The 114794-nt window shown below is 63.8% G+C and carries 99 protein-coding genes, 3 tRNA genes and 1 pseudogene (1 of these 103 running past the window's edge); 53 read left to right on the forward strand and 50 right to left on the reverse strand.

Going from position 1 to position 114794, the window contains the following annotated elements:
• The 6 genes from sdhD to BLR13_RS17140 form a co-directional block, all read left to right on the forward strand.
• Positions 1–69: the 3' portion of a succinate dehydrogenase, hydrophobic membrane anchor protein gene (gene sdhD / locus BLR13_RS17115; RefSeq protein WP_079587878.1), read on the forward strand. 306 nt of this gene lie to the left of the window's left edge; only the last 69 of its 375 coding nucleotides appear in the window; its start codon lies off the left edge, out of view; the stop codon is at positions 67–69.
• Between the two features lie 3 nt (positions 70–72).
• Entirely contained in the window at positions 73–1914 is a 1842-nt protein-coding gene (sdhA, locus tag BLR13_RS17120) for a succinate dehydrogenase flavoprotein subunit (RefSeq protein ID WP_074821470.1), read from the forward strand.
• A gap of 174 nt (positions 1915–2088) precedes the next feature.
• A complete protein-coding gene (locus BLR13_RS17125; protein WP_074821468.1) occupies positions 2089–2874 on the forward strand; it encodes a succinate dehydrogenase iron-sulfur subunit in 786 nt (261 codons plus the stop codon).
• A 195-nt stretch (positions 2875–3069) separates the two neighbouring features.
• Positions 3070–3993: a glutathione S-transferase family protein gene (locus BLR13_RS17130; RefSeq protein WP_074821465.1), complete on the forward strand. Its 924-nt coding sequence runs from the start codon at positions 3070–3072 to the stop codon at positions 3991–3993.
• Between the two features lie 91 nt (positions 3994–4084).
• Complete coding sequence (locus BLR13_RS17135) at positions 4085–6247, forward strand: hybrid sensor histidine kinase/response regulator (protein WP_074821461.1); 2163 nt, start codon at positions 4085–4087, stop codon at positions 6245–6247.
• A 147-nt stretch (positions 6248–6394) separates the two neighbouring features.
• Positions 6395–8398 (forward strand): ABC transporter ATP-binding protein/permease, encoded by a 2004-nt coding sequence (locus BLR13_RS17140; protein ID WP_074821458.1) that lies wholly within the window; start codon positions 6395–6397, stop codon positions 8396–8398.
• A gap of 577 nt (positions 8399–8975) precedes the next feature.
• Here BLR13_RS17140 and BLR13_RS17150 read toward each other — a convergent pair.
• Complete coding sequence (locus BLR13_RS17150) at positions 8976–10175, reverse strand: adenylate/guanylate cyclase domain-containing protein (RefSeq protein ID WP_074821451.1); 1200 nt, start codon at positions 10173–10175, stop codon at positions 8976–8978.
• A gap of 232 nt (positions 10176–10407) precedes the next feature.
• Between BLR13_RS17150 and BLR13_RS17155 the strand changes: the two genes are divergently transcribed.
• Together BLR13_RS17155 and BLR13_RS17160 are read left to right on the forward strand one after the other, a co-directional pair.
• Complete coding sequence (locus tag BLR13_RS17155) at positions 10408–11286, forward strand: tyrosine-type recombinase/integrase (protein WP_074821448.1); 879 nt, start codon at positions 10408–10410, stop codon at positions 11284–11286.
• Between the two features lie 10 nt (positions 11287–11296).
• Positions 11297–12514, forward strand: a complete 1218-nt coding sequence (locus tag BLR13_RS17160; RefSeq protein ID WP_074814607.1) for an IS91 family transposase — start codon at positions 11297–11299, stop codon at positions 12512–12514.
• Positions 12515–14071: 1557 nt separating this feature from the next.
• Here BLR13_RS17160 and BLR13_RS17170 read toward each other — a convergent pair.
• A complete protein-coding gene (locus BLR13_RS17170) occupies positions 14072–14368 on the reverse strand; it encodes a hypothetical protein (RefSeq protein WP_244525197.1) in 297 nt (98 codons plus the stop codon).
• A gap of 1046 nt (positions 14369–15414) precedes the next feature.
• Between BLR13_RS17170 and BLR13_RS41745 the strand changes: the two are divergent.
• Positions 15415–16377: pseudogene (locus BLR13_RS41745) on the forward strand (ABC transporter substrate-binding protein); the annotation flags it as partial.
• A 72-nt stretch (positions 16378–16449) separates the two neighbouring features.
• Here BLR13_RS41745 and BLR13_RS41095 read toward each other — a convergent pair.
• On the reverse strand, positions 16450–17100 hold the full coding sequence (locus BLR13_RS41095; protein WP_074831414.1) for a glutathione S-transferase family protein: 651 nt from the start codon (positions 17098–17100) through the stop codon (positions 16450–16452).
• A gap of 806 nt (positions 17101–17906) precedes the next feature.
• A complete protein-coding gene (locus BLR13_RS17190; RefSeq protein WP_157793705.1) occupies positions 17907–18704 on the reverse strand; it encodes an acyltransferase family protein in 798 nt (265 codons plus the stop codon).
• Positions 18705–19057: 353 nt separating this feature from the next.
• Between BLR13_RS17190 and BLR13_RS17195 the strand changes: the two genes are divergently transcribed.
• From BLR13_RS17195 to BLR13_RS17205, 3 genes are all read left to right on the forward strand, one after another.
• The gene (locus tag BLR13_RS17195; protein ID WP_074821435.1) at positions 19058–19852 is read left to right on the forward strand and encodes an adenylate/guanylate cyclase domain-containing protein; all 795 of its coding nucleotides are present in this window, start codon (positions 19058–19060) and stop codon (positions 19850–19852) included.
• A gap of 243 nt (positions 19853–20095) precedes the next feature.
• Complete coding sequence (locus tag BLR13_RS17200; protein ID WP_074821432.1) at positions 20096–20377, forward strand: hypothetical protein; 282 nt, start codon at positions 20096–20098, stop codon at positions 20375–20377.
• Between the two features lie 219 nt (positions 20378–20596).
• Entirely contained in the window at positions 20597–21613 is a 1017-nt protein-coding gene (locus tag BLR13_RS17205; RefSeq protein WP_074821429.1) for an LLM class flavin-dependent oxidoreductase, read from the forward strand.
• 74 nt (positions 21614–21687) lie between these two features.
• Here BLR13_RS17205 and BLR13_RS17210 read toward each other — a convergent pair whose 3' ends face one another.
• Positions 21688–22404, reverse strand: coding sequence for a dihydrofolate reductase family protein (locus tag BLR13_RS17210; RefSeq protein ID WP_074821423.1), 717 nt, complete (start codon positions 22402–22404; stop codon positions 21688–21690).
• Between the two features lie 347 nt (positions 22405–22751).
• On the opposite strand from BLR13_RS17210, the gene BLR13_RS17215 reads away from it, so the two are divergent.
• The 3 genes from BLR13_RS17215 (at position 22752) to BLR13_RS17225 (ending at position 26041) form a co-directional block, all read left to right on the forward strand.
• Positions 22752–23585, forward strand: a complete 834-nt coding sequence (locus BLR13_RS17215) for an FkbM family methyltransferase (protein ID WP_074821420.1) — start codon at positions 22752–22754, stop codon at positions 23583–23585.
• Positions 23586–23636: 51 nt separating this feature from the next.
• The gene (locus tag BLR13_RS41750) at positions 23637–23879 is read left to right on the forward strand and encodes a hypothetical protein (protein WP_074831413.1); all 243 of its coding nucleotides are present in this window, start codon (positions 23637–23639) and stop codon (positions 23877–23879) included.
• A gap of 185 nt (positions 23880–24064) precedes the next feature.
• Positions 24065–26041 carry an OmpA family protein gene (locus tag BLR13_RS17225; protein ID WP_074821417.1) on the forward strand — a complete coding sequence of 659 codons (1977 nt, stop codon included), beginning with the start codon at positions 24065–24067 and terminating at the stop codon, positions 26039–26041.
• A gap of 229 nt (positions 26042–26270) precedes the next feature.
• Here the strand turns inward: BLR13_RS17225 and argG are convergent, their stop codons facing one another.
• The 6 genes from argG to BLR13_RS17255 all read right to left on the reverse strand — a co-directional run bounded on the left by argG (position 26271) and on the right by BLR13_RS17255 (position 32048).
• Positions 26271–27608, reverse strand: a complete 1338-nt coding sequence (gene argG, locus BLR13_RS17230) for an argininosuccinate synthase (RefSeq protein ID WP_074821415.1) — start codon at positions 27606–27608, stop codon at positions 26271–26273.
• A gap of 76 nt (positions 27609–27684) precedes the next feature.
• Positions 27685–28446 carry a phosphatase PAP2 family protein gene (locus tag BLR13_RS17235; protein ID WP_074821413.1) on the reverse strand — a complete coding sequence of 254 codons (762 nt, stop codon included), beginning with the start codon at positions 28444–28446 and terminating at the stop codon, positions 27685–27687.
• A gap of 39 nt (positions 28447–28485) precedes the next feature.
• Positions 28486–28977 carry a hypothetical protein gene (locus BLR13_RS17240; protein ID WP_074821411.1) on the reverse strand — a complete coding sequence of 164 codons (492 nt, stop codon included), beginning with the start codon at positions 28975–28977 and terminating at the stop codon, positions 28486–28488.
• A 69-nt stretch (positions 28978–29046) separates the two neighbouring features.
• Positions 29047–30273 carry a 23S rRNA (adenine(2503)-C(2))-methyltransferase RlmN gene (gene rlmN, locus BLR13_RS17245; RefSeq protein ID WP_074821407.1) on the reverse strand — a complete coding sequence of 409 codons (1227 nt, stop codon included), beginning with the start codon at positions 30271–30273 and terminating at the stop codon, positions 29047–29049.
• 131 nt (positions 30274–30404) lie between these two features.
• The gene (locus tag BLR13_RS17250) at positions 30405–31034 is read right to left on the reverse strand and encodes an invasion associated locus B family protein (RefSeq protein ID WP_074821405.1); all 630 of its coding nucleotides are present in this window, start codon (positions 31032–31034) and stop codon (positions 30405–30407) included.
• A gap of 174 nt (positions 31035–31208) precedes the next feature.
• Positions 31209–32048 carry an SDR family oxidoreductase gene (locus tag BLR13_RS17255; protein ID WP_074821402.1) on the reverse strand — a complete coding sequence of 280 codons (840 nt, stop codon included), beginning with the start codon at positions 32046–32048 and terminating at the stop codon, positions 31209–31211.
• A gap of 136 nt (positions 32049–32184) precedes the next feature.
• On the opposite strand from BLR13_RS17255, the gene BLR13_RS17260 reads away from it, so the two are divergent.
• From BLR13_RS17260 to BLR13_RS17270, 3 genes are all read left to right on the forward strand, one after another.
• Positions 32185–33159: an NADPH:quinone oxidoreductase family protein gene (locus tag BLR13_RS17260; RefSeq protein ID WP_074821400.1), complete on the forward strand. Its 975-nt coding sequence runs from the start codon at positions 32185–32187 to the stop codon at positions 33157–33159.
• Between the two features lie 356 nt (positions 33160–33515).
• Positions 33516–34412, forward strand: coding sequence for a hypothetical protein (locus tag BLR13_RS17265; RefSeq protein ID WP_074821397.1), 897 nt, complete (start codon positions 33516–33518; stop codon positions 34410–34412).
• A 36-nt stretch (positions 34413–34448) separates the two neighbouring features.
• A complete protein-coding gene (locus BLR13_RS17270; RefSeq protein WP_074821394.1) occupies positions 34449–35636 on the forward strand; it encodes a TAXI family TRAP transporter solute-binding subunit in 1188 nt (395 codons plus the stop codon).
• Positions 35637–35778: 142 nt separating this feature from the next.
• On the opposite strand, the gene BLR13_RS17275 is transcribed toward BLR13_RS17270, so the two are convergent.
• Both BLR13_RS17275 and BLR13_RS17280 read right to left on the reverse strand, forming a co-directional pair.
• Positions 35779–36162: a YkvA family protein gene (locus BLR13_RS17275; RefSeq protein WP_074821391.1), complete on the reverse strand. Its 384-nt coding sequence runs from the start codon at positions 36160–36162 to the stop codon at positions 35779–35781.
• Between the two features lie 102 nt (positions 36163–36264).
• On the reverse strand, positions 36265–36591 hold the full coding sequence (locus BLR13_RS17280) for a 4a-hydroxytetrahydrobiopterin dehydratase (RefSeq protein WP_283806908.1): 327 nt from the start codon (positions 36589–36591) through the stop codon (positions 36265–36267).
• A 194-nt stretch (positions 36592–36785) separates the two neighbouring features.
• On the opposite strand from BLR13_RS17280, the gene BLR13_RS17285 reads away from it, so the two are divergent.
• Complete coding sequence (locus tag BLR13_RS17285) at positions 36786–38207, forward strand: TAXI family TRAP transporter solute-binding subunit (RefSeq protein WP_079586252.1); 1422 nt, start codon at positions 36786–36788, stop codon at positions 38205–38207.
• A gap of 162 nt (positions 38208–38369) precedes the next feature.
• Entirely contained in the window at positions 38370–39920 is a 1551-nt protein-coding gene (locus tag BLR13_RS17290; RefSeq protein WP_074831408.1) for an alkaline phosphatase D family protein, read from the forward strand.
• Between the two features lie 15 nt (positions 39921–39935).
• On the opposite strand, the gene BLR13_RS17295 is transcribed toward BLR13_RS17290, so the two are convergent.
• Complete coding sequence (locus BLR13_RS17295) at positions 39936–40343, reverse strand: response regulator (protein ID WP_074821388.1); 408 nt, start codon at positions 40341–40343, stop codon at positions 39936–39938.
• A 172-nt stretch (positions 40344–40515) separates the two neighbouring features.
• Between BLR13_RS17295 and BLR13_RS17300 the strand changes: the two genes are divergently transcribed.
• The 3 genes from BLR13_RS17300 to BLR13_RS17310 all read left to right on the forward strand — a co-directional run bounded on the left by BLR13_RS17300 (position 40516) and on the right by BLR13_RS17310 (position 44763).
• On the forward strand, positions 40516–41271 hold the full coding sequence (locus BLR13_RS17300) for a Crp/Fnr family transcriptional regulator (protein WP_074821385.1): 756 nt from the start codon (positions 40516–40518) through the stop codon (positions 41269–41271).
• A gap of 245 nt (positions 41272–41516) precedes the next feature.
• Positions 41517–43340 (forward strand): translational GTPase TypA, encoded by a 1824-nt coding sequence (gene typA, locus BLR13_RS17305; RefSeq protein ID WP_074831407.1) that lies wholly within the window; start codon positions 41517–41519, stop codon positions 43338–43340.
• Positions 43341–43506: 166 nt separating this feature from the next.
• On the forward strand, positions 43507–44763 hold the full coding sequence (locus BLR13_RS17310; protein WP_074821382.1) for a flavin monoamine oxidase family protein: 1257 nt from the start codon (positions 43507–43509) through the stop codon (positions 44761–44763).
• Positions 44764–44903: 140 nt separating this feature from the next.
• On the opposite strand, the gene BLR13_RS17315 is transcribed toward BLR13_RS17310, so the two are convergent.
• The 3 genes from BLR13_RS17315 to BLR13_RS17325 all read right to left on the reverse strand — a co-directional run bounded on the left by BLR13_RS17315 (position 44904) and on the right by BLR13_RS17325 (position 47457).
• Positions 44904–46061, reverse strand: coding sequence for a serine hydrolase domain-containing protein (locus BLR13_RS17315; protein WP_074831405.1), 1158 nt, complete (start codon positions 46059–46061; stop codon positions 44904–44906).
• A 6-nt stretch (positions 46062–46067) separates the two neighbouring features.
• A complete protein-coding gene (locus tag BLR13_RS17320) occupies positions 46068–46475 on the reverse strand; it encodes a thiol-disulfide oxidoreductase DCC family protein (protein WP_074821380.1) in 408 nt (135 codons plus the stop codon).
• A gap of 82 nt (positions 46476–46557) precedes the next feature.
• The gene (locus BLR13_RS17325; protein WP_074821377.1) at positions 46558–47457 is read right to left on the reverse strand and encodes an alpha/beta hydrolase family protein; all 900 of its coding nucleotides are present in this window, start codon (positions 47455–47457) and stop codon (positions 46558–46560) included.
• Between the two features lie 34 nt (positions 47458–47491).
• On the opposite strand from BLR13_RS17325, the gene BLR13_RS40205 reads away from it, so the two are divergent.
• The 4 genes from BLR13_RS40205 (at position 47492) to BLR13_RS17340 (ending at position 50480) form a co-directional block, all read left to right on the forward strand.
• The gene (locus BLR13_RS40205) at positions 47492–47659 is read left to right on the forward strand and encodes a hypothetical protein (RefSeq protein WP_157793706.1); all 168 of its coding nucleotides are present in this window, start codon (positions 47492–47494) and stop codon (positions 47657–47659) included.
• Positions 47660–47742: 83 nt separating this feature from the next.
• Entirely contained in the window at positions 47743–48252 is a 510-nt protein-coding gene (locus tag BLR13_RS17330) for a GNAT family N-acetyltransferase (RefSeq protein ID WP_074831403.1), read from the forward strand.
• A gap of 99 nt (positions 48253–48351) precedes the next feature.
• The gene (gene ppa, locus BLR13_RS17335; RefSeq protein WP_074821374.1) at positions 48352–48888 is read left to right on the forward strand and encodes an inorganic diphosphatase; all 537 of its coding nucleotides are present in this window, start codon (positions 48352–48354) and stop codon (positions 48886–48888) included.
• 119 nt (positions 48889–49007) lie between these two features.
• A complete protein-coding gene (locus BLR13_RS17340; protein WP_074821371.1) occupies positions 49008–50480 on the forward strand; it encodes a M20 family peptidase in 1473 nt (490 codons plus the stop codon).
• Positions 50481–50571: 91 nt separating this feature from the next.
• Here the strand turns inward: BLR13_RS17340 and folD are convergent, their stop codons facing one another.
• The 3 genes from folD to BLR13_RS17355 are packed head-to-tail and all read right to left on the reverse strand — an operon-like array spanning position 50572 to position 52122.
• Positions 50572–51456: a bifunctional methylenetetrahydrofolate dehydrogenase/methenyltetrahydrofolate cyclohydrolase FolD gene (folD, locus tag BLR13_RS17345; protein ID WP_074821368.1), complete on the reverse strand. Its 885-nt coding sequence runs from the start codon at positions 51454–51456 to the stop codon at positions 50572–50574.
• A gap of 1 nt (position 51457) precedes the next feature.
• Positions 51458–51790 carry a DUF167 domain-containing protein gene (locus BLR13_RS17350; RefSeq protein ID WP_074821365.1) on the reverse strand — a complete coding sequence of 111 codons (333 nt, stop codon included), beginning with the start codon at positions 51788–51790 and terminating at the stop codon, positions 51458–51460.
• 41 nt (positions 51791–51831) lie between these two features.
• Positions 51832–52122, reverse strand: a complete 291-nt coding sequence (locus BLR13_RS17355; RefSeq protein WP_074821363.1) for a YggT family protein — start codon at positions 52120–52122, stop codon at positions 51832–51834.
• A 182-nt stretch (positions 52123–52304) separates the two neighbouring features.
• Between BLR13_RS17355 and BLR13_RS17360 the strand changes: the two genes are divergently transcribed.
• A tRNA-Ala gene (locus BLR13_RS17360) sits at positions 52305–52380 on the forward strand.
• A gap of 137 nt (positions 52381–52517) precedes the next feature.
• Here BLR13_RS17360 and BLR13_RS17365 read toward each other — a convergent pair.
• The 7 genes from BLR13_RS17365 to BLR13_RS17395 all read right to left on the reverse strand — a co-directional run bounded on the left by BLR13_RS17365 (position 52518) and on the right by BLR13_RS17395 (position 60470).
• Entirely contained in the window at positions 52518–53330 is an 813-nt protein-coding gene (locus tag BLR13_RS17365) for an enoyl-CoA hydratase (RefSeq protein ID WP_074821358.1), read from the reverse strand.
• 151 nt (positions 53331–53481) lie between these two features.
• Positions 53482–54282, reverse strand: a complete 801-nt coding sequence (locus tag BLR13_RS17370) for a glutamine amidotransferase (protein WP_074821354.1) — start codon at positions 54280–54282, stop codon at positions 53482–53484.
• Between the two features lie 144 nt (positions 54283–54426).
• On the reverse strand, positions 54427–55206 hold the full coding sequence (locus tag BLR13_RS17375; RefSeq protein ID WP_074821352.1) for an SDR family NAD(P)-dependent oxidoreductase: 780 nt from the start codon (positions 55204–55206) through the stop codon (positions 54427–54429).
• 208 nt (positions 55207–55414) lie between these two features.
• Entirely contained in the window at positions 55415–55918 is a 504-nt protein-coding gene (locus tag BLR13_RS17380) for a TerB family tellurite resistance protein (RefSeq protein WP_074831402.1), read from the reverse strand.
• 178 nt (positions 55919–56096) lie between these two features.
• Positions 56097–57506: an adenylate/guanylate cyclase domain-containing protein gene (locus BLR13_RS17385; protein ID WP_074821346.1), complete on the reverse strand. Its 1410-nt coding sequence runs from the start codon at positions 57504–57506 to the stop codon at positions 56097–56099.
• A gap of 107 nt (positions 57507–57613) precedes the next feature.
• Positions 57614–58999, reverse strand: a complete 1386-nt coding sequence (locus BLR13_RS17390; RefSeq protein WP_074821343.1) for a cytochrome P450 — start codon at positions 58997–58999, stop codon at positions 57614–57616.
• A 97-nt stretch (positions 59000–59096) separates the two neighbouring features.
• On the reverse strand, positions 59097–60470 hold the full coding sequence (locus tag BLR13_RS17395) for a hydrolase (RefSeq protein WP_074821340.1): 1374 nt from the start codon (positions 60468–60470) through the stop codon (positions 59097–59099).
• Positions 60471–60619: 149 nt separating this feature from the next.
• On the opposite strand from BLR13_RS17395, the gene BLR13_RS17400 reads away from it, so the two are divergent.
• Positions 60620–62311 carry an MFS transporter gene (locus tag BLR13_RS17400; RefSeq protein ID WP_074831400.1) on the forward strand — a complete coding sequence of 564 codons (1692 nt, stop codon included), beginning with the start codon at positions 60620–60622 and terminating at the stop codon, positions 62309–62311.
• Positions 62312–62539: 228 nt separating this feature from the next.
• Here the strand turns inward: BLR13_RS17400 and BLR13_RS17405 are convergent, their stop codons facing one another.
• Both BLR13_RS17405 and BLR13_RS17410 read right to left on the reverse strand, forming a co-directional pair.
• The gene (locus BLR13_RS17405; RefSeq protein WP_074821338.1) at positions 62540–62761 is read right to left on the reverse strand and encodes a hypothetical protein; all 222 of its coding nucleotides are present in this window, start codon (positions 62759–62761) and stop codon (positions 62540–62542) included.
• A gap of 178 nt (positions 62762–62939) precedes the next feature.
• Complete coding sequence (locus BLR13_RS17410) at positions 62940–63221, reverse strand: hypothetical protein (protein ID WP_074831399.1); 282 nt, start codon at positions 63219–63221, stop codon at positions 62940–62942.
• Positions 63222–63430: 209 nt separating this feature from the next.
• Here BLR13_RS17410 and BLR13_RS17415 point away from each other — a divergent pair, with 209 nt between their 5' ends.
• On the forward strand, positions 63431–64447 hold the full coding sequence (locus BLR13_RS17415; RefSeq protein ID WP_074821334.1) for a polysaccharide deacetylase family protein: 1017 nt from the start codon (positions 63431–63433) through the stop codon (positions 64445–64447).
• 161 nt (positions 64448–64608) lie between these two features.
• Here BLR13_RS17415 and BLR13_RS17420 read toward each other — a convergent pair whose 3' ends face one another.
• From BLR13_RS17420 to BLR13_RS17455, 8 genes are all read right to left on the reverse strand, one after another.
• Complete coding sequence (locus tag BLR13_RS17420) at positions 64609–64992, reverse strand: hypothetical protein (RefSeq protein ID WP_074821331.1); 384 nt, start codon at positions 64990–64992, stop codon at positions 64609–64611.
• A 309-nt stretch (positions 64993–65301) separates the two neighbouring features.
• Complete coding sequence (locus BLR13_RS17425) at positions 65302–66021, reverse strand: hypothetical protein (protein ID WP_074821328.1); 720 nt, start codon at positions 66019–66021, stop codon at positions 65302–65304.
• Between the two features lie 31 nt (positions 66022–66052).
• Positions 66053–66967: an SWIM zinc finger family protein gene (locus tag BLR13_RS17430; protein ID WP_074821326.1), complete on the reverse strand. Its 915-nt coding sequence runs from the start codon at positions 66965–66967 to the stop codon at positions 66053–66055.
• A gap of 3 nt (positions 66968–66970) precedes the next feature.
• Positions 66971–69661, reverse strand: coding sequence for a DEAD/DEAH box helicase (locus BLR13_RS17435; RefSeq protein WP_074821322.1), 2691 nt, complete (start codon positions 69659–69661; stop codon positions 66971–66973).
• A gap of 120 nt (positions 69662–69781) precedes the next feature.
• Positions 69782–69857: transfer RNA gene (locus BLR13_RS17440), tRNA-Thr, on the reverse strand.
• 158 nt (positions 69858–70015) lie between these two features.
• Positions 70016–71767, reverse strand: a complete 1752-nt coding sequence (locus BLR13_RS17445; RefSeq protein ID WP_074821317.1) for a heme biosynthesis protein HemY — start codon at positions 71765–71767, stop codon at positions 70016–70018.
• Between the two features lie 8 nt (positions 71768–71775).
• Positions 71776–72966: a COG4223 family protein gene (locus BLR13_RS17450; protein ID WP_074821313.1), complete on the reverse strand. Its 1191-nt coding sequence runs from the start codon at positions 72964–72966 to the stop codon at positions 71776–71778.
• A gap of 109 nt (positions 72967–73075) precedes the next feature.
• On the reverse strand, positions 73076–73831 hold the full coding sequence (locus tag BLR13_RS17455; RefSeq protein WP_074821310.1) for a uroporphyrinogen-III synthase: 756 nt from the start codon (positions 73829–73831) through the stop codon (positions 73076–73078).
• 142 nt (positions 73832–73973) lie between these two features.
• Between BLR13_RS17455 and tsaD the strand changes: the two genes are divergently transcribed.
• From tsaD to BLR13_RS17470, 3 genes are all read left to right on the forward strand, one after another.
• A complete protein-coding gene (gene tsaD / locus BLR13_RS17460) occupies positions 73974–75047 on the forward strand; it encodes a tRNA (adenosine(37)-N6)-threonylcarbamoyltransferase complex transferase subunit TsaD (RefSeq protein ID WP_074831397.1) in 1074 nt (357 codons plus the stop codon).
• 1 nt (position 75048) lies between these two features.
• Complete coding sequence (locus BLR13_RS17465) at positions 75049–76029, forward strand: NAD(P)H-dependent glycerol-3-phosphate dehydrogenase (RefSeq protein WP_074821307.1); 981 nt, start codon at positions 75049–75051, stop codon at positions 76027–76029.
• Between the two features lie 146 nt (positions 76030–76175).
• A complete protein-coding gene (locus tag BLR13_RS17470; RefSeq protein WP_074821304.1) occupies positions 76176–76589 on the forward strand; it encodes an EVE domain-containing protein in 414 nt (137 codons plus the stop codon).
• 148 nt (positions 76590–76737) lie between these two features.
• On the opposite strand, the gene BLR13_RS17475 is transcribed toward BLR13_RS17470, so the two are convergent.
• Positions 76738–77913 carry a DNA topoisomerase IB gene (locus tag BLR13_RS17475; RefSeq protein WP_074821303.1) on the reverse strand — a complete coding sequence of 392 codons (1176 nt, stop codon included), beginning with the start codon at positions 77911–77913 and terminating at the stop codon, positions 76738–76740.
• A 371-nt stretch (positions 77914–78284) separates the two neighbouring features.
• On the opposite strand from BLR13_RS17475, the gene acs reads away from it, so the two are divergent.
• Positions 78285–80237 (forward strand): acetate--CoA ligase, encoded by a 1953-nt coding sequence (acs, locus tag BLR13_RS17480; RefSeq protein ID WP_074821300.1) that lies wholly within the window; start codon positions 78285–78287, stop codon positions 80235–80237.
• A 367-nt stretch (positions 80238–80604) separates the two neighbouring features.
• Positions 80605–81117, forward strand: coding sequence for a L,D-transpeptidase (locus tag BLR13_RS17485; protein ID WP_074821297.1), 513 nt, complete (start codon positions 80605–80607; stop codon positions 81115–81117).
• Between the two features lie 62 nt (positions 81118–81179).
• Here the strand turns inward: BLR13_RS17485 and BLR13_RS17490 are convergent, their stop codons facing one another.
• Positions 81180–81782, reverse strand: a complete 603-nt coding sequence (locus tag BLR13_RS17490) for a thermonuclease family protein (protein ID WP_171944954.1) — start codon at positions 81780–81782, stop codon at positions 81180–81182.
• A gap of 60 nt (positions 81783–81842) precedes the next feature.
• A complete protein-coding gene (locus BLR13_RS17495) occupies positions 81843–82052 on the reverse strand; it encodes a DUF1674 domain-containing protein (RefSeq protein ID WP_074821294.1) in 210 nt (69 codons plus the stop codon).
• A gap of 173 nt (positions 82053–82225) precedes the next feature.
• Here BLR13_RS17495 and BLR13_RS17500 point away from each other — a divergent pair, with 173 nt between their 5' ends.
• The 3 genes from BLR13_RS17500 (at position 82226) to purH (ending at position 87168) form a co-directional block, all read left to right on the forward strand.
• Positions 82226–83572 (forward strand): RsmB/NOP family class I SAM-dependent RNA methyltransferase, encoded by a 1347-nt coding sequence (locus BLR13_RS17500; RefSeq protein ID WP_074821291.1) that lies wholly within the window; start codon positions 82226–82228, stop codon positions 83570–83572.
• Positions 83573–83730: 158 nt separating this feature from the next.
• Positions 83731–85446, forward strand: a complete 1716-nt coding sequence (locus BLR13_RS17505) for a heparinase II/III family protein (RefSeq protein WP_074821288.1) — start codon at positions 83731–83733, stop codon at positions 85444–85446.
• Positions 85447–85575: 129 nt separating this feature from the next.
• Positions 85576–87168 (forward strand): bifunctional phosphoribosylaminoimidazolecarboxamide formyltransferase/IMP cyclohydrolase, encoded by a 1593-nt coding sequence (gene purH, locus BLR13_RS17510; RefSeq protein ID WP_074821284.1) that lies wholly within the window; start codon positions 85576–85578, stop codon positions 87166–87168.
• Between the two features lie 120 nt (positions 87169–87288).
• On the opposite strand, the gene BLR13_RS17515 is transcribed toward purH, so the two are convergent.
• Entirely contained in the window at positions 87289–88674 is a 1386-nt protein-coding gene (locus BLR13_RS17515) for an MFS transporter (RefSeq protein WP_074821279.1), read from the reverse strand.
• Positions 88675–88899: 225 nt separating this feature from the next.
• Here BLR13_RS17515 and ggt point away from each other — a divergent pair, with 225 nt between their 5' ends.
• The 4 genes from ggt (at position 88900) to BLR13_RS17535 (ending at position 94672) form a co-directional block, all read left to right on the forward strand.
• Positions 88900–90642 (forward strand): gamma-glutamyltransferase, encoded by a 1743-nt coding sequence (gene ggt / locus BLR13_RS17520; protein WP_074821276.1) that lies wholly within the window; start codon positions 88900–88902, stop codon positions 90640–90642.
• 110 nt (positions 90643–90752) lie between these two features.
• Positions 90753–92051, forward strand: coding sequence for an MFS transporter (locus tag BLR13_RS17525; RefSeq protein WP_074821272.1), 1299 nt, complete (start codon positions 90753–90755; stop codon positions 92049–92051).
• A gap of 307 nt (positions 92052–92358) precedes the next feature.
• Positions 92359–93255, forward strand: coding sequence for an SDR family oxidoreductase (locus BLR13_RS17530; protein WP_074821269.1), 897 nt, complete (start codon positions 92359–92361; stop codon positions 93253–93255).
• 37 nt (positions 93256–93292) lie between these two features.
• Positions 93293–94672: a serine hydrolase domain-containing protein gene (locus tag BLR13_RS17535; RefSeq protein WP_244525199.1), complete on the forward strand. Its 1380-nt coding sequence runs from the start codon at positions 93293–93295 to the stop codon at positions 94670–94672.
• 94 nt (positions 94673–94766) lie between these two features.
• On the opposite strand, the gene BLR13_RS17540 is transcribed toward BLR13_RS17535, so the two are convergent.
• Positions 94767–95432 (reverse strand): glutathione S-transferase family protein, encoded by a 666-nt coding sequence (locus BLR13_RS17540; RefSeq protein WP_074821266.1) that lies wholly within the window; start codon positions 95430–95432, stop codon positions 94767–94769.
• Positions 95433–95562: 130 nt separating this feature from the next.
• Here BLR13_RS17540 and BLR13_RS17545 point away from each other — a divergent pair, with 130 nt between their 5' ends.
• The 4 genes from BLR13_RS17545 to panE all read left to right on the forward strand — a co-directional run bounded on the left by BLR13_RS17545 (position 95563) and on the right by panE (position 98764).
• Positions 95563–96168 (forward strand): DUF2239 family protein, encoded by a 606-nt coding sequence (locus tag BLR13_RS17545; protein WP_074821259.1) that lies wholly within the window; start codon positions 95563–95565, stop codon positions 96166–96168.
• Between the two features lie 121 nt (positions 96169–96289).
• Entirely contained in the window at positions 96290–96874 is a 585-nt protein-coding gene (locus tag BLR13_RS17550) for a 2-hydroxychromene-2-carboxylate isomerase (RefSeq protein WP_074821257.1), read from the forward strand.
• A 128-nt stretch (positions 96875–97002) separates the two neighbouring features.
• Positions 97003–97740, forward strand: a complete 738-nt coding sequence (locus BLR13_RS17555) for an SDR family oxidoreductase (protein ID WP_074821255.1) — start codon at positions 97003–97005, stop codon at positions 97738–97740.
• A 103-nt stretch (positions 97741–97843) separates the two neighbouring features.
• Positions 97844–98764, forward strand: a complete 921-nt coding sequence (gene panE, locus BLR13_RS17560) for a 2-dehydropantoate 2-reductase (protein ID WP_074821252.1) — start codon at positions 97844–97846, stop codon at positions 98762–98764.
• A gap of 195 nt (positions 98765–98959) precedes the next feature.
• Here the strand turns inward: panE and BLR13_RS17565 are convergent, their stop codons facing one another.
• The 4 genes from BLR13_RS17565 to BLR13_RS17580 form a co-directional block, all read right to left on the reverse strand.
• The gene (locus BLR13_RS17565; RefSeq protein WP_074821249.1) at positions 98960–99544 is read right to left on the reverse strand and encodes a c-type cytochrome; all 585 of its coding nucleotides are present in this window, start codon (positions 99542–99544) and stop codon (positions 98960–98962) included.
• Positions 99545–99734: 190 nt separating this feature from the next.
• Positions 99735–100997 carry a PQQ-dependent sugar dehydrogenase gene (locus tag BLR13_RS17570; RefSeq protein ID WP_074821247.1) on the reverse strand — a complete coding sequence of 421 codons (1263 nt, stop codon included), beginning with the start codon at positions 100995–100997 and terminating at the stop codon, positions 99735–99737.
• Between the two features lie 351 nt (positions 100998–101348).
• Positions 101349–103688, reverse strand: a complete 2340-nt coding sequence (locus tag BLR13_RS17575) for a DUF2235 domain-containing protein (protein ID WP_083387601.1) — start codon at positions 103686–103688, stop codon at positions 101349–101351.
• Between the two features lie 170 nt (positions 103689–103858).
• Positions 103859–103933, reverse strand: a tRNA-Gly gene (locus BLR13_RS17580).
• A 419-nt stretch (positions 103934–104352) separates the two neighbouring features.
• On the opposite strand from BLR13_RS17580, the gene trxA reads away from it, so the two are divergent.
• Together trxA and BLR13_RS17590 are read left to right on the forward strand one after the other, a co-directional pair.
• The gene (gene trxA / locus BLR13_RS17585; protein ID WP_074821241.1) at positions 104353–105276 is read left to right on the forward strand and encodes a thioredoxin; all 924 of its coding nucleotides are present in this window, start codon (positions 104353–104355) and stop codon (positions 105274–105276) included.
• A gap of 30 nt (positions 105277–105306) precedes the next feature.
• Positions 105307–105981, forward strand: coding sequence for an LON peptidase substrate-binding domain-containing protein (locus BLR13_RS17590; RefSeq protein WP_074821238.1), 675 nt, complete (start codon positions 105307–105309; stop codon positions 105979–105981).
• A gap of 9 nt (positions 105982–105990) precedes the next feature.
• Here the strand turns inward: BLR13_RS17590 and BLR13_RS17595 are convergent, their stop codons facing one another.
• Positions 105991–107574, reverse strand: coding sequence for a winged helix-turn-helix domain-containing protein (locus tag BLR13_RS17595; protein WP_074821235.1), 1584 nt, complete (start codon positions 107572–107574; stop codon positions 105991–105993).
• Between the two features lie 160 nt (positions 107575–107734).
• On the opposite strand from BLR13_RS17595, the gene BLR13_RS17600 reads away from it, so the two are divergent.
• Positions 107735–108508, forward strand: a complete 774-nt coding sequence (locus BLR13_RS17600; RefSeq protein ID WP_074821231.1) for an SDR family oxidoreductase — start codon at positions 107735–107737, stop codon at positions 108506–108508.
• Positions 108509–108681: 173 nt separating this feature from the next.
• Entirely contained in the window at positions 108682–110007 is a 1326-nt protein-coding gene (locus BLR13_RS17605; RefSeq protein WP_074831393.1) for a PQQ-dependent sugar dehydrogenase, read from the forward strand.
• A 16-nt stretch (positions 110008–110023) separates the two neighbouring features.
• On the opposite strand, the gene BLR13_RS17610 is transcribed toward BLR13_RS17605, so the two are convergent.
• Positions 110024–110374, reverse strand: coding sequence for a hypothetical protein (locus BLR13_RS17610; protein WP_074821228.1), 351 nt, complete (start codon positions 110372–110374; stop codon positions 110024–110026).
• Between the two features lie 95 nt (positions 110375–110469).
• Here BLR13_RS17610 and BLR13_RS17615 point away from each other — a divergent pair, with 95 nt between their 5' ends.
• Together BLR13_RS17615 and BLR13_RS17620 are read left to right on the forward strand one after the other, a co-directional pair.
• Positions 110470–111006 (forward strand): TetR/AcrR family transcriptional regulator, encoded by a 537-nt coding sequence (locus tag BLR13_RS17615; RefSeq protein WP_074821225.1) that lies wholly within the window; start codon positions 110470–110472, stop codon positions 111004–111006.
• 72 nt (positions 111007–111078) lie between these two features.
• The gene (locus BLR13_RS17620) at positions 111079–111276 is read left to right on the forward strand and encodes a Trm112 family protein (RefSeq protein ID WP_074821221.1); all 198 of its coding nucleotides are present in this window, start codon (positions 111079–111081) and stop codon (positions 111274–111276) included.
• A gap of 161 nt (positions 111277–111437) precedes the next feature.
• On the opposite strand, the gene BLR13_RS17625 is transcribed toward BLR13_RS17620, so the two are convergent.
• Complete coding sequence (locus BLR13_RS17625) at positions 111438–112658, reverse strand: ubiquinone biosynthesis hydroxylase (protein WP_074821218.1); 1221 nt, start codon at positions 112656–112658, stop codon at positions 111438–111440.
• Between the two features lie 245 nt (positions 112659–112903).
• Here BLR13_RS17625 and tesB point away from each other — a divergent pair, with 245 nt between their 5' ends.
• Positions 112904–113764 carry an acyl-CoA thioesterase II gene (tesB, locus tag BLR13_RS17630; protein ID WP_074821213.1) on the forward strand — a complete coding sequence of 287 codons (861 nt, stop codon included), beginning with the start codon at positions 112904–112906 and terminating at the stop codon, positions 113762–113764.
• 15 nt (positions 113765–113779) lie between these two features.
• Here the strand turns inward: tesB and BLR13_RS17635 are convergent, their stop codons facing one another.
• Positions 113780–114664 carry a DUF4339 domain-containing protein gene (locus BLR13_RS17635; RefSeq protein ID WP_074821210.1) on the reverse strand — a complete coding sequence of 295 codons (885 nt, stop codon included), beginning with the start codon at positions 114662–114664 and terminating at the stop codon, positions 113780–113782.
• Positions 114665–114794 lie beyond the last annotated feature (130 nt).

A 114794-nucleotide genomic window follows, 5' to 3' on the forward strand; every position in this document is an offset into this window, starting at 1 on the left:
AACTTCTTCTGTTTCGCGGTGGCGCTGGCTTCGATTTACGCCATTCTAAAATTGTCATCGGGAGTTTGACCCATGGCCGCTGAGACCAACGGCAAGGGCACCAATGGTGCCGGCCCGGCCACCAACGGAAAAGCCTATCCGATCGAAGACCACACCTACGACGTCGTGGTCGTCGGCGCCGGCGGCGCCGGCCTGCGCGCCGTGGTCGGCTGCTCTGAGGCCGGGCTTCGCACCGCCTGCATCACCAAGGTATTTCCCACCCGCTCGCACACGGTCGCAGCGCAAGGCGGCATCTCGGCCTCGCTCGGCAACATGCATCCGGACGACTGGCGCTGGCACATGTACGACACCGTCAAGGGATCGGACTGGCTCGGCGACCAGGACGCGATCGAATACATGGTGCGCAATGCGCCCGACGCCGTCTACGAGCTCGAACATTGGGGCGTGCCGTTCTCGCGCACCGAGGACGGCAAGATCTACCAGCGCCCGTTCGGCGGCATGACGCTGGACTACGGCAAGGGCCAGGCGCAGCGCACCTGTGCCGCCGCCGACCGCACCGGCCACGCCATGCTGCACACGATGTACGGCCAGGCGCTGCGCCACTCGGCCGAATTCTACATCGAGTTCTTCGCCATCGACCTGATCATGGACGACCAGGGCGTCTGCCGCGGCGTCATCGCGCTCAAGCTCGATGACGGGACGCTGCACCGCTTCCGCGCCCAGACCACGATTCTCGCCACCGGCGGCTACGGCCGCGCCTACGCCTCCTGCACCTCGGCGCATACCTGCACCGGCGACGGCGGCGCCATGGCGCTGCGCGCCGGCCTGCCGCTGCAGGACATGGAATTCATCCAGTTCCACCCGACCGGCATCTACGGCTCGGGCTGCCTCGTCACCGAAGGCGCGCGCGGCGAAGGCGGCTACCTCGTCAATTCCGAGGGCGAGCGCTTCATGGAGCGCTATGCGCCCTCCGCCAAGGACCTCGCCTCGCGCGACGTGGTGTCGCGCGCGATGACGATCGAAATCCGCGAAGGCCGCGGCGTCGGCAAGAAGAAGGATCACATCTTCCTGCACCTCGACCATCTCGATCCCAAGGTGCTGCACGAACGGCTGCCCGGCATTTCCGAATCGGCAAAAATCTTCGCCAATGTCGACGTCACCCGCGAGCCGATTCCGATCGTGCCGACCGTGCACTACAACATGGGCGGCATCCCGACCAACTTCCACGCCGAAGTGCTGACCAAGAAGAACGGCGACGACAACGCGGTCGTGCCCGGCCTGATGGCGATCGGCGAAGCCGCCTGCGTCTCGGTGCACGGCGCCAACCGTCTCGGCTCCAACTCGCTGATCGACCTCGTCGTGTTCGGCCGCGCCGCCGCGTTGCGCTGCGCCGAAAAGCTGACGCCGAACGGCAAGCAGCCCGAACTGCCGAAAGATTCGGCCGATCTCGCGCTCGGCCGGCTAGACCATTACCGCTACGCCTCCGGCGGCACGCCGACCGCCAAACTGCGCGACGGCATGCAGCACGTGATGCAGACCAATTGCGCGGTGTTCCGCACCGGCGACATCCTGCACGAAGGCCAGAACCTGATTCACAAGGTGCATGGCGGCATCAGCGACGTCGGCACCTCGGACCGTTCGCTGGTCTGGAATTCGGATCTGATCGAGACGCTCGAATTCGACAACCTGATCGTGCAGGCGGTGGTGACGATGGACTCGGCCGCGAACCGCACCGAAAGCCGCGGCGCCCATGCCCGCGAGGATTTTTCCGCGCGCGACGACAAGAACTGGATGAAACACACGCTGGTGTGGATCGACAACGGCGGCAAGACCGCGATCGATTACCGCCCGGTGCATGATTACACGATGACGAACGACGTTCAGTACATCCCGCCGAAGGCGCGGGTGTATTGAGCAAGCGAGTCATGCGCGGGCAAAAGGCGCGAAGCGCTATCTTCGCACTAGATGACCCGCGCATCCATCTTCAAAAGCGGATGGATTGCCGGGTAGTGCAGACAAGTTTACGTAGTCTGCACAAACAGACTACTATGCCCGGCAATGACGAGGAAAACCGTAGAGGCAACACATATGGTTGAATTCGCGCTTCCGAAAAATTCCAAGATCACCGGCGGCAAGGCCTGGCCGAAGCCGGCAGGCGCGACCGAGACGCGCGAGTTCAGGGTCTATCGCTGGAACCCGGACGACGGCAAGAATCCGAGCGTCGACACCTACCACATCGACGTCAACGATTGCGGGCCGATGGTGCTCGACGGCCTGATCTGGATCAAGAACAACATCGATCCGACGCTGACCTTCCGCCGCTCCTGCCGCGAAGGCGTCTGCGGCTCCTGCGCCATGAACATCGACGGCCAGAACACGCTGGCCTGCACCAAGTCGATGCACGACGTGGCGTCCGGCGGCGCGGTGAAGGTCAATCCGCTGCCGCACCAGCCCGTCGTCAAGGACCTCGTCCCCGACCTGACCAATTTCTACGCGCAATACGCCTCGATCGAGCCGTGGCTGAAGACCACCACGCCGACGCCGCAGAAGGAATGGAAGCAGAGCCACGAAGACCGCGAAAAGCTCGACGGCCTCTATGAGTGCATCCTGTGCGCCTGCTGCTCGACTTCCTGCCCGAGCTATTGGTGGAACAGCGAACGCTTCCTCGGCCCCGCCGCGCTGCTGCAGGCGACGCGCTGGGTCAAGGATTCCCGCGACGAGGCCACCGGCGAACGGCTCGACAACCTCGAAGACCCGTTCCGGCTCTATCGCTGCCACACCATCATGAACTGCGCCAAGGCGTGCCCGAAGGGCCTCAACCCCTCGGAAGCCATCGCCGAGCTCAAGCTGAAGATGGTCGAGCGGCAGATCTAGGGTTCGGCCGCACGGATCATTCTCTCGACGTCGTCATGCCCGGGCTTGTCCCGGGCATCCACGTTTTTGGGACGACGATGCAAGAATGACGTGGATGGCCGGGTCAAGCCCGGCCATGACGAATTCGTGGCGTACGTTGTGAGCCGACCGTTCGCAGAGTAGCCTGCGCACGACGCGCACGCCCGGAGCCATCGCATGCCCTCCCCCATCATCCTGCATCACTTCGACGAGTCGCCGTTCTCCGAGAAAATCCGCGTCGTTTTCGGGCTGAAGGACATCGCCTGGACCTCGGTTCGTATCTCACGAATCATGCCGCGGCCCGACCTGATGCCGATGACCGGGGGCTATCGGCGCACACCGGTGATGCAGATCGGCGCCGACATCTATTGCGACTCGCAGTGCATCCTTCGCGAGCTCGAGCGGCGCTTTCCGCAGCCAAGCCTGCTCCCGGACGGCAGCACGGGACTCGCCTGGGCCTCGGCAATGTGGACCGACCGCTCGTTCTTTCAGAACACCGTCAACCTCGTCTTCGGCTCGCTGGCCGACAAGGTGCCGCAGGAGTTCATCGCCGACCGCGAAAAACTGCGCGGCGCCAAATTCGACGTCGCGGCCATGACATCGGCGATCGCGCAAATGCGCGATCAGCTTCGCACCCATCTGCAATGGATCGAAATGCAGCTTGCGGACGGCCGCGCCTGGCTCGGCGGCGACACAGCCTGTCTTTTCGACGTCAACGCCTACATGAACGTCTGGTACGTCAGGCAGAACATGCCTGACGCCGACGCGCTGCTGGCGGAGTTCGGCCATGTCCGTGCCTGGGAGACGCGGATGCGCGCGATCGGCCATGGCCGGCGCAGCGAAATGTCGACCGCCGAAGCCCTCAGCATCGCCAAAGACGCGGTCCCGCAGACCGCCGAACAGGCCGACCCCCGCGATCCGAACGGCCGCCAGCCCGGCGACCGGGTCGAGGTCATGCCCGACGACTACGGCAAGATCAAAGTCGGCGGCGAAATCGTCGCCCTCTCGCCGCAGCATATTGCGATCCGGCGGCATGATCCGCTGGCCGGCGACGTGGTGGTGCACTTTCCGCGCGCCGGGTTTCTCGTCCTGCCCATTTGAATATCAGTTTATCGATCCGGTTCCATCGCCCGCAAGCCGCTTTATTCCCGGCGACGGATTGCAGTAAGCTTGGCGCAGAGTCGGAGCGCCCGTGCAGACAGCACAACCTAACTCGCTGAGACTGCTGCAGTGGATGATGGTCGCCTCATTGGCCCTTCCGCTGGCGTTGTTCGCCTTTGCGTCTGCGGTATCCTGGGTTTCGATCCAGCAAACCGCCGACCGCGAGATCGAGCGCACCCTGGATGTCGCGCACGAGCACGCGCTGAAAGTGTTCGAAACCATCGACCGCACCCTGTCGGAAATCGCCGAGATCATCCGCGGCATTCCCGACGCCGGCATCGCGTCCCGCGAGGAAGCCCTGCATCGGCGGCTGAAGCAACTGGTGGACTCGCTTCCGCAGGTAAAATCGGCCTGGGTTTTCGACGCCAAGGGCCATGCGCTCGCCAACAGCCTGGTCGTGCCCGCACCCGACATCGATTTTTCGGACCGGGACTATTTCAAGGCCCATGTGGACCGCGATATCGGGACCTATATCGGCGAGGCGTTGAGGCCGCGGCCGCCCTATCAGGGCGCGGCGTTCTTCGGCGTCAGCCGACGGCGCAGCAACGAGGACGGCAGCTTTGGCGGCGTGATCCAGGCCTCGGTACTCCCGGAATATTTCGAGAATTTCTACGCCCGGATCGGCCGCGAGCCCGGCAGCTTCTTTGCGTTCGGCCTGACCGACGGCGTGGTGCTGGCGCGCTTCCCGGCGAGCGACAGTGATATTCGGCTCGATCGCAACGGACCCATCGGCCGAAAGATCGCGGTCGATCCCAAGGCCGGGCTGATCACCGTGACGTCGCCGACGGATGGCATCGAGCGCCGCCTCGGCTACCAGCGGCTCGCCGAATATCCGATCTATGTCTCAGCCGGCCTCGAGACCTCGGCGATCCGCTCCCGCTGGCTCTCCACCATGAGCCAGCATTTGATCTTCGGGGCGCCTGCCACCGCGCTCTTGTTCGTGCTGCTCGCCTCGGCATTGCGGCGGACGCGCCGGCTGTATTTCGAAGCCGCCAAACGTCTGGAAGCCGAGGAGGCGCTGAAGCACGGCCAGCGGCTGGAGGCGCTGGGCCAGCTCACCGGCGGCGTCGCGCATGACTTCAACAACCTGCTCACGGTGATCCGCGCATCCGTCGACCTGCTGCAGCGGCCGGACCTGCCGGAGCCGAAGCGGCTGCGCTACATCGAGGCGATCTCCGACACGGTCACGCGCGCCGCCAGGCTGACCAGCCAGTTGCTGGCGTTCGCACGGCGGCAGACCTTGAAACCCGAACTGTTCGACGTCGGCCATAACGTGCGGATGCTCGGCGAAATGATCGGAACGCTGATCGGGTCGCGGATCGAGATCGTGATCGCGGCGCCGGACGCGCCCTGCTTCATCAACGCCGACGCCGGCCAGTTCGAGACCGCTGTTATCAACATGGCGGTCAATGCGCGGGACGCGATGGACGGCCACGGCCGGCTCACGGTGACGGTGCGAACGGTTGACGCATTGCCGAAGGCTGCCGGGCCTTCACACCATCCGCATGCCCGAAATCCACTTGGTTACGTCGCCGTATCGGTGGCCGATACCGGCATCGGCATACCCAAGGATCAGTTCGAACGAATCTTCGAGCCGTTCTTCACCACCAAGCAGGTCGGCCAGGGCACCGGGCTCGGCCTGTCGCAGGTGTTCGGCTTTGCCAAACAGTCCGGCGGCGAAGTCGACGTCGCCAGTGAAATCGGCAAAGGCAGCACCTTCACGCTGTATCTGCCGCACGCCGCCGGCGCCAGCAGGTCGCAACAGGTGCCGGAGGAAGATGCGCCGCCGATCGACGGCCATGGCATGACGGTGCTGGTGGTCGAGGACAATCCCGAGATCGGGAAATTTGCCGCCGACGCGCTGGCCGGGCTCGGCTACACCGCCAGACTGGTCGGCAACGCCACCCATGCCCTCGAAGAGCTGGCCGTCGATGCCGATGGTTTCGACGTGGTCTTCAGCGACGTGGTGATGCCGGGAATGACCGGCCTCGAACTGGCGCAGGAAATCCGTCGCTACCATCCCGACCTGCCCGTCGTGCTGACCAGCGGCTACAGCCACGTGCTGTCGGAACACGGCAGCACCGGCTACGAGCTGCTGCAAAAGCCCTACTCGATCGAGCAGCTCGCGCGCGTGCTGAACCGGCTGGGGCGTTGGCGCAGGGAGAGGCGAGCCGCGACAGCGGCGGCGGGGTGAGCTCTAGCCGTCATTCCGGGATGGTGCGCAAGCACCAGACCCGGAATCTCGAGATTCCGGGTTCGATGCTGCGCATCGCCCCGGAATGACGACGCGGGAAGCCCGGAACCCGATGGAACCTTCTGATTTCCCTCGCGTTACCGCGCCATGGCCAAACCAGTCGTCACGTCAAAACCGTCCGCGAAGAAATCGCCGGCGAAGGATTCCGCTGCCAGGAAAGCCTCTGAAACGAAGTCAGAGATCGTCGATATCACCGCCGAGGACGGCGAGCATGTCGAACCGCCGCCGCCGGAGGTGGTCGAGCCCGATCCGGAATGGACCGAGGAAGAGGCCGAACAAGCGCGCAAGGATTACCTGCTGACGCGGTTCTGGATCAGTGCGCGCGGATTCTGGGGCAAGGGCGGCGACCGGCTGGCGTGGATTTTCACGATCGGTCTCTTGATCCTGATCGTCGCCAATGTCGGCTTTCAATACGGCATCAACGTCTGGAACCGGGCAATCTTCGACGCCATCGAGAAGAAAGACTCCATTGGCGTCTTCCATCTCTCCGCGGTGTTCTTTCCGCTCGCGATCGGCAGCGTGCTGCTTGGCGTGGCGCAGGTGTTCGCGCGCATGGGCATTCAGCGCCGCTGGCGCGCCTGGCTGACCAATTCGGTGGTGTCGCGCTGGCTCGCCAACGGCCGCTACTACCAGCTCAACCTCGTCGGCGGCGACCACAAGAATCCGGAATACCGCATCGCCGAGGATCTGCGGATCGCAACCGACTCGCCGGTCGATTTCATGGCCGGCATCACCTCGGCATTTCTGTCGGCCGCGACCTTCATCGCCGTGCTCTGGACCATCGGCGGCGCACTGACGGTGACGGTCGGCGGATCTGTCATCACCATTCCCGGCTTCCTGGTGATCGCCGCAGTGATCTACGCCGCCATTGCCTCCGGTTCGATCATGACCATCGGGCGCCAGTTCGTGCAGGTGTCCGAGGACAAGAACCAGGCCGAGGCCGAATATCGCTATGCGCTGACGAGAGTCCGCGAAAACGGCGAGAGCATCGCGCTGCTCGGCGGCGAGGAGGAAGAGCGCGACGGCATCGACAAGACATTTACGAAGGTGCTGCGGCAATGGGCGCGGCTGGCCGGCCAGCACATGCGCACCACGCTGGTGTCGCAGGGATCGAGCCTGATCGCGCCGGTGGTCCCGCTGCTGTTGTGCGCGCCAAAGTTTCTCGACGGCAGCATGACGCTCGGACAGGTGATGCAGGCGGCCTCCGCCTTCACCATCGTGCAGACCGCGTTCGGCTGGCTGGTGGACAACTATCCGCGGCTGGCAGACTGGAATGCCTGCGCCCGCCGCATCGCCTCGCTGATGATGTCGCTCGACGGGCTCGAGCGCGCCGAGCGCGGCGACGGCATCGGCCGCATCAAGCGCGGCGAGACCGAAGGCAGTGCCATGCTCAGCCTCAACGATCTCTCGGTGACGCTCGATGACGGCACCGCGGTGGTCGGCGAAACCGAAGTGGTGGTCGAGCCCGGCGAACGCCTGCTGGTGGCCGGCGAATCCGGCACCGGAAAGAGCACGCTGGTGCGCGCGATCGCGGGGCTGTGGCCATGGGGCGACGGCAGCGTCAATTTCCATCCCGACCGGCGGCTGTTCATGCTGCCGCAAAAACCTTACATCCCGTCCGGCACGTTACGCCGCGCCATCGCCTATCCCGGCGCCGCCGACGACTGGAGCGTCGAGCAGATGGGCGAAGCCCTGCACAAGGTCGGGCTCGATCATCTCAAGGAGAAGATCGAGGAAGAGGCGCCGTGGGACCAGATCTTGTCGGGCGGCGAAAAGCAGCGGCTGGCATTCGCGCGGCTGTTGCTGCACCACCCCGACATCGTGGTGCTCGACGAAGCGACCTCGGCACTCGACGAAAAGAGCCAGGACAAGATGATGGACATCGTCATCAAGGAATTGCCGAAGGCGACCATCGTCAGCGTCGCCCATCGGGTCGAGCTGGAAGCGTTCCACAGCCGCAAGATCGTGCTGGAACGGCGCAAGGGCGGCGCCAAGCTCGTCAGCGACATCGACCTGATCCCGCGCAAGGGCAAGCGCCGCCTGCTCGGCCGCTTCCTGCGGCAGCGCAACGCGCCGAACAAGGCGGCGTGACGCTTTTCTCTTCTCCCCTTGCGGCAGAGGGTGGATCGAATGAGCGTCAGCTCATGCGAGACGGGGTGAGGGTTGTCTCCGCGGATAGAGACCCCTCATCCGTGCTACGCGCCACCTTCTCCCATCCCAACTCGGGTCTACCCAAGTTGGGCACTAAATTAGGTCGAAGTCGGATAAATCCGACTTCGATGGGAGAAGGGAAGAGGCAGGCCGCTTCGGCGACTACCGCAGGACGCATTGCATCGATTGCCGGCTCCATCGATGGAATTGACCGCACGGGGGCGTCGGCCGGGACGTTGCCGGGCACTCATTCCGGACCGGCAATCCCTGCTCCCATCCGTCGCGGACGCATGACCCGGAGCCAGAGGTGTGGCAACCGACGCCACAGCTATCCTCGGCAAAGGCGGGCGCTGCAAACGCGAAGGCAATGAAGCAGGATGCTAGGCAGGCAGATCGCAAGGTCATCGTGGCTCCTCCTTGTCCGACAGGATTGATGCGCCGGATTAATGTTGACGCATCAACATCGTTCCCATGGCCCATTTCCGGACCTTCACCACTGGCCGATCTGACGCTTCATTCAGCCGTGATACGCAAACAGCTCGATCGGGTCGTTGAAGCCGCGCACCGGATATTCACCGACGCGTTCGAGTTCGAAATCGTCTTTGACGAAGTCGGTGAACGCGCGCGACAACAACACCGTCCGGCCCAATTGCTTGGTGAGGGTTTCAAGACGCGAAGCCATGTTGACCGCCGGACCGATGACGGTGAAGTCGAGCCGGGCGCGCGACCCGATATTGCCGTACATGACGTCGCCGACGTGGATGCCGATGCCGTAATTGAGCGGCGCACGACCGGTCTCGCTGTTCTTCTCGTTCAGGGCAACCATGGCCTGCCGGGCTTCGGAGACGGCATGCAGCAGATTCGCGCAGGCCGACGGCTGGCTGAGCGGGAAGATCGCGAGCATCCCGTCGCCGATGAATTTCAGGATTTCCCCGCCATGTCGCGCCACCGGCTCCGACATCGCGTCGAAATAATTGTTCAGGAGATCGATGACGTCATCGCGCGGCCAGTTGTCGGAGATCCGGGTAAAATCCCTGAGATCGCAGATCATGATGGCGGCGCTCACCGTCGTCCCGGTTCCACGCCGGGTGGCGCCGGCCAGAATGAGTTCGCCGGCATGCGACCCGACATAGGTTTCGAGCAGCGTTCGCGCCAGCCGGTTCTTGATCCGGATTTCGCTGACCAGCGCCAGCACCGGCAACACGTTCCGCAGGCTGGCAAGATGCGCGTCGTCGAAGCCGCCGGGCCGGTCGGTGGCAAAGGTCACGATGTGCCGCTTGCCGAGCGTATGGTACAGCGGCCACGCCACATAGTCGGTCAGGCCTTTCGCCCGCATCTCGTCATAGACGGCGTGCTGGCGGCCGAGCGAGGGATCGCGTTCGAGATTCTCGCGCACTTCGGTTGCACCGTCGTGAATTTCGTTGGCGGGACTGCCGATATATTCGGATCGCTCCCGGACATCGTAATCCACGCGCGCCAGCTCGGCTTCGCGCATCCCGTCGGCCCACAGGATCCGGGCGCCCAGCCATTGCGGATGGTGGATCAGGATGTGAAGCGTCGACCGCTTGACCGGAAGGCCCGCTCGCTGGAGCCGGATGCACAGCTCGGCGAAGATGTTGTCGATGAAGCGCTCGTCGCGCGTCTCGTTGGTCAGCCAGTGCACGACGTCGCTGTCGGAATACGCGGCGACGGGATCGATCTTTGACGGCGCGTCCATAGCTTGCTCCCGGGCAATGACCGTCGACCGACGGCACCGGATATGTCGTGTTCCTGCCCGACGCCGTCAATGGCGTCCGCCGCAGCCTGAATGTCCGATTTGCGCCAGAGGACTAAACCGCTCGCGCGGTAGGGCGCTGCGGCTGGCAGCACAGCCAACACGATAGCGCGGCGGGGCGTCCTGTTTTGAGATGAGGGGTTCGCAACCTTCACTCAAAACAGGAGCATCCCTCATGACCGATAAGGCCATAAGCCCGCTGCGGCAGCGCATGATCGAAGACATGACGATCCGCAAGTTCGCGCCGAAGACCCAACATGACTACGTGCAGAGGGTCAAGCACTTCGCCGTCTTCCTCGGCCGCTCGCCCGACACGGCGAGCTTCGAAGACGTACGCCGCTATCAGCTCCATCTGGCGACGAGCGGTGCCGGCGTTCCGACCCTCAACCAAAGCGTCTCGACACTGCGGTTCTTTTTCAAGATCACGCTCGGGCGCGCCGACATCGTGAACCACACCCAGTTTATCCACGTGCCCCGCAAGCTGCCGGTGGTCCTGAGCCCGGAAGAAGTCGCCCGCTTTCTCGATGCGGCACCGGAGCTCAAATACAAGGCGGCATTGAGTGTAGCCTATGGAGCCGGATTGCGCGTGTCCGAGGTGGTCGCGCTGAAGGTATCCGACATCGACAGCAAGCGCATGGTGATCCGGATCGAACAGGGCAAGGGCCACAAAGACCGCTACGTTATGCTTTCGCCGCATCTGCTCGAGCTGTTGCGCGCCTGGTACAACGCGGCACGTCCACAGGGGTGGCTGTTTCCCGGAATGAACCCGGTCAACCCGATGTCAGCGCGCCAGCTCAGGCGCGCCTGCGATACCGCGGCCCAGATGGCCGAGATCGGCAAGCAGGTGTCCCCGCACACCCTGCGACACAGCTTTGCGACGCATCTTCTGGAGCAGAACACCGATATCAGGGTGATCCAGGTCTTGTTGGGACATGCCAAGCTCGACACCACCGCGCTCTATACGCGTGTCGCCACCAAGACCATCCGGGAGATCGTGAGCCCGTTCGATCGCATTACAGCCAAGCTCAGGGAGGGCGCCGAACCGCCCGCCTGAAGCGCGGCGCGTGTCGCGTCCATCGCTGGAGGTCGCGGATATCTTCCGCGGCCACGGCCCGGCATGGCGCCGGGCCAATGCCGGCCATGTCAGCCTCGGCCAACTCAAGGTGATGTCGGCGATCGAGAACTGCCGCACGGCGGCCCTCGGTGGCCATGTCGCGCGCTGCGAGCAGTGCGCGCACAGCCAGATCTCGTACAATAGTTGCCGCAACCGGCACTGCCCGAAGTGCCAGGGCGCGGCAGCAAAGGACTGGCTGGCGGCGCGCGAGACCGACCTGCTGCCGGTGCCGTACTATCATGTCGTGTTCACACTGCCGGCGGCCGTCGCCGACATCGCCTACCAGAACAAGGCTGTCATTTATGATTTGCTGTTCAAGGCATCCGCCGAGACCCTGATCACCATCGCAGCCGACCCCAAGCACCTCGGCGCCCGCGTCGGCATCACCTCGGTCCTCCATACCTGGGGCTCCGCCATGACCCATCATCCGCACGTGCACATGATCGTGCCGGGCGGCGGAATCTCATTCGACGGCGAGCGCTGGGTGGCGTGCCGGCCCGGCTTTTTCCTGCCGGTGCGCGTGCTCTCTCGCCTGTTCCGCCGACTGTTCCTGGAGAAGCTGATCGCGGCCCACAAAGCCGGCCACCTGAAGTTCTTCGGCGGCCACGCCGCCCTCGCTGACGCACAGGCGTTCGTCGCGTATCTCGCCCCATTGCGCCGTGTCGAATGGGTGGTCTATGCCAAGCGCCCGTTCGGCGGGCCACAGGCCGTTTTGGCCTATCTGTCGCGCTATACCCACCGTGTCGCCATCGCCAACAGCAGATTGATTGCCTGCGACCGCAACGGCGTCACCTTCCGATGGAAGGACTATCGCACCGAAGGTCGTGATCGCCAGAAGGTCATGACACTCGGTACCGCCGAGTTCATCCGCAGATTCCTGACCCACGTCCTGCCGCACGGCTTCCACCGCATCCGCCACTACGGCCTGCTCGCCAGCGGCACGCGCGCCGGTAACATCGTCCGAGCGCGCCGATTGCTCGACCCATCAACGGCACAGCCCGAGGCCGCGGATACAAGGCGCGCCGAGACTGAGGAACCCAAGCCGCTATCGCAGCCGTGCCCGTGCTGCGGCGGTCGCATGATTATCATCGAGAGGTTCCAGCGCGGATGCTCACCGCGCACCCGTCCCGCCGCAGCCCCTGCCACGATCAGAATCGACACATCATGATCAGATCACGTTCGATGCAACATCCCAGTGCTGCAGTTCCGCTGCGCCGGCTATCGGTCGGCAATGACCATGCTCGCCGTCGCGCTGCTCACGATAGTCGCCGTCTCATTCCATCACCGCCGCGCAACTCCGATTCTGCTCCTTGCAACCGGCCGACCCGCTTCGTAGCGCCCGCGATCGCCTGCCGAGAAAGCTCCCAACCCACCTCGGCAAAAGACCGGCAGCAGCTAAATCCCCATAGCGCCTGACGCACCACCTCGCCACGCCTCCCGCGGTTTCCTCCCCTGGAGGTTTGCGTACGCCGGCCCCCGTGACCACCGCGCCACCTTCATGGGCCGCCATCCGCAAACCTTCACAGAAGCGGCCATACCTTTGAAGTCAGCTTTGACTGAAGTCAGCTTTTGATCCAAGAGGGGCCGTACATCCAACGCTAACGGCCGGACCAAATCCAGCGCGAGACACCGCAGCGTTCAGCCGATCATTATCGGGCGTAGAGCCCCTCATTTTTTGAAGTCGCCCTCAAGAGATCTTGGCGATTTCAAGCCCCGAAAGTGGACCCGTTCCAGCGAGCGATGAGATCGGCCGGGTCCACCTGGGTCCGCTTGGGTTCGTAAAGGCCCACAGGTACTCCCAAGCGTCCCGCCGCTGTTCGGCGCGCTGGTGATGATAAGACCCGCTGGACCTCGCGCGGAGTTGTAACGACGTGAGGAAATGTTCCTTTCGCTGGTTTCATCGCTTCACCATTTCAAGAGGAGCCAAACGCTGTTGACTTTTGGAGAAATTGAATGACTGAGCTTAAACTTCTGGCAGCTGCACTAATCGCCACAGCCATGCTCGCAGCTCCTGCTATGGCGCGCGAGAGCTACGTAATCTCGCGGCACCTCGCAGGAAACGCCGATGCGAGTAACACGCCCGGCAAACGTTATATTGGCGGAGGCAATGGTGGCACTCCCGGTGACGAATACGGGGGCCGCGATGTGTGGGGCCACTGGGGCACCTACTATGGACCCATGGTTCCGACGCTTTGAACTGGAGGGAGCGGACCTACTGCCGGGCGGACTGCCGGGACCAATTCCATCGCGAGACACCGCAGCGTTCAGCCGATCTTCAATCGGGCGTAAAGCCCCAAGTTTTTGAAATCGCTCTCAGGAAATCCTGGGAATTTCTGGCCCCGAAAGGGGATCCAGTTTGGGCGCCGGCTCTGTTGGCCGATGCCGCCGCCTCCTCAAGATTTCGATAAGCCATTTGGTGGAATGATCAAACAGAAGTTCCCTTTGTTGCTCGGTAAACAACGACGGAGAAACCATGAAACTCGCGATAATAGCATTAGCCTCTGCGTTCGCGCTCTCCAGTACGTTCGCACTTGCAAAAACGGCTCGTCAAAGGCCGAGCGTCAGGACCTATGACTTGCATAGGGGTATACCGCTGGGCAGATCAGGTTTTTTGCATCCGAACTACGGCAACCCGGACGGTGCAACCAACGTGTCCGCGGGCGGATTGATGTGGAACGGAAGGAGCGCGTCGGAGTGGGGCGGCGGCTAACACTAACCGCAAGGGCTATTCGCGCCCCGTGTTATCAGGATCTTCAGTCAACGTGATTGCTAACCCCGTCAGGGTCGCTCCGATGCCGAAGGTTATCGCGCATGTGCCCACGAACATTATCATAACGACATCTGGAGTTGGGCCGTAATTGATCAAGGTCGCGATGCCTAACGCGGTGATGTGAGTTGCGAGAAACGCAAAGCCGAGACCAACGGCAATGCCCATCGCTGTGTGGCTGGCAGCCGCCAGCAGCAGCGAAGGCTTGATCAATGCAGACCGCTTCTTAGGGCGCACAGGCCTGATCTCCGGCATGTCGTGTGTGCTTGCTGAAAAATGCAGTCGAAGCGCGAATTGTCTGGCTAGATCAATTCGATCTGCCGCGTGGATTTGCGCTCCAGAGTAAACATGCCCCAGTGCGAATAGCTGATCCATTCATCATGATCGCTCATGTCATCGGCTCCTTTTGCGCAGATAATGTTTAGATAAGAGAACAACCGCACCGTCACCATTAAAACATTCTTTAGTTCAGCATTGGACACCAGCAGCGCGGCCGATCATCCCTCGAAGCTGTCGAGCTCGAGCCGGCTCCGAGCGCTGGCGCAGCCCACTTGACCTGCTCGAGTGCTGCCTCATTCCCCTCTTAACCGTCGGTCGCGTTCGAGGATCTTGGCGCCCGGGTAGACCCGGCGAGCGAACGCAACGACCAGCGCTTGGTCCCGCGTCTCCAAGAACGGGGTCCGGACCTGACACGACCCGACGATGAGGTGCCATAAGCCGTTAAGCTTCCGGATGGTGGCGTTCATGATAGTGCTTCACATTCGCGAGCAGCTGAACGAGCCAATGCCTTAGCCGCATCAGTGTGCGCGGCTTTCTCAGCTCGCCGTTCATAGTCCTCAGCAAGCGCCTTAAGCTGACCCGCAACGTGTTCGTCGGTCATTGTTTGCGCCGCCCGGAGTATGGTCCGTGCCGTGTCTAAATATTCTTTGCTCAGCATTTCGCCTCCACAGTCCCAGTTTGAACGGCACAAAGCCGTCGATCTACAAGCAATCACAGAGAGACGGACCGTGCCATTGCACAGACGTTCATCAGGGCCTTCCATTTGTTTGAGACGATGATACTTAGGTTTACGATTGACCACCTGCGCGCTCGCGAGTGGTAGGAACGTGGCTCCTCGCCCGGCAGCCACCTAGCGACATCGGCGTTTTGCTAGATGTCCGCTTTGAGCCGCCAGACGCTGACATTCTAGCCAATGTCGGCTTTGACCCAACTGGGACACAAGGCCTGATCCGGTTTCCATGGCCAGTTGTGTGCCTTTCGGTCATAACCTGTTATGACAGGCGCGTTCTTTTGGAGGGCACATGCGGCGGCGCGAGTTCATCACGCTGGTCGGAGGCGCAGCGGTCGCCGCGGGGCCGGTTGCCGTACGCGCGCAGCAGCCGCGGAAAATACCGACCATCGGATTTCTCGGCGCAAGCACGCCCGAGGCCGCAAGCGAATGGGTCCGCGCGTTCGTGACGCGGTTGCAGGAATTGGGCTGGACCGAGGGACGCACCGTCGCGATCGAGTATCGCTGGGCGGAAGCGCACAACGAACGGTACGCTGAGATCGCAGCCGAGTTGGTCAGGCTCAAGGTCGATGTCATCGTCACATGGGCATCCGCGCCGGTTCTTGCGGCGAAGCAGGCGACAGCGCTGGTCCCGATCGTGTTCGCGGCACAAATGGATCCGGTCGGCGCCGGTGTCGTCGCCAGCCTGACGCGGCCCGGCGGCAACATTACCGGACTTTCGCTGCAGCAGACCGATACTGCCGGCAAACGTCTTTCACTGTTGCGGGAGTTCGTGCCCGGTCTGGCCCGATTGGCGGTCATGGCAAATGCCGCTGCTGCCGGTGCCGTCCTGGAGATGCGCGAGATACAGGCAACCGCGCGGGCGCTCGGCGTCGAGGCCGTCACCATCGAAATCCGCCGGGGTGATGAGATCGCTCCCGCCATCGAGGCCCTCAAAGGCCGGGCCGACGCGCTTTACGTCGCGACCGACCCGCTGGTATTCGCCAATCGCATGTCGATGAACATGCTGGCGCAGCAGATACGGCTGCCGACCATTTATGGCGGCCGGCAATATGTCGATGCGGGAGGCCTGATTTCCTACGGACCCAACTTTTCGGACCTGTTCCGCCGCGCCGCCGACTATATCGACAAGATTTTACGCGGCACCAGGCCAGCCGATATTCCCGTCGAACAGCCGACCAAATTCGATCTGGTCATCAATCTCAAAACCGCCAAAGCCCTCGGTCTCGAGATTTCGCCTTCGCTGCTCGCCCGCGCTGACGGCGTGATCGAATCGTATGCGCTGACTTCCGTTGACGGCGCTGCTCGTAACCCAGGGCGGCCCTCGTCAGCCGGTCGATGCGGCGGTGAAAACCGCCAATTGGGCATCGAAGGCGCGCCTGAAGGCCGGCCGCGCTTCGCCGCGGGCGACATAGGCGGAGAGGTTCGGATATTCTTGCTGGATATCCGATCCGTTCAACCGGCGCAGGACGGTCACCATCAGAAGGTCGCCGGCGCTGAACCCACCATCGAGCCAGTCGGCATCGCCCAGGCGAGTAGAGAGTTCGCCCAGCCGGTGACGGAGGCGATCCGCGACGACAGGCAGTCGCCGCTCGTACCAGGTTTCATCGCGCTCCAGCAGCATGGCGATTCCCAGATCGACGATCGGCGGTTCCAGCGTGCTGAGCGCGGCAAACATCCATGTGATCGCGCGCGCGCGGGCGTTCGCATCGTCCGGCAGCAGGCCACGATGGCGCTCCGCGATATGGAGCACGATCGCCCCCGACTCGAACAAGGCCAGATCGCCTTCCTCATAGGTCGGAATCTGCCCGAAAGGATGAAGCGCACGATGCGCCGGTTGCTTCATCTCGCTGAACGAAACAAGACGAACGTCGTAAGGCTGGCCGACTTCTTCGAGCGCCCAGCGAACACGCATGTCACGTGCCTGTCCCTTGCCGCGGTCGGGCGAACTTTCAAAGGCGGTGATGGTGGGGATCATTGAAGCCTCCGGGTGAGCGCATCACGCTGTTTGCATCCAGAGGACGAAGGACCGGCGCTAATCCCGACAACTTGCCTCGTTTTCCCTGACCTTGGATTGCCTTGGTTCTGTCTGCGTTCCAGGGCCGAGTGGACGTGGCGCGCTATCCCATCCTGCTCGAGTAAATTGCACCACTGCGGAAGGGCTCTGCTACGAGATTATTTCGCACCCAAATCCTGTGCGAACCGCAGGAGATACCCATCAGGATCCTGCACCAGGAACTGCCTGTTGCCGCGCTCCTCTCCTGCAATTCGATACCACGCGTCATGACAGGGCCTAAAGAGAGGCCAGTTTGCGTTCCTGAGCGCATCGAGCAAAGGCTCTACGGAATCGACGAACATCTGAAAGTTAATCCCGCGCCCCAGTGGGCGCTGTAGATCCCCGGTCTCCCAATTGCCGTTTCGTTGACTCAGCATAACCTGTGATCCCTGAAGCTCGATATACGTCAAGCCGTTTTCGGGTCGCTGGTATGCAATTTGGAAGCCGAGAACATTGCATCAAAAGCTCTCGCTCTTTCCAAGGTCAAACACGTCTAGCTCCGGGACAAGCGGAGCAAAGCCGCCAGTCGGTAGTCTATCCGCTGATCTTTTCATGGTTCAGCTGCCTCCGAAGTGGTGCGGGATCAGTAGCAAATTCCGGCTTCGAAATCTGCTTGGCAGCAAACTTGGACGTTGCTGTGAGCGTTGGTGACCGCTCCTGGCGCCAGAAGCGGACACTCACTCCAGGTCGCTTCTGGACCCAGAACGGACCTAAAGGACGTCCAACCGTTACGTTGCGATAGAAGACATTTGAAAGACCGCTGTTCGGCCGATCTTGCGCGAGAGCTTAATACTTTGGCGTTCGACACTCCACCATATCAGCCAGCCGATGCAGAGCGCTGCAGGGATCGCCAAGACGCCGCCCCATGCTCCGAAGGCGTGAACAAACACCTTTAGCACCAAGGCGTGACTGAGATACAGGCTATACGAAATGCGCCCGAGCCATTGGGGGATGGCAGCATCCAACAGTCGGTTGCGAAAGGAGATGTGCGAGAAGGAAGCACCGATCACAAAGAGGCAGAGAATTGAGACTTGAGGAACGATCAGCCCGACGAGCATGGCCGCGGCCGCACACGTTATTCCACGAATTTTATCGGAGCTGCTCCATACGATCAGAGGCATAAAAGGCATCGCCCACACCTCCAGAAACAGCGACCACACCGGAGGATTGATGGAGGGCTCGTCGTTAGGCCCGATCAGCGGATACCAGAGGAACTCCGACCAGACCGGCGGCACGCTGGCAATGATGTACCCTGCGGCTAAACATAAGGCATAAACCGGCCATAGACGCACCACGCGGCGCGCGAGGAACACACCGAACCGACCCTCCCAACTTCGGGTAAGCACATAGCTCGACAACACAAAGAACAATCCGACCGCGAAATGCGCGGGCATCAACATCCAATTGATGCCAAAGGGAGCGCAGACGTGCCATGCAAGAACCACAACAGCGAGAAGCCCACGCAACCCGTCGATTGCTGTGACGCGCGCTGACGCAACTGCCGGCGGTTCAACCGATGATTTCACGCTCAATCCAAAGAAGAAACTGCATCGCGTTCGCGGTCAAATAAGTCGGCGCGCTTCAAGAATATCATCATCCTCCAACACACGTTAAACAAGTGTTATACGAATGTTGTCTTTTTGCGTGTGTTACAGATATCGCCCAAATGACGTGATGTCGCGCCCGGCTTTCTAGGTTCAGCCCACCTTTGCTGCACCATGCGATGCTGATAGCGCCCTCGTCGGGTGATTGCGAACACGAATGAGCGCGTGAGCCATCGGCAAAATTTTTGATTGGGAGTCCTGTTGCCAACGCGGGAAGGTATGACTACGCTTTACCCTAGGTAGGCCTAAACCGCCTTTCGATCGGCTGCACGTTCATGCCCAAATTCCTTCGCGTCGGAGTCCATCAGTCCAACGTCTCCGGATACACGTCAAAGGCATGGTGTATTCGACGGGTTGGCTCGGCGGTTTTCCTGAAGTGGGGCGCCGTGGAGGTCCATGGCGCCGGAGCTGCACGCAAGGTCTACTGGACGCTTCCACCGAGGGACAAGACAATTCGTTGCGGCACAGTGCAGCGTGCCAGCGATTACGCCAAAGCCGCCATCGCGCGGCGACGCAACCATCGCTACGAACTGCTGACTGGAAGTATTGCGACCCGGCGCCGGACCGCCGATCGTGGCGCCGAATTCGAACAGGCGCTCGCCACGATCCTCTTTGTCGATATCGTCGGCTCCACCGAAAAAGCCGCGCGGTTAGGCGATGCCCGCTGGACGCAGGTGATGGGTCACTATTACGCCGCCGTCCGCAAAGAGCTGAAGACCTTGCGCGGAAAGGAAGTCGTGACGACGGGAGACGGATTGCTCGCGACGTTCAAGGCGCCGGCGGCCGGAGTCCGGTGCGCGGCCGCGATCCGCGAGGCCGTGCGCACGCTGGGGCTGGAGATCAGGGTCGGGCTGCACGCCGGCGAATACACGGTGAGCGGCGGCGAAGTGGTCGGTCTCGCGTTTCACATCGGCGCGCGCGTCGCCGCGAAAGCGCGTGCCGGCGAAGTGCTGGTCTCGAGCGCGGTCAGGGATCTGATGTCGCAGTCCGGAATCCAATTCAGGGATCGCGGCCTGCACCAGCTCAAGGGCGTGCCGGCGCGATGGCGCCTGTACCGGGTCGAACACTAAGGTGTTCTGCAGGCGTGGACACCGATTTTGCAATCGATGCGGCGCTCCGATTGCAGGAACGCGACTGACCTTGTCACGAAACGCAGGACCTTGCGCTTTCCAATACCGTCACCGCGATCGTTCCTGCAATTGAACCAACGTCCGATCCGACCGCACCAAGCCAGGTAGCGCTGAGGGAACCCGGTCGATTGATCGGTCATACGGCCTGGTCATTGGATCAGTACTTGATGAACGGCTGTTTGAATGCAGTTTCTTCTTTATGAAATTGTCGCTCGTATCGTCGCGATCTATTTGTGCGCCGATTGCTACCGCAGGCTGCGGCATGGTCTTGCCGAGAGAAAAATCGCGTCCTTCAGTTCTGATCCTGTAAACTGGCTTCTGGACTCGTTTCTGGACCCGTCGATCCGGGTTGCCCATAGGGATGCCACGCCGGTCCGGTACTGGATCGTAATGGGCATCCAGATGATCGCCCTGGTCGGATGCCTCGTTGTTGCGATATTTGGCTGGTGGCACCCAAACACCTGAGCATCCGCTGATGGCACCTGGTCGACGTTGAGGATTCGTCCCCGCGCGGTCCCGACAGCTAGCTCCGTTTTCTCAGGCCGCGGGATTTCGCGATCCGAACCTGCTGTGCGCGGCCTGGTTTGAACGACAAAGTCGGTCAAGTTCAGGCTGGATTCGCAGGTAGTCTGGCTGGCAATTGATCCTCCCCATCTCTAGATATGGATCGGTCAGGAGCCCGACATGCCATCGCTTTCCATACTTGATCTGGTCCGCGTTACGCAAAATACCGACGCGCGCGGCGCCTTCGACAATGCGCGCGATCTCGCCGCCCATGCGGAACGATGGGGTTACCGCCGGTTTTGGGTCGCAGAGCATCATAACATGCCGGGCGTCGCCAGCGCCGCCACGGCGGTAGTCCTCAACCATATCGCGGCGGGCACGCGCACGATCCGCGTCGGCGCGGGTGGCATCATGTTGCCTAACCACGCTCCGATCATCATCGCCGAGCAGTTCGGGACTTTGGCTAGGCTGCACCCCGGCCGTATCGACCTCGGCCTCGGGCGAGCGCCAGGCACGGATCAACTTACCGTCCGGGCGCTGCGCCGGACATTGCAGAGTTCCGACAATTTTCCGCAGGACGTGCTCGAGCTGCAGGCTTTCTTTGCGCCGGCGGGGCCGAACCAGAACGTTCAGGCCGTGCCCGCCGCGGGCACGGAGGTGCCGCTGTGGATTCTCGGGTCCAGCACCTATGGCGCACAGCTCGCCGCCGCACTGGGGCTGCCCTACGCCTTTGCCTCGCATTTCGCGCCCGACCAATTGCTGCAGGCGCTGGATATCTACCGCAGCCGCTTCGAGCCGTCAGAGCAACTGGCGAAGCCTTACGTCATGGTCGGCGTCAATGTCATCGCCGCGGACACCGGCCACGAGGCGAAGCGGTTGGCGACCACCCAGCAGATGTCATTCACCAATATGTTTCGCGGCAAGCGCGGCCTGAGCCAGCCACCGATCGATGACATCGAGACTTACTGGTCACCAACCGAGAAGGCGCAGGCGATGCAGATGCTGGCCCGTTCCATCGTCGGATCGCAGGACACCGTTCGTGCCGGGCTTGCAGGATTGTTCGCCGAGACCGCGGCAGACGAATTGATGGTCGTGTCGGATATTTACGATCACGGCGCGCGTTTGCACTCGTACGACCTGATAGCCGCCGCTCATGCCGAGCATGAGAGCGCATCGATGACAGCCGTCGTCGCGTAGCGTTTCGGATTGGCGACGGGATCAGGCGGCTACTCCGGCACTGGCACGTCAAACGGATCGCGTATCCTGCGGCATTACCCGGGCGAGCGCTCGACCACGTGACGGAGCCAGACCATTCCGCCCTCGAGCGTCTCGCAATGAGTCAATCGCAACGACTGCCCGGCGCCGGGGCGGTCGCCCTCCGGGCCGGTGTAGTCGACGATGCTTTGCGTGCCGGCCACCCCGTCGACGGCCGGGAAGATCAGCGTGCTGAACTCGTCGATCAGTTTGTGTTTGAGGAATGCACCATTGATTCTGCCGCCGCCTTCGAGCAGCAGCTTTCTGGCACCAAAACCCGAGGCCAGCTGTTCCATCGCCCGTGACAGATCATCGCCTGTTGCGCCGGCGAAGACATATGAAACACCATCTTCGCGAAGTTCGGCGAGATAGGCATCGGAAACCTGCTCGCCGAGCACCGCAACGACGTGGTCGCCGCCGACATTGTCCTTGCCGTAATGGGCATGGCCCGATGGGTCGATCGCGACGGCGAGTTTGCGGCCGTCGCGTTTGGCGACATGCGCTTCACGCGGCAGCTTCGGCGCGTCGGCCATGCTGCGTTCGGTTCCCTTGGCCATTTCACTCATGGTCTTGCGGCCGACGATCCATCCATCGGCGTCGAAGCTGTCATGCACTTTTTCGTAATGGCTGCGTAAAACATCGATCGGAATGCCCGCGGCCGGCCGGGTGAAGCGACTGGGATGCAGCCGCCCGTCGATGGACGTGCCCATGTGGCAGATGATGTAAGGTCGCATGATTCACTTCTCACCCGGTTGGGGGCTGGCCGTTATTTATGTATGGCGCGTCGCTGACCTTTGCCATCCCACCAACGTTTGCAGCGCGCACCCGGTCTTCCCTGCGCCCTCTGATTTTCGTGGGCGAACGCAATTGCAAAACTCGGGCGCATCGTGTCGCGAGATCGCAAACACGCATTCAGCGTCGTAGCCCGGATGGGCGTAGCGATATCCGGGCTGCTGTTAGACTGATCCCGGATGTCGCTGCGCTCATCCGGGCTACACAGGCCGGCGGCACCCGATGCGTGGTTGTATCTCGCTGCCGAAAAACCGGCTATGCATGTGCCGATTTCACCGAGGATGTCCGCTTGAAGCCCGACAACGACCCTTCGCCCGCGCCGTTCGGCGCGTTCGCTCCGACCGCCGCGCAGGCCGCCATCATCCGGCTGGCGCATCGCTCGCGGCTGAAGCGCGGCGCATTTCGCCCGATGCTGTCGCGGCTGGTCAACCTGCTGCGCGCCGGGCCTGTCGATGTTGCCTATCAGGGCGCGTCATTTCGCTTCTATCACCAGGTCAGCGCCACCGAACGCGGCGCCCTGTTCAATCCCGATTACAACATCGAGGAACTGGATTTTCTTCGCGCGCATACGCCTTCAGGGGGCGTGTTCGTCGACGTCGGCGCCAATGTCGGCACCTACGCCATGGTGCTGGCGCGCCATGTCGGACCTGCCGGCAAGGTGATCGCGATCGAGCCGCATCCCGTCACCCATGCGCGGCTGGCCTTCAACAATTCGGCGTCCGGCTACACGCAGGTCAGACTGGTGGCCGCCGCCGCAGGCTCCGCCGATGGCGAGCTGATGATCGAAACCGATGGCGACAATCTCGGCGCCAGCCATATCGTGACCGGTGAGGTTTCCAGTAGGGCGATCAAGGTGCCGTCGCTGCGGCTGCAGCGCATCCTCGAGGACGCCGGCGTCACGCGTGTCGACGCCCTCAAGATCGACATCGAAGGTTTCGAAGACCGCGCGCTGATTCCCTTCTTCAAGGACGCCCCGCCAACGCTGTGGCCCCGCGCCGTCGTGATCGAGCATCTGTCGAAGAACGAATGGCTCGACGATTGTATCGCCGACATGCGCGCCCGCGGCTATTCCGAGACGGGCGAGACCCGCAGCAACACGCTGCTGGTTCGGGGTTCCCGTTGATGCGGCCATTGTGTCGCACGGAACTTCGCCGCATCTGCGCCGTTGTCGGCGATGCCAATCGAACCTCCGGAAATTCCACCGGCAACGCCGGGACTTCCGACGGAACCGCCGCAAGAATCGCCTCCGGGCAATCCGCGCCCGGAGATCCCGCCGCCGGTGCATGAGCCGGGTGCGCCACCGCCACCACAGGAGCTGCCGGGCAAGCCGCCTGACGAACTTCCGTTGCGTGGACCGGATGGACCTCGCACGCCGAATCCGGCTACTGATCTTGGCGGCAGCACGAGCCGCACCTGAAGAGGGCGGCCTGAATGAGTAATGAATAATGATGCATGCAGCCTGTTGCGTAGAGGAAATATATCGCGTCCGAGTTTCATGGCCCGCCACAATCCGGCCTAACGATTAGCCGTTGATCGACCAGCCGAAACCTTCGGCAAAGACGATTCATTGCTTTCAAGAACCTTCCGGGACCTAAAGATATCATGACAAACCTTCGCATCCTGCTGCTGGCCACCACTGCTCTGACGGTGGCACAGCTCGCGACTTCCGCATCGCATGCGCAAACTGCGCCACTCGTCGTGGCGCAAGCCAAGGAAGAGCTTGGCCCCGATGGAAGGCCGAAGGGGCCGCCGCCGAAGGGCCCGCCACCCGCCGCAGTCCCGCATCCCGCGCCGCCACCGCCGGCTGCAGCGCCACGTCCGGCACCCCCGCCGCCGCCGCCGCCACCCCCGGCTGCAGCGCCACGTCCAGCGCCGCCGCCGCCACCGCCTCCGGTTCAGCGTCAGGCTCCTCCGCCGCCGCCCCCTCCGGTTCAACATCAGGCTCCGCCGCCCCCGCCGCCGCCGGTTCAGCATCAGGCTCCGCCACCGCCGCCTCCCGCGGCTGCGCCCGCACGTCCAACGCCGCCCGCGCCGCCTCCGCCCCCTGTTCCCGCGCGTCCGACCCCGCCGGCGCCGCCGACGGCGGCACCGCCTGCACATACGCCGCCACCCCCACCGCCGCCGCCCCCGGCAGCGACGACGGCACCCGTTGCGCCGAAGCAACCGACGACGCTCCCGCCTCCGCCGCCTCCCGGCGCCAAGCAGGCACCCGCGCCGATCCAGCAAACAGCGCCTCCGACGGGCACACCCCCGACATCTGCTCCTCCCGCGGGCGGGAGTCCGGCGATCGTGCCGCCGCCGCGTACACCGGACGGACCGCCTCCCGGTACGGGTGGGCCAACCGGTCAGCAGGGACAGGGACGTCCCGGCGGGCCGCCTCCAGGCGGCGCATCGGGTGCTGTTCCGGGAGCGACACCTCCAGTTACGGCAGCTCCGGCCGGGGCACCCCCGGCTGCGGGCGCTCCCGCGGCACCCACTGCCGTGCCGGCCGGGCCGAATTCCGCACCGCCTCCCGGTCACGTGCAGAACGCGCCCCCGACGGTTGCTCCGGCATTCCAGCGCGCACCTCAGATCACCGCGCCGCTGCCGGTTGCCCCGCCGCCCGCTGTCGCGCTCGCTCCGATCGCGGCTGGTGCCGTCATGCCGGGTCCGCGTAACCTCAGTGATTTCCGCGGCCAACGCCGCGAAGTCCAGGAGGGCGGCCGCACCGTCATCACCGAGCCGGGCCGGATCATCATCCGCGATCCCGGCGGGCAGGAGTACGTCCGTCACAACGAGATGGATCGCTTCCAATACGGTGCGCGTGACATCCAGACCCAGGTCGTCGGCGGCGAAACCCGCACCGTCGTGATCCGTCCGGACGGCTCGCAGATCATCACGGTGATCGGCCGCGACGGCGAGTTGCTGCGGCGAATCCGCCGCGACGATCGGGGCCGCGAGATCATCATCATCGACAACAGCTACCGCGATCCGCGCGCGATCGGCGGCTTCTATGTCGACCTGCCGCCGCCGGTGGTGCGCATGCCTTATAATCGATACATCGTCGATTCCGAGGAAGCGTCGCCAGACGTCATCTACGAGACCATGATGGCGCCGCCGGTGGACCGCATTCAACGGCGCTATACGCTCGACGAAATCCGCTACAGCCCGAACGTGCGTCAGTTGATGCCGAGCATCGACGTCAACACCATCAACTTCGCAACCGGATCGTGGGAAATTCCGCCCGATCAGGCCGCGAAGCTGCAGGCGATCGCCGATGGCCTCAACCGGGCGATCCAGGCCAATCCGCGCGAGGTGTTCCTGATCGAAGGCCACACCGACGCGGTCGGCAGCGACACCGACAACCTGTCGCTGTCGGACCGTCGCGCCGAATCCGCCGCAACGCTGCTGACGCAGCAGTTCGGCGTGCCGGCGGAAAACCTGACCTCGCAGGGTTATGGCAAGCAGTACCTGAAGGAGCAGACCGACGGGCCGAGCGCGATCAACCGGCGCGTCACCGTCCGCAACATCACGCCACTGCTCAATGGCGGCCAGGCGGCGCTGCCGCCGCCCCCGCCCGGCGTCGCGCCGCCCCGGTAAGGCTGAATACGGCGAGGCAAGTCCTCAGCAAATGAGAATGGCCGGGAGCAATCCCGGCCATTGTCGTATTAGCTATCTCAAACCGTCATTGCGAGCGTAGCGACCTGTCCGCCGAAGCTCGAAGAGCGAAGACGGAAGCAATCCATCTCGCCACGGAAATGAAGCGTGGATTGCTTCGTCGCTTGCGCTCCTCGCAATGACGTGGGTAGAGATGCCGCCCCCGCGCGCCTCAGTCCTTGTCGCTGCCGAGTCTGAAAATGTCGGCGCCGTCGCCGCTCGATAGCAAGCCGTTCTCGGCGTAGAGATTCAGCTTGGTGCGGGTATCGGCGATATCGAGGTTGCGCATCGTGAGCTGGCCGATGCGGTCGGCCGGCGTGAACGGCGCATCCTCCACCTTCTCCATGCTCAGCCGCTCCGGCTGATAGGTCAGGTTGGGGCTCTCGGTGTTCAGGATCGAGTAGTCGTTGCCGCGGCGCAGTTCGAGCGTCACCTGGCCGGTGACCGCGCGGGCTACCCAGCGCTGCGCGGTTTCGCGCAGCATCAGCGCTTGCGAGTCGAACCAGCGTCCCTGATAGAGCAGCCGGCCGAGGCGCATGCCGCTGATGCGGTATTGCTCGATGGTATCCTCGTTGTGGATCCCGGTGACCAGGCGTTCGTAGGCGATGTGCAGCAGCGCCATGCCGGGCGCTTCGTAGATGCCGCGGCTCTTGGCCTCGATGATGCGGTTCTCGATCTGGTCGCTCATGCCGAGGCCATGGCGGCCGCCGATGGCGTTGGCCTCGAGGAACAGCGCGACCGGATCGGCGAAGCTCCGGCCGTTAAGCGCGACCGGCTGGCCTTCCGCAAAACGCACGACGACCTTCTCGGCCTTGACGGCGCAGTCGTCGCGCCAGAACGGCACGCCCATGATCGGATTGACGATCTTGATGCCGCTGTCGAGCTGCTCGAGATCCTTGGCCTCGTGGGTGGCGCCGAGGATATTGCTGTCGGTCGAATAGGCCTTCTCGGCACTCATCTTGTAGCCGAAGCCATGCGCGGTCATGAACGCCGACATTTCGGCACGGCCGCCCAGCTCGTCGATGAACTGCTGGTCGAGCCAGGGCTTGTAGATCCGCAAGCTCGGGTTGGTCAGCAGGCCGTAACGGTAGAAGCGCTCGATGTCGTTGCCCTTGAAGGTGGAGCCGTCGCCCCAGACGTTGACGCCGTCTTCCTTCATGGCCGAGACCAGCATCGTACCGGTCACGGCGCGGCCGAGCGGTGTGGTGTTGAAGTAGGTGATGCCGCCGGTCGAGATGTGGAAGGCGCCGGACTGGATGGCCGCGATACCTTCGTGCACCAGTTGGGTGCGGCAATCGACCAGCCGGGCTTTCTCGGCGCCGTATTCCAGCGCCTTGCGCGGAATCTCGTTGTAGTCGGCCTCGTCCGGCTGGCCGAGGTTGGCGGTATAGGCGAAGGTGCGCGCGCCCTTCTGCTTCATCCACAGCAGCGCCGCGCTGGTGTCGAGCCCGCCCGAGAAGGCGATGCCGACTTTTTCGCCCTTGGGCAGGCTCTTCAAAATCGTGCTCATAAACCTTCCAATCGCTCGAAATGCCTTGTGACGTTGAGGGCGCGAATAGCAAATTTCACGCTTGTGGGCACGCGTTTTAAGGGGCTGCGCGGCCGCGCCAGCGCTGCCACAGCCGGTAACCGGGCCCGCCCAAGCGCGCCAGCGCGGCCTCGATCTGTGCATCCGACAGCCGGGTCAACGGCCAGCGGTAGATCCAGGCATAGGCCAGCCAGATCACCAGAAAACTGACCAGGCCTGCCGCCGCGACATCGGTGAAGAAGTGCCCGCCGAACGCCATCCGCAGCACGCTGGTGGTGACCCCGAACAGGGTCGCCGCCGCATAGGCCAGCGGCCGCCACGCCGGCGGCGTCAGCACCGCGGGAGCATAGGTCCAGAACGCGGTGGCGCCCTCGCCGGAGAAGAACGAGCAGTTGCGCCCGCATTCTCCGCGCGGGTCCCAATACGGCACGAATTCCCAGGGCCCGTTGAACTGCGTCACCATCACGGGCCGCGGCCGGCCCCAATAGCTCTTGAAAGTTAGGTTGGTGAGAACGCCCGCGGAGAGAAGTATCGTGACCAGCAGGAACACCGCCGCGCGGCCGGGGATCAGCATCGGCCGGTCCGGCCGCAGCAGCTTGACGACGATCGCGACCAGCGCCGGCAGCGCCAGCGCCCACGATACCCACATCGCACCATCGCGCGCGAATGCGGCGACGGCATCGGACTTCAGCGGGAACGATTTGGTCGCGGGATCGTAGAACAGCGCCGCCAGCTTCAGATCGAGTTCGGGAAAAATCCCGAACAGCAATCCGATCACAAGCGCGAGGGCGAGCGCGATGAGAAGTCCAGTCCGGTTCATGGCGCGGGGTTTAGCCGAGGCGGCAGGGGTTGGAAAGCATCACGGCTGCGGCCTCGACTGCGACGGCAGTGGCGGCGGCGGCCGCAACGGGCGCGGCGGTTCGCGCCAGGCGCCCGCTCTGCGGCCCGCGATCATCCAGTAGACGATGCCGGCGACGATGCCCGCGCCGGTCATGATTTCGAGGTGGCGCCGCACGATGCCGTCGAACTGCATCGTCTGCGTATCGAACGGGGTCAGACCGAGATAGCAGGCCGCGCCGACGATCGCGCCGCCAACCGCGTAAGTAAGCACACCCCGGATGCTAAATGCCTCGGTGATCAGCACCACGATCAGCGCCGGCAGCAACGCAAAGCCCGAGATAAAGATGAAGCCGAAGCCGAGCACGACGTGGATCGCACTTGGATCGATCTCGCGGGCGTCGAGATCGCTGAATTCCGGATACAGCACCGCGACGACCACGATCGCCCCCGCGGCAAAGCACGCGAGAAGAAAGGCAAAGAAGACGACAAAGAGACGGCCGATCAGCGCCATCGAAGACTCTTTTGATTTTTGGGCATGATCTTATCCGAAAACCGGGTCCCACTTTTCGGGATCATCCCCTTAGTCCGTCATCGCCATGGCGCGGAGCGCGTCGCGCTCGCGCACGGAGAGCTTTTCAGTCTCCGATTTCAACTGACCGCAGGCGGCGAGAATGTCGCGGCCGCGCGGGGTACGAACCGGCGAGGAGTAGCCGGCGTTGAAAATATACTCGGAGAATTTTTCGATCTGCTCCCAGTCCGAGCATTCGTAGCGCGTGCCCGGCCACGGATTGAACGGGATCAGATTGATCTTGGCGTGAATACCCTTGAGCAGCTTCACCAGCAGCTTGGCGTCGTCCAGCGAATCGTTGACGTCCTTCAGCATCACATACTCGAAGGTGATGCGTCGCGCATTCGACGAGCCCGGGTAATCGCGGCAGGCCTGCAGCAGTTCGGCGATCGGGTATTTACGGTTGAGCGGCACCAGTTCGTTGCGCAGTTCGTCGCGCACCGCATGCAGCGAGATCGCCAGCATCACGCCGATCTCGTCGCCGGTGCGGATAATGTTGGGCACCACGCCCGAGGTCGACAGCGTGATGCGGCGGCGGGAAATGCCGATGCCTTCGTTGTCGGCAACGATCAGCAGGGCGTCGCGCACCGCGTCGAAATTATACAGCGGCTCGCCCATGCCCATCATCACCACATTGGTGACGCGGCGGCTGCCGGTCGGGGTCTCGCGATCGGCCCAGTCGTCGAGGCGGTCGCGCGCCACCATGATCTGGCCGACGATCTCGCCCGCCGTGAGGTTGCGCACCAGCCGCTGCGTGCCGGTGTGGCAGAACGAGCAATTCAGCGTGCAGCCGACCTGCGAGGAGACGCACAGCGTGCCGCGGTCGGTTTCGGGAATGTAGACGCATTCGACTTCATGCGCCTTCTGCAGATCGTCGCCGCTCGGCAGGCGCAACAACCATTTGCGGGTGCCGTCGTTGGAAATCTGCTCGGCGACCACTTCGGGACGCGCGACGGTGAAATGCTGCACGAGCTGCGCGCGCATTTCCTTGGAAATGCTGGTCATCTCGTCGAACTCTTTGGCGCCGCGGACATACATCCAGTGCCAGAGTTGTTGCGTACGCATCTTGCGCTGCGCGGGCGCAATCCCGATCGCGCCCAATCGATCCGCGATCTCGGCGCGCGACAAGCCGATCAGCGACGGCTTGGCGGGCGGCACGTAGGTCTCGAGCGGAATCTTCTCCAAAGGCGCGATTGCCCCGGAATGAGCTTCGGTCTTGCTGGTCACGGTGTCGGTCATGGCCCATCAAATAGGCTTTCCGGCGCCCGCTGGAAAGCCATCAAATGCGTCAGTTTTGGCCTAAAAAGCCGCTTATCTCGCTTGAAGCATGATCTTGCCGGAAAACCGGCGACCAGCTTTCCGGATCAGGCTTAGCGCCGGCAATCCTGCGCCAGCCGATCGAGCGCCTGCGCCAGCCCCTTCAGCGAGAAGGTATCGGTGGTCTCGGTGCCCTTGGCCGAGACGCCCTTGACAGTCGCGTCGGCCGATTTGCGCATGGCGTCGACCATCCGCTCTTCCTCGGCGGCGTTCTTGATCCAGAGTCCGTCGCCCTGGGTGTACATCGCGTAGGACGCGCCACCGACCTCGAGCGAGGATTCCGAGCCCGGCTTCAGTGCGTAGCCGATCATGATCGAGACTTCGTTGACGACTTTTTCAGCCGGGCGCGTCGAGACGAAAGCGTAGGCCGGATCGCGCGGACGGTTCGGAGGGTTGGTCTTCGAGGAAGACGGCTTGGCCAATGCGAAGCACACCTTCTTGCCGTTCGGCATCGCCGTGTAGGCGCCCCATGTGCCGAATTGGCCGATCAGGTTCGGCTCCGCGCCGCCGGCCGCTGCCGTTGCCGCCGGATCCGGTTTGGCGGCGGGCTTGGCTGCCGCGGGCTTGGCCGTATCCTTCGCGGTACCCTTGGCGGCCTTCGGCGCAGCCGTTTGCGCGTGCGCGAAGGACGTCACCCCGCACACGACAACAACAGCAACCAGAGATGTCAGTATTCCCCGCACGGACGACTGATTCCCTTATCATTGTGACTGGAAGATGGCCCAACGACGCAATGAGTCGTCGCGCATGGATAGCCGGGAAATGCCTTTTTGGGAAGGCAGTCACGGGCTGGCCCGCTGCGACGTCCGCGTTCCGGTGCAAGCCTGCTTAGCAGAACCTTTACACGGCCTGCGAACTCAGCTCCCGGCGCGGCCCGCGCGCTGCTTCTCCCACTGCGCTTCGGTCCAGTGCAGCAGATCCTCCGCGCCGGAGCTGCGCAAATGCGAGCCGCCATCCTGCACCACCATCTCGCCATTGATGTAGCCGGCCTGGTCGGAAATCAGGAAGCTCGCCAGATTGGCGAGTTCGCTATGTTCACCGGCGCGACCGAGCGGATTGCGATGCGCCCAGCTTTCGTCGCGCCCCTCGGGCCGCAACTGACCCGAGGCGCCCGGGGTCGGAAAGGCACCGGGCGCGATCGCGACCGTGCGGACGCCCTTCGGGCCCCATTCCACCGCAAGGCTTTTGGTCATCGCCAGCACGGCGGTCTTGGCCATCGCCGACGGCACCGTGAAGGCGCGCCCGGTGATGGTCGAGGTCGAGAGAATGCTCAGCACCACGCCCTTGTGCTTGCCGTCGATCCAGCGCTTGCCGGCGGCGAGCGTGCAATACATCGTGCCATGCAGCGTCGGCGCCAGGATCGCATCGGCGGCCCGGAACGACAGATGTTCGGTCTGCGCGATGAAGGTCGCGGCAGCATTGTTGACCAACACGTCGATCGGCGCCTCGGCCCAGACCGCATCCATCATGGCATTGACCGCAGCGCCGTCACGGATATCGCATCTCGCCACCGAGACCTTGCCGCCCATCTCGCTGCGCATCTGGGCTGCGGTCGCCTCCAGCAATTCGAGCCGGCGGCCGCAAATGATCAACTCGGCACCGAGTTCGACGAAGCGGCGTCCCATCGCCGCCCCGAGCCCGGAGCCGCCGCCGGTGACCAATATCCGCTTTCCCGCCAGCAGGCCTTTTTCAAACATCGTTTGAATTCCTTTCAAACATCGCCGCCCTCATCCCGCACCATAAGGCCATGCATCCGAATCGGATTGTAGCCCGGCTTCAAATCCGGCATGAAGCATCCAGCCTTCCTTGTGCGTCCGAAAATCAGGTGTGTCCATGAAAGCCATTCTCTGTTCGCAATATTGCCAACCCGACGATCTCGTGCTGGCCGACGTGCCCGATCCCGTCGCCGAGCCGGGCCAGGCCGTGATCGCGATCAAATCTGCGGCGCTGAATTTCTTCGACATCCTGATGATCCAGGGCAAGTACCAGATCAAACCGCCGTTCCCGTTCTCGCCGGCCGCCGAAGTCGCGGGCGTGATCGAAAGCGTCGGCGCCGGGGTCACCGACCTGAAGGTCGGCGATCGCGTGGTGGCCTCCTGCGGTCACAACGGCGCGCGCGAAAAGATCGCACTGCCGGCGAATACCATCGTGAAGATTCCCGACAATCTGGATTTCGATCGCGCCGCCGGAATCATCATCATCTACGGCACCGCGCTGCACGCGCTGGAAGACCGCGCCAGCCCGAAGCCCGGCGAGACGCTGGCGGTGCTGGGCGCGGCCGGCGGCACCGGCCTTGCCGCCTGCGAGCTCGGCAAGCTGATGGGGCTGAAGGTGATCGCCTGCGCGTCCTCGGATGAGAAGCTCGAATTCGCCAAAGCCCACGGCGCCGAACTGACGCTGAACTACGCCAAGGAAGACCTGAAGGAAGGTCTGAAGCGGCTGACCGGCGGCAAGGGCGTCGACATCATTTTCGATCCAGTCGGCGGCAGCTATGCCGAAGCCGCGTTGCGCGCCATCGCGTGGGAGGGTCGCTTCCTGGTGATCGGCTTTGCGGCCGGCGACATTCCGAAGATGCCGCTCAACCTGGCGCTGCTCAAGGGTTGCGATATCCGCGGCGTGTTCTGGGGCGCATGGGCCAAGCTCAACGCGGAAAAGAACCGCGCCAATCTGGAGAAGCTCGTGAAGTGGACCGCGGAAGGCAAGATCTCCTCGCATGTCGACCGCACCTTCCCGCTGGCGCAAACCGCCGAGGCGCTGAAAGTGCTCGCCGGCCGCAAGGCGATGGGCAAGGTGATCCTGCATCCCTGAGGCGGCGTTTCACGGCCGACAACGATTCTCGCTACCGACGGCGGCCATTGCTCGGCCGCCGTATCACTTCAGGACACGCGACTCATGATCGCGCGCATCGGGCGGATGTTTCGCGACGAGACTAGCGACGCACGCATTTGAGATAATTAGTTGCTAACTAGTCCGCGCGTTAAATCTCTGAATTGGGCAATTACGCCTCAATCAAACCAAAATATCTCCCAATTCGCACCTGCGAACGTCGTTTTTTAAACCCATTCGGCGTGCGATTTAGCAACCAGTAAAGGGTTCCCGCGCGCCAAAAATAATTACAACCATGCCGGGGTACCCACAGTTGCGTTCGTAGTGGGAGCATCGCCATGGTGGAGAGTACAAAGCCGGTTCATTCGAGGGACCCGTACGACAGATTCGACGAAGCCATCAGCGATTCCCGGTTATATGAGACGCATCAACCCGGTCGAGCCGTCGGACTACCGTATGAGGCGCCGGAACAGGACGAAGCCTACGAGCCGGTCCCGCTGTTCCTCTCCAACTATGAAGATGACGAACCCAAACACCGGTTCGGCAGCGGCGGCGAGAGCAACATCAGCCGCGCACTGCTCTGGTCGCGAATTCTCAAGGGCGGCATAGCCGCCGCATCCGCCGCCGGCATCGCGCTCGCGATCATGTCGATGGACAACCCGCTTTCGGTATTTGCCAACGCGAAAGCCTCGCTCGCCGGCGAAACATCCGGTCAGCTCAGCGCGACGGAGCCGGCGCTGCCGCCGCAAAGCGTTGCCGCGCGGCCAACCAATTCCGAACCGGCGCCGGATAACGCAGCGCCCCGCCGTCTTCCGCCCGCCAGCCTGACCTCGGTGTCGCCGACGCGCGACGAAATCACAGCCGCCTATCAGGGCGCGATCAAGAGCAAGGTTGTGGCGATCGAGCCGGCGGCGCAAGCAGCGGCCCCGGCGGAAGCAGCGCCGCCTCCTGCAAGACGCATCGATCCCGATGAACTCGCGGCGCTGCTGAAGCGCGCGAAGGGACTGCTGGCGATCGGCGACATCACTTCCGCCCGGCTGCTGCTCGAGCGTGCGGCGGATGCGCAGGAAGCCGACGCGGCGCTGATGCTGGCGGGAACGTATGACCCGCAGGTGCTCGGCACCCAGGACATGCGCAGCATCACGCCCGATCCCGCCGCGGCCCGGCTTTGGTACCAGAAGGCGGCCCAGCTCGGTTCGGTCGACGCCAGACGGCGGCTGCAGACTCAAAACTAGACTTCACTCGAAGACAGGCACTACGCAGGGGGACACATGCGACGTTTGTTTGGAATGGCACTGATTGCCATCATGATGGTTTGCGGTCAGACCGCCCGGGCCGAAGAGACGCAACTCGATCCCGCCAAGGTCAGCGAAAGTCTCAAGGCTATTTTCCAGTTCGGTTCGGCCGCCACCAAGCAGGCCTTGAACCAGAACACGGTCACGCTGATCTCTGGCACCATCGGCGGCACCTATGTGCAGATCGGCGCCGACCTCGCCTCCGTGCTCGACGACGGCAACAAGTTGCGCGTACTCCCGATCGTCGGGCGCGGATCGGTGCAGAGCGTCGCCGACATCCTGTTCCTGCAAGGCGTCGATCTCGGCATCGTGCGCGCCGATACGCTCGACTATCTTGAGCGGAAAGGCTTTGCGAAGGACATCAAGAAGCAGTTCACCTATGTGACCAAGCTCTACAACGAAGAGATGTATGTCATCGCCTCGAAATCGGTCCGTAGTCTCGCCGATCTCAACGGCAAGAAAGTCAGCGTCGACCTTCCCAATGGTGGCACCTTCGTCACGGCATCCATCGTATTCGAGCGGCTCGGCCTCAAGCCGAACCTCGTCTATATCGAGCAGCGCATCTCGATGGAGATGTTGAAGAAAGGCGAAATCGACGCCGTGATCGCCGTTGGCGGCAAGCCGTACAAGTCGGTCAGCGCCTTCAAGGACGACAAGGACCGCTTCCACTTCGTTCCGGTCGACTATGCCAAGCCGTTGCAGGGCGACTATCTGCCGGCAATGCTGACCGCAAAGGATTATCCGAACCTGATTGCGGAAGGCGAGCGCGTCGACACCATCGCGGTCCCCGCGGTGCTTGCGGCCTACAACTGGGCGCCGAACACCGAACGCTATCGCAAGCTCGCGCTGTTCGTCGACGCCTTCTTCACCAAGTTTCCGACGTTCCAGAACCCGCCCTTCCATCCGAAGTGGAAGGAGGTCTCGCTGTCGGCGCCGCTGCAGGACTGGCAGCGCCTTCCGATCGCCGATCAATGGCTGAAGAGCCACAACATCGAAGCGGTGACACGCGCCCGGTTCGATGACTTCCTGAAGCAGAGCCCGACGACCGCCGCCAGCGTCAAAAACGACACCGACCGGGAAGCGCTGTTCAAGCAATTCCAGGCCTGGGAAGCCGACAAGAACGCGCGCGCCCAGGTGGTCCGCCCGGCCGCCACGGCGAAGTAAAGACTGTCGTCGCCCGGCAGCAGCGCGAAGCGCGTCTTCGCGTTGATGACCGGGTGACCCAGTATTCCACCGAGGTCAATTGTTGAATCGATGGGCCAGAGCGTACTGGATTCCCCGCCTTCGCGGGGAATGACAGCTGCGGCTATTCCACCTCTGCATCCTCAATCCCGCGCTTCAGTGCAGCGCGGGCGGCATCGCGATGGTCTTGCGTGATGTGGCCCGCGACCATGCGGATGGCGGTGGCCAGGATCGCGGCATCGTCGGTGAAGCCGAGCACCGGCAGCATGTCGGGTATGAAGTCAAACGGCAGAATGAAATAGGCGATGGCGCCGAGCAGCGCCGCCTGCACATGACGCGGCGTCTGTTTGTCGAACGCGCAATAATAGGCCGCGAGCAGATCCTCGGCGAACGGAAGCTTCGCCACGACCCGCTTCAGCTTGATCCAGAAGCGCCGGCGCACGCTTTCGCGGTCCTGCGCCAATCGGTCGGCAGGCTCGAAACCCACGGTATGTTCGGACGATGCCATCACGGCACTCCCCTCGAATCCGCCGCGGCCGGTGGCTGCAGCGGTGTTGACCGAGAGTTGGGGACGTCCGGCCGCTGCCGCAAGGCCGAAAGCGGCGCGGATTCAACTGACGCCCAGTTGCCTCGCGATCCCGTTCATGGCCCGGGCAAGCTCGATATCGAGCCGGGTGACGCCGCCGGCGTCATGGGTCGACAGCACGACTTCCACCGTCTTGTAGACGTTCTTCCACTCCGGATGATGGTCCTTCTTTTCGGCGACCAGCGCCGCGCGGCTCATGAAACCGAAGGCTTCGTTGAAATCCCTGAAAGTGAAGGTGCGGGCGATCGCCTCGCGGCCGGCGGTCTCGGACCAGCCGGACAGTTCCGCCAGCGCCGCCTGGCGCGCCTCGGCCGACAGTCGTTCCACCATGATCGCCTCCCTGTTCCGCACCGGCTTAACCTAACACCGATGGGCGCCCGAGGGATCCCCACCCAAACCGACTGGATAGCCGCGTCCAATGGCCACGCGCGGGCCCCGCTAACCATGACGTAGATGTAACCTCGGTTTGGCAGGAAATTTGCTAGAATAGCCCTGCAGGCCTGCTGGCGACGTGAATTTGTAGCTCAACGATTGCACAGGGATTGATGACCGACGGCCCCACCCTCGCCCAAAAGCCGGTTCCAGCTTCGCCCCGCCCGGCGAAGCAGCGGCTGACATTCGTCATGCTGGCCGGCGTACTGGCGATCGTCGGCGCGCTGGTGGCGGGTTACTATTTTGCGATGCGCCCGGTGACGCTGAGGATCGCGGTTGGCCCGGCCAACAGCGACGACCTCAAGGTGGTCCAGGCGCTGACGCAGGCCTTCAACAATCAGCAACGCAGCCAGGTCCGGCTGCGCCCGATTCAAACCGACGGCGCGGGCGCGAGCGCCAACCTGCTGGGTGAAGGCAAGGCCGACCTCGCCATTATCCGCGGCGACCTCGAAGTGCCCAAAAACGCGCAAGCGGTGGCGACACTGCGCAAGAACGTCGTGGTGCTTTGGGTGCCCCCCGCACAGAAGACCAAGGGCAAGAAGGCGGCGCCGAAGATCACGAAAATCGCGCAGCTCGCCGGCCGACGGGTCGGCGTCGTCGGCCGTACCCCGGCCAACGTCAATCTGCTGAAAGTGATCCTGGCGCAATACGGCATCGATCCCGCCAAGGTCGAACCTATCCAGTTTCCGGCCAACGAGGCCGCCGACGCCATTCGCAACCAGAAGGCGGATGCCTATCTCGCCGCCGGCCCGGTCAACAGCAAGATCACCGCGGATGCGATCGCGGCTTCGACGCGCGACGGCGGAACGCCGAAATTCCTGGCAATCGATCTGGCCGACGCGATTGCGCAGAACCACCCGGCCTACGAGGCGTCCGAAATTCCGGCCGGAACCTTTGGCGGGGCGCCGGACAAGCCCGAGGAGGAGGTCAAGACGATCAGCTTCTCGCACCACATCGTGGCGCGCAAAGGCATTTCGGAATCGACCATCGCCGCCTTCACCCGGCAATTGTTCGGGATCCGGCAGAATCTGAAGACCGAATTTCCGCTGGCGGCGAAGATCGAGACGCCGGACACCGACAAGGACGCCATCATCCCGGTCCATCCCGGCGCCGCCGCCTTTGTCGACGGCGAGGAGAAGACCTTCCTCGATCGCTACAGCGATTTCATCTGGTGGGGATTGATGGGACTGTCGGCGATGGGCTCCGCCGGTGCGTGGTTTGCCGGCTACCTGAAAAAGGACGAGCGCAACCTCAACACCTCGCAGCGCGACCGGCTGCTGGACATGCTGGCCGCCGCCCGCGGCTGCGATTCGATGGACGAGCTCGACCAGATGCAGTCGGAAGCCGACGCCATTCTGCGCGATACGTTGATATGCTTCGAGCACGGGGCGATCGAGGACGGGACGCTGACCGCCTTCAACATCGCGATCGAGCAATTCCACAGCGCCGTCGCCGACCGCAAGGCGCTGTTGATGAGCATGCCGCAAAACCTGCAGCGGGCGAGCGCACAGTTCCGGGCCGCCGGCACCGCCTGAGCGGCGCATTTCTGTAACCTTAGCGTCACAGAATTTTCCTATAGCGTTTGGAAACCGTCATTCCGGGATGGTCCGAAGGACCAGACCCGGAATCTCGAGATTCCGGGTTCGATGCTAACGCATCGCCCCGGAATGACGGGGGCCAAAAACGGCGAGGCTCGCATGACGTTCCGCATTTCCCGGCGCCGCTTTCTCTCCACCGCGGGTTCAGGCGCCATCGGCGCGCTGGCGATGCCCTATCTCAGCCGCGCCGCCGACAGGCCACTCGTTACGCACGGCGTGCAATCCGGCGACGTCGGCGCCGATGGCGGCGTGGTGTGGGCGCGCGCCGACCGGCCCTCGCAGATGATGGTCGAGGTCGCCACCACGGAATCGTTTGCCAATGCGCGAGCACTGCCGCCGATCGCGGCCCTGCCGGAAAGCGATTTCACCGCAAAGATGCTGCTGGAAAACCTGCCCGCGGGACAGGACATCTTCTACCGCGTCCGCTTTCGCGACCTTTCACATATCGACATCCAGAGCGAGGCCGTGGTCGGGCGGTTCCGTACCGCGCCGGCCGATCGCCGCGACGTTAGTTTCGTCTGGGGCGGCGACGTCGCCGGACAGGGCTGGGGCATCAATCCGGACGACGGCGGCATGTTCACCTTCGCCACCATGCGCAAGCATCGCCCGGATTTCCTGCTGCATTCCGGCGACACCATCTATGCCGACGGTGTGATCCCCGCCGAGGTCAAGCTTGCCGACGGCAAGCTCTGGAAGAACGTGACGATCCCGGAAAAGGCCAAGGTCGCCGAAACGCTCGACGAATTCCGCGCCGCCCACAAGTACAATTTCCTGGACGACAATCTGCGCGCTTTCAACGCCGAAGTACCCATTTTCGTGCAGTGGGACGACCACGAGGTCACCAACAACTGGTCGGCCTCGAAGCAGTTGCCCGCCGCCTACAAGGAGCGCGACATCACCCTGCTCGCCGCGCGCGCGGCCCGCGCCTTCCACGAAATGTATCCGATGCGCGAGAGCATCGTCGAGCCGGGCCGGGTCTATCGCACGCTCAATTACGGCCCGCATCTCGACGTGTTCATGCTGGACGAACGCAGCTATCGCGGCCCCAACGGTCCGAACCTGCAGACCAGCTATGGGCCCGACAGTTACTTCATCGGACCCGAGCAGTTGGCCTGGCTGAAGCGCGCGCTGTTGAACTCGCGCGCCACCTGGAAGGTGATCGCCTCCGACATGCCGCTCAGCATCATCGTCTATGACGACGCGCCCAACAAAAAGGGCTCGGAAGCATTTGCGCAGGGCGACGGTCCGCCGCGCGGGCGCGAACTGGAGATCGCCGACATCCTGCGCTTCATCAAGACGTCAGGCGTCGTCAACACGGTTTGGCTGACGGCGGATGTGCATTACGCCGCCGCGCATTACTACAACCCGGACAAGGCGCAGTTTCAGGAATTCGATCCGTTCTGGGAATTCGTATCCGGCCCGCTGCACGCCGGCACGTTCGGCCCGAACGAACTCGACAATACGTTTGGCCCCGAAGTGCGTTTCATCAAGGCGCCGGGGCTCGACAAGCAGAACCTGCCGCCGTCCGCCGGCATGCAGTTCTTCGGCCACGTCAAGATCGACGGCGCCAGCGGGCAGATGACGGTGACGCTGCGCGATCGCGCCGACGTCGCGTTGTGGTCGACGACACTCGATCCGAAGCCGGTGTAGACAACCCGCTCCCGCTCAGCGGCCGGCCTTGCCCTGCCGCAACAGAGCCTGCAGCGCATCGGTCGAATAGGGCTTGGGCAGCCGCGGCTTGTTCGCAAAGGCCCCGGGCAGCCTCGCGTCGGCGCCATAGCCGGTGACGAAGGCGAACGGAATTTTCAGCGCTTCCAGCCGTTCGGCGACCGCAAAACTCTTTTCGCGGATCAGGCCGACGTCGAGCAGCGCAAAATCCGGCGGCCGTTGTTCGATCAGATCGAGCGCCCTGGCGACGCTGGCCGCGCTACGCACCGTCTTCACGCCGAAGCCGAGAATCGTGTCTTCGAAGTCGAGCGCGATGATCGGGTCGTCCTCAACGATCAATACGTCGTTGGGTACGCCGTTGACAAAGCCGGGTTCCATGACCGCACCGGGTGACAGGTTCAACATTTGACGCCTCGCAGAAACTCGGAGGGGACCTGATGATCGGCGCCTCAGGGGAAGCGCGCCGCAGGTTCCGGAACTGAAACCACCACATCCGCGTTCAACCGTCTGTCCACTTGTGAACATACCGACGGCCGCAATCCGACTATTGTCTGCGATCGGAGGACTGGAACCTGCCATGCTCACACGACCAGACGAAGCGGCCGGCGAGCGGCCGTTCAACAACCTGCTGCGGCGGCTGAACAGCGCCGATTTTGCCCTGATCGAGCCGTATCTGACCGCGACCGACGGCAATCCCAACGACCTGCTCTACAACCCGGGCGACGACGTCGAGATCGTGCACTTCCCATGTGGACCCAGCCTGGCCTCCTACATGGTTCCCAATGAGGACGGCCGCGACGTCGAGACCATCCTGATTGGCCGCGAAGGCGCGGTCGGCGGCATCGTCAGCCAGGGCTTTCTGCCGGCCTATACCCGGATCATGGTCAAATTCGCCGGTCCCTTCATGCGGCTGCCGGTAAGCAAGCTCGATGCGGCGAAGTCGAAATCGCGCACGCTGAGCAATGTTTTCGCCCGCTACGCCGACTGCATGCTGGCGCAGATCTTCCAGTCCACGGCCTGCAACGCCATCCACTCGATCGAGCAGCGAACCGCGAAATGGATCATTTCGGCGATGGAACGCACGGATGGCGAAGAGGTCGTGCCGCTGACCCATGAGCAGCTCGCGACCCTGCTCGGGGTCGGCCGCTCCTATACCAGCCGGGTGATCCAGACCTTCAAGGCGGAGGGCATTTTGGAGACCCGCCGGGGCTCGATCCTGGTCCGCAACCCCGATGCCCTGCGGGTCCGGTCCTGCCTTTGCAACGAGGCCGTGAAGAACCATTTCGAGGAAGTTTTGCGCGGGGTCTATCCCGACCCGGAAAAGGGCAATTAGGCCGCTGCCAAGCGACTGCCATGCCGAAATCGGCTAACCAACAGCCCAATAAACCCTTGTTTTTTGACGTTTTCTGAATATATTGCGCCGCAACGAGTAAGGTGTGCCCGGTCCTTTTGGCCGGGCTTCCCTTTTTGGGACCAAGTGTCCCCCGACTTTCAGGTTTTGAGCACGATCCGGAAAAGTGGGTCCCGGTTTTCCGGCGAGATCGCGCTCCAGCCTATGTCCTGATGCAGAAGAGAATCATGAAGCTTCGCAACATCGCCATCATCGCCCACGTCGACCACGGCAAAACCACGCTGGTCGACAAGCTGCTGCAACAATCCGGCACCTATCGCGACAACGAACGTCAGGTAGAGCGCGCGATGGACTCCAACGATCTGGAGCGCGAACGCGGCATCACTATTCTGGCCAAGTGCACCTCGGTGCAGTGGAAAGACACCCAGATCAACATCGTCGACACCCCCGGCCACGCCGATTTCGGTGGTGAGGTCGAGCGCATCCTGTCGATGGTCGACGGCGTGATCGTGCTGGTCGACGCCGCCGAAGGCCCGATGCCGCAGACCAAGTTCGTGGTCGGCAAGGCACTCAAGCTCGGCCTGAAGCCGATCGTCGCCATCAACAAGGTCGACCGTCCGGACGCCCGCATCACCGAAGTCGTGAACGAGGTGTTTGACCTGTTCGCCGCGCTCGACGCTACCGACGACCAGCTCGATTTCCCGATCCTCTACGGTTCCGGCAAGAACGGCTGGATGGGGACCACCCCGGAGGCCTCCCATGAGGACGGCATGCAGCCGCTGTTCGACCTCGTAATCAAGCACGTGGCGCCGCCGGTGGTCGAGGAAGGCCCGTTCCGGCTGCTCGGCACCATCCTTGAGGCCAACCCCTATCTCGGCCGCATCATCACGGGCCGCATCGCCTCCGGCTCGGTCAAACCGAACCAGTCGGTGAAGGTGATTTCGCGCGACGGCAAGCTGGTGGAAACCGGCCGCATCACCAAGATCCTGGCGTTCCGCGGCCTTGAACGGCAGCCGGTCGACCTCGCCGAGGCCGGTGACATCGTCGCGATCGCGGGCTTGCCCAAGGGCACCGTCGCTGACACCTTCTGCGATCCGAGCGTCGAAACGCCGATCCAGGCGCAGCCGATCGATCCGCCGACGGTGTCGATGTCGTTCATCGTCAACAACTCCCCGCTCGCCGGCACCGAAGGCGACAAGGTCACCAGCCGCCTGATCCGCGACCGCCTGCTTCGCGAGGCCGAGGGTAACGTCGCGCTCCGCGTCGTCGAATCGCAGGACCGCGATGCCATGGAAGTGTCGGGCCGCGGCGAATTGCAGCTCGCGATCCTGATCGAGACCATGCGCCGCGAAGGTTTCGAGCTGTCGGTGTCGCGCCCGCGCGTGGTGCTGACCAAGGACGAGAACGGCACCTTGCTGGAGCCGGTCGAGGAAGTCGTGATCGACGTCGACGAGGAGTTCTCCGGCGTGGTCGTGCAGAAGATGAGCGAGCGCAAGGCCGAGATGATCGAGATGCGCCCATCCGGCGGCAACCGCCTGCGCCTGGTATTCTACGCGCCGACCCGCGGCCTGATCGGCTACCAGGGTGAACTGATGACCGACACCAAGGGCACGGCGATCATCAACCGCCTGTTTCACAACTACCTGCCCTACAAGGGCGACATCCAGGGCCGCCGCAACGGCGTGCTGATCTCCAACGATCAGGGCGAGGCGGTCGCCTACGCCATGTTCAAGCTGGAAGACCGCGGCCCGATGATGATCGAGCCGGGCTGGAAGGTCTACAAGGGCATGATCGTCGGCGAGCACACCCGCGACAACGACCTCGAGATCAACATCCTCAAGGGCAAGCAGCTCACCAATATCCGCACCACCTCGAAGGACGAAGCGGTGCGCCTGACGCCGCCGATCCGCATGACCCTGGAAAAGGCGCTGGCCTATATCGAGGAAGACGAACTGGTCGAGATCACCCCGAAGTCGATCCGCCTGCGCAAGAAGTTTTTGGACGCCAACGACCGCAAGCGCGCGGAAAAGACCAAGCAGGAAGTGGCGTAAGCCGCCCTTCTTGTCATGCCCCGCGAATGCGGGGCATCCAGTAATCGTCGGCGCCTGAGATAAATCGAGAGCTCCCGGCGCACTGGATCACCCGCATTCGCGGGTGATGACAGGCCATGCCTGGGGTGGCTTCAGGCCGGCCGCCGAACATGCTAGAGGCGGAGGCATGACGTCCCTCCCCTCCTCAGTCGATGTCGCCATCATCGGCGCCGGCGCCGCAGGCCTCGGCGCCGCGCATGCCCTGAAACATTCGGGTCTCTCCACCGTCGTGCTGGAAGCCCGCGACCGCGTCGGCGGCCGCGCCCACACCATCATGGCTTCGCCCGATGTCGTCTTCGATGTCGGCTGCGGCTGGCTGCATTCGGCCGACCAGAACTCGTTCGTCAACATCGCCGAACAGCTCGATTTCGAGATCAACAAGACCCTGCCGCCCTGGCGCGAGCGCGCTTACGGCAAAGCGTTCCCGAAGGAAGAGCGCGACGATTTCATGGCTGCCCTCGACGCCTTCTATGATCGCGCCGAGCAAGCGGCCAAGGTCGCGAAGAAAAATCACCGCGACAGCGCGGCCGGTCTCTGCCTCGCGCCCGGCAACCGCTGGAACCCGATGATCGACGCGATCTCGACCTACATCAACGGCTGCGAACTCGACCAGGTCTCGATCCTGGACATGGACGCCTATGAGGACACCGAGATCAACTGGCGCGTCCGCCGCGGCTATGGCGCGCTGGTGGCGGCCTATGGCGCCTCATGCCCGCTCGCACTCAATTGCGAGGTGACGCTGATCGATCATTCCGGCAAGCGCATCCGCATCGAGACCTCGCGGGGCACGCTCAGCGCCGACAGGGTGATCGTCACCGTGCCGACCAACCTGATCGCCGACGCGGCGATCCGCTTCGATCCGCCTCTGCCTGCTAAGGTCGAGGCCGCGCGCGGCCTGCCGCTCGGCCTCGCCGACAAGGTGACGCTCGCTCTCGACGAGCCCGAAGCCTTGCCGGTCGAAGGCAATCTGCGTGGCGCCACCATGCGCACCGAGATGGGCACCTATCACCTCCGCCCGTTCGGCCAGCCCTGCATCGAAGGCTTTTTCGGCGGGCGCTTTGCGCAGTCGCTGGAAGACTCCGGCCCGGGCGCTTTCGCCGCGCACAGCATCGACGAAATCGTAGGCTTCCTCGGCAACGACTTTCGCCGCAAGCTAAAGCCGCTCGCGGAATCGCGCTGGGCCCACGACCCCTTCGCCCGCGGCTCCTACTCCCACGCTCTGCCCGGCCACGCCGACAAGCGCGCGGTGCTGGCAGCCCCGGTCGACGGCCGGCTGTTCTTTGCGGGCGAAGCGACCTCGCCGGGATTTTTCTCGACCGCACACGGGGCGAGGGATTCGGGGGAGCGGGCGGCGGGAGAGATTCTTGCTCTGATCAAGGAATGACTTCAGCGACCGTCATTGCGAGCCAACGGGTCGGGCGAATGCCCGCCCGATGACAGGCTCCGCGAAGCAATCCATCTCGCCGCGCAAAGAAAGAATGGATTGCTTCGTCGCGCTGCTCCTCGCAATGACGGATCACTCCATCAGCCAATTTCCGCCAGCACCGCGTTCTTGAACGCATGGTACTCGGCCTTCAGATCGACGCGATAGCTCTCCGAATACGGCGGCTGCGGCTGGCACGACAGGGTGACGATGACGACCCGGGCTTTCCTGTTTACGTAGAGCGATTGGCCGGCGAAACCGACGGCGACCATGGAATCGTCCGGATCGATCCACCAGCTATAGCCGTAACCTGTCGCCCCATAGCGATTGGTTTCGGCGTCGAAGGCGAATGCGCGGCGCCCTGCGCTTTCAATCCAGTCCGGCGGGAGCACAGGCTTCCCGTCGATCACGCCGTTGCGCAGCAGAAAGACTCCGAAGCGGCCGAAATCCCGCAGCGCAATGCCGGCGCGGCTGCCGCCGATCTCCTGCCCGTTTTCCGATTCCAGCGTATAGAACGCGTCGAATTCCATACCGAGCGGAGACCAGATCGTCTCCGACATGAAGTCGGCGAGATTTTTTCCCGTGGCCGCCGAGACCAGACAGCCGAGCACATAGGTGTCGCCGGTGTTGTAGGAAAAATGACTGGCGGGCGGATGTTCGGCCTTCAGGTTTCGCATCAGCGCCAGCACGCCGCCGGGGACCTTGTCGCCCAGCGACTTGCTGTAGCGGTTCACGTCGGAGTTCCGATCGGTGTAATCCTCGCTCCAGCGCACGCCGGAGGACATGGTGAGCAGGCTGCGCACGGTGACCGCATCGTAGGCGCAGCCGCGTAGCGCCGGGATGTATCTGGAAACTGCATCGTCGAGGCTCGAGATGGCGCCCTGCTGCAGGGCAGCGCCGACCAATGTCGACGTCAGCGACTTGATCATCGACATCGACGACCAGCGCAAGTTCTCTTCCAGCCCGAGGGAGTAGCGCTCCAGCACGATCTGCTCGTTCTTGATGACCAGCAGCCCCGCAACGTTGGCGCGATCGATATACGCGTCGACGCCATGCGCACCCTGGTCGGTCTGGTATTGCGGCGATATTTCTCGACCGCGCTGCAGTGGCAGAACCGTCTTGCCCCGGCGGATCGGCCGCGTCGCGAACATGCGATCGACATTGCGGTACGCGTAGGCCTGCGCCGTCGGGGAGAGAAGCAGAAAATCCTCACCCGCCGGAACGTGGAATTTCGGCGACGCTACAGCATCGTGATCCATGCCCATCTACTCCATCACCCGCGCACGCATGTCGGCATCCGGGATGAAACATTCCTCGTATTTCCCGAAAATGCGGTAGCGGTTGCGCGCGACGAGATTGTAGACGGCGTTGCGAACCAGCTTCGGTACCCAAAACAATACGCGCACCCAGCCCCATCCCGGCAGCGCACCCAGCACCGTCAGTGCGCCGTCCGATTTGAACCAGGCAATGCCGCCATGAACCACGGCGTTGGTATCGGGATCGTTGGGGTCGATGCCGAAGGCTTGCGCCAGTCTCGTACCGTAAGCCGACTGGATCGCCGTAAAGCGGAAGCGGCGCGCGGTGTCGCGGGTGGCGACGAAGCGGATCCAGCGCGAGCAGAAGATGCAGACGCCATCGTACAGGATCACGTCATCGTCGGGCCAACTGTTCATCGGTTATCCAGTGTCAACAAAGCGACCAGCATCAGCACGATCGCGCCCAACACGTGCAGATATTTGAGGAGAAAATACAGCGTCATCGTTTTTTAGCCGGGGCAAGGGATCGCGACTTCAAGGCGCGATCGAGGTCGGGTGCGGCCAGTTTTACACCGCCTTCGGTTTCCGGCAGCCAGTGTCCCTCGCTGCCGTATGCCGGCAGCGCGCGAAAATCGACCTGGCCGCCGGCGTTGCGGAACGCATCGGCCAGTTGCTTCGACAACGCGGGCGAAAAGTAGCTGTCATTGGCCGCCACCAGCCACGTCACCTTGACGCGCGCGGCCTTGCCGAACGCGCCCGCCGCGGCAAGCAGCGTGTGCGGCGCGCAGACCTGATTGGGAAAATCATTGGCCTGACCGCCGCGGCCGGGCGCGAAGGCGATGATGGCTGCAACGTCGCTGGGATCTTCGCTCGCCAGCGCCAGCGCGCCCCAGGCGCCGGCCGAATGCCCGATCACGACCATGCTGTCCGGCCGGATGAAGGGTTGCTTGCGCACCAAGCCTGCGGCCGCCGCGATCTCGTCGGCGGTGGCGCGACCGGACTTGGCGTAGTCGGCATCGTCGCAGCCGCCCTGGTCTTCGAGGTATTTTCCGCCCGTCGCGCCATGGCCCGGACGTTCCGGAACCAGCACAGCAAAGCCGCGACCGACCAGCCAAGCCGCCAGCGCGCGGTATTCCGGCTGCGGCATTTGCGCGCGACGCAGCACGTTCTGGGTGGTGGCGTGGGCGATCAGGGCCAGCGGAAACGGGCCGTCGCCAGGCGGGCGAAACAGCACCGCATGCGCTCGTGTGTCCGGATCCGGCGACGGCACCAGCCATTGCTGCAGGCGGTTTGGCTCGCCTTCGGCGCCCTGCGGACCGAACGCCGGCTGCGCCGATCCGGTCGTTACGCCGAGCGCGGCGACGACCAGACCAGCGAAAATCACTCTCACCAGATGCATGGATTGCCTGACGCAGCCAAGGAGGGAGACGCGGATGAGCCAACAGAATACCGGCGACGAATCAAATCCAGTGCATTTTTCCGTGAACGAGATTTCACGGCGGCGTCCGCCGAAGCGATTCCAGGCGGGTTTTGCCTTCCCTCGCAGCAGCGAAATGCCGGGCAAGGCAGCTCCTTGTCCTCTTTCGGTACAGAACGGTTAAAAACTGATGCAGAAAATCCACAGGTTAACCGATAATTAACGATGGACCTTGAAGCCGGGCCGCCGACTTGCTTTGATCAGGTCATGAGCACAACCCTGATCGAGGTTCGACCGGCCAAAGCTGCGGATGCAGCCGCGGTGGCGTCTACCCATGATGAAGCCTGGCGCTCAGCCTATCAAGGCATCATCCCCGGCGCCGAACTTGAGAAGCTGATCAACCGTCGCGGCCCGCAATGGTGGGACAGCGCGATCCGCAAGGGCAGCCGCGTCAGCGTGCTGGTGTTCGGCGACAAGGTTGCCGGCTACGCCAACTACGGCCGCAACCGCGCCCGCAGCCTGCATTTCGAAGGCGAGATCTACGAGCTCTATCTGCGGCCGGAATTCCAGGGCCTCGGCTTCGGCCGCCGCCTGTTCACCGCCGCACGCCGCGATCTGGTGCAGAGCGGACTGAAGAGCATGGTGATCTGGGCGCTGTCCGACAACGATCCGGCGACGGAATTCTACCGCGCGCTCGGCGGCCGCATGGTCGCCCGCTCCTCGGAGAAGTTCGGGCCCAAGTCGCTCGACAAGGTCGCGTTCGCCTGGACCAACTGAGCCTAATTGAGGCTTTTCCCTGCTTTGCTACGGGTCTAAACCGGCCGTGACACGCGCCTGATTCAGGGCGCGTCCTTTAACGCAAAGCCGGAGCCCTCCATGCGCATTGACGCCATTTCGATCGGAAACAATCCGCCCGACGAGGTCAACGTCATCATCGAAGTTCCGGTGGGCGGCGAGCCGATCAAATACGAAATGGACAAGGACGCCGGCACGCTGGTGGTCGACCGCTTCCTCTATACGGCGATGCGCTATCCCGGCAATTACGGCTTCATCCCGCACACGCTATCGGGCGACGGCGATCCCTGCGACGTGCTGGTCGCCAACACCCGTGCCATCGTCCCGGGCGCGGTCATGAGCGTCCGCCCGGTCGGCGTGCTGCTGATGGAAGACGAAGCCGGCGGCGACGAGAAGATCATCGCGGTTCCCTCATCGAAGCTGACCCAGCGCTACGACAAGGTGAGGAACTACAACGATCTCCCCGACATCACGCTGCAGCAGATCCAGCACTTCTTCGAGCACTACAAGGATCTCGAGCCCGGCAAATGGGTGAAGGTGCTGCGCTGGGGCGACGCTACCGATGCCCACAGGCTGATCCTGGAAGGCATCGCGCGCGCCAAGGGAAAACAGAAGTAACCCCTCATCCTGAGGAGCCCGCGCCAGCGGGCGTCTCTGCCCCGCACGGGATAAACCATTGGCCTTATGGTTCGAGACGCGCGAAGACGCGCTCCTCACCATGAGGGGAGACAATCATCATGCGCCGCATCATCCGTAACATCCTGCTGCTTGCGATCGCGGCGATCGTGGTTGTCGCCGGCGTGCTGGCGTTCAACGTGGTCACCCATGGCTCGCGGCAGCTTCAGGCCGCCGCGGTACCGCGCGCAGCGGTCGACGCCCAGGCGGCCGCGACGCGGCTGAGCGAGGCGATCCGGTTCCGGACCATTTCGAGCTACGAAAAGCCGGAGCAGCACGCCGAGGCGCTGCGCGGCATGCAGACCCATATCGAGAAGAGCTTTCCGGCGTTCCACGCCGCAGCCAAGCGCGAACTGGTCGCCAACTACAGCCTGCTCTACACGTGGGAAGGCTCGGACCCGAAGGCGCAGCCGATCGGTCTGCTCGCGCATCAGGACGTGGTGCCGGTCGCACCCGGCACCGAAAAAGACTGGCAGCAACCGCCCTATGACGGCGTGATTGCCGACGGCTACATCTGGGGCCGCGGTTCATGGGACGACAAGGGCAACCTTTATTCGATGCTGGAAGCCGCCGAGGCGATGGCCAAGGCCGGCTTCCGCCCGAAGCGAACCATCTATTTTGCCTTCGGCCATGACGAGGAAACCGCAGGCACATCGGGCGCCAAGTCGATCGCCGCGCTATTGGCCTCGCGCGGCGTTCACCTCGATTTCGTGATCGACGAGGGCCTGTTGATCACCGAAGGCATCATGAAGGGGCTCGACAAGCCGGCCGCGCTGATCGGTGTCGCCGAAAAGGGCTACGCCACGGTGGTGCTGAACGCGCATGCGACCCCCGGCCATTCTTCGATGCCGCCCCGCGATACCGCGATCGGCATGATGAGCGCGGCGCTGGCGCGGCTGGAAGATCATCGCCTGCCAATGCAGATCCGGAGCTCAGTGGCGGAAATGTTCGACACCATGGCGCCCGAGATGTCCGGCTTCAACCGCGTGGTGCTGTCGAATCTGTGGCTGTTCAAGCCGCTGCTGTTGCGCGAGTTCGAAAAGAGCGGGCCCACCGAAGCGATGGTGCGCACCACCACGGCGCTGACGATCTTCAATGCCGGCGACAAGGACAATGTGCTGCCCGGCAATGCCGAGGCGACCGTCAATTTCCGCCTGATCCCGGGCGACACGCAATCCAGTGTGGTCGATCATGTACGGAGCACGATCGCCAACGAACGCATTTCCATCACGCCGTTTCCCGGCAATACCGACCCGCCGCCGGTCACCGCAACCGCAAGCCCGTCGTTCCAGATGCTGAACCGCACGATCCGCGAAATCTTTCCGGATGTCGTCGTCGCGCCCGGCCTGATGGTGGCCGCCACCGACTCGCGTCACTATGTCGGCGTGACCGACAGGATTTTCCGCTTCTCGCCGGTGCGCGCGAATTCCGACGATCTGAAGCGGTTTCACGGCACCAACGAACGCCTCAGCGTCGAAGGCTATGCCGACATGATCCGGTTCTACCGGCGGCTGATCGAGAATTGCGCGGGGTGACGACGTAGTCGTCATTCCGGGGCGCGAAGCGAACCCGGAATCTCGAGATTCCGGGTTCGATGCTTCGCATCGCCCCGGAATGACAGCGACCTCACACCCCCGGCGCCGGCAGCTTGTGAATCGCGCATGCCGCGCGCAGCGTGTTGACCAGCAGGCAGGCCACCGTCATCTGCCCGACACCGCCGGGCACCGGCGTGATAGCGCCGGCCACTTCAGCCGCTTCCTTGAACGCGACATCGCCGACCAACCGGGTCTTGCCTTCAGCCGTCGGCAACCGGTTGATGCCGACATCGATCACGGTGGCGCCCGGCTTGATCCAGTCCGCGCGCACCATTTCGGGCCGGCCGACGGCGGCATAGACCAGATCGGCACGGGCGCAAAGTTGCGGCAGATCGCGCGAGCGCGAATGCGCGATCGTCACCGTGGCGTTTTCGTTGAGCAGCAGTTGCACCAAGGGACGGCCGACCAGATTGGAGCGGCCGATCACGATCGCGTTCATGCCCTCGAGCGAGGCATGCACGTTCTTGGTCAGGATGATGCAACCGAGCGGCGTGCAGGGCGACAGCGCGGTAAAGCCGCCGGCGAGCCGTCCGGCATTGTTCGGATGCAGCCCGTCGACGTCCTTGGCCGGATCGATGGCGTTGATGACGGTTTCGGTGTGGATCGATTTCGGCAGCGGCAATTGCACGAGAATGCCGTGCACCGCGGGGTCGCGGTTCAACTTCGATATCAGCGCCAGCAGGTCGGCTTGCGCGACGTCGTCAGGCAATTTGTGCTCGAACGAGGCCATGCCGGCGGCCTGGGTCTGCTTGTGCTTGCTGCGGACATAGACTTCGCTGGCGGGATCATGGCCGACCAGCACCACCGCCAGCCCCGGCGTCAGCTGATGATCGCGCTTGACCCGCGCGACCTCTGCGGCGACGCGCTCACGAAGCTCCGCTGCAATGACTTTTCCATCGATGATGCGTGCCGTCATCTCAATCCTTTGTCTTCTCTAATTTGACGGCCATTGCCTTCCGCAAGGTCTCGCCAAGAATTTTGGGATCGCCGTCGACGGCAACCTGCTTCATCCGCGAGGTGGTGCCGGACAGCATCCTGACCCTGGCCTTGGGCACGCCGAGCGCCTTGGCCAGCAATTCCATGACCGCGCGGTTGGCCTCGCCGCCCTCGGCGATGGCGCGTACCCGGACCTTGACCACGCTGCGCCCGTTGGCGAGCGTTTCAATGCCGTCGATATCGTCGCGGCCGCCGCGCGGGGTTACCCGCAATGCAATGCTGATGCCCTCGGTGGAATAGCGCCAAGGATCCATTGGTTGTCCATGGAGCGTCCGTCAGCGACCGGCGCCCGCGATCAGATGACGTTGGGATAGATGTAGTAGGCAATCACCCGCTGGATGAACATGATGATCAGGATCAGGACGATCGGCGAGAGATCGAGCCCGCCCATGCTGGGCAGCACCCGGCGAATCGGCGCCAGCACCGGCTCGGTGATCCGGTACAGGAACTCGGCCACCGCCGCGACGAACTGGTTACGCGTATTCACGACATTGAAGGCGATCAGCCAGGAAAGGATGGCCGAAGCGATCAAAAGCCAGACGTATAGGTCGAGGACGATGATGACGATATCGAGGACGGCGCGCATGTGATGGGGGCTCGCAGGTGGGACACCCTGCTAGATATCGGTTCGGCCCCCGGCAAACAAGGGAAGTTCCCGGCAAATGGCACCGAAATCGGGCACTTTCACCGTTCTTGACTTGACCTTGGGCCAGACTGTAAATGGCGCCGATTGTCACCGCTTCCGGGTCATTCCGAGGCGGTCGCAACGGGGCCATAGCTCAGCTGGGAGAGCGCGTCGTTCGCAATGACGAGGTCGGCGGTTCGATCCCGCCTGGCTCCACCAGCCTTCGCTTGCTTCGCAAGCTACGGCTAGGCAAGCCACATCCTGCCCTATCGTAGCGAAGCAAGCGAAGGCTGCCCCGCCATAGCCCGAAGGGCGACGGCGGGCCTGGGCAAGCCTAAAGACCCAACCCTTCCCCCTCACTTCCCCGTAAACCTTGGCGGCCGCTTCTCCATGAAGCTCGCCACGCCCTCCTTGAAGTCACTCCCCTTCAGCGCGATCTGCATTTCGCGGTTGGCGTCGATGGTCGCCTCCGCCAGCGTCTGGAACGGCACGTCGTAGAGCTGGCGCTTGATCACCGAGATCGCACTGGGCGAGACAAAGTCGGCAAGGTCGCGCGCATAGGCATAGGTCTGCTCGCGCAGTTGATCCGGCGGATAGATCCGGTTGACGAGGCCAATGCGCAACGCCTCGTCGCTAGTGACGCGGCGCGCCGACATCAGGAGATCGAGCGCATTGGCGTGGCCGACCAGAAGCGGCAGCATCCAGCTGATGCCGTGTTCGGCAATCAGCCCGCGGCGCGAGAACGCCGTGGTGAAGACGGTATTGTCGGCCGCAAACCGCAGGTCGCAGTAGAGCGCATGGACCAGGCCGATGCCGGCGGTGGCGCCGTTCAGCATGCCGATCACGGGTTTCGGGATCGCGGGATAATAGGCATAGCGCGTCTGCCAGTCGGCACGGCGATTCATGTCGAACGACGGCGTGCTCTCGCCGCGCCGGATCTCGTTGGGATCGATCGCCTTCAATCCCTCCATGTCGGCGCCGGCACAGAACGCGCGTCCCGCGCCGGTCAGCACGATGACGCGGACATTGTCGTCGGCGGCGGCCTGCTCCATCGCGTGGCGCACGTCGCGTTCCATGATCGCCGTCCACGCATTCATGCGGTCGGGGCGGTTGAGCGTGATGGTCGCGACCTTGTCGCTGACTTCATAAAGAATATGCTGATAGTCCACGGCGATCTCCCTTTGATTTTTTCTCGTGGGCTGCCGCGGTCGAATTGTCGACAACTCCGCGTTGGCCGTACGCCTGCTTGCGGAAGCGACACTAGCACATTCACGGATTTTGAAAGCTGTCCGGGCGCGCGACGCAAATTCCGCGTGGCGGCTATTCCGCGGCTTCCGACATGATCGAGCGTGGCATGCGCGCGAGCCAGCCGTCGATGAAGCGCTTCAGCCATGCGCGCTCGGTGACGTCGTGCATCGCGCGAACGGCAAAGTGCAGGTGGCGCGGATGTGCACCCGGTGAATCCATCCGCACGCAGCCGCGTGTGGTCCAGCGATGCATCATCGCGTAGGTGACATCGGGGTGAAACTGCAAGCCGAACGCATGGCCGTGCTGGAACGCCTGCACCGGAAAATCATTGCCTTCGGCGAGCAATTCGGCGCCTCCAGGCAATTGAAATCCCTCGCCGTGCCAATGGTAGACGCGCTCCGGCCAGTTCGGGCAGAGCGCATGGCCGGCTTCGGTCGGACGGATCGGATAGTAGCCGACCTCGACCCGGCCTTCGGGATGCGGCGCGACCTGCGCGCCCAGTTGTTTGGCGAGCATCTGCGCGCCGAGGCAAATGCCCAGGAACGGCCGCTGCTCGCGCAGGGGGACTTCGATCCAGTCGATTTCCCGGCGAACATATTCATCGGAATCGTTGGCGCTCATCGGGCCGCCGAAAATGACCGCGCCGGCATGCCGATCCAGCGTTTCCGGCAAGGCATCGCCGAACCGCGGGCGCCTGATGTCGAGGGGATGGCCGAGGGCGCGGAGCGCATTGCCGACCCGGCCCGGGGTCGAGGTCTCCTGGTGCAGGACGATCAGAACCGGCAGTAACGGCGCCGGCTCGGGGGTGAGCACCATCCTCCGCCCCGGAAAGGGCAGGACATTGTCGCCATTTTTGCTCGACCCGAACGACATCGACGTTGCCTAGGGTACCTCAAACCGAAACCATACCTAAGTGAGTCTTAATTTCGGGTGAGTTCACTGGACTTGCAGAAATAATAAGCAAGTCGCGGGCCAGATGTGTCCGGCGTCACGCTTCGGGGCAAAACGAGGGGTATTTCAGCGCTGGCGTAGCTGGAGCAGGCCGACCGCGCCCAGGATAAATCCGCGCGGAAACAGGCGAAGCAGGAACGGCACGATCTTGATGCCGAGCCCGGGCATCACTGCCCGCTTGTTGGCCATCAGACCGCGATAGGCCTGCTGCGCGACATTCGCCGGCAGCACCTTGAGCACCGCCGAATCGAAGCCGGGGGTAAATCCGGCGCGCGCCTGAAATTCCGAGGGCACCGGACCCGGACAGACCACGGTCACCCGGACGCCCCGCGGCGCCAGCTCGGCGCGCAGCGCTTCGGTAAATGACAGCACATAGGCCTTGGACGCGTAGTAAACCGCCATGCCCGGCCCCGGCAGAAAGCCCGCGATCGAACCGATGTTGAGGATGCCGCCGCGGTTGCGGATCAATTGCTCGGAAAACCGCAACGACAGGTCGGTCAGCGCGCGGATGTTCACCGCGATAATGTCAAGCTGGTCGGCCCGGTCGCGCTGGAACGCCCTGCCGAACAGGCCGAAGCCCGCATTGTTGACGACGAAGTCGACCTCGACACCGCTCGCAGCCAAAGCCTCGGCGATCCTGTCGCCGGAATCAGGCTGCGTCAGGTCGCAGGGAATGATAACAGGCGCAGCACCGCCCGCAGCCGTAATCTCAGCCGCCAGCGAGGTCAGACGATCCGTCCGGCGCGCGACCAGCGCAACGCGATGACCCTTGGCTGCAAAAACGCGCGCCAGCTCGGCGCCTATGCCCGCCGATGCACCGGTAATCAGCGTCACACGCTCAGTCACGATCGAAATCTCTTAGTTCAATTTCAGGTTACGCCGCGAATGACAGGACGAGAGCATAGGCCTGTGGTGTGACGCAAGCCACCGGCGGGTATGTTGGTGTGCAAACCCGCAACGCTCGCGGGAAAAATGTCGAATTTCGAGACTTATCGCGTTACGCCGCACATTAAAGTTTCGTTATGTTCGAGACGGGACACTGCACGGCGGCGTGTCACATGGCCGCGTCGGCGGCCCTCGAAGCGCTTGGGGACGGGACCGATTGCCGCTCCGCCACACGGTGCTTGAGATCGATCCGGTCGCGCGAGGAAACGCCGAGCAGATCCGCGGCACGCCAGACGACATTGTCCTCGAACTCGCTGACCTGGCCATCGGCATAGACCAGCTCCCACATCATCTCGATGATGCGCAGCCGGCCCTCCTCGTTTACCGAGCGCATGATGACGCTGGTGAAATGATAGAGATCGACCGCCTCGCCCTCGACCTTGGTCGCCGAGGCGATCAACCGGTCCGCGGTGCCGGGATCAAGCTTGAAACTGCTCTCGATCAGGCTGTGCAACTTGCGTTTCTCGACTTCGGTCGGCTCGCCATCGAGCGAGACGACGTGGACCAGAAGCGCGGTCGCCGCCAGGCGATAGCCGGTATCGTCGAACGTCCGCTCCTCCTGCGCACCGGGGGAGACAATGTCGGCAATGAATTGGCGAAGTCCGTCGAGCATCTGCATCCCTATCGAATGAAGTCTTGATACCGATCATATGGCGTGGAATTCAACCCCGCGCAATCGGCGCAGGTTCCGCGGCGAGCATTACGTTTCGGCAATCTCTGCGTCCGTCATGGCCGGGCTTGTCCCGGCCATGACGCCAGAATGTCGAGGCGCAACTGTACTGAGATGAATCTCACGGTATTTCGTACACCACGATCTTGTCGGCGATGCCGCGCAGCGCGGCTTGTTTCTGGATCGGCTTGATCGCCTCCCGCTCCAGGATCGTGACCACTGCCGGCGAGTCGATCACCGGGCCGGTGATGTGAATTTCCTGCGACGTCGACAGGCTCTGCACCCTCGCTGCGATATTGACGGTCTGGCCGAAATAATCCTGACGTTCGTTGAGCATCACAGCGAGACACGGGCCTTCGTGAATTCCGATCTTCACGATCAGATCCTCGGTACCGCGCTTGGCATTGAGTGCGGCCATGGCGGACCGCATGCGAAGCGCCGCGGCCAGCGCGTGTTCGGGCCTGATGAAGGTCGCCATCACGGCGTCACCGATGGTTTTGACCACCGCGCCTTTTTCGGACGAGATGATTTCCAGCAGCGCGTGAAAGTGCGCGCGCACCAGATCGAAGGCGGCGAGGTCGCCGACCCGCTCATACAGCGCCGTCGATCCCTTCAGATCGGTGAACAGGAATGTCAGCGACGTGATCTTCAGCCGCTGATCGATATTGAGATTGTCGGCCTTGTAGACGTCGCGGAAGGTCTGGTTGGTCAGCATCCGCTTCGCGGTCAGGAACGGCTTGCGCTTGCCGAGCAGCTGATGGAGCCCGTCGGCGGCGATGAACACCGACGGCAGCACCCGCACGCCGGTCTGATTGTCGAGTGACAGCCGCAGCGGACCGGGACGCATGGTGGTGGTTCCGGTCGGTGCATGGACGTTGTTGTAGATCAGCGATAGTTGCTGACGCTCCCTGGTCGGCTCGCCCTGAACGTCGATAAATTGCGCGGCATGGGTCACCGGTTCGAACACGATGATGAATTGCGCCGGTAATTGCAGCGACAGCACTGCTTTTTCGCCGGCCGGCAGTTCCAGCGCGTCCAGCGTCACCTCGTCGGTCAACGCCGCAAACGACTCCTTGTTTAAGTCGATGCCGGAACTCCAGAATACCTGTTTGAAGTATTCCCAGATCGGCAATGTATTGGGATCATGCGCCGCGATCCGCCGGACGCGCGGGCTGACGGTGAAGGCAACCTCGACCTGTTCGTCGACCGAGGCTTCGTAGCCCGCCGCGCACAGCGCGCAATTGTAATCGTCATGCCGCAGCGACTTCAGCGTCGAATGCGCATCGAGCACCCCGCCACAGCCCGGGCACAGCACGTTCCAGGTCAGTTCGAACAGACCAAGCCGCGAGGCATGGAGGAAGCCCGAGATTATCAGCTCCTCGTCGAGCCCCGTTTGCCGCGCGAAATCAAGCACATTGACGCGGTTGAGCTCGTGGTCTTCGCCGGTCTCGATCAGGCGTGCGATCGCATCGGCCACCGCCGGGTCGGCGGTCTGCTTCAACACGGAAAACTGGGCGTTGATATCGCTCATGTGAGGCAACTCAAATGGGATCGCCGGAGCACTCCAGCAATGCCCGGGATCTGTTTTGACGCGCTTTCCACGACGCCTTTCCAAGACGCCTTTCCAAGACGCCTTGGCTACCTCGGCGTAATGGCAAACCTCGGCGAGCGGTCAGGCTGGGTCGTCACCACGCCAAGCGGCATCACCGGCGCCTTGTCGAGCAAGCCGACCCGAAACGCCCCGATCATCTTGGCCAGCGCCAGCGTTGCTTCCACCAGGGCGAAATGCGCACCGATGCAGACGCGCGCGCCGACACCGAACGGCAGATAGGCGAAGCGATCGGGCGGCGTGCCGGTCATGAAGCGGGACGGGACGAACGCGTTCGGATCGCGCCAGAGCTTTTCGTGCCGGTGCAGCAGCCATGGCGCAATCAGAATGACGTCGTTTTTCCTGACCGGCATGCCGGCGATCGTATCCGGTCCCGCCGCCGCGCGCGCGATCAGGAAGGCCGGCGGATAAAGCCGCATGGTCTCGTCGACCACCGCGCGGGTGAATTTCAAACGATCGAGATCGAGCGCGCCGTTGACGGTTGCGCCCTGCACCTCGGCCGCGACCTGTTCCTGGGTGACCGGATCGAGCGACAGCAAATACAGCGACCAGAACAGCGCTGTGGCTGTGGTCTCGTGGCCGGCGAGAATCATCGTCGCGACCTGGTCGCCGAGCTGTTCATCGGTGAAGGCCTCGCCGGTCTCCGGATCGCGTGCCGCGCCCATCAGGTCGAACAGATCGTTGGGCGGAGCGCCCTCGTTCTTGCCGGCGGCACGGCGTTCGGCCATCAGCATGCCGACGAAGGCCGTCCAGCGCTTGCGAAAGCGGGCGCGCGAAAAATCCTGCGGGCTCGGCCAGTTCAGCGGCAGCAGCAAATCCAGGAAATGCGGGCGCGCCAGCCGGGCGCCATACTCCATCACGAAATCGCGCAGTGCCGCGCCGTGGCGGTCCATGCCGAACGAGAACATGGTGCGGCCGGCAATCTCGAGCGTCATCCGCTGCATCGCCTCGCGCAAATCCACCGGCGCGTTGCTGGCGGCCTTGAGCTTGACGATCGTATCGTCGGTCGCCGCCAGCATATGCGGTATCAGCGTGGTCACCGCGCGCGGCGTGAAGGCGGGCGCCAGCGTCCGGCGCTGATATTTCCAGGCGCGCCCCTCGGCAATGAGCAATCCCTCGCCGAGGATGGGACGCAGCACGCGGAGGCCAGCAGGCGTGCGGGTGTAATTCTCGTAATTGTCGACCAGCACATGCCGGATCGCATCCGGCGTATTCAGGATGAAGCTACTGCGCCCGAAAAAGCGGCCTTGAATGATGTCCTCTTCATAAGCGCGCTGGCTCCAGGTGCCGAGAATGCTTTCGCGCATCGCCAACATCCGCCCCAGCGCCGTCATGGTCTTGGGCGCCCGAGGCGGGCTCGGGGGGATCAGCAGCTCTCGCGCGACCGGCATATCGTGGGCTTCGGCTATGCTCATATTCTGGTCCGCCATTTCCCGGCACTGCTACCGCCCCACCGGCCTATCTATGTATTCGATCCGGGCGCGACAAAGGCGTGACGGCTCCGGAGAGCAGTTAATAGGTCAGCTCGGCGACCGCGATTCGGTTTTCGGAGGCAGGCCAGGCCCGTGCCACAATCCGTTCCTGGTTGAACACCGCCACCACCGGGCGGCCGGCCTCCGCAGCCGGAAGCCGCAGCGTCGTGACGGAATCGGTCGGCACGTCAGGCTTCACATCCGTTGGCTGCTTGCCGTCGATCAGAACGATGTCGCGCGGCAGGCCGAAATAGCCCCGCGGCCGCGACATCAGGACCACGGCACCGGCGCCGGCATCGGCCGGTCCAAGCGGGCGCGCTGCACGCAAATGCACGATGTCGGAAGAGCGTGGAAACGGCGAGCGATAGAAATGCGTCGTCGTCGAACCGGCCGATGTCAGCACGATTTCCAGGTACCAGCTCGGCTCGACCTTGGCCGGACCCCAGCGGCCATCCTCGCCGGCCTGCGACGAATGGATCGGGCCACCGATCCGCTCGCCGGTGTCGGCGGACACACGATAGACATCCACCGACGCACCGGACACGGGACGATTGGTTTGAACGCCGCCGGGCGTGGCCGTCACCAGCCCGCTCAATGTGACGGCCGCTTCCGGCACAATCTCGATCCGCGACGGTTCGCGGCCGGCGATGAATTTGTAGATCTCGCGGAACGCGCGCGGATGAAAGGCGGTCTCGCGGTGATCGACGGCGCCGAGCACGAGATTGGTCGCGCCCTTCAGCGCGGGCCCCTCCGCCGTCACGCCGGTCGGCGTGCCCGGCTTGCCGACAAAGCGGCCGTCGGCTTGGGCATATTTGTCGAGGCCGTCGCTGCGCAGCGTCAGGAACGCCGTGCCCGGCGTCACTTCATTTTCGCCCTCGTTCAAGCCGCGCAGGAACGGGCCGCGGCCGTTGAACTCGCCGCCGAGACCTTCCTCCCAATCATAGACGCCATGGTTGGGGACGCCGCACAGCACCGCATGGCTAACATCGGCGCCGCCGCCGTTCTTGATGTAGCTACGGATCGGGTTGCCGCCGCGCGAGTTCCCGACCAGCGCGATCCGCGACGCACCGGTGCGGCGCTTCAACTCCTTGATGGCTTCGCCGAGTTCGCGGCGCTGATCCTCGGTCGAGGAGCGATCGGCTTGCTCCACCTTGTCGTCGGTGCGCGCCAGCGGATTGGTGAAATTGATCGCGAACATCCGATCGCGCGGCATGCCGTTCGATTCCATCCGCCACATTGTGGTGATCCAGAGCGCCGCATGATCGCCATTGCCATGCACGAAAAGAATTGGCGGTATTTCCGCGGGTACAGGTGCTGCGGGGGCGGTCTGGGCAAAGGCCGAAACGCCGAATGGACCGGCCAGCAAGGGCAACGCCCCGGCGCTCTTGAGAATCAACCGCCGCGACACGCTCATTTCAGAACCTCCCGTTACTTTTCAGTACTTTAGCTGTGCTGTAGCACCATCGATAGTGGCGGAACCACTGGACAATGCGGGGTTTTCGCAGGCATCACTCTAAATTCCAAAGGAATCGAGCCGGTGACAGCCGGCCGATGGAACGGGACATGACCGACCAGCCGAAGCGCCCGTCTTTTGCCCCCGACAGCATTACGGCCCCGCTGCGCCATGCGGTGTTCCGGCGCATCTGGCTCGCCAGCCTTGTTTCCAACCTCGGCATCCTGATCCAGGGCGTCGGCGCCGCCTGGGCGATGACGCAGATGACGTCCTCCGCCGACAAGGTAGCGCTGGTGCAAACCGCGCTGATGCTGCCGATCATGCTGATCGCGATGCCGGCCGGCGCCATCGCCGACATGCACGACCGCCGCATCGTGGCGCTGGTCTCGCTCGCCATCGCTCTCACAGGCGCGACCGCGCTGACGGTGCTGGCGTGGTTCAACCTCGTCACCCCGAATATCCTGCTGGCGCTGTGTTTCGTGGTCGGCAGCGGCATGGCGCTGTTCGGACCGGCCTGGCAGGCCTCCGTCAGCGAACAGGTGCCGGCGGAGACGCTGCCGTCGGCGGTCGCGCTCAACGGCATCAGCTACAATATCGCACGCAGCTTTGGTCCGGCGATCGGCGGCATCGTGGTCGCGACCGCGGGCGCGGTGGCGGCGTTCGCGGTGAACGCGACGCTGTATCTGCCGCTGATGATCGTGCTGTTTCTGTGGAATCGCGCCAGCGAACCGTCGCGCCTGCCGCGCGAGCGCCTCAACCGCGCCATCGTCTCGGGCGTGCGCTACATCGCCAATTCGCCGTCGATCCGCATCGTGTTGATACGAACGCTGGTCACCGGCCTGATCGGCGGCTCGGTTTCGGCGCTGATGCCGCTGGTCGCCCGCGATCTCCTGCATGGCGGCGCGCAGACCTACGGCATCATGCTGGGGGCTTTCGGAATGGGCGCAGTGATCGGCGCGCTCAATATCGCCGAGGTGCGGCGGCGCATGAGCGGCGAGGCCGCTGTACGCGCCTGCGCGATATCGATGGCGGGCGCGATTGCAGCGGTGGCCCTCAGCACGGAACCGGTGCTGACCGCGGCAGCCCTGGTGCTGGCCGGCGGGGTCTGGATGCTGGCGGTGGCCCTGTTCAATATCGGCGTGCAGCTCTCGGCGCCGCGCTGGGTCGCGGGCCGCTCGCTGGCGGCGTTCCAGGCCTCGATCGCCGGCGGCATCGCGATCGGAAGCTGGGGCTGGGGGCATCTGACCGATGCCGCGGGCGTGGAAACTGCCTTGCTGGTCTCCGCCGGCCTGATGCTGCTGTCGCCGCTGCTTGGCATCTGGCTGCGCATGCCTCCGATCGGCGCCCGCAACGAAGCCGCCAGCGAAGTGCTCGCCGACCCCGAGGTGCGGTTGTCGCTGACCGGACGCAGCGGCCCGCTGGTGGTCGAGATCGAGTACCGCGTCTCGCAGGAAAACGCCCGGCTGTTCCACAATGTGATGCAGGAAGTGCAGCTCAGCCGGCAGCGCAACGGCGCTTATGGCTGGTCGATCGCGCGCGATATCGCCGATCCCGAACTATGGACCGAGCGCTATCACTGCCCGACCTGGCTGGATTATCTGCGCCAGCGCAACCGCGCGACCCAGTCCGAACGCGCGCTGCATCAGCGGGCGATCGATTTCCATGTCGGGCCAGAACCGATCCGCGTCCGCCGCATGCTGGAGCGGCCGTTCGGCTCGGTGCGCTGGAAGGAAGATACGCCCGACCGCGCGGCCAACGAGGTGTTGCCGGTGGTAGCGACCGCGGCAGGCAGCAGTACGTAGGTCATCCCCCGATGCGCAATTGCGCATCTGAGGACGATGCGGTGGGGGCGCGACACAAAATCGCGAAAACAACCCCATGCAAAGTAGAATGGCACGCGAAAAAGGGCCCGGCGGCGGGACCAGCCCACCGTCATTCCGGGGCGCGCGCAGCGCGAACCCGGAATCTCGATCAATAACCTCTGGATTCCGGGTTCGATGCTTCGCATCGCCCCGGAATGACGAAAGCCGTTACTGCCCGTGGCTTGCCAGCATCGCCTGGCAGGCCTTGCTGATGCGCGCGCGGTTCTGCTTCAGGCACGCCAGCACGATCTGGTCGCCGTCCTGCATCTGCGCCCGGCAAAACCGCGAGACGTCGCGGGCACAGGCGTCGTGTCCCTGCTGCCGCTGCTGCTGCGCTGAAGCGGCGGAAGCGATCAGTACCAACGGAATGAAGAACAGGATTTTGGTCATTTCAATATGCCTTCACACCAATAACGCGGTCCGGGCGTTCTAGAGCGCCCATATCGTGCCCGCAATGCATTTATGGAAAGCGAGCCGCACCAACGCGCGGCTCATGAAGGCCTGGGAACCGGAAAGGCGCCTGCGTCTCATCGCCGCAAGCGCCTCTGGGAAATCGTGCGACAACCGCTTACTGCGCGGCGAGCTTGCCGGACCTTTGGGCGGCCATATCGCGGTCCATCACGGTGCGGCAACCGCTGGAGAGGCTGGCGCGCTTGCTGATCATGCAGGAGGTGATCGCCGGAATATTGGGGATCTCCGAACTGCACAGGCGAAACGCATCGCCGGTGCACATCTGCTGCGCTTCAGCGCTGAAAGCGAAGCCTGCGGTCGACGAAACCGCCGAGATCGAGGCGGCGAAAGCCAGCGCTAAACCGGCGTTGCGGATGGTGCTGGTGAAGGTGGCGGTCATGTTCGGCTCCTGTTGGCCCGGCGAAGCGGGCCCTTGTTTGATGCAGCCACCATGGGCCGGCTTGCGCGGCCCGACTGTGACTGAGATCACTGAGCGCCAAGGGGCCATTTTTGTTGGCCAAACCGGATCGTGTTGGGGAGGCGTTAAGACCTTGTTCGCATTAATGGCATGTCGCGTGTGTGCCCCCTGAGTATGTGGAAAGAATAGCGATGCGTAATGCGTTCGGCCTGATGCTGGCCAGTGTTGTTGCGGCGGTTGCGATCGCCGGAGTTTGGTTCTGGACCTCCTCGCCGCGTGCCGACGTGGCCCCACCTCAAACCGTTGCCGCCCGCAAGGCCGAGCCACTGCCCGCCTTGGCCAAGGCAAAGGACGACGTCGAGGTCACGGCCTCGCTGTCGAAGCCCGCGCCGGCGCCCGCCCCGGTTCCACAGCCTGCCAAATCCACCTGCGCCAATCCCGATGCGCTCGGCGTCAGCCGCACCGTCATCATCGACACCACAGGCGGACCGGGCTTCGGCTTCCTGCAGTACAAGCAGTTCGATTTCTTGGGCGATAAGGAAGTGGTGCTGACCTTCGACGACGGTCCGTGGCCGACCACGCCGACGGTTTTGAAGGCGCTCGCCGATGAATGCACCAAGGCGGTGTTCTTCCCGATCGGCCTGCACACCACCTATCACCCTGATATCCTCAAGCAGGTTGCCGCCGCCGGCCACACCATCGGCGCGCACACCTGGTCGCACGCCGATCTGCACAGCAAGAAGATGACCGAGCAGGCGGGCAAGGACGAGATCGAGAAGGGCTTCAGCGCCGTGAAGATGGCGATCAATGCCAATCCGTCGCCGTTCTTCCGCTTCCCCGGACTCGCCCATACCCAGCCGACGCTGGAATATCTCGGCAGCCGTAACATCTCGATGTTCTCGGTCGATATCGACTCGCTCGACTTCAAATCCTCTTCGGCCGACCAGGTGATCAACACCGTGATGACCAAGCTCGACAAGCAGGGCAAGGGCATCATCCTGATGCACGATTTGCAGAAGCACACCGCGCAGGCCCTGCCGACGATCCTGCGCCGCCTCAAGGCCGGCGGCTACAAGGTGGTCGAGATGAAGGCGAAGGCGCCGGTGGAAACCTTGCCGGAATACGACGCGCTGCTGGTCAAGGACCTGAAGGTGCCCGCCGTGAGCGCGCGTCCGCTCAGCAGCGTGGTGCAGACGGTTTCGCAGTAAGAGCAGGCGACGACGGTTTGCGTTGCGCTTTACATCCTTAAAAACGGCGTCATGCCCGGGCTTGTCCCGGGCATCCACGTTTTTGAGGTACCGCGAAGTAAGACGTGGATGGCCGGGTCAAGCCCGGCCATGACGTCTGTTGGATTGGCAAGCCGCGCCGCTTACCAATAAATCCCGTGGCGATGCAGTTCGCTGATGATGCGGCCCTCGGTCCAGTAGCGCTTGTGCCTGGGCTTGTCGGCCTTCGCCGTCTTCGCAGGCTTTGCCGATTCAGTGGCGGTCTGCTCAACCTTCGCTGTTTCAGCCTTCGGCGTCTCGGCTTTGGGTTCGACCGCCGCTGGCCGCTCGATATATTTCGGTGCTTCAACCTTGGGCGCTTCAACAGCCTGCGGGGCTTCAGCGGTTTTCGGCGCGTCGGCGATCTTGGCCGGCGCGGAAGCCGGCGCTGCCAGCACATCGCTTCCGGCCAATGACAAACTCCGCTCTCCAGCCTGCGCGGTCGCGGAAGCCAGAACGAACCCTGCGATCAGAATAAATTTGCGCATCTGAGTGTCTCCCGTTTGGTGCGCGGGAAACTACGCTGGGGTTGCGGAGACTTATGTGAGGCAGATCACGCGGTAGATCACGCAAATGCCGGCAAAGGTGGGCATCGAATGCGATGGATTTGACGGCTGGTGCCCCATTCGGAGTAAAATTGCGAAGTCTTATACCATTGAAATAACGCTATAATTTGTGTCTCGACCGAAGCCGGGTTTCTGCCGGGACTTGAGCTGTGCTGCGTCAACCGATGCGCCGTACAGGGCGGTGAGGACAGGCGAACTTTGGTCCCTCGCGCAGTGGTTTCCGGGAGGAGGTTATCCGCCTCGCGGCGCGTCGAGGTCAGACTTCACGTCCGCCAAAGCCAGCGGCTCGACTAGCAGACCCTGTCGTTCGTAGCGGCGACGGCTCCGGCTGAAGCGCACGACGACGGCCCATCTTGTGCTTTTCGCCTTCACCCTCCGCGAGAGCAGCGCGTTGCCTGCTGGCAAGAACTCGAGATCATCGAGGCCAACGCAGCGTAGGCATGCTGGGCCGCAATTTTCCATCAGCAGCAGATCACCGGTGCCGCCACATCGGTGGCATGTCCATTCGCTGTTCAACGGCTGTATGACGACCAGATCCGGGGCGCGGCTTGCCTTCTCTGCCAGGCGTTGGCGTTTCTTCTCGGAAAGCTCTTGCGAAACCCAATGCGTGCGCCACAGCACCTCGACCGCAGGATCTCCCCCTCGGCTGAAGCGCAGCGCTTGGCGTTCCGGTGTCCGCGCCAGATAATCCGTCAGACTTGCAGACAGGCCTTTGCCGGCGCCCCAAGATTGGAACAGCTTCAACGCTTCCAAAATGCGCGGCGGATTGGTTTGCATAGCGCGCTCGAGGCAATCGATCTGCCCTCGCCGCCAGCGTTCCACCGCACCGACGTCGAGCCAGCCGATCCTGACGAGCGTGTCGGTAGGACTCACATAACCTTGGGCGGTGAGCGTCGCCTCCGCAGCCCTAACGACACGATCGGCGAGTGCGTTCCGGTTCTTACGGCTCATCGCTCCATGAACCTCGGCTGACGAGATAAGGTTAGACCGAAAGCCGAGGGCGCGGTTCTCTCTTCGCTGCACCAGCTCGATTTACCTTCTTGCTCTCCGACCGAGTCCGCGCTGCACGGGGTCGGCTATTTTTCTTTTTGGGCGCAGTCTTTTTTACGACCTGCGTCTTGCTTCCTCTCGACGTGCCCGAACGCGGGTACTGTTTTGGGGCGGTGGGAACGGTAGCATCGGGAATAGCGGGTTCGGCCATTTCCAACCCGAACAACGCTGCGACATCGTTGCTATCGAGTATGTTCGCCGCACTGGGCGGCGCTAGCGCAAAATCTTGCCCGGCATTGGCAAGCAATTCATGCTCGTCGACGCCGCGCAGTTCGAAGAGAAGTTGAGGCCTTTCGTCGAGCCTCGCACCAACGCCATAGAGCGCCGCCGCAACGTGCTTGCACATATCGGCCCAGTCGGGACAGCTGCAAGACAACTTGATTTCCTCGGGCGATGGGAAAAGGCCGTCGCCCAGCCGGCAGACGCGGTCCATGACGCCTTTGGCCAGGCGGCCTTGAAGGAGTTCAACCACGGAGTTGATCTCTCCTGCGCAATCCCGGCAGATGGCCTTCCAGCGCGCGGTCGTGACCGGCGCAACGGTGATCTTGATATTGTAGAGCGAAGAACCCGCGACCATCGCTGCGACCTCGCCCTTGGCGATTTGCAGGTCAAGGACAGAGCCGTTGCGGACATAGGTTCGGCCGCGCGGCATCCGAGTCTCGAAGTCGCTATAGCACTCGAGGTTGCTGCACCAGGACTTGCCCCAGAAACTCTTGGCAATCGTGCGGCCCTCGATCGTCACGGGAGCGACGGATTGCCTCCGCTTCTTGAGCTTTGCCAGCTTGCGCGCCGCCTGCCGCCGTTTCTCGGCCACCGGCACATAAGGGCGCCATTCAAAATAGCTCATCCCTCACCCTTCCTTCGTCGCCGCGCTCAAATCGAGAGCCACGAGCTTCAGCAGGTCCTCATCCTTCATCTCGGTCAGCATCATTTCAGATCCGCCGCCGAGCAAATCCCCGGCAAGTTGCCGCTTCGACTCGATCAGTTGATCGATCCTGTCCTCCACGGTGCCGCGGCAAATGAACTTGTGCACGAGCACATTCTTATTTTGCCCGATTCGGAACGCTCTGTCGGTAGCCTGATTTTCCACGGCAGGGTTCCACCACCGGTCGAAATGGACGACATGCGAGGCCGCGGTAAGGTTAAGCCCTGCGCCGCCTGCCTTGAGAGAGAGCACGAAGAACGGAATGCTCTCGTCTTCCTGGAACCGCCGCACCAAGTCCTTGCGTTTCTTGATTTCGGTCTCGCCGTGCAGGACAAGGCCGGCCTGCCCGAACAGGGAGCCTGCGAACGCGGCGAGCGGCGCCGTTGTCTCCCTGAACTGGGTGAAGATCAAAGCCTTCTCCTGCCGGGCTGCGATCACCTCCAGGATGTCGCGCAGACGCGCGAGCTTGCCGCTGTCTTCCTCCGCCCATGCGCCGTCGCCGAGCCACTGCGAGGGATGGTTGCATATCTGCTTCAGCCGCATGAGATAGGCGAGAACCAGGCCTTTTCGCTGCATTCCATCGACGTCTTCAAGCTGGCGCGCCAGTTCTTCGACCGCTTGCTGGTAGAGCGCGGCTTGCTTGCGGCTCAACGAACAGAAGGCTTTCATCTCCGTCTTGTCGGGCAAGTCGGCAATGATGCTCCTGTCTGTTTTCAGGCGCCGCAGGATGTAGGGGCGCACCAGGTCGCGCAGCGGTTCATAGGGGCTGTGCGGTCGATCGGCGAGACCTTTGACAAAAGACGAAAACTGCTTCGGCGATCCCAGCAGCCCGGGATTGATGAAGTCGAAAATCGACCACAGGTCATTGAGCCGGTTCTCGATGGGCGTTCCGGTCAGTGCGATACGGGTATCTGCGCGAAGTCGCTTGACCGTTTTGGTCTGTTTGGCAGCCGGATTCTTGATGGCTTGCGCTTCGTCAAGCACCACCAATCGCCACGACGCGGTGTCCAGCCAGGGCGAGCGCGCCAGAAAACCATAGCTCGTGATGACCAAATCCACACCTGCCAGATTATCCTCGTCTGCGCCGAGCATCTCCGCCGGCGCGGCCGATGGATGGGCCACGGCCGTTTTGAGGCTCGGCGCAAATCGGGCGATCTCGGACGCCCAATTGGCGAGCAGCGATGCAGGGGCCACCAGCAGGCATGGCTTCCGCTCGTATGCCGCCTCATGCTTCAAGACCAGCAGCAGCGACAAGACCTGGATGGTCTTGCCGAGCCCCATGTCGTCGGCAAGGCAGGCCCCGAGTCTGAGTTGGGTAAGCAGGTAAAGCCATTGCACACCCGCCAACTGATAAGGCCGCAACTTGCCCTGAAGGAATCGACCGGGATCAATCCGTGCGAGCCCATCGGGGCGACGCAGGGCAGCCAACGTTTCCGCCAGCCAAGGACCGGCCACGGTCTGGCTCCAGTCAATATCCGCCTGCTGTCCTGAAGGGCTGTCGGCTATTCCTGCCCCGGCCAGCATGCGCATCGCCTCACCGAACGACAGACCGTCGGAGGCGGCACGATGCTCGATCGCTTCAAATTTATCGAGTGTCCGGCGCAGACGTTCATGATCGACCTGGACCCACTTGCCGCGGATCAGGGCCAAGCCGTCTGAATGTGCCAGAAGCCGCTTGATTTCAGCCGCCGAAAGTTTCTCTCCGTCGAGCGTCACATCCAGCCGGAAGTCGAGCAGCGCATCCATTCCCAGTTGCGACGGTGCATTTCGCCCGACCGTTGCCTGCACCTTCGGACGCGCGGGGCGATTCAGCGGCCAGTTCGCTGGCATGCGCGCGGCTATGCCGGCGGCCTCGAGCGCCGGCACGTCGTTCAGGAATTGCAGCGCTTGCTGCGGGCTCCAGCGCAGCGGATGAAAGATCTCGCCCGCGTCAACCATGGCCTTCAACCATGTGCAATGCTCGGCGGCTCGCTGGACCGGCAGCAGCAGCGACAGCAGTCGCTCGCGATTCTTCGCGCCGGCATATTCCTGCAAGGCTCTGCCGAGCGGTACATGCAGGGCTTTAGCCTGAGCCGATAGCCGCGTGGTATAGGTTGCCAGGAATGCGAACGGCGTGACTTCATCCTTCCTGTTCTCGGCAAGGTTGAAGTGCACGCGCCCAACGAGATTCCAGGCCGGATGCCGGCCCTTGAGGAACGCCTGCACCGAGAGCCTCGCAGCAGCCAGTTCGGCATCGAAGGCTGCGTCCATACCTTGCCAAAGCTCGGTCAGCACAACCGCCGTCAGGTATTCCGCGCCCGTCATAGGCGGGACGGCCGCGGCTATCTTGTCCAACTCGCCGTCTGTTGGAACCGGTACAGGCGGCTTGGTGCCGCCCTCCGCGATGTCAGGAAGCGCGCAGAGCGCGGTCACGTAGTGAACCGCAAACTCCCGCCAGTATGACAGCACCGGAGGCAGAGCCGTCCCGACTTCGTCGGCGCCCAGATGCAACAATCCATGCCCCGACCCGCGCGAGAACGCTTGCTCCAGCCGAGGATTGGACGGGGCCGCAAGCGCTTCCTCCGCCTGCCTCAGGATCAGCGACCCGTGTGGAGTGAGAACCGGCGCCAGCATCATGATCGACGCGCTCTTACGGTCGCATTGGATGGAGACGTTGCCAGTTGGACCGAGCCCCTCAGTATCGGCTGCGCCGGCAAGGATGCACCAGCCGCAACTTTATCCGAAGTGACGGCCGAATGGTGCCGCAAACAGGACTCGAACCTGTGACCCCGTCATTACGAATGACGTGCTCTACCAACTGAGCTATTGCGGCGGACCGAACGCTAGCCTCGGGCAACCGCCCGAAACGCCCGCACCTGATATCGGGCACGGCCCCGATTGGCAAGAAAAACGCGGCCCGTTTTGATTTTGACGCGTTTTCTTACGCGAACCGGCAGTCCACTTCGCTTGAAAACGCTATGTTTTGAACGGTTATTCGCCGCCCCAGCGCGACAAAAATCCCCGCCAGCCGCCGGCCTGGGCCTTGGGCGGGCCGATTTGTTCCGCAAATTCATCGCGGCCGCCGTCCTCGTCGATTCCGGGGTCGTCGGGCGCCCGGATGATGGGAATCACGGCCGGAATCGGCGCGGGAACAGCCTTCGGAATATCCTGACGGGCCCGGAACAGGGGCGCGGGCCCGATGACGGGGGCCGATTCGGCTGATGGCGACGGGGCAGGCGCCGCGACCGTGGCCGCTACTACGGGAGTCGCATCGATGGGGGCCGGTTCGACGGTGACGGACGGCGCATTGTCCTGGGCTGCGGCCAGCGCCGAGGCGTCTGCGAGCTCGGCACCCGGCTCGCTCCCGGCCGCGGGCGGTTCGAGCACCACCGCCCGGCGCGGGGTCGCCAGCATGGCTTCCTCGAACGGCGATGATTCGATCGCAGCGCCCCTGTCGGACGGCAGGCTCGCGACCGGCGTCTGCCACTGGAAGGCGTCGAGCCTTCCGGTGACCGGCGACACCGGGCGCCAGCGATCGCTGACATAGCCGTCCGCGGTCCAGGCTGGATCGTGCAGTGCGCGCACCGCGCGCAACGTCCACGCCCGCGCCCGGCCGGAATCCCCGTGCTCGGTGCGCTCGATCTCCGCCATCAACATCGCAACCCGCTGGGTCGGCGCGGCGACGAACGGCGCCAGTGCCTCGCGCGCCTTGGCAAATTCGGCCGCGTCGATCGCGGCGCGCGCAATCGCCAGCGCGCCCTCGATATGACCGGGCGCTTTCGCCGCCAAGGTCTCGACCCGCACCAGCCGCTGGCGCGCGGCGTCGCCGAGTTTTACGTGCGCATAGGCGTCGGCGAGATCGGGATGCGGCTGCGCCAGCCAAGCGGTCTCGACCAGGCGCATCGAACGCCGCACCTGATGCGCCTCGCTTTCATATTTGCTGGCGAGCACCGCGGCCGGCACCAGCGTCGGCGCCAGCTTGACCGCTTCCATCACGCTTTCGCGCGACAGGTCGCGATCGACATTCTGCAGTTCCAGCGCCCGCGCCGTCAGCAGCACGCCGCGCTGGCGGCGATAGGTCGCCTTGTCGATCAGTCCGGCGGATTGATTGTTGTCGAGTATCGTCAGCGCGCCGGTCCAGTCGCCCTTGGCGCAGCAGAAGCCGAGCACCGCATGCGACGCCCACGACGACGACGGCGACAGTTTGAGCGCTTCCTCGGCAACCATGACGGCGGCAACGGGATCGTCGGCGCGCTGCGCCTCGATGAACAGGCCGCGCAGGCCGAGCAGCCGCGTGTCCTCGCGCTCGGCCATGGCGCGGAAGGTGCGCTGCGCACCGTCGCGGTCGCCGTCGAGCTGCGCCGACTGCGCATGCAGCAGCAGCGCCAGCGGATCGTGGGCGGCATGTTTGCGCGCGACTTCGGCGTGCATCCGCGCCGCCGAGGAATCGCCATGTCCGATCGCGAGCAGCCCTTGCGTGATCGCCTGCCGGCCGCGGGCGTGACGCCGTTCGCGGCGGCCGCGCTGGATCCGTTCCGGCGTGCGCCATAGCCCGCGCAGGATCGTCCACAGCATGATCGCCGCGACCATGACGATACCTGATATCAGCACGAACACCGGAAACGTGGTCTTCATGCGCACGTTGCCCCACGTCAGCACGAAGTCGCCGGTCTGCTCGGCAACCCAGGCCGCGCCCGCGGCACCGAGCGCAATCAACAACAGAAACAGAATGATCCGGATCATCGGAATCCCTATTGCGCCGGTTTGGCGAGCACGGCCATGGCATCAGCGGCGAATTGGCGGGACGCGGCCAGCGCGGCATCGCGCGCATCGGCCTTTTCCAGCCAGGCTTGCGCCGCGGCACGGTCGGCAGGCTCCAGCGTCTTCAACTCGCGGCGGGCCTCGTTGGAATCGTTGCGCAGCGCTGCCGCGGTGATCCGCGCCACCACGGCACCGCGATCGTTGCCGACGGTGCCGGTGCGCTCGATCGTGACCAGCTTTGACGCGCCGGCCTGCAAGCGTTCGAGGACGCCCGACCCGGTCGTGGCATTCTCCGGCTTGGCCGGAAGCAATTTCGGCACCAAGGCCAGCAATTCCGTGCTGAGCTTGTTGGCGTTCGGCACGCCCTTGTCGGCGAATTGATCGAGCGGCTTCAAGACGTCGGCGTTGGGCGCCAGCGCTTTCGCCGCCACCAGCGCCACCGGATAGGGATCGCCGATCCGGACCAGCACATCGAGCAGCGCCGACGCCACGACGCGACGCAGCGGCAGATCATCGGCAGGCTTGGCGTCAGCCGGTTTTGTATCGGCAATGCGGCTGCCTTGCTGCACGATCTCGGCGCTTTGCGCCCGCATCTGGTTCTCGACCTTGGCAATGCGCTCGTCGATCGCAGACAGATCCGGCGACGGCGTGCCGTCGGCACGCGGCGCCGACTTCACGTCGTTGAGGGCGGAAGCCAGCTTGTCGCCTTGCGCACGCAAGGCGGCGAGCGACTTTTCCAGACCTTCCACGCGCGCCGCGGCCGCGGGATCGGCTATGGGCTTGCCGACCTTTGACTCCAGGCCCGCGATGCGTGCGGTGAGGTCATCGATGGCAGCGGCATTGAGCGCCGGCGCCGGCGGCGCGGCAGCCGGCTGAACCGCGGGCCATCCCAGCATCCAGCCAACGCCGATCACCAGCGCAGCCGCAACCGCACCGGAGACCGGCGCAATGATCCAGGGAGAAATCGGAGCAGAAATCGGAGCCGCCGTCGGCGGGGCGACCGGCGCTTCCGAAGCAGGCTCCGCGGCGGGCTCGGCGGTGGATTCGGACTTGGCGGCGTCCTCGGCCTGCGATGTCGCGGTCGACACGTCGGTCGCCTCGAGGTCGATCGTCGGCGGCGTTCGCTTGGGCCGCTCCGAATCGGGCAGCGATCCGGTTTCTTCGGGCCTGTCATCGACCATCACAGCGGTTCCCCTCGACGGTTAGGTGCCGGAACTTAGCAGAATCGGGACGTATAGAGCACGATCCCGGCGCGTAGGCACCGGTTTTCCGGTAAGGCCATGCTCAGACTTAGAGATTAGAGCCCGATCGCGGTCGCAAAGCACGGCCCAAGGCCTCGAACAAAGCATTTTCGTCCGCCTCGGCGGCCGCCGTGACCTGGGTCGCACCGGCGTCCCGGAGGACGGCGGCGACCGCCGAAGAGATACAGCATTGCGGCAGCGCCAATGCCGATATTTCCACCCCGCCGGCGCGCGCCGCCTCCAGAAACGCGCGCGCGCTGCGACGTGAGTAATGCAGCACCGCTTCGATCTGGTTCGCCACGAAAGCGTCACAAATTTCCCGCGGCAGGCTGGATGCCGGAACCATCCGGTAGGTCGTGTGCGTCACCACCGCAAAGCCCTTCTCGCCGAGCTCGCCGGCGAGGTCCCGCGCCAGATCGGCGCCGGCCAGATATAGCAGCGTGCTGGCTTTCTTCAGTTGCTTTGCCTTGACGCCGGCCAGCACGAGATCGCGCAACGCGCTCGCATCGCCCCTGGCCGCCGTCACCTGCGTGAATCCGGCGTCGCGGGCCGCCGCCGCGGTATGTTCCCCGACCGCAAACAGCGGCAATTTGACCAGCCGGCTGCCGGCAAGCTGCGACGCGATGGCACGCAATGCGTTGGCTGAGGTGACGATGACGGCGCCATAAAGCGCATCCTCGTCGTCGCGAAACATGACCGGCTCGAACCGCAACATCGGCGCGCGCAAGACCTCAAAGCCCCGGTCGCGAAGCGCCGCAGCGGTCGCCTCATCGTCCGGATGCGGGCGGGTCACGAGAACGGCCATGGAAGATCTCCGCTAAAGCCACTTCGGCGCAACCGGACGATTGCACCTTGAGACCTCGTAATGCTACCCGGTTACGGAAGCGTTGTGACAGGCCGCAGCACAAGGGCTCAAATTGCAAGACCTGAAATCAAACGACATGCCGATGCTGGTACTGGGGATCGAAACCACCTGCGATGAAACCGCGGCGGCCGTGGTCGCGCGCGGCAACGACGGCAGCGGCCGAATTCTGTCCAATATCGTCCACTCGCAAACCGCCGAGCACGCCCGCTTCGGCGGCGTGGTGCCGGAGATCGCGGCCCGCGCCCATGTCGACCTGCTCGATGGCATCGTCGCCCGCGCCATGCAGGAAGCCGGTGTCGGCTTCGCGCAATTGTCGGCGGTGGCGGCCGCGGCCGGCCCCGGCCTGATCGGCGGCGTGATCGTCGGCCTCACCACCGCAAAAGCCATCGCGATGGTGCACGATACGCCGCTGGTTGCGGTCAATCACCTCGAGGCCCATGCGCTGACGCCGCGGCTGACCGACGCGCTCGACTTTCCCTATTGCCTGTTCCTCGCCTCCGGCGGTCATACCCAGATCGTGGCCGTGGTCGGCGTCGGCGAATATGTCCGGCTCGGCACCACCGTCGATGACGCGATGGGCGAAGCCTTCGACAAGGTCGCGAAGATGCTGTCGCTGCCCTATCCCGGCGGGCCCGAGGTCGAACGATCAGCCGCCGGCGGCGACCCAAAGCGATTTGCCTTTCCGCGGCCGATGCTCGGGCGGCCGGATGCGAATTTCTCGCTGTCGGGCTTGAAGACCGCCGTTCGCAACGAAGCCAGCCGAATGATGCCGCTGGAGCCGCAGGACATCTGCGATCTCTGCGCCGGTTTTCAGGCCGCCGTGCTGGAAGCGACGGCCGATCGGTTGAGCGTGGGCCTGCGACTGTTCCACGAACGGTTCGGGCCGCCGCGCGCGCTGGTGGCCGCAGGCGGCGTCGCTGCAAACCATGCCATCCGCGACGCGTTGCAGGATGTCGCCGCGAAGGCCGGCACCACGCTGATCATGCCGCCGCCGGCGCTATGCACCGACAATGGCGCGATGATCGCCTGGGCCGGCGCAGAACGGATGGCGCTTGGACTGATCGACACCATGGATGCGCCGCCGCGGGCGCGCTGGCTGCTCGACGCCACTGCCGCAGCACCCGCCGGCTTCGCCAACACCCGCGCGGGATTCTGACATGACGCCTGGCAACTCGGTCGGCGTGATCGGCGCCGGCGCCTATGGGACCGCGCTGGCTTGTGCGGTCGCGCGCGCCGGCCGCGACGTGTTGCTTTACGTGCGCGGCATCGAGAATGCCACGCAGATGAAAGCGACGCGACAGAATCCCAGGCTGCCCGGCGTGCGCCTCGACGAGCGGATCAGCATTACCGGCGAACTCGCGGTAGCGGCGCGCGCGCGTGTCATCCTGATGGCGACGCCCGCGCAAAATCTGCGCGAGGCGGCGATGACGCTGGCCCCACTCCTCAAACCGGAAACGCCTGTCGTCGCCTGCGCCAAGGGCATCGAACGCGGCACGCATCTGTTCATGACCGAGGTCATTGCCGAAGCGATACCGCATGCGATGCCGGCGATCCTGTCGGGCCCGAACTTCGCCGACGACGTGGCGCGCGGCCTTCCGACCGCCGTGACGCTCGCGGCGCGGGATGAAACGCTGGCGAGCCATCTGGTGCAGATGCTGGGCTCGTCCACCTTCCGGCCCTATCACACGACGGATGTCCGCGGCGTCGAGATCGGCGGCGCGGCCAAGAACGTACTGGCGATCGCGGCCGGAATCGTCGTCGGCCGAAAACTCGGCGCCTCGGCGCAGGCGGCGTTGACCACACGCGGATTCAGCGAACTCGCCCGGCTCGGCCGCGCCTGCGGCGCGCGTAGCGAAACGCTCGCAGGGCTCTCGGGCCTCGGCGATCTGATCCTGAGTTGCTCGAGTCTTCAATCGCGCAATTTCGCGTTCGGCATCGCCTTGGGCCGCGGTGAAACCCCGGCGCGCGACAAGCTCGCCGAGGGCGAATTTACGGCACCCGTCCTGATCGAACTGGCGGCTTCGCGAAACGTCGATATGCCGGTATCGAATGCTGTCGCGGCCATCCTGAGCGGCAAGGTGACGATCGATGCCGCGATCGAAGGCCTGCTGACGCGGCCGTTCAAGGCGGAAGAATGATCCGCCCTCGTCATGCCCGCGCTTGTCGCGGGCATCCACGTCTTGGATAATGCGGCGAAGGAAGGCGTGGATGGCCGGGCATAGGCGAGCGGAAGCGACGCCGTCCTTCGGACGGCTATGTCCGGCCATGACAAACAGGTAGCATCATGAATTACTGGCTCGTGAAATCCGAACCCTCAACCTGGTCGTGGGATCAGCAGGTCGCCAAAGGCGCCAAGGGCGAAGCCTGGACCGGCGTGCGCAATTTCACCGCGCGGCAGCATCTCGTCGCCATGAAGAAGGGCGACCGCGCCTTTTTCTACCATTCCAACGAGGGCAAGGAGATCGTCGGGATCGCCGAGATCATCAAGGAGGCCTATCCCGATCCGACCGACAAGACCGGCAAATTCGTCTGCGTCGACATCAAGGCGGACAAGCCCCTGAAGACGCCGGTGACCATGGCCGCGATCAAGGCCGACAAGAAATTCGCCGACATGGCGCTGGTGAAATATTCGCGGCTGTCGGTTCAGCCGGTCACGGCGGATGAGTGGAAGATGATCTGCAAGATGGGCGGGCTGTAGGCGGCCAATCGTAGGGTGGGCAAAGGCGCTTTTGCGCCGTGCCCACCATCTATCCTATGCAATGATACTAAACGGTGGGCACGCGGAGCCTGTCATCGGGCGCGCATTCGCGCGACCCGTTGGCTTTGCCCACCCTACGGCTCGCGGCCTATGCGGCAGCTGCCGTCACCACCTGCGCCAGCAGCGCCTCGCGCTTGGCTTGCGTGCGGTAGCCCTTCATCGTCGCGGCGAAGCGTTCGAGGATGCCGTCCTCGAACGCGGTGACGATGGTGTCGTGGACATAGCTCTTGCGGCAGATCGCCGGTGTGTTCGACAGTTCGTCCGCGGCGGCGCGCACGGCGTCCAGCACCTGCTTGCGACGGCCGCGCTCGCTGGCGGCCGGCGAAATCCGCGACAGCGATTCCAGCACCACGGCTGAGGCCATCAGGGTGCGGAAATCCTTCAGCGAAATCTTGATGCCGGCGATCTCGCGCAGGAACGCATTCACGGTGGTGGTGGAGACGGCGCGCACGGTGCCGGACTTGTCGCGGTACTGGAACATGCGCTTGCCCGGAACAGTGCGCAGGATACCGATGGCGCGAACCAGTTTGGCCGCGTCGCATTCCTTGCGCGTGGCCTTGCCGCCCTTGGCCTTGAAGGTCAGCACCAGGCTGTCGTCTTCCAGCGTGACGTTGGACTTCAGCAGCGTGGTGGCGCCGCGGGTGCCGTTGAGACGGGCATAGGATTCGTTGCCGGGCCGGATCGCGGTGCGCGCGATCAGTTCGATCACGGCTGAAAGCGCGAATTCCCGCGTCGGTTCGTCGCCGGACAGGTGCATCGAGACGTTGCGGCGGATCTTCGGCAGTGCAGCGACCAGCCGCGCCAGCCGATGCGCCTTGCGGTGCTCGCGGACCTTTTCCCAATCGGCGTGATAGCGGTATTGCAGCCGGCCCGCGGCATCGAGGCCGACCGCCTGCAGATGCGAGGCCGGATCGGCCGAATAGCGGACTTCGCGATAGGCCGGCGGCACCGCCATCGAGTGCAGGCGCTTGATGGTGCCGACATGGCGGATCGGCGTGCCATTGGCGCGAATGAATGAATAGCCCTTTCCGCGCTTGATGCGGCGGATGGTCAGCCCGTTCTGATCGCCGAGCTTGAGGCCATGGCCCTGCGCCAGCGATTCCACCGTCGCGCGGGTTTCGATCTTGGCCTTCGGCGCGGGAATCCTGGATTTCGAGGAGGTCTTGACGGTCGCTTTGGGCAGTTGCCCGAGCGCTTCTGCCAAGGCGACGGCAGGATCGGCGGAAACGGGCCGCGTAGCCTCGAAATTCTGCTGATCCATCATGGTCGTCGTTGCCTTGCTCCGCCTGCTATTCCGGTAATGCCTCTTGATGGGCTTGGTTCCGGGAGGACCGTCTGGCCCCGGGAAAGCCATTTAGGGGGTAAGGAACGGCTTTGCGAGTCCCGATTCCGTTATTTGCGGTTACTGGATACCGGTCATGGGAGCCATTCGCGCGATAACGTTGATTTCAGCCTCCGCGAAAACGCGAAAATGATCACCGTTTTGAGTTGGGGCGGGCCGGCGAGCCGCCAGGCCGACCAAGGTCGCAGACGTTTCCGCCTTGTCCGGAGATCACCCCGCGACGCATAATCGTGGCAATCAAATGGGTCTGCGGCCGCCAGATTTGTACGGCGCCGCGATGAGTGGAGGGAAAGATGTCCGAGAAGATTTACGACGTGTCCGCGGAGTGGTCCAAGCGCGCCTTTGTCGACGATGCCAAATACCGCGAGATGTACGCCCGCTCGGTCTCCGACCCCAACGGTTTCTGGGCCGATCAGGCCAAGCGCGTCGACTGGATCAAGCCGTTCCACAAGGTCGAGAACGTCTCCTTCGCCCCCGGCAATATCTCGATCAAATGGTTCGAGGATGGCGTCCTCAACGTCGCCTGGAACTGCATCGACAGGCACCTCGAGAAGCGCGGCAACCAGACCGCCATCATCTGGGAGGGCGACGACCCCTCGCAGTCGAAGCACATCACCTACCGCCAGCTGCACGACGAAGTCTGCAAGATGGCCAACATCCTGCGCACCCGGAACGTCAAGAAGGGCGACCGCGTCACGATCTATCTGCCGATGATCCCGGAAGCCGCCTACGCCATGCTGGCTTGCGCACGGATCGGCGCGATCCATTCGGTCGTATTCGCCGGCTTCTCGCCGGACAGCCTCGCCCAGCGCATCACCGATTGCCAGTCCAGGATCATCATCACCGCCGACGAAGGTCTGCGCGGCGGCAAGAAGGTGCCGCTGAAGGCCAATGTCGATGCCGCGATCGAAAAGAGCAGCGGCGTCGACTGGGTCGTGGTGGTCAAGCGCACCGGTTCCCCGGTCGATATGAACCCGACGCGCGACCTCTGGTACCACGACGCCGCCAAGATGGTGACGACGGAATGTCCGTGCGAGCCGATGCACGCGGAAGACCCGCTGTTCATTCTCTATACGTCAGGCTCCACCGGCCAGCCCAAGGGCGTGCTGCACACCACAGCCGGCTATCTGGTGTTCGCGGCGATGACGCACCAATACGTGTTCGACTATCACGACGGCGACATCTACTGGTGCACCGCCGACGTCGGCTGGGTCACCGGCCACAGCTACATTCTCTATGGGCCGCTGGCGAACGGCGCCACCACGCTGATGTTCGAAGGCGTGCCGAACTATCCGGACAATTCGCGGTTCTGGAACGTCATCGACAAGCACAAGGTCAACATCTTCTACACCGCGCCGACCGCGATCCGCGCTTTGATGCAGTCGGGCGACGATCCGGTGAAGAAAACCTCGCGCGCGAGTTTGCGCCTGCTCGGCTCGGTCGGCGAGCCGATCAACCCGGAAGCCTGGGAATGGTATTACCGCGTCGTCGGCGACAGCCGCTGCCCGATCGTCGATACCTGGTGGCAGACCGAGACCGGCGGCATCCTGATCACGCCGCTGCCGGGTGCGACCAAACTCAAGCCGGGTTCGGCGACGCAGCCGTTCTTCGGCGTGGTGCCCGAAATCGTCGACGCCGACGGCAAGGTGCTGGAAGGCGAAACGTCGGGCAATCTCTGCATCGCCAAATCCTGGCCGGGCCAGATGCGCACGGTCTATGGCGACCACGCCCGCTTCGAGCAGACCTATTTCTCGACCTACAAGGGCAAGTATTTTACGGGCGATGGCTGCCGCCGCGACGCCGACGGCTATTACTGGATCACCGGCCGCGTCGACGACGTCATCAACGTCTCCGGCCACCGCATGGGAACCGCCGAAGTCGAAAGCTCGCTGGTGGCGCATGAGGCGGTGTCGGAGGCCGCCGTGGTCGGCTATCCCCACGACATCAAGGGCCAGGGCATCTATGCCTATGTGACGCTGATGGCCGGCACCCAGCCCAGCGACGCGCTGCGCAAGGAGCTGGTCGCCTGGGTGCGCAAGGACATCGGCCCGATCGCCTCCCCCGACCAGATCCAGTTCGCGCCGGGCCTGCCGAAGACCCGCTCGGGCAAGATCATGCGCCGCATCCTGCGCAAGATCGCCGAGGACGAACCGGGCAGTCTCGGCGATACCTCGACCCTGGCGGATCCCGCCGTGGTCGACGATCTCGTCCAGAACCGCCAGAACAAAAAGGGCGCGACGGCGTAACGCGGCCGGCGATTCCATTCCGCCTCGCGCCCAAAACCTCCCGTATTGGGCGCGGGGGCGCGCGCTACTCACCTTCAACGCGGCAAATGCGTCGTCCGGGCTCCCTGCCTTGACCCGGTCACGCGCTTGTCAGTCGTGTGGCAGCCTTGTGGCGCATTTCGTGGCCAAGTGTTGTTTTCAAGTCATTTACTTTGATTCGAACATTTCCTTTCTTCCCCTCAGCGAAACACGCCTCCGGCCAAGGGTGAAACCACCCGGTTAACACGTGCGGTTAAAAATGCGTGGGTGACACGGCAGACCGGCCACGCGCCGGGTTGCAGGGAATTTGAGGGCCCCGGAACGGGCGCTGCGGAAACTGGAGCTGATAATGTCGATGAGGATTGCGATGGCGCTGGCCGCCACCATCGGGGCGGGCATTTTGATGTCGTCGGCGGCGCAAGCGCGGCCGGAGATGGTGGGCATTCGCGGCGACTACACGCCGGGCACGATCGTGGTGAAGACCAACGAGCGCCGCCTTTATCTCATCCTCGATTCCGGCCACGCCATGCGTTACCCGGTCGGCGTCGGCAAGTCCGGCAAGCAGTGGGCCGGCACCACCCGCATCGACGGCAAGTACCGCAACCCGGCCTGGGCGCCGCCGAAGGAAGTGAAGCGCGACAAGCCGAACATTCCGGACCTGATTGAAGGTGGCTCGCCGCGTAACCCGATGGGCGTCGCGGCAATGACGCTTGCCGGCGGCGAATACGCCATCCATGGCACCAACGTGCCGGGTTCGGTCGGCGGCTTCGTGTCCTACGGCTGCATCCGGATGCTGAACGCCGATATCACCGACCTCTATCAACGCGTCTCGGTCGGCACCAGCGTCACCGTTACGCGCTGATCTTTCGGCTGTCGTTTCAATGTAAAAGGCCGCGCCTCTGCGCGGCTTTTTCATTTTGGAACTTACTGATTGGCGTTCGCGCACCAGCCGCTGCGGTGGCCGCCGTTGTAGCTGCGCGCATGACCGGCGGCGAGCATCGCGGTCGAAACATTTTGAGTCTTGCTGGTCGCGGCATGGGCATCCACCCGACCGTTATATTTGTCCGGCCCAATATTGAAGATCGTGACCTCGCCTTCGCCGAGCAAGGCGCGCAAGGCGGCCGTCGCGGATTCGGCCATCTGCAATTCCAGCGGACAGGACGCCTTCAACTCCGGCGCATCGATGCCACGCAGGCGAACCCGCGTGGTCAGGTCGAGGCCGGGCGACAGATGCACCCGCGCCTCGAAGGTGTCGCCGTCGATGGTCCGGATCACGTCGACGGGGTGGTGAACGTCTGGATTGCCGGCCCGCCGCCAGACCATCTCGGCGTCCCGTGCCGCCGGACTGTCGGCCGGGTGCTGCTCGGCCGAGTGGGGCAAAAGCCCACGCACCCAGTGCCTCACCGGCCGCATCGTCCCCGCCACCACGGCGATCACGAACAGCCAGGGCAGCGCCGCCGCAAACCAGCGGTGCCGAGTGGCTTGATAGGGCGTCCGATAAGGACGAATCCTCTCGTTTGGGGACATTTGCCCCGACTAGGGCTGAGTCGGGTCAATCGGCAAGGCCAAAGTCCTCCAAAGGCGGCCTCAGAAATCCGAGGCGATGCCTTTGCGCTCCCAGTCGCCATACCGTGTCGGTTCCGGACCTTTCGGGCCCTGAAATTCCTTCGGATGCGGCGTGGCGGCGGCTGCTTCGGCGGCTTTCCGGCGCGCCTCGGCTTCGGCGAGTGCGCGCTCGGCGGCGGGCGTCAACGGCTTGCGTTCTGGTACAGAAGCGGGTGAAGGATCGTCGGTCATCTCAAACTCTTCCGCGGCACGGTTGGTATCCGAGATAGGGACGTCGCGACGACATCACAATCGTGAAATCGTCGTGGCGATTCTTACATTTGGCATATTCGCATGCCAAAGGAGTTTTTCTTTTCAAAAGGCATAAGCCGAAACCTTTCCGCCCCCCGAGACATTCCTGATTCATGCCTCCTTCAAGATTCGCAGTACCTTCCGAAGTGCCTGGGCTCGCGGCGCGGCGGATCGCGGCTGACATTCTCGACGGCGTGCTGCACAAGCACCGCACGCTCGATGACCAGCTCGACGGCGCCGGCGCTCATCCCGGACTGAAGGCGCTTGCCGATCGCGACCGCGCGCTGATGCGGCGTCTGGTGGCGACGATCTTGCGGCGGCTCGGCACGCTCGGCCATTTGCTCTCGCGCCTGCTCGATCGCGGTATTCCGACCGATGCGCCGCGCGCGCAGAGCGCGCTTTTGATTGGCGCCGCGCAGATTCTCTGGATGGATGTGCCCGATCATGCGGCCGTCGACCTCAGTGTGCGGCTGGTGCAGTCGGACCGGCGGGCCGCGAAATATGCCGGGCTCGTCAATGCCGTGCTGCGCCGTTGCGCCCGCGAAGGCCAGCCGCTGATCGACGAGGTCAAGGCGCAGACGCTGGATACACCACCCTGGCTGCTGGCGCGCTGGATTGCCGCCTATGGCGAGACCACCGCGCGCGAGATGGCGCTGGCGATCGGTCATGAGCCCTCGCTCGACATCACCGTGAAGGCCGACGCAGCCCAATGGGCGACGCGGCTGCATGGCGAAACGCTGCCGACCGGAACGGTCCGCACTTTGCTGCAGGGTTCGGTGATGATGCTGCCCGGCTTCACCGAGGGCCAATGGTGGGTGCAGGACGCCGCCGCCGCGCTGCCGGCACGGTTGTTCGGCGACGTCAGCGGCAAACGCATCGTCGACCTCTGCGCGGCACCCGGCGGCAAGACGGCGCAGCTGGCGCTGGCCGGAGCTGACGTCACGGCGGTCGATCGCTCGCCGGCGCGGATGTCGCGGCTGCGCGACAACCTCGCACGGCTGTCGCTGCGCGCCGACGACGTGGTGACCGATGCCGCCGAATGGGATGGCGGCGCCGGCGGTTTCGACGGTGTTCTGGTCGACGCACCCTGCACCTCGACCGGGACCATCCGCCGTCACCCCGACGTGGCCTGGCTGCGGCAGGAAGCCGACATCGCGGCGCTCGCAACCTTGCAGCGACGATTGCTGCAGAAGGCCGTCGCCCTGCTCAAGCCGGGCGGTACGCTGGTCTATTGCACCTGTTCGCTGGAACCCGAAGAAGGCGAACAGGCGGTCGCCGCACTCCTGGCCGCCGAATCCGCCGTGCGCCGTGCGCCGGTTGAGGCCAGCGAGGTCTCGGGCCTCAGCGAAATCGTCACGGCGGACGGTGATTTGCGCACCCTGCCCTGCCATTTGCCCCATGAGGACCCCCGGCTTGGCGGGTTGGATGGATTTTACGCGGCGCGGCTGGTTAAATCCTGATTTTAAACCGGAATTCCGCCGCCTTCGGGTGATTCGCGCACTTTCAAGATGGTGTCATGCCGGCGTTTCCGGATTAAAAGGATTCGCCACAATTCCCTCCCTCCCTCCCAAGGCACGGCTTGTCGGTCGCTCAACGCAGACGCATCTCGACGCTTATCATGGGCCGCTTTGCGCGGAACATGGCGGCGCGTGCCAGCGGCGGGACGGTGGCGCTATCGCGGCTGTGGCCGGGCCGGGCCGACCGCCTGATCATCGCGCCGCATGATCTGCGGACCGCGGACGCCACCCGCGCCGCCGAAATCTATGCCGGCCGCTTCGTCTTCGCCGGCAAGATCGTGACCTGCCACGGCCGCTCGATCTTCGACCTCGAGCCGCCGTCGGAAGACTGGGAGGTGGCGCTGCTCGGCTTCGGATGGCTGCGGCACCTGCGTGCCGCCGATACCGCGCTGACTCGCGCCAATGCCCGCTCGCTGGTTGACGACTGGATCTCGAATCCGACGCGCCGGCGGCCGCTCGAGCGCCGCGCCGACGTGCTGGCGCGCCGGGTGATCTCGCTATTGTCGCAGGCGCCGCTGGTGCTCGGCGACACCGACAACAAGTTCTATCGCAAATATCTGCGCGGACTGACCCGCGAGATTCGCTACCTGCGCTACACGATGATCGACATCGCCGACGGCGTGCCGCGCCTGCAGGTGCTGATCGCGCTCTGCTACGCCTCGCTGTGCCTTGCCAACCAGGCCAAGCACATCCGTTCGGCGACGCGGCGGCTTTCCGATGAACTGCAGCGGCAGATCCTGCCCGACGGCGGCCACATCTCACGCAATCCCGGCGCGCTGGTCGAACTGCTCAGCGACATGCTGCCGCTGCGCCAGACCTTTGCCGCGCGCAACATCGCGCCGCCGCCGGCGCTGCTGAACGCGATCGATCGCATGATGCCGATGCTGCGCTTCTTCCGCCACGGCGACGGCAGCTTTGCGCTGTTCAACGGCATGAGCAACGCGCCGTCCGACCTGGTCGCGACCCTGCTCGCCTATGACGACACCCACGGCGTGCCGATGTCGAGCATGCCGCATACCGGATTTCAGCGCCTCGATGCCGGTGCCACCACCGTCATCATCGACACCGGCCCGCCGCCGCCGCCGAATGTCAGCCAGGACGCGCATGCCGGCTGCCTGGCGTTCGAATTGTCATCAGGACCGAGCCGGATCGTCGTCAATTGCGGCATGCCCTCGACCGGCCGCGACAACTGGCGGGCCTTTGCGCGCTCTACCGCGGCGCATTCGACCCTGACCTATCACGAGACTTCATCGTGCCAGTTCGTCGAATTGTCGGCGATGAAGCGCCTGTTGCAGGGCGCGCCGGTCGTCAGCGGCCCGTCCAATGTCGAGAGCTACCGCGAGGCGGTGGCGAACGGCGATCTGCTGCACACGTCGCATGACGGCTATCTCGCGCGATTTGGCGTCGTGCATCGCCGGGTGCTGATGATTGCCCAGGACGGTGCACGGCTCGACGGCGAGGACACGGTATCGCCGGCGCCGGGCGCGCGAATCAGGGGCAACGAGACCGACTTTGCCCTGCGGTTTCATCTGCATCCTGCCGTGAAGGCGAGCCGCCTCAGCGACGCCCGCGGCGTCATGCTGGTATTGCCGAACCGCGATGTCTGGACCTTCGAGGCGCTCGACGACAAGGTCGACCTCGAGGACAGCGTCTTCCTGGCCGGCAATGACGGCCCCCGCCGCACCGCCCAGATCGTGATCCGGCAGAATTCGCGGACCGCGTCTTCGATCCGCTGGAGTTTTGTGCGCTCGACCACCTCGCCCTCGGCCACGAATGCAAGGCGCAACGCCCGCCGCGAGCCGGAATTGCCGTTGTAGGCCCCCTTTCCGGCCCCGGCCTCGCCCGGGCAGGGGAGATTTCCACACCTGAATCCGGCTGGTTTCTGACCGGTTTCATGGCCGCCAAAACCATGCTACCGGGCTGGCTTACCAGCCAGGATATTCCCCATGACCGACCATCCGCGACGCGTCACCCGCGCTCTGTTGTCCGTTTCCGACAAGACCGGCCTGATCGAATTTGCAACCGCACTGGCCGGCCACGGCATCGACCTCGTCTCCACCGGCGGCACCGCCAAGGCGATCGCGGCGGCAGGGCTGAAGGTATCGGACGTTTCCGATCTCACGGGTTTTCCGGAAATGATGGATGGACGGGTCAAGACCCTGCACCCCAAGGTGCATGGCGGCTTGCTCGCGATCCGCGACAACAAGGAACATACCGAGGCGATGAAGACGCACGGCATTGCGCCGATCGATCTGCTGGTGGTGAACCTGTATCCGTTCGAGGCCACCGTCGACAAAGGCGCCGGCTACGAGGATTGCATCGAGAACATCGACATCGGCGGCCCGGCGATGATCCGCGCCGCGGCCAAGAACCACGACGATGTCGCCGTCGTGGTGGAAGCTTCCGACTACCAGGCCGTGCTCGACGAGCTCGCCGCCAACAAGGGCGCCACCACGCTGACGCTGCGCCGCCGCCTCGCCGCCAAGGCCTATGCGCGCACCGCGGCCTATGACGCCGCGATCTCGAACTGGTTCGCGGTTCAGCTCAAGAACGATGCGCCGGACTACCGCGCCTTCGGCGGCCGCCTGATCCAGTCGCTGCGCTACGGCGAGAACCCGCACCAGACCGCGGCCTTCTATGCCACGCCGGACAAGCGCCCCGGTGTCGCCACCGCGCGGCAGTTGCAGGGCCGCGAACTCTCCTACAACAACATCAACGACACCGACGCCGCCTATGAATGCATTGGCGAGTTCGAGGCCAACCGCACCGCCGCCTGCGTCATCGTCAAGCATGCCAACCCCTGCGGCGTCGCCGAGGGCGCCGACCTCGTCAGCGCTTATCGCAAGGCGCTGGCCTGCGATTCGACCTCGGCCTATGGCGGCATCGTCGCGCTCAACCGCACGCTCGACGCGGAAGCCGCGCGCGCCATCATCGAAATCTTCACCGAAGTCATCATCGCCCCCGACGCGACCGAAGAGGCGATCGCGATCATTGCCGGCCGCAGGAATTTGCGGTTGCTGCTGGCGGGCGCCCTGCCCGATCCGCGCAGCGTGGGCCTGACCGCGAAGACGGTGGCCGGCGGCATGCTGGTGCAGAGCCGCGACAATGCCGTGGTCGAGGACATGGCGCTGAAGGTCGCGACCAAGCGTGCACCGAGCGATGCCGAACTGCGCGATCTCAAATTTGCGTTCCGGGTCGCCAAGCACGTCAAGTCCAACACCATCATCTATGCGAAGGATCTCGCCACGGTCGGCATCGGCGCCGGCCAGATGAGCCGGGTCGATTCCGCGCGCATCGCCGCCCGCAAGGCGCTGGATGCCGCGGCCGAGATGAAGCTCGCCGAACCCCTGACCAAGGGCTCGGTGGTCGCCTCCGACGCGTTCTTCCCGTTCGCCGACGGCATGCTGGCCTGCATCGAGGCCGGTGCCACCGCCGTGATCCAGCCCGGCGGCTCGATGCGCGACGAAGAAGTGATCAAGGCCGCCGACGACCACGGCATCGCCATGGTCTTCACCGGCGTGCGGCACTTCAGGCATTGAGTTGTCGTCCCCGCGAACGCGGGGACCCATAGCCACCGGCCGTTGTTGAAAGACAACTGGCAGCCGCCCAAGCACGATGGATCACGCGGTATAGGTCCCCGCGTTCGCGGGGACGACGGGTTACTCCCTCACCCGCGCCAGCAGCGCCAGCCCCGCGACGAAGAACACCACCAGCGTCGCCATGCCCGCTTTCTGACTCGCCGTGACCGCCGTGATCGCGCCGATCAACAGCGGCCCGATGAACGAGGTGACTTTTCCGGTCAGCGCGAACAGTCCGAAATATTGCGCGATGCGGTCCTTCGGCGCGAGACGGATCAAAAGCGTACGCGACGCCGCCTGCAGCGGGCCACCGGCAGCACCAATCAGGCAGCCAAGCACGAGATAGGCGCGCTCGGCCGCGCTGGAGAACAATGCGGCGCCCGGCTCGGGCGGCGCGACCTTCACGAAGAAAATCGAATCCTTGTCGACCAGCAGGATCGAGATGATGGCGAACAGCAGGACCATCATGCTGCCCGTGATCACCTGCTTTGGCCCGAGGCGATCGTCGAGCTTGCCGCCGAGCCAGGCGCCGAGGGTTCCGGCGATGGCGAGAATGATGCCGAACGTGCCGATCTGGATCGTGTGCCAGCCGAAGGTGCCGGCAGCGTAGATGCCGCCGAAGGCAAACAGCGATACCAGGCCGTCGGTGTAGATCATGTTGGCGAGCAGGAACGTCGCCATCGCCTTCTGCTTCGGCAATTCGCCGAGCGTCCGCCTTAAGCCCGTCAAGCCTTCGCGCAGTGCCGCGCGCAGCGGCCGACGCGCCGGATAATCCGGCGTTAGCAGGAACATCGGCAGCACGAAGATGATGAACCAGATGCCGGTCAAAGGACCGGTGATGCGGTCGCCCTGATGCGTGACCGGGTCGAGACCGAACAGCGGTGAGAGGCCGAACAGCGTGCGACCGGTGTCGGGATTGGCGGCGAGAAAGCCGAGCACGAGGATGAGGCTGAGGATACCGCCGATATAGCCGGTGGCCCAGCCCGTGCCGGACAATCGTCCGATCTTGTCCGGCGGCACCAGCGTCGGCATCATCGCATTGTTGAACACGGTGGCGAATTCGACGCCGACGCTCGCAATCGCATAGGCCAGCAGCAGCAGCGGGATCACGGCGGGATCGCCGGGTTTGCCGAACCACATCAGGCCGGAGCCGATCACCAGCAACACGCCAAAGCCTGCGATCCACGGCTTGCGCCGGCCGTTGGCATCGGCAATCGCGCCCAGCACCGGCGACATCAGCGCGATCATCAGCCCTGCGGCCGCGGTGGCAAAACCCCACAGCGCCTGCCCGCTGGCCGGATCCGGCGCCACGAAGCTGGCGAAATAGGGCGCAAACACGAAAGTGGTGATCAGCGTGAAATAAGGTTGCGCTGCCCAGTCGAAGAAGATCCAGCCGATGACGGCGGATTGGCGCGGGTATTGCTGCGGGATTTCGCCGCCAATAGCCTCGGAAGCGATCACCGCCATATCCCGGATTTCCCTTAACATAGCGTTTTCAAGCGAAGTGGACCCGGTTCGCGTGAAGAAAACGCGTCAAAATAAAGAGTCTGGAGCCCCGTCTCGATGCAATCGAGATGGGATCCAGTCACGCGAAGGCGTTTTGCCCGGCGCATGCGATCCCATATAGCATGCGTCACCCATGCTTGTGCGGTTGCCAGGCGTTACACGGGCTCCAACTGCGGCGGATTTTTGATGGCTGTGTTTTCATCCGGGTGGCGCGCAAAAATCTCGGCGCTCGTGCTGGCGTTTGCCTGCGTTGTTCCGGCCGTTGCGCAGGAGCGCCAGGTCTATTCGCCGCCGGACCTCACCACCGTGCATGCCGCTCCCGCCGAACACGGCATGGTGGTCGCGCAGGAGAAACTTGCAGCCCAGGTCGGCGCCGACATCCTGCGTCAGGGCGGCAATGCCGTCGACGCCGCGGTCGCGACCGGCTTTGCGATGGCCGTCACCTATCCGCGCGCCGGCAACATCGGCGGCGGCGGCTTCATGGTGATCCATTCGGCCGAGCGCCATGAAGACGTCGCGATCGATTATCGCGAGACCGCGCCTGCGGCGACCACGCGCGACATCTATCTGGGGCCGGATGGCAAACCCGACGCCGAAAAGTCGCGCAACTCCGCGCTCGGCATCGGCGTCCCCGGCACGGTTGCGGGATTGACGCTGGCGCTGGAGAAGTACGGCTCCGGCCGTTTCACGCTGGCGCAAATCCTCAAGCCCGCCATTGAGCTGGCGCGCGACGGCTTCGTGGTCACCGATGACATGGCCGACACCTTGCCGGACATGTACCGCCGGATGGCGCGCTGGCCGAATTCCGCCAAGGTCTTTTCTCACGTCGACGGCACGCCGCTGTATGATGGCGACCGGTTGATACAGCCCGACCTTGCGGCAACGCTGTCGGCGATTGCCGAAAACGGATCGCGCGCCTTCTACGAAGGGCCGATCGCCGAGAAGCTGGCGAAGGCCGTCAGCAACGCCGGCGGCATCATGACGCCGGAAGACCTGAAATCATATCAGGCGGTGATCCGCAGCCCCGTGCGCGGCAACTATCGCGGCTACGACATCGTCTCGATGCCGCTGCCGTCGTCGGGCGGCACCGTGTTGCTGGAGACACTGAACATCCTCGAAGGATTTCCGATGTCCGACATGAAGCAGGGCTCAGCGCCCTCCTTGCATGTCATCATCGAGGCGATGAAGCGCGCTTACGCCGACCGCGCGCGCTATCTCGGCGATCCCGCTTTCGTCAATGCGCCGGCCGACATCCTGATCTCGAAGGACTACGCCGCCAAACAGCGCGCTGCTATCGACCTCGCGCGCGCGACGCCGGCCGAGGCGTTAATGGCGAAGACGCCGCGCGAGGGCAGCAACACCACGCATTACTCGGTGGTCGACTCCAGCGGCAACGCGGTCAGCAACACCTACACCCTGAATTTTCCCTATGGCGTCGGCCTCGTCGCCGACGGCATCGGCGTGCTGCTCAACAACGAGCTCGACGATTTCACCGCGGCGCCCGGGGCGTCGAACGCCTTTGGCCTTGTCGGCTTCGAGGCCAACCTGCCCGGCCCCGGCAAACGGCCGCTATCGTCGATGTCGCCGACCATCGTGCTGAAGGACGGCAGACCGGTGCTGGTGACGGGGACACCGGGCGGCAGCCGCATCATCTCGGCGGTGGTACAGATTGTCGTCGACGTCCTCGACTACAAGATGGATGTGGCCGCCGCGGTGGCAGCCCCGCGCGTGCACCACCAGTGGATGCCGGACCGCGTTCTGGTTGAACGCGGCTTTCCCTCAGATGTCCTGGATGACCTGAAGGCAAAAGGCCATGAAGTGGTCGAGCCGCTCGGCCAGACCTCGGCCAATTCGATTGCGGTGACGGCCAACGGCCTGCTCGGCGCGCCCGATCCGCGCACCCGCGGTACGACGGCGGCGGGACAATAAAACGATCGGGATTTGCCGGGCGGCGGCATCGGCGTAAGGTGCCGCGCGCCACGTCAGCCGGCCGGCGTGGGATGCCGCAAGGCCGGTGCAAGACTTCCGGGGGGAACATCATGAGCACGGCCGAACCATCGGGCGCGATCGAAACCGTACCGATCGAGGACACCAGCCTTCTCGCTTTTTATCGCGACATGAACCAGCCGGAACGCCGGACGTTCTGGGCCTGCGCCGCGGGCTGGGCGCTCGACGGCATGGACTTCATGATCTATCCGCTCGTGATCGGCACCATCATCGTGATGTGGAAGGTCGATCCGGGCAGCGCTGGACTTGCCGGCACCGTGACGTTGCTGGCCTCCGCGATCGGTGGCTGGCTCGGCGGCTATCTCGCCGATCGCATCGGCCGGGTCAGGACGCTTCAGCTCACCATCCTGTGGTTCTCGTTCTTCTCGCTGGTCTGCGCCGTCGTGCAGAATTTCGATCAGCTGATCATTGCACGCGCGCTGCTGGGCCTGGGCTTCGGCGGCGAATGGGCTGCCGGCGCGGTGCTGATGGGCGAGGCCATCCGCGCGCAATATCGCGGTCGCGCGGTCGGTTCGGTGCAGTCGGGCTGGGCGGTCGGATGGGGCCTCGCGGTGCTTTCGCAGGCGATCCTGTTCTCGTATTTGCCGCCCGAACTCGCCTGGCGCTGGATGTTCGCGATCGGCGCGTTGCCGGCGCTCCTGGTGTTCTATCTGCGCCGCTACGTCACCGAGCCGGAGATCGCCGCGGCCACGCGGGTCAAGCAAGCCGCCTCGGGTGACCGGCCGGCGCTGTGGGAGATTTTTTCAGGACCGATCCTGAAGACCACCATCCTGGCATCGCTGATGGTCACGGGCTGTCAGGGCGGCTATTACGCCATCACCTTCTGGGTGCCGCGTTTTCTCACCGTCGAGCGCAAGCTCTCGGTGGTCAGCTCGACCGGCTACCTCTCGGCGCTGATCATCGGCTCGTTCGCCGGCTATCTCGTCGGCGCCTGGCTTGCCGACCGCATCGGACGGCGCAACCTGTTCCTGACCTTCTCGCTCGGCGCCATCGCCATTGTGATCCTCTATACCCAGCTGCAATTGACCAACGAGATGCTGTGGCTGCTGGGCTTCCCGCTCGGCTTCTTCGCGTCGGGCTACTTCTCCGGCGTCGGCGCGTTCCTTACCGAGCTTTATCCGACGCGGCTGCGCGGATCGGGGCAAGGCTTCTGCTACAATTTCGGCCGTGGCATCGGTGCCCTGTTTCCGTTCCTGGTCGGATGGCTCTCGACCTCGACGACGCTTGCCAACGCGATCGCAATCTTTGCCGTCGCCGCTTATGGGGTGTTCTTCATTGCCGCCTTCGCGCTGCCGGAAACCCGCGGCAAGGTTCTGCATGCGGATGGGTAGGTAAGGCGCACGTTTCGTTGCACGGTGACTTGCGATCTTGCTCCGTCGTTCCCTCCCCCACCGCAAGTCGGGCTTGCCCGACTTGCGCATGGGTCAAAATGCGCAACCGGGGTAAACCCCGGTTGCGTGCGGGGGGAGGGCTAGGGAGAGGGGTAAGCCACAGCACCGGGCTCGCGGCTATCCCCCTCCCCAGCCGCAAGTCGGGCCTGCCTGACTTGCGCATAGTTAAAATACGCAGCCGGAGTAGACTCCGGTTGCGTGGGGGAGGGAGTCAGAGTTTCTTGCGTCCATAACTGGAGTTGGTTCCATGACATCCCTCAAAGGCAAGACGCTGTTCATCTCCGGCGCAAGCCGCGGCATCGGGCTCGCCATCGCGCTGCGCGCCGCGCGCGACGGCGCCAATGTCGCGATTGCCGCCAAGACCGCCGAGCCGCACCCGAAACTCAAGGGCACCATCTACACTGCCGCTGACGAGGTTCGCGCCGCCGGCGGCAAGGCGCTGCCGGTGCTGTGCGACATCCGCGACGAGGCGCAGGTGATCGCCGCCATCGATGCGACCGTTGCCGAATTCGGCGGCATCGATATCTGCGTCAACAATGCCAGCGCCATCAGCCTGACCGACTCGCAGATGACCGACATGAAGCGCTACGATTTGATGATGGGCATCAACACCCGCGGCACCTTCATGGTGTCGAAATACTGCATCCCGCACCTGAAGAAGGCGGCCAACCCGCATATCCTGATGCTGTCGCCACCGCTCGACATGAAGGCCAAATGGTTCGAGCATTCCACGGCCTATACGATGGCGAAGTTCGGCATGAGCATGTGCGCGCTGGGGTTATCCGGCGAATTGAAATCAGCCGGCGTCGCCGTCAATGCGCTGTGGCCGCGGACCACGATCGCGACCGCCGCGGTCGGCAATCTGCTCGGCGGCGACGCCATGATGCGCGCCAGTCGCACGCCGGAAATCATGGCTGATGCCGCCCACGCCATTTTCACAAAGCCGTCGCGCGAATTCACCGGACAGTTCTGCATCGACGACAAGATTCTCTACGCCAGCGGCGTCAGGGATTTCGAGCGCTACCGCGTCGACCCCACGGTGTCGCTGATGTCGGATTTCTTCGTGCCCGACGACGATGTGCCGCCACCCGGCGTCGGCGTGCAGGCCCTGCCCTCGGTTGGCGCCGCGCAGAAGTCGCGCTAGAACCGCGTCGCCGACGGATCGGTTGGGGAGAAAGCGCGTGCGCTGGCTGAAGTGGGTCGCCGTCGGGTTGGTGCTGACCGCAACGGCGGCCGCCGGCGTCATCACCCGTCCCGATCGCGCCATTCGGGTCGCCACCGGCGTGGTTGCGCATAATGTCTGTTCCAAGACATTCGTCTCGCGCCTCGATCCGCAGACCGTGTTCGCGGAAACCATCGGGCGCGACGGCCTGCGCCGTTTGCGACTGGTGCTTCGGATGCAGGTCGATCGCGCCGCGAAGACGGTCGATGCGTCGGCGGCGGGATTGCTCGGCAGCCGCGCAGTCTTTCATGACGGGCTCGGCTGCGTGCTGCTGCACGGCCCCGACCCCTATGTCCTCAAGAGCGACCTCGATGCGCTGAAGGTGCCGAAAGCGCCGCCGCTGCTGGGCGAGATTGCCGGCCCCGGCATCGTGCAGCCGTCCGATCCCGCACTGAGGACCGCGCTCGATCATGCCTTCGAGGAGCCCGCCGAGCCGCCGTTCCGGCGGACCAAGGCGGTGGTCGTCGTGCATGACGGCAAGGTGATTGCCGAGCGCTATGCCGACGGCATCGGAATCGACACGCCGCTGCTCGGTTTTTCCATGACGAAGTCGGTCATCAACGCGTTGATCGGCATCCTGACGCAGCAAGGGTTGGTGACGCCATCGATGCCGGCGCCGATCCCGGAATGGCGCGGCGACCTCAGGCGCGAGATCGAGGTCGAGCACCTCCTGCGCATGACCACCGGGCTGGCGCTCGACGAAACCAATAGCGGTTTCGATCCCTCCAGCCAGATGGTGTATTTGCACAACGACATGGCCGGCTTCGCGGTCAACGCCGCCGTCGTCGCCCCCCCGGGCTCGCGCTGGGCCTACTCCAGCCCGACCACGCAAATCCTGGCGCGCATCATCCGCGATGCCGTCGGTGGACCGGAGCAGACACTGGCGTTTGCGTGGCGCGAATTGTTCAATCCGCTCGGCATGCGCAACGTCACGCTGGAATTCGACGGCGCGGGCACGTTGCAGGGCTCGACTTACATGCTGGCGAGCGCGCGGGACTGGGCAAAATTCGGCCTGCTCTATCTCAATGACGGCATCGTCGGCGGCAAACGCATCCTGCACGAGGACTGGGTGGATTTTTCGGCCGCCGCGACGCTCGACACCGACTACGGCGCCGGGTTCTGGACCAATCGCAGCGATCACCCCTCCGCCAGGGGACGCGTGCGGCTCGGTATTCCCCGTGACGCATTCTTTGCGTCCGGCGATCTTGGCCAGCGCATCGTGATCATGCCGTCGCAGCATTTGGTCGTGGTGCGTCTCGGCGACAGCGTCGATCCGACCGGGGATATCAGAGGACTCGGGCGGCTGGTGAAGGAAGTGATTGGGGCGGTGCAGCCTTGAGGCCGTCATTCCGGGGCATCGCGCAGCGATGAACCCGGAATCTCGAGATTCCGGGTCTGGTCCTTCGGACCATCCCGGAATGACGGGACGGATGCTACCGCCCAATCACATACGGCCCGCCCTTTTCCAACGCCCGCGCATAGGCCGGGCGCGCATGAATGCGTTCGAGGAACGCCATCGCCTTGGGATGGCCCTGTTCCAGTCCGCCGCGCGCAGCGGCGGCTTCCAGCGGAAAACTCATCTGGATATCGGCGCCCGTAAAATCGCTGCCGGCGAACCATTCGCTCTTGGCGAGTTCGCCTTCCCAGTAATCCATGTGCTGCTTGAGCTGCGGATTGACCAGCGTGGTCAGCGCCTGATTCGAAACCTTGCGCACCAGCGGCCGCAGCAAGGCCGGCGCCCGCTTCGGCATCAGCGTGAACAGCAGCTTCAGCAGCAGCGGCGACATCGCGGAGCCTTCCGCGTAGTGCAGCCAATAGGTGTAGCGCAGCCGCTCCGGCGTATTCGCTGATGGAATCAGGCGGCCGTTGCCGTAGGTGCCGATCAGGTATTCGCAGATCGCGCCCGATTCCGCGATGGTGTTGCCGTTGTCGGTGATCACGGGCGACTTGCCGAGCGGATGGATGGCGCGCAGTTCCTTCGGCGCGCGCATGTCCGGCTGCCGTTGATAGCGGACGATCTCGTAGGGGACGTCGAGCTCTTCGAGCAGCCAGAGCACGCGCTGCGAGCGGGAATTGTTGAGATGATGCACCGTCAGCATGGCCGTCCCCCGGATTGATGGCGCGTTGGTGCCAGCCGGCCGCGCGAAAGTCGAGATAGGTCATCGCTGGACGGGCCTTTTGACAGAACTAATTTACCCGGGTAATATAGCTGTGAACCTGAGGAATCCCATGAATCCCGCCATCGACCCAGCCTATGTCGCCTTTGAGGGGGACCGCCGCATCGGATCGGGCAGTCTCCGCGACGTCGCGCGTGCCGCGCGGGAGGCGCTCGACCGGCGCCAGGACGCCTCGATCCTGGTTTTCGAAGGCGGGTCCAGCGCGCTCGTCGATCTCGACCTGCGCGGCTCGGTCGACGACGTGCTGGCGCGAATTCCGCCGGCCACAACGCCCGCGGCGAGCGAAGATACCGCGATCGCTGCGCCCCGCGGTCCGGGCCGACCGAAACTCGGCGTGGTCGCACGCGAAATCACGCTGCTGCCGCGGCATTGGGACTGGCTGGCGCAGCAAAAGGGCGGCGCCTCGGTGGCGATCCGCAGGCTGGTCGACGAGGCACGGCGCCTGAACGAGGACGGGGACCGTATCCGCCTCGGGCAGGAAGCGGCCTATCGCTTCATGTCCGTAATGGCCGGCAACCGGCCGCATTACGAGGAGGCGATCCGTGCGCTGTTCGCCACCGACCCGCGCCGTTTCGAAAAATTGATCGCCGAATGGCCCGCGGATATCCGCGACCACGCCGCCAGACTGGCGGAGCGGGCGTTTCCGCGCGAAATCTGAGGCAAGAAACTGAGGCAAGTCCGGTTGATCCCGTCGATCCGAGCCGCTAGGCTTGAAATGATAGGGGTCATATAAGAACCGCCGCCTTGGGGAGACCGCCGTGAGCTCAAATCCGCAATTCATGTTCGATTTCGGCAGCCCGAATGCCTTTCTGAGCCACGAGGCGATCCCGGCGATCGAAAAGCGCACCGGCGTGAAATTCGAATATGTCCCGGTGCTGCTCGGCGGCATCTTCAAGGCGACCAACAACAAGTCCCCGGCCGAAACGCTCGCCGGCATCAAGAACAAGCGCGAGTTTCACGCGCTGGAGACCGAGCGCTTCGTCAAGCGCTTCGGCGTCAAGCCTTACGTCATGAACCCGTTCTTTCCGGTCAACACACTGAACCTGATGCGGGCGGCGGTCGCCGCTCAGCTCGAGGGCGTGTTCGAAAAATATGTCGAGGCCGCGTTCCATCACATGTGGGTCGAACCGAAGAAAATGGACGACCCGGAAGTCGCGGTGAAGGCGCTGACCGCCTCCGGCCTCGACGCGGCAAAGCTGCTGGCGCGTTCGCAGGAGCCCGAGGTGAAGGCGAAGCTGATCGAGAACACGCAAGCCGCCGTCGAACGCGGCGCGTTCGGCTCGCCGACCTTCTTTGTCGACAAGGAAATGTTCTTCGGCAAGGAGCAGTTGCGCGAAGTCGAGGAAATGGTTTCGGGGAAATAGGTCTGTGACCCTCATGGTGAGGAGCCGCGCATTCGCGCGGCGTCTCGAACCATGAAAGCCGGTTTTTGGCGCCATCCTTCGAGACGCGGCGAAGACGTCGCTCCTCAGGATGAGGACTGGAGAGCAAAATGCAAAAACGCAACGCCACCGTGGCCGTCATCGGCGCCGGCGATTACATCGGCGGCGAGATCGCCAAGAAATTCGCCGCCGAAGGCTTTACCGTGTTCGCCGGCCGGCGCGACGGTGCCAAGCTGGAGCCGCTGGTCAAGGAGATCGAGGCGTCAGGCGGATCGATCATGGCGCGCACGCTCGATGCACGGAAGGAAGACGAGGTCGCAGCCTTCCTCAACGACGCCGACACGCACGCCCCGCTCGAAGTCTGCATCTTCAATGTCGGCGCCAACGTCAATTTTCCGATTCTGGAAACCACCGACCGCGTGTTTCGAAAAGTCTGGGAAATGGCCTGCTGGGCCGGCTTCCTGGCGGGGCGCGAGTCAGCCCGGCTGATGGTGCCGCACGGCAGGGGCAATATCTTCTTCACCGGGGCGACCGCGTCCTTGCGCGGCGGCAGCGGCTTTGCCGCCTTTGCCAGCGCCAAGTTCGGACTGCGTGCGGTGGCGCAATCGATGGCGCGCGAGCTCGGGCCGAAAAACATCCACGTCGCGCACCTGATCATCGATTCCGGAGTCGACACCGCCTGGGTGCGCGAGCGCCGCGAACAGCTCTGGGGCAAGGAAGCGCTCGATAATCCCGACCTCCTGATGCCGCCCGCCTCGGTCGCCGCGTCCTATTGGCAACTCTACCAGCAGCCGCGCAGCGCCTGGACGTTCGAACTGGAGATTCGCCCGTTCGGCGAGAAGTGGTAGAATGGCGATTGGCGCGTAGCGAATGGCGAATGGGCTTTCCCCTATTCGCCATTCGCCACTCGCTATTCGCCCCCTAAGAACAACAACAAAAGGAATCCTTGTCATGCGCGTTCTCGTGGTCGGCGCCGGAGCCATCGGCGGATATTTCGGCGGCAGGCTGCTTCAGGCAGGCAACGACGTGACGTTCCTGGTCCGGCCGAAGCGCGCTTCCGAGCTCGCGAGCGCCGGTCTCGTCATCAAGAGTCCGAACGGTGACGTCACGCTGAAAAATCCGCCGACCGTGCAGGCAGATAAGCTCACGGAGAAATTCGACGTCATTTTGCTGAGCTGCAAGGCCTTCGACCTCGACGACGCCATCAAATCTTTCGCGCCGGCGGTCGGGCCGCAGACGTCTGTTATTCCGATGCTCAACGGCATGCTGCATCTGGATATTCTGGACCAGAAGTTCGGCCGCGAGCGCGTGCTCGGCGGCCTCTGTGCGATCGCGGCCACCCTCAACGAGAAGCGAGAGGTCGTGCAGCTCGCGCCGATGCAGTCGCTCAATTTCGGCGAACGGGACGGCACAATGTCGGATCGCGTCCGCGCCATCGCCAAGATCATGACCAACGGCATCACCGGCGCGGTTGCCAGCGAGAACATCGTGCAGGAGATGTGGGAGAAGTGGGTGTTTCTCTCCACCCTCGCAGCCTCAACCTGCCTGATGCGGACATCAGTGGGCAATATCCTGGCCGCACCGAACGGCAGGGATTTCATGCTCGGCATGCTGGATGAGACCAGCGCGATCGCGAAAGCGGCCGGCCACGCGCCGACCGGGCCGTTCTTCGAACGCACCCGCGGCTTGCTGACATCAGAAGGCTCGCAAATGACCGCGTCGATGTTTCGCGACATCAAGGCAGGCGCCGCCATCGAGGCGGATCACGTCATCGGCGATCTCGTCGCGCGTGGCGATGCCGCAAAGGTGCCGCTGGCAAAGCTGCGCACGGCCTACACGCATCTCAAGGCGTATGAGAAACAGCGGGGGTGATGTTCTTACCCTCCCCTGGAGGGGTCCGAGACGAGCGAAGCTCGCTCGTGGGTCGACGCGAAGCGGCGGGGTGGGGTGACGGTCCCTCCTCGCGAACAGTGCCCGAGTTGAGAGATCACCCCACCCCGTCACGCATCTTGCGATGCGTGCCCACCCTCCCCCTCCAGGGGAGGGTAAGCGCGCAAAGCCGGCATCTCACAAATTCGCCAGATAATGCGCCAGCGCCTCGATCTCCTCCTCGCTGAGGGGATAGGCGACGTCGGCCATGACAGCCATGGCGCCGCCGGCCCGGACGCCCGACTTGTAGTCGCGCAATGCCTTCACGAGATATTCCTCGCGCTGGCCGGCGATGCGGGCCACCGCCTTGGTGCCGGCGAAACTGTCGGTATGGCATGAGGCGCAGCGCCGCCCGGCGGCGGCCTGGGCGCCCTTTTTCGACAGATCGGGATTATCGTCGGGCTTCGACGCCTTCGGCGGCGCGAGCTGCGCAAAATAGGCGCCAAGGTTGCGGATATCGTCGTTGGTGAGCTGTTCGACGACCGGCTGCATCTGCTCGTTCTTGCGGGTGCCGGCGCGGAAGAACACCAGTTGCCACTGGATGAACTGATCGAGCTGGCCCGCCAGCGAGGGAATGTTCTCGGTCTGCGAAATGCCGTTGTCGCCATGACAGCCGGCGCACAATTCGGCCTTCTCCTTGCCGGCGGCGATATCGGCGGCATGGCCAAGCGAGCTGCAGGCGATCAGCGCCGCCAACGTCGTCCCGATTAACGTTTTACGCATCGCAGCTCCTTTGGCTGTCATTGCCGGGCTTGACCCGGCAATCCATCACGTTTGCAAAAATTTCTTGTTTTGATGGATGCCCGGGTCAAGCCCGGGCATGACGATCGAAGTGGGATCGCCAACATCTCAAATGAAAAGGCTGCGGCGAGTTCCATCACTGGACCTGCCACAGCCTTTCTTCGCCAAAGCCTTACTTCTTGCTGTAGCTGATGCGGTAGATCGCACCGGCCCAGTCGTCGGCAACCAGGATCGAGCCGTCCTTGGCCAGAATGATATCGGCCGGACGGCCGAGGTAGCCCTGGTCGCCTTCGAGGAAGCCGGATGCAAAGACCTCCTTCTTGGCGTTCTTGCCATCGGGACCGACGGTGACGCGCGTGATGTTCGCACCCTGGTATTTATGCCGGTTCCACGAGCCGTGTTCGGCGATCAGGATCGAGTTCTTGTAGTCGGCGGGGAATTGATCGCCGGTATAGAACTTCATGCCGAGCGGAGCCACATGCGCGCCGAGGTTCAGCACCGGCGGTGTGAATTCCGAGCACTTGTGACCCATCGCGAATTTCGGATCCGGCAAATCGCCCTGGTGGCAATAGGGATAGCCGAAATGCTCGCCGATCTTGTTGATCATGTTGAGCTTGTCGCTCGGCAGATCGTCGCTGATCCAGTCGCGGGCGTTTTCGGTGAACCAGTATTTGCCGGTGCGGGGATCGACGTCGCCGCCGACGCTGTTGCGGACGCCGAGCGCATAGACCTCGGCATTGCCGGTCTTGGGATCGACGCGGCGGATCTGCGACACGCTGGTCGGGGGAATGCCGATGTTGAAGGGAGGTCCGAACGGAATGTAGAACCAGCCTTCCTTGTCGACCGCGATGTATTTCCAGCCATGCGCGGCGTAGGACGGCATGTCGTCATACACCACCTTGCCGTCGCCGAGCTTGTCGAGATTGGCTTCGGCGTTCTCGTACTTGATCAGCTTGTCGACCGCGATGACATAGAGCGCGCCGTCGCGGAACGCGAGGCCGGTCGGCATGTTGAGGCCCTTGAGGATGGTCTTGACCTCTTTCTTGCCGCCATTGTCGGTGATCGCATAGACGTTGCCGAGGCCGAACGAGCCGACGAACAGCGTGCCCTTGTCGCCCCAGGCCATCTGACGCGCCGCCAGTACGTTCGAGGCATAGACCTCGATCTTGAAGCCCGCGGGCAGCTTGATCTTCTTCATCAGCGTCGCCAGTTCGGCGTCGGAAGAGCCGGTCGGCGGACCGGATGGCGGCGCCAGGCCCTTCTGGGCTTCGGTTTCATCGCCGAGGAACCAGTCGTCCGGCGGATGGGTCCAGAACTCCTTGGTGCCGGACTCGTATTTCTTCAGCGGCTTCTGTTGTGCGTTGGCCTGACTGGCCCCCGCGACAACGAGGATCGCCGTGAGCGCAAGAATAGATCGATTGAAGGCCGATTTCATCGCGTCACTCCCTATGCAGCCTGGTAGCTGCGCCTGTTATTTTTGAACGTTCGAGAGACGAATTTGGTCTGGTGAGGTGGAACAGACGGCAAAATGGTAGCACATCCAGTGCGGGTGAAAAGCGTACGATACTCTGCTCGGTCAGACCGAAACGAATTGAGAGAAAATTTTCTGGCCCGCGGTTTCGTTTGGGACTTTTTTGCGACCGCGCGCGTGCAGCGCAATATTCGTGCGAAGCTAACGCACGCGACGTTTGGGCGGAATGCAGCGCCAGGGCGCGGCGTGAGTTCGGCTGGGCGCCGAGGTACCTGGACCCGCGAGCGGGATCGCAGCCGTTTCCGGCCGATCGCACTACCTCCCTTTTAGCCGTTCGATGGTGAGACGGGCCGTGCCGGTGTTGTTGCGGTAGAAGGCGCGATACAGGCCCGGAATTCCGATTACGGCGTCGTTGACGAAAACAAACAATTCGCCATCGCGGGTCGGCCTGAACGGAAACTGGATGACGGGATCGGTGGGATCCGGGTCGTAAAACGTTTCTTCGCCGCCCACCTCGCCAAACCGCAGCACGATCCGGAACCAGTCGTGGTTGAACTCGCGCCGAAATGGCAGGAGCAGCGAGTAATAGAGGCGGATGTACCAGGGCGGCGGCGCTATCGTGGGAAACCCGCCGATCGGAAAGTCGTAGTGCGTGAGGCCATTGCTCCACGCTTGAACCGGTTCGACCGGTACGATCGTTGCACGGTAGTGCGCGCCGCGCGTGAGCATGATGCCTGTCGGCACGCAAAGGTCTGATGGTCCGAAATCGACCGGATTACTCTTCGTGTCCTTCGGATCAGTGTTCGGACCGGGCTCCTTCAGCTCGACCAAAGGAGGCTTGCTGCCTTCGCAGGTCGCCCCGGCGACATCAAGCACATCGAAAAGCAAATGGCTGACGAGACCGGCGGCGAGATAGACGAACATCACCGCGAAGAAGGCCGGCGCTATCTTCCTTTTCAGACCTTCATGAAAGCCGATGTAGAACCGGTTGCTGCGCAGACGATAAACGAAGTTGTCCGGCAGGCCCGTGGGCGCGTGGGACGTTTTCCCCCAGATCGAGGCCATCACGCTTGAAGTGCGCGACGCAATTTTGGAGGACAGGAACAGCAGGCCTGTGACCAGGCCCGCCATGACAAGGAACCATTCCGGCGCGCGGGCATAGCCATCGGTCCAGGTCGAGGCAAAGTTCGGTAAAAACGAGCCGAGGAAGCGGACCAGGTCGGACGCCCAGCGGAACGGACTGGTGAGCTCGTCGACCTTCTGCGCGCTGCTCAGGAGCGGGAACATCAGCAGCCACACCGTCGCGCCGACGGTGGCGAAATAGGCGATGCGGCGCGCCCAGACCCAGTTCCACACGTGTTCCTGCGCCAGCGCGCGTTGCGCCCCTTCCGTTCTGGTTTCGAAGGGTTCGCGATCGGGCGCTATCCTGAACTGATCCGGCGATACGATCTCGCCATCCTCCTTGACGACGTCATAGAACGGCGGAAGCCCGACCGGCGCATAGGCCTGCGCATGGTTGTCGATGCGCCGGAAAACACTCTCGTGGATCTTGGCGCGCTGGACCTCTATCTCGTCATCCTCCTCCTTCTTCGATTCCCGATAGAAGTGAGGCACCAGCTTGCGCGGCCCGTAGCGATAATAGCCGCCGAGCCCCTTGCGCGGATCGTAGAGCCGTCCGTCCTTGTCCCGTTTCGAAATGGCGTTCTTGAACGTGTCCGGATCGGCTCGCATCAGGTCCGGCTTGTCGGGCTGGTTGGCGTAGTCCGACTTGAACCGGAGCCCGCAGCGCTGCGCTTCGGTGATCATCCAGACGAACGGAATGTAGGCCAGTGCATCGTCGGGATAGCCGCCGCCGACGTTGGTGTGCACGCCGGCGAACCAGACCTGGCTGACGCGCTCATCCTTGATGAAACGCCGCCCTTGCGGATCGACGGTTTTCCCGCCGCTTTCCTCGTCGCTCTCGTCCCAGAGCTGGGGGTGGAAGGTGGTTCGCTCCTCGTCCAGCGCCAGCGCCTGGCAGGCGCGCATGATATCGGGGTGCGGCCGATGGTCGTCCGGAAGTTCGATCGGCCAGAGGTACTTGTGAATGCCGGCGGTCATCTCACTGATCGGCATGCCGTAGGCGGCGACCGTATCCCAGACCCCGACGAATCGGATCTTGACGTGCTTGCGCACCTCCTTCGGCGGATAGTGCGGAGGGAACAGGTTGCGGATCGCCTGGTACGGCCGCTCGAGCTTCAGGTGTTTGTAACGCGCCCGGCGATAGGCGCGGTAGGCGGCCTTCGCCAGGCTGTCGAGTTCGGCCTCGCTGTCGGCCTTGACGAGCCCCTGGCTGACGATCAGCCCGATCACGATCCGGATCGTGAAGGCGCCGCGGCTGAAGCCGAAGCCGAACAGTTCGTCTTCGGAGTCGTGGTAGTTGCGGCAGGCGAACTTGTAGAGCGCGATGACGTTGCGCCGCAGCCCGAGGCCGAACGCGCCGCCGAGGATTGCCATCGGCTTGAACGAGGAAGTGCCGACGCCGTCGTCATAGAGCGCGACCTGGTCGTTGCCGGAAAGATCCAGCGCCTCGAACGTGCGCCAGACATTGGTGCGCCAGACCTTGGCAGCCGAATTGCCGGTGCCGTCCGACAGCAGGATGATTTTTCGGCCCATGGGAATGCCCCGCCGAGGTATAAAATGAATCTACAACCTCAGGTGTCGAAGCATCGCACGTTCCCAGCGGATTAAAAAGCGAGCTGGGTCACACCTGCGGATCAAAAAACAACAAGGCCGCCAAAAGGCGGCCTGTCGTTGCGTCAGTGATTTGCCAATTGAGAAAATCTTGGAGCGGGCGAAGGGGCTCGAACCCTCGACCCCGACCTTGGCAAGGTCGTGCTCTACCACTGAGCTACACCCGCATCCGAGATGGCGACGATCGCTCGCCGACAACGGCAGAGCTATGCCAAATGCCGACCGCGAATGCAACAGTGCGAACGCGATCTGGCGCCATCCGAATAATCCGCGCCTGTTAACAAATAGGCACGAATCGGGTCGAAACGACGCCGAAACGGACCTAATCCGGCCCTTTTCGCCGATCTCGGGAACCCGGGATCGGGCTGAAGCATTCCGGGGAGACGAATCGAGGCGGATCGCCGGCGCGATCGGCTGGATCAGGGCCCGGTTCGCCACGGCCAACGGGTCGTCCGGCGGAGCCCGGTGCGGATTGATTTTTGCGTCCAAACCGCCATTTAGCTGACAAGAACTTGATCTCCAGCCGTGCTAGAAGCGGCCGGTCAGACCCATCCAGCATTTTATCGAGACATCAGGCGAGGATACCGTGACCATCATTGAGCAGGGCGGCGGCCCGGCGCCGCAGGCAGTACCCGATCTGATCAAAGAGACGACCACCCAGACCTTCGTTCAGGACGTCATCGAGGAATCGAAGCGCCAGCCGGTGCTGATCGACTTCTGGGCGCCCTGGTGCGGTCCCTGCCGTCAGCTCACGCCGATCATTGAAAAGGCGGTCCGCGCGGCCAAGGGCAAGGTGAAGCTGGTCAAGATGAACATTGACGAGCATCCCGCGATTCCCGGCCAGATGGGAATTCAGTCGATCCCGGCCGTGATCGCCTTCGTCAACGGCCAGCCGGCCGATGGCTTCATGGGCGCGGTGCCGGAGAGCCAGGTCACCGCCTTCATCGACAAGCTCACCAAGGGCGTGGCGGCGCCGGGCGAGCCGAACATCGCGGAAATCCTCGGGGAGGCCGAGGCCGTGCTGGCGGAAGGCGATGCCGCTGCCGCCGCGCAGATCTATGCCGAGGTGCTGGGTGTCGACGCCACCAATATTGCGGCGCTGGCCGGATTGGCGAAATGCTACGTGACGACGGGCGCGATCGAGCAGGCCAAGCAGACCATTGCGATGGTGCCGGAATCCAAGCGCAACGACGCCGCCGTGAAGGCGGTCCAGGCCTCGATCGATCTGGCCGAGCAGGCCCAGGCCGTCGGTCCGGTCACCGAGCTGGAACAGAAAGTCGCCGCAAACCCGCTCGATCATCAGGCGCGATTCGATCTGGCGACCGCGCTCAACGCCCAGGGCAACCGCGCCGAAGCGACCAACCAGTTGCTCGAAATCATCCGGCGCGATCGCAAATGGAACGAGGACGGCGCCCGCAAGCAACTGGTGCAGTTCTTTGAAGCATGGGGCGGCGCCGACGAAGCCACCGTGGACGGACGAAAGCGGCTGTCGACCCTGCTGTTTTCGTAGAAGTTTAGTGACCTAGCCCCGAGACCGCAGATGCCGATCAATGCCGAATACCGCGGACCCGGCGAACTTCCCGAAACCATTCCGGTGTTCCCGTTGCCCGGCGCGCTGCTGCTGCCGCGCGGCCAGATGCCGCTCAATATCTTCGAGCCGCGCTATCTGGCGATGGTCGACGACTCCCTGCGCGACGGCCACCGGCTGATCGGGATGATCCAGCCGGATCTTGCGCACAGCAAGGACGAATCCCGCCCGGCGCTGTTCAAGGTCGGGTGCGTCGGCCGCATCACCCAGCTCGCCGAATCCGGCGACGGCCGCTACATCCTCGAACTGACCGGCGTTTCGCGCTTCAAGGTGGTCGAGGAACTCACCGTGCTGACCGCGTACCGGCAATGCAAGGTGGATTTCTTTTCCTTCGTCGACGATTTCGTCGCGCGCAAGGGCGAGGACGCCGTCGACCGTACGGCGTTGCTCGAGGTGCTGACCGATTTTCTCAAGGCCAACAATCTGAAAGTGGATTGGGAAGGCATCGAGAGCGCGCCAAACGAAGCGCTGGTCAACGCGCTCGCGATGATGTCGCCCTATGGGCCGGCGGAAAAGCAGGCGATGCTGGAAGCCGCCGACCTCAAGACCCGCGCGGAAATCCTGATCGCGGTAACCGAGATGGACCTCGCCAAGAAGCGTACCAGCGGCGACACCGGGCTGCAGTAGGCTCGTTCGTCACTCCGGCAATCCCGCGCGTCGCAAGCCCTCGGCAAACACGGCTAGATCGTCCGGGCGACGGATCGACAGCCAATCCCTGAGACCGGAAATACGAAGCGTGGGATCGAGCGCGCGCAAGCGATCCATCGCCCGGCGGCCCTCGTCGATACGGCCGGCCAGCGCGTGGCTCGCCGCGACGACGCCAACCACCATCAGAAAGCTCGGCAAATCCCTGGATGCCTTTTCGGCCCATGCAGAGGCGTCGTCGAAACGACGGGCGAACAGATGCGCCGCTGCCATCCCGGCCTGCATCCGGTAAGTTTCCGGATCGAGCGGGCTAAAGCGCATGGCGCGCTCGAAATGCGCGATGGCGTTGTCGGGCTCTCCCAGCCAGACCCGCAAAAATCCACCGAGAAACCAGGCCGCCGCCAGATTGGGATTGAGCATCACCGCCCGATCGAGCAAGGCAATACCGGCATCGAGATCGCCGCTGAGATGCGCCAGCGCGTGGCCGCTTCGCGTTAGCGCGACCGCGTCGTCCCGGCCGAGTTCGACACCCAGGCGCGCCAGCCGGATGCCCTCGGCAATCTCGCGCGCGGGATCGATCATCCAGCCATTGACCTTGCGCCAGAAGTGACACCATGCGGCCGCGCCGTGGGCTGACGCATAATCGGGATCGAGCTCGATGGCCTTCTCGAACAACGGCAGGGCTTCGTCGATGGCTTCCTTCGTACCCCGATTCAGATCGGCCATCCCGCGCAGATAATAATCATACGCGTTGAGGTTTTCGGTCGGTTTGCGTTTCGCTCGCTCAATCTCCGCGCGCTCGAGCTGCGGCGCGATGTTGCCGACGACGTCGGCGGCGATCCGATCCTGCAATTCGAAGATGTCGTCGAGCGTGCCTTCGAACCGTTCCGCCCAAAGATGCGCCCCGGTCGTGGCGTCGATCAGCTGCCCCGTGATGCGCACCCGGTTCGCCGCCTTGCGCACGCTGCCTTCCAGCACGTAACCCACGCCCAGCTCGCGGCCGATCTGCTTCACGTCGACGGCGCGGCCCTTGTAGGTGAAGCTCGAGTTGCGGGCGATGACGAACAGCCAGCGATGGTGCGACAGCGCGGTGATGATGTCTTCCACCACGCCGTCGGCGAAATATTCCTGTTCCGGATCGCCGCTCAGGTTCTGGAAGGCCAGCACGGCGATCGACGGCTTGTCGGGAAGGGCCGGCGTAGTTACGGCCGCGGCTTCCGGTTTGGCGATCTTCGCCGCGGATGTATCGACCCCATCCTGCGCATTGATTTCCCTGACCTCGCCTATGAAGCGAAATCCCTTGCGGGCGATGGTGCGGAGGAGGCGCTGCTCTCCGCCGCTGTCGCCGATCGCCTTGCGCACCGCATTGATATGGCTGGTCAAGGTCGATTCGGAAACGGTCCGGCCGGCCCATACCGCATCCAGCACATCGTCCTTGCTGACGACGTGGACACGGTTCTCGACCAGATAGAGCAGCAGGTCGAAGACTTGCGGCCCCATGGCGACCGCGCCCGATCCGCGGGTGAACTCCCGCCGGTCGGTGTCGAGGACGCAATCTTCGAACAAGAACTGCACTTCGGCACTCCCTGCCCCGTACTGCCGCGATTTCTATCCTTGGACGAAACTCCAAGGGAAACTCAATAGCAATCCAATGACGCTGCAAGGCTTTCTGTCCGCCTCGCGCGCATTCTTCGGTTGCCGGCCCGTTGGACGGGCACCAAACCGGAGAAAAATCATGAAGATCGTCGTTATTGGAGGCAGCGGCCTCATCGGATCCAATGTTGTCAGCAGGCTGCGTCAAAATGGCCACGAGGTTGTGGCAGCCTCGCCAAAATCGGGCGTCAATTCCATCACGCGCGAGGGCCTGGCTGAGGCTATGTCCGGCGCCCAGGTCGTCGTCGACGTCGCGAACTCGCCTTCGTGGGAAAACGACGCGGTGCTGGCGTTTTTCCAAACCTCGACCCGGAACCTGCTGGCCGCCGAGGCCGCCGCCGGGGTCGGACTCCACCTCGCATTATCCATCGTCGGCAGCGAACGCTCCCCCGAGAACGGCTACTTCCGCGCCAAGAAGGCGCAGGAAGACCTGATCAAGGCGTCCGGGCGGCCCTTCACCATTCTGCGCGCCACGCAATTTTTCGAATTCGTCGGCGGCATCGTTGAATCCGGCGCCGACGGCGACAAGATTCGACTGTCGCCTGCGCTGTTCCAGCCGGTTGCGTCGGATGACGTTGCCGCTGCCCTCGCCGATCTTGCGGTCGCACCACCCGTCAACGGCACGGTCGAAGTCGCCGGAGCCGACGCCGCTCCGCTCGACGAGATGGCGCGGCAGTTCCTTGCCGCAAAGGGCGACCGGCGCGCGGTGATCGCTGATGTCCACGCCCGCTACTTCGGCTCCGAACTGGACGATCAATCGCTGACGCCAGCCGGCAAGGCGCGGATCGGCGCTATCAGGTTCGCGGACTGGCTCAGCCACGCATCGGCCAAGCAGGTTAATGTGCCGGCGCATTGATCGCGATTTTCGTGAGGGGTCTGAGGGTGGCGCCCTCGGACCCCCCATCTCGTATCTCTGATCACGATTGCGTCGGATCGCACGGTCACGCCGGAACGAACGCGGCGTGGGATGGCTTTCCCGGTTAGACTGTCTTCGCAGATGACGGCGACAGACGAGGGATCATGCAATCGATGCATCGGTGGATTTGCGCGAGCGCAATACTGTTCGCCGGGTTCGGTGACGCTTCAGCGCAAACCGGGCCGCTGACCGGCGAGGCGGCGTTTGGCGACTGGCGCTCCGACAAGCCCGGTGTCGTCAGGCTGATTCGCCCGGGCGATTTACCAAAACCAGGCGCGACGGCTTCGGCGTCGAATAGTTCTCGCGTCGTACCGCGACCATCGTCAGCAGCGCCGCAGGTTCCGGCAGGCTTCAAGATCGAGCTGTTCGCCGAGGGACTAAGCGGACCGCGCCAGATGCGAGTTGCCCCCAATGGTGACATCTTCGTTGCAGAGACCAGCGCCGGGCGGGTCCGCGTGCTGCGTCCGGCCAAGCACGGTTCGAAGCCCGCTGTCAGCAAGATCTTCGCCAATAAACTCGACGAACCCTTTGGAATTGCGTTCTTCCCCGGCGGAGAAAATCCGAAATGGGTCTACGTGGCGAATACCAACAGCGTCGTTCGCTTTCCCTATGCATCCGGTGACACCAAAGCTGCCGGCAAGCCGGAAACCGTGATCGCCTCACTTCCGGAAGGCGGACATACCACCCGGGACGTTGTCTTCAGCAAGGACGACAGGCAGATGATGGTTTCGGTCGGTTCGCTCAGCAATGTTGGCGAAGGCATGGGAAGCGCGCCGGGTGGATTGCCGTCGTGGATCGCGCAACAGGCACTTGGCGCCAGTTGGGGCGACGAGGCTGGCCGCGCCGGCGTCCTGACATTCGATCCCGATGGAAAGAACGCAGGCGTCTTCGCCACCGGTATCCGCAATTGCGTCGGCCTCGCGGTTCATCCGTCGACCGGCGACCTCTATTGCTCGACCAACGAACGCGACGGCCTCGGCGATAATCTGGTGCCGGACTATGTCACGCGCGTGCGACGGGGCGCGTTCTACGGCTGGCCGTGGTTCTATATCGGCGAGAATCAGGATCCGCGGCATCCCGGCGAACGCGCCGACCTCAAGGGCAAGATCACCATCCCCGATGTCCTGATCCAGTCGCATTCCGCCTCGCTTGGGCTGACCTTCTACAACGGGAGCGCCTTCCCCGCCGAATATAGCGGCGACGGTTTTGCTGCCGAACACGGCTCGTGGAACCGGTCGAAGCGCACCGGCTACAAGGTCATTCGCATCCGTCTCAAAGACGGTACGCCCACCGGCGAATACGAGGATTTCGTCACCGGCTTTGTCGTCAACGCTTCCGAGGTCTGGGGGCGTCCGGTCGGCGTTGCCGTCGCCCGCGACGGCGCGCTGCTGGTGTCCGAGGACGGCAACGGCACGATCTGGCGGATTACGCACCCGTGAAGCGCGCAGCAGAACTTTAGTATCCTGCGACTGCAAGCGCGACCACCGCGCCAAGCGCTTTCCAGCCAAAGCCGCGGCCGCGCGACCACCACGCATTGGCAGCCGCAGCAAAGCCGTACACGGCCACGATGGTTGCGACGATCCAGTGCCGCGCGCTCTCCGATCCCAGCGAAGGTGCGACCAGCAGCAGCACGCCGCCGCCGATCCAGGCCACGGTGCCGGCCTGCCACACCAGCCGGATCAGCGTGCGCAGGTTCTCCGGCTGGATCGTCGCCCTGGCAAACACCTTGGTTTCGCCGAGAGCGCCGTGGATCAGAGCGACCAGAATTCCGGCGACGCCGGCGCATTGCAGGATGATATCGCGCATCTGATGGGCTCTCCATACAGCACTGTATGGTTATGGACGCTGTCCTGGCGCGTGTCAATACAGTAATGTATGGTGCGGTCTCGCAAGGACGGAACATGAGCGATCAACTCTCGGCAAGGGACTGGCTCGATCAGGGCCTGAAGACACTGGCCGGCAGCGGCTTCACGGCGTTGAAAGCGGAACCCCTGGCGAAGGCGATGGGGGTGTCGCGCGGCAGCTTTTACTGGCACTTCGCCGACATTGCCGCGTTCCACGCTGCCATCCTCAGCCACTGGCGCGAGGTCGCCGCCGAGCAGATCATCGCCAATGTCGAAGCCGGCTCGAAAGATGATGCACCGCTGGCCCTGCTGCTGCGCCGGGTGTTCGGCGAACGGTTGACGTTGGAGAAGGCGGTCCGCACCTGGGCCAGCGTCGATGCCACGGCCCGCGCCGCCGTGCAGGCGATCGACCGCCGCCGGCTGGGCTATGTCGAAAGCCTTTTGGCCCAAGCCGGCCTATCCGCGGATGTGGCGCGCGCCCGCGCCCAAATTCTCTATTGGGCGTTTCTGGGCTTCGCGTGGTCGGATCAGCCGCTGCCGAAAGCGCGTCAGCAAGCCGTGGTCGAGGAACTGCTGCGGATGGCAGCGTCATGACGTGCGACGGCACGCGTCATGACATCTTCCGATTTGCTATGTTAAAGAGGCACGGCCTAGCCGGAGATATCAATGAACGCCCCGCCTGAACGCCTCGACAGCACGGTCGATCCAAAGCTGCTCGAGATCCTGGTCTGCCCGGTGACCAAGGGTCCACTGGAATTCGATTCGACACGGCACGAGCTGATTTCGCGCTCGGCCAAGCTCGCTTATCCGATCCGCGACGGCATCCCGATCATGCTGCCGGAAGAGGCAAGGAAGATCGACTGACGACGTAACGATCTCCCTTCTCGTCATTGCGAGCGAAGCGAAGCAATCCAACGCGCCGCGCAAAGGAAGAATGGATTGCTTCGTCGCGGAGCCTGTCATCGGGCGCGCATTCGCGCCACCCGTTGGCTCCTCGCAATGACGGTTGAAACGCCATTCGCCCCTTACAGCGCCTCGCCCTTCAACAGCCGCGGCACTTCGCCCGACAGGCCCGCCGCCTGGCGGATGAACAGACTCTTCAGCGGCGGCGCGCGATCGACGAGGCCGAGACCGATATCGCGCACGGTGCGCAGCAAGGTCGATTCGTTGGAAAACAGGAAGTTCAGCGAGTTGGTCGCGAGTCCCATCGCCATCGTGTCGAAACGCCGCCAGCGCTGGTAGCGCTCGAGCACATCGGCCTGGCCTAGATCGATGCCGAGCCGCGCCGCATCGACCACCACTTCGGCCAGCGCCGCGACATCCTTCAGGCCCATGTTGAGCCCCTGCCCCGCGATCGGATGGATCACATGGGCGGCGTCGCCGACCAGCGCCATCCGCTCGGCGATGAACGACCGCGCGACGAAATAGCCGAGCGGAAACGCCCGCGGTTTGTCGAGCGCCTTGATCTCGCCAAGATGCAGCCCAAAGCGCCGTTCGAGTTCGGCATGAAATTCCTCGTCGCCGAGTGCGGTGATCCGCGCGGCCTCGGCGCGGTTCTCGGTCCAGACCAGCGACGAGCGCTTTCCAGTCAAAGGCAGGATCGCGAACGGGCCCGCGGGTAGAAAATGCTCTTCGGCGCGGCCGTGATGATCGCGCTCATGGCCGACGGTAACGACGATGCCGGATTGGTCGTAGTCCCAGCCGTGGGTGGCAATCCCTGCGCGTTCGCGCAAGCGTGAGCGCGCGCCGTCGGCGGCGACCAGCAGGCTGGCCTCGATGACGCTGCCATCCGCGAGCGTCACGTCGATGCCATCGGCGCGTGAGTCATAGGTCGACACCGCGGTGGCGCGCAGGTCGATCCCCTCGGCCTCGGCGCGCACCACCAGCGCATCGACCAGGCGGCGGTTTTCAACCATATGCGCAAAAGGTTCGCCCGGCTCGACGTTGCCCGCAAACGTCAGGAACACCGGACGGGTGGCGTCTTCCAGCCTGGAATCGGTCACGACCATGTCGAGGATCGCTTGTGAATCCGCCGATACCTGGTCCCAGACGCCGAGCGCCTCGAACAGCCGCCGGCACGCGGCGACGATCGCGGTCGCGCGCGGATCGCGGCTCGGCCGCGTCGCCAGCGCCGGATCGGCCACAACCACCGGAATATCCGGCCCGAGGCCCTGACGGAGCGCCAGCGCCAGCGCCAGCCCGGCAAAGGCGCCGCCGCAGATCACAATGCTTCGCTGTGCCGCCATGACATCCTTACCCGGTTACGCACGCTTTCAGACTGGACTTGCTACCTGATATTAGCTGGGCGAAACAGGGGCTGAAACAAGGGGCGTTAACCCTCCTCGACCGTCGTTCCGGGCGATGCGAAGCATCGAACCTCAGGGGTGCAATTGCACCCCCGGGGAATCTTGAGATTCCCAGATGCGCAATTGCGCATCATAGTTCACGCTTGCGCGTGCCCCGGAATGACCGGGAAACCGAAAGCTCTACCATGTCCAAAGGCGTCATTGACCTGATCTCCATCCTCGATATCGAGCCGCTCGAGGTGAACCTGTTCCGCGGCAACAGCCCGAAGACGCGCTGGCAGCGGGTGTTCGGCGGACAGGTGATCGGACAGGCGATGATGGCAGCATGCCGCACCGTCGAAGGCCGGCTGCCGCATTCGCTGCATTGCTATTTCATCCTGCCCGGCGACCCGCAGATTCCGATCATCTACGAGGTCGAACGGCTGCGCGACGGCAAGAGCTACACGACCCGCAGGGTTTCCGCGATCCAGCACGGCAACGCGATCTTCTCGATGATCGTGTCGTTTCACAACGACGAGGAAACCGAGTTCAACCACCAGGACAAGATGCCCGACGTGCCGCCGCCGGAGAAACTCACCGCCGAGGAAGTTTCCAAGCAGCCGATCTTCAAGGAGATGCCGGACTTCATCCGCCGCTATTATGAATCCGACCGGCCGATCGAACTGCGCCCGGTCGAACTCGGCCGCTATTTCGGCCAGAAGATCGACGACGGCCGCATCCACGTCTGGATTCGGACCGCGGCGAAATTGCCCGACGATCCGGCGCTGCACATGTGTGCGCTGGCCTATGCGTCGGACTTCTCGCTGCTCGATGCGGTGATGGCGCGCTACGGCCGCACCCTGTTCGACAAGCGCATGATGCCGGCCAGCCTCGACCACGCGATGTGGTTTCACCGCCCGTTCCGCGCCGACGAATGGCTGCTCTACACGCAGGATTCGCCGAGCGCGCAAGGCGGCCGCGGACTGACCCGCGGCTCGATCTTCAAACCCGACGGCACGCTGGTGGCGTCGGTGGCGCAGGAAGGCTCGGTGCGCCAGCGCAAGTAAGCGCCGGCGACCGGGTCAAGCCGTGCGTTCGACAAGCGCGAATTGCGAGATGAACCAGCGGTTATACCAGCGCAGCACCCACGGAATCGGAATGATGAAGAAGCAGGCGACTGAAAACACGATCGTCCGCCACAGAATTTCCAAACCGAAGCCGGTGAAGATCACCTCGCGCCGGGTGCCACTGATGTTGCGGCAGATCCATCGCATCCAGGCCGCCACCACCCAGGCCCAGCCGATAATGGTGATGAAGGAAATGACCATCAGCACTTGCCAGCCGATGAAGGTCCATACGCTGCCGTTGAAGGCGATCGGAAGCGGCTGGCCGTTCGAAGCGAGATGGCTAAAGACCCATCGGAGCAGCATCCAGGCCAGAAACGCCTCAACCGGAATGGAAATGAGCTGAAGCGTGCTGTCATAACTGCCCACATAGCTCATCACCCCCATCGCGATGAACACATACCAGATGTCGAGGGGCTGGCCGGTGAAGGCGAAATTGGGCCGTCCGGGCACCGTCGTCCGGGACGCCATCCATTGGTAAAAACTGGTCGAGGTCCAGGGTGAGGGAATGATCAGGAGCGCGCCGATCATCAGCAGCAGGAAGCGCCCGAGCAGCGGCATAAGCGGCAGATCGATCGACAACGGCCCGTCAACACCGCCACCGCCATAACCGCCGGTGCCTGCCATCGGCGGCGCACCCGCTTGCGGCATCGCGGGCGGTCTCGCGCCGCCGGACATCAGGCCCGGAATCTCGCCCGCCTTCTGCCAGCCCGCCATCCCCTCGGACCAGACCAAGGTATCCGCCCTGACCGTCCCGCGAGCAATGAGGTCGCGTAGCTGGGCTTCGGGGTAAGGGCCCTGTTGCTGGCCGTTGGATGCATAAAACCACGATCGGTCCGACATTTTATTTCCTTGAGCCGTGGAAAGGGGCAGAGCCGGCGAGCGGCCAGTGGCGGAATCGCATTCTGTCTGGTGATCCCGACCCCTGTACAGTGACCGGAACCACCAGCCCCGAATGTTTTCCCCTTAAACC

Source organism: Bradyrhizobium ottawaense (assembly GCF_900099825.1).
Taxonomy (GTDB): domain Bacteria; phylum Pseudomonadota; class Alphaproteobacteria; order Rhizobiales; family Xanthobacteraceae; genus Bradyrhizobium; species Bradyrhizobium ottawaense_A.

Bases quoted from the DNA above. Each gene is read 5' to 3' on its own strand.
- sdhA (WP_074821470.1), top strand. From the start codon at position 73: ATGGCCGCTGAGACCAACGGCAAGGGCACCAATGGTGCCGGCCCGGCC.
- BLR13_RS17125 (WP_074821468.1), top strand. From the start codon at position 2,089: ATGGTTGAATTCGCGCTTCCGAAAAATTCCAAGATCACCGGCGGCAAG.
- BLR13_RS17130 (WP_074821465.1), top strand. From the start codon at position 3,070: ATGCCCTCCCCCATCATCCTGCATCACTTCGACGAGTCGCCGTTCTCC.
- BLR13_RS17140 (WP_074821458.1), top strand. From the start codon at position 6,395: ATGGCCAAACCAGTCGTCACGTCAAAACCGTCCGCGAAGAAATCGCCG.
- BLR13_RS17150 (WP_074821451.1), bottom strand. From the start codon at position 10,175: ATGGACGCGCCGTCAAAGATCGATCCCGTCGCCGCGTATTCCGACAGC.
- BLR13_RS17155 (WP_074821448.1), top strand. From the start codon at position 10,408: ATGACCGATAAGGCCATAAGCCCGCTGCGGCAGCGCATGATCGAAGAC.
- BLR13_RS17170 (WP_244525197.1), bottom strand. From the start codon at position 14,368: ATGCCGGAGATCAGGCCTGTGCGCCCTAAGAAGCGGTCTGCATTGATC.
- BLR13_RS41095 (WP_074831414.1), bottom strand. From the start codon at position 17,100: ATGATCCCCACCATCACCGCCTTTGAAAGTTCGCCCGACCGCGGCAAG.
- BLR13_RS17195 (WP_074821435.1), top strand. From the start codon at position 19,058: ATGCCCAAATTCCTTCGCGTCGGAGTCCATCAGTCCAACGTCTCCGGA.
- BLR13_RS17200 (WP_074821432.1), top strand. From the start codon at position 20,096: ATGCAGTTTCTTCTTTATGAAATTGTCGCTCGTATCGTCGCGATCTAT.
- BLR13_RS17205 (WP_074821429.1), top strand. From the start codon at position 20,597: ATGCCATCGCTTTCCATACTTGATCTGGTCCGCGTTACGCAAAATACC.
- BLR13_RS17210 (WP_074821423.1), bottom strand. From the start codon at position 22,404: ATGCGACCTTACATCATCTGCCACATGGGCACGTCCATCGACGGGCGG.
- BLR13_RS41750 (WP_074831413.1), top strand. From the start codon at position 23,637: ATGCCAATCGAACCTCCGGAAATTCCACCGGCAACGCCGGGACTTCCG.
- BLR13_RS17225 (WP_074821417.1), top strand. From the start codon at position 24,065: ATGACAAACCTTCGCATCCTGCTGCTGGCCACCACTGCTCTGACGGTG.
- argG (WP_074821415.1), bottom strand. From the start codon at position 27,608: ATGAGCACGATTTTGAAGAGCCTGCCCAAGGGCGAAAAAGTCGGCATC.
- BLR13_RS17235 (WP_074821413.1), bottom strand. From the start codon at position 28,446: ATGAACCGGACTGGACTTCTCATCGCGCTCGCCCTCGCGCTTGTGATC.
- BLR13_RS17240 (WP_074821411.1), bottom strand. From the start codon at position 28,977: ATGGCGCTGATCGGCCGTCTCTTTGTCGTCTTCTTTGCCTTTCTTCTC.
- rlmN (WP_074821407.1), bottom strand. From the start codon at position 30,273: ATGACCGACACCGTGACCAGCAAGACCGAAGCTCATTCCGGGGCAATC.
- BLR13_RS17255 (WP_074821402.1), bottom strand. From the start codon at position 32,048: ATGTTTGAAAAAGGCCTGCTGGCGGGAAAGCGGATATTGGTCACCGGC.
- BLR13_RS17260 (WP_074821400.1), top strand. From the start codon at position 32,185: ATGAAAGCCATTCTCTGTTCGCAATATTGCCAACCCGACGATCTCGTG.
- BLR13_RS17265 (WP_074821397.1), top strand. From the start codon at position 33,516: ATGGTGGAGAGTACAAAGCCGGTTCATTCGAGGGACCCGTACGACAGA.
- BLR13_RS17270 (WP_074821394.1), top strand. From the start codon at position 34,449: ATGCGACGTTTGTTTGGAATGGCACTGATTGCCATCATGATGGTTTGC.
- BLR13_RS17275 (WP_074821391.1), bottom strand. From the start codon at position 36,162: ATGGCATCGTCCGAACATACCGTGGGTTTCGAGCCTGCCGACCGATTG.
- BLR13_RS17285 (WP_079586252.1), top strand. From the start codon at position 36,786: ATGACCGACGGCCCCACCCTCGCCCAAAAGCCGGTTCCAGCTTCGCCC.
- BLR13_RS17290 (WP_074831408.1), top strand. From the start codon at position 38,370: ATGACGTTCCGCATTTCCCGGCGCCGCTTTCTCTCCACCGCGGGTTCA.
- BLR13_RS17295 (WP_074821388.1), bottom strand. From the start codon at position 40,343: ATGTTGAACCTGTCACCCGGTGCGGTCATGGAACCCGGCTTTGTCAAC.
- BLR13_RS17300 (WP_074821385.1), top strand. From the start codon at position 40,516: ATGCTCACACGACCAGACGAAGCGGCCGGCGAGCGGCCGTTCAACAAC.
- typA (WP_074831407.1), top strand. From the start codon at position 41,517: ATGAAGCTTCGCAACATCGCCATCATCGCCCACGTCGACCACGGCAAA.
- BLR13_RS17310 (WP_074821382.1), top strand. From the start codon at position 43,507: ATGACGTCCCTCCCCTCCTCAGTCGATGTCGCCATCATCGGCGCCGGC.
- BLR13_RS17315 (WP_074831405.1), bottom strand. From the start codon at position 46,061: ATGGATCACGATGCTGTAGCGTCGCCGAAATTCCACGTTCCGGCGGGT.
- BLR13_RS17320 (WP_074821380.1), bottom strand. From the start codon at position 46,475: ATGAACAGTTGGCCCGACGATGACGTGATCCTGTACGATGGCGTCTGC.
- BLR13_RS17325 (WP_074821377.1), bottom strand. From the start codon at position 47,457: ATGCATCTGGTGAGAGTGATTTTCGCTGGTCTGGTCGTCGCCGCGCTC.
- BLR13_RS40205 (WP_157793706.1), top strand. From the start codon at position 47,492: ATGAGCCAACAGAATACCGGCGACGAATCAAATCCAGTGCATTTTTCC.
- BLR13_RS17330 (WP_074831403.1), top strand. From the start codon at position 47,743: ATGAGCACAACCCTGATCGAGGTTCGACCGGCCAAAGCTGCGGATGCA.
- ppa (WP_074821374.1), top strand. From the start codon at position 48,352: ATGCGCATTGACGCCATTTCGATCGGAAACAATCCGCCCGACGAGGTC.
- BLR13_RS17340 (WP_074821371.1), top strand. From the start codon at position 49,008: ATGCGCCGCATCATCCGTAACATCCTGCTGCTTGCGATCGCGGCGATC.
- folD (WP_074821368.1), bottom strand. From the start codon at position 51,456: ATGACGGCACGCATCATCGATGGAAAAGTCATTGCAGCGGAGCTTCGT.
- BLR13_RS17350 (WP_074821365.1), bottom strand. From the start codon at position 51,790: ATGGATCCTTGGCGCTATTCCACCGAGGGCATCAGCATTGCATTGCGG.
- BLR13_RS17355 (WP_074821363.1), bottom strand. From the start codon at position 52,122: ATGCGCGCCGTCCTCGATATCGTCATCATCGTCCTCGACCTATACGTC.
- BLR13_RS17370 (WP_074821354.1), bottom strand. From the start codon at position 54,282: ATGTCGTTCGGGTCGAGCAAAAATGGCGACAATGTCCTGCCCTTTCCG.
- BLR13_RS17380 (WP_074831402.1), bottom strand. From the start codon at position 55,918: ATGCTCGACGGACTTCGCCAATTCATTGCCGACATTGTCTCCCCCGGT.
- BLR13_RS17385 (WP_074821346.1), bottom strand. From the start codon at position 57,506: ATGAGCGATATCAACGCCCAGTTTTCCGTGTTGAAGCAGACCGCCGAC.
- BLR13_RS17390 (WP_074821343.1), bottom strand. From the start codon at position 58,999: ATGAGCATAGCCGAAGCCCACGATATGCCGGTCGCGCGAGAGCTGCTG.
- BLR13_RS17395 (WP_074821340.1), bottom strand. From the start codon at position 60,470: ATGAGCGTGTCGCGGCGGTTGATTCTCAAGAGCGCCGGGGCGTTGCCC.
- BLR13_RS17400 (WP_074831400.1), top strand. From the start codon at position 60,620: ATGACCGACCAGCCGAAGCGCCCGTCTTTTGCCCCCGACAGCATTACG.
- BLR13_RS17405 (WP_074821338.1), bottom strand. From the start codon at position 62,761: ATGACCAAAATCCTGTTCTTCATTCCGTTGGTACTGATCGCTTCCGCC.
- BLR13_RS17410 (WP_074831399.1), bottom strand. From the start codon at position 63,221: ATGACCGCCACCTTCACCAGCACCATCCGCAACGCCGGTTTAGCGCTG.
- BLR13_RS17415 (WP_074821334.1), top strand. From the start codon at position 63,431: ATGCGTAATGCGTTCGGCCTGATGCTGGCCAGTGTTGTTGCGGCGGTT.
- BLR13_RS17420 (WP_074821331.1), bottom strand. From the start codon at position 64,992: ATGCGCAAATTTATTCTGATCGCAGGGTTCGTTCTGGCTTCCGCGACC.
- BLR13_RS17425 (WP_074821328.1), bottom strand. From the start codon at position 66,021: ATGAGCCGTAAGAACCGGAACGCACTCGCCGATCGTGTCGTTAGGGCT.
- BLR13_RS17430 (WP_074821326.1), bottom strand. From the start codon at position 66,967: ATGAGCTATTTTGAATGGCGCCCTTATGTGCCGGTGGCCGAGAAACGG.
- BLR13_RS17435 (WP_074821322.1), bottom strand. From the start codon at position 69,661: ATGATGCTGGCGCCGGTTCTCACTCCACACGGGTCGCTGATCCTGAGG.
- BLR13_RS17445 (WP_074821317.1), bottom strand. From the start codon at position 71,767: ATGATCCGGATCATTCTGTTTCTGTTGTTGATTGCGCTCGGTGCCGCG.
- BLR13_RS17450 (WP_074821313.1), bottom strand. From the start codon at position 72,966: ATGGTCGATGACAGGCCCGAAGAAACCGGATCGCTGCCCGATTCGGAG.
- BLR13_RS17455 (WP_074821310.1), bottom strand. From the start codon at position 73,831: ATGGCCGTTCTCGTGACCCGCCCGCATCCGGACGATGAGGCGACCGCT.
- tsaD (WP_074831397.1), top strand. From the start codon at position 73,974: ATGCTGGTACTGGGGATCGAAACCACCTGCGATGAAACCGCGGCGGCC.
- BLR13_RS17465 (WP_074821307.1), top strand. From the start codon at position 75,049: ATGACGCCTGGCAACTCGGTCGGCGTGATCGGCGCCGGCGCCTATGGG.
- BLR13_RS17470 (WP_074821304.1), top strand. From the start codon at position 76,176: ATGAATTACTGGCTCGTGAAATCCGAACCCTCAACCTGGTCGTGGGAT.
- BLR13_RS17475 (WP_074821303.1), bottom strand. From the start codon at position 77,913: ATGATGGATCAGCAGAATTTCGAGGCTACGCGGCCCGTTTCCGCCGAT.
- acs (WP_074821300.1), top strand. From the start codon at position 78,285: ATGTCCGAGAAGATTTACGACGTGTCCGCGGAGTGGTCCAAGCGCGCC.
- BLR13_RS17485 (WP_074821297.1), top strand. From the start codon at position 80,605: ATGTCGATGAGGATTGCGATGGCGCTGGCCGCCACCATCGGGGCGGGC.
- BLR13_RS17490 (WP_171944954.1), bottom strand. From the start codon at position 81,782: ATGTCCCCAAACGAGAGGATTCGTCCTTATCGGACGCCCTATCAAGCC.
- BLR13_RS17495 (WP_074821294.1), bottom strand. From the start codon at position 82,052: ATGACCGACGATCCTTCACCCGCTTCTGTACCAGAACGCAAGCCGTTG.
- BLR13_RS17500 (WP_074821291.1), top strand. From the start codon at position 82,226: ATGCCTCCTTCAAGATTCGCAGTACCTTCCGAAGTGCCTGGGCTCGCG.
- BLR13_RS17505 (WP_074821288.1), top strand. From the start codon at position 83,731: ATGGGCCGCTTTGCGCGGAACATGGCGGCGCGTGCCAGCGGCGGGACG.
- purH (WP_074821284.1), top strand. From the start codon at position 85,576: ATGACCGACCATCCGCGACGCGTCACCCGCGCTCTGTTGTCCGTTTCC.
- BLR13_RS17515 (WP_074821279.1), bottom strand. From the start codon at position 88,674: ATGGCGGTGATCGCTTCCGAGGCTATTGGCGGCGAAATCCCGCAGCAA.
- ggt (WP_074821276.1), top strand. From the start codon at position 88,900: ATGGCTGTGTTTTCATCCGGGTGGCGCGCAAAAATCTCGGCGCTCGTG.
- BLR13_RS17525 (WP_074821272.1), top strand. From the start codon at position 90,753: ATGAGCACGGCCGAACCATCGGGCGCGATCGAAACCGTACCGATCGAG.
- BLR13_RS17530 (WP_074821269.1), top strand. From the start codon at position 92,359: ATGACATCCCTCAAAGGCAAGACGCTGTTCATCTCCGGCGCAAGCCGC.
- BLR13_RS17540 (WP_074821266.1), bottom strand. From the start codon at position 95,432: ATGCTGACGGTGCATCATCTCAACAATTCCCGCTCGCAGCGCGTGCTC.
- BLR13_RS17545 (WP_074821259.1), top strand. From the start codon at position 95,563: ATGAATCCCGCCATCGACCCAGCCTATGTCGCCTTTGAGGGGGACCGC.
- BLR13_RS17550 (WP_074821257.1), top strand. From the start codon at position 96,290: ATGTTCGATTTCGGCAGCCCGAATGCCTTTCTGAGCCACGAGGCGATC.
- BLR13_RS17555 (WP_074821255.1), top strand. From the start codon at position 97,003: ATGCAAAAACGCAACGCCACCGTGGCCGTCATCGGCGCCGGCGATTAC.
- panE (WP_074821252.1), top strand. From the start codon at position 97,844: ATGCGCGTTCTCGTGGTCGGCGCCGGAGCCATCGGCGGATATTTCGGC.
- BLR13_RS17565 (WP_074821249.1), bottom strand. From the start codon at position 99,544: ATGCGTAAAACGTTAATCGGGACGACGTTGGCGGCGCTGATCGCCTGC.
- BLR13_RS17570 (WP_074821247.1), bottom strand. From the start codon at position 100,997: ATGAAATCGGCCTTCAATCGATCTATTCTTGCGCTCACGGCGATCCTC.
- BLR13_RS17575 (WP_083387601.1), bottom strand. From the start codon at position 103,688: ATGGGCCGAAAAATCATCCTGCTGTCGGACGGCACCGGCAATTCGGCT.
- BLR13_RS17590 (WP_074821238.1), top strand. From the start codon at position 105,307: ATGCCGATCAATGCCGAATACCGCGGACCCGGCGAACTTCCCGAAACC.
- BLR13_RS17600 (WP_074821231.1), top strand. From the start codon at position 107,735: ATGAAGATCGTCGTTATTGGAGGCAGCGGCCTCATCGGATCCAATGTT.
- BLR13_RS17605 (WP_074831393.1), top strand. From the start codon at position 108,682: ATGCATCGGTGGATTTGCGCGAGCGCAATACTGTTCGCCGGGTTCGGT.
- BLR13_RS17610 (WP_074821228.1), bottom strand. From the start codon at position 110,374: ATGCGCGATATCATCCTGCAATGCGCCGGCGTCGCCGGAATTCTGGTC.
- BLR13_RS17615 (WP_074821225.1), top strand. From the start codon at position 110,470: ATGAGCGATCAACTCTCGGCAAGGGACTGGCTCGATCAGGGCCTGAAG.
- BLR13_RS17620 (WP_074821221.1), top strand. From the start codon at position 111,079: ATGAACGCCCCGCCTGAACGCCTCGACAGCACGGTCGATCCAAAGCTG.
- BLR13_RS17625 (WP_074821218.1), bottom strand. From the start codon at position 112,658: ATGGCGGCACAGCGAAGCATTGTGATCTGCGGCGGCGCCTTTGCCGGG.
- tesB (WP_074821213.1), top strand. From the start codon at position 112,904: ATGTCCAAAGGCGTCATTGACCTGATCTCCATCCTCGATATCGAGCCG.
- BLR13_RS17635 (WP_074821210.1), bottom strand. From the start codon at position 114,664: ATGTCGGACCGATCGTGGTTTTATGCATCCAACGGCCAGCAACAGGGC.